This window comes from Aeromonas sp. S41-2, from assembly GCF_027705845.1.
Lineage (GTDB): Bacteria > Pseudomonadota > Gammaproteobacteria > Enterobacterales > Aeromonadaceae > Aeromonas > Aeromonas hydrophila.
The window spans coordinates 718263-830801 of record NZ_JAPDCG010000001.1 but is presented as its reverse complement, the minus strand read 5'-3'; the positions used below and the strand labels follow the sequence as shown (position 1 = coordinate 830801).

110 protein-coding genes, 5 tRNA genes, 1 pseudogene and 1 other annotated feature (2 of these 117 running past the window's edge) are annotated in these 112539 nt (G+C 60.7%); of the genes and pseudogenes, 64 read left to right on the top strand and 52 right to left on the bottom strand.

Going from position 1 to position 112539, the window contains the following annotated elements:
- Positions 1 to 138 carry the start of an EAL domain-containing protein gene (locus OKC44_RS03810; RefSeq protein WP_065476044.1) on the bottom strand. It extends 600 nt beyond the left edge of the window, so the window shows 138 of its 738 coding nt (coding positions 1-138); it begins with the start codon at positions 136 to 138; its stop codon lies off the left edge, out of view.
- A 254-nt stretch (positions 139 to 392) separates the two neighbouring features.
- Between OKC44_RS03810 and OKC44_RS03805 the strand changes: the two genes are divergently transcribed.
- The 4 genes from OKC44_RS03805 (at position 393) to OKC44_RS03790 (ending at position 5316) form a co-directional block, all read left to right on the top strand.
- Entirely contained in the window at positions 393 to 1115 is a 723-nt protein-coding gene (locus OKC44_RS03805; RefSeq protein WP_270811137.1) for a hypothetical protein, read from the top strand.
- Positions 1116 to 1144: 29 nt separating this feature from the next.
- On the top strand, positions 1145 to 1636 hold the full coding sequence (locus tag OKC44_RS03800) for a fimbrial protein (RefSeq protein WP_101618205.1): 492 nt from the start codon (positions 1145 to 1147) through the stop codon (positions 1634 to 1636).
- A gap of 67 nt (positions 1637 to 1703) precedes the next feature.
- The gene (locus tag OKC44_RS03795) at positions 1704 to 4142 is read left to right on the top strand and encodes a fimbrial biogenesis outer membrane usher protein (protein ID WP_270811134.1); all 2439 of its coding nucleotides are present in this window, start codon (positions 1704 to 1706) and stop codon (positions 4140 to 4142) included.
- Positions 4143 to 4161: 19 nt separating this feature from the next.
- The gene (locus OKC44_RS03790; RefSeq protein ID WP_270811133.1) at positions 4162 to 5316 is read left to right on the top strand and encodes a hypothetical protein; all 1155 of its coding nucleotides are present in this window, start codon (positions 4162 to 4164) and stop codon (positions 5314 to 5316) included.
- A 24-nt stretch (positions 5317 to 5340) separates the two neighbouring features.
- Here the strand turns inward: OKC44_RS03790 and OKC44_RS03785 are convergent, their stop codons facing one another.
- Positions 5341 to 5979, bottom strand: coding sequence for a response regulator (locus OKC44_RS03785; protein ID WP_101617926.1), 639 nt, complete (start codon positions 5977 to 5979; stop codon positions 5341 to 5343).
- Between the two features lie 120 nt (positions 5980 to 6099).
- On the opposite strand from OKC44_RS03785, the gene OKC44_RS03780 reads away from it, so the two are divergent.
- A complete protein-coding gene (locus OKC44_RS03780; protein WP_270811132.1) occupies positions 6100 to 9528 on the top strand; it encodes a transporter substrate-binding domain-containing protein in 3429 nt (1142 codons plus the stop codon).
- Here OKC44_RS03780 and OKC44_RS03775 read toward each other — a convergent pair.
- The 4 genes from OKC44_RS03775 to OKC44_RS03760 all read right to left on the bottom strand — a co-directional run bounded on the left by OKC44_RS03775 (position 9490) and on the right by OKC44_RS03760 (position 10234).
- Positions 9490 to 9783 carry a hypothetical protein gene (locus tag OKC44_RS03775; protein WP_270811130.1) on the bottom strand — a complete coding sequence of 98 codons (294 nt, stop codon included), beginning with the start codon at positions 9781 to 9783 and terminating at the stop codon, positions 9490 to 9492. The genes OKC44_RS03780 and OKC44_RS03775 overlap by 39 nt on opposite strands.
- A gap of 134 nt (positions 9784 to 9917) precedes the next feature.
- Positions 9918 to 10002, bottom strand: a tRNA-Tyr gene (locus tag OKC44_RS03770).
- Positions 10003 to 10033: 31 nt separating this feature from the next.
- Positions 10034 to 10118: transfer RNA gene (locus OKC44_RS03765), tRNA-Tyr, on the bottom strand.
- A 31-nt stretch (positions 10119 to 10149) separates the two neighbouring features.
- Positions 10150 to 10234: transfer RNA gene (locus OKC44_RS03760), tRNA-Tyr, on the bottom strand.
- A 335-nt stretch (positions 10235 to 10569) separates the two neighbouring features.
- On the opposite strand from OKC44_RS03760, the gene OKC44_RS03755 reads away from it, so the two are divergent.
- On the top strand, positions 10570 to 11802 hold the full coding sequence (locus tag OKC44_RS03755) for a cysteine desulfurase-like protein (RefSeq protein ID WP_270811128.1): 1233 nt from the start codon (positions 10570 to 10572) through the stop codon (positions 11800 to 11802).
- A gap of 53 nt (positions 11803 to 11855) precedes the next feature.
- Here OKC44_RS03755 and OKC44_RS03750 read toward each other — a convergent pair whose 3' ends face one another.
- From OKC44_RS03750 to OKC44_RS03700, 11 genes are all read right to left on the bottom strand, one after another.
- On the bottom strand, positions 11856 to 12917 hold the full coding sequence (locus OKC44_RS03750; protein ID WP_011704959.1) for a protein-glutamate methylesterase/protein-glutamine glutaminase: 1062 nt from the start codon (positions 12915 to 12917) through the stop codon (positions 11856 to 11858).
- A gap of 10 nt (positions 12918 to 12927) precedes the next feature.
- Entirely contained in the window at positions 12928 to 13398 is a 471-nt protein-coding gene (gene cheD, locus OKC44_RS03745) for a chemoreceptor glutamine deamidase CheD (RefSeq protein ID WP_103828701.1), read from the bottom strand.
- A gap of 10 nt (positions 13399 to 13408) precedes the next feature.
- Positions 13409 to 14212 carry a CheR family methyltransferase gene (locus tag OKC44_RS03740; RefSeq protein ID WP_270811125.1) on the bottom strand — a complete coding sequence of 268 codons (804 nt, stop codon included), beginning with the start codon at positions 14210 to 14212 and terminating at the stop codon, positions 13409 to 13411.
- 56 nt (positions 14213 to 14268) lie between these two features.
- Positions 14269 to 16437 carry a methyl-accepting chemotaxis protein gene (locus OKC44_RS03735; protein WP_270811123.1) on the bottom strand — a complete coding sequence of 723 codons (2169 nt, stop codon included), beginning with the start codon at positions 16435 to 16437 and terminating at the stop codon, positions 14269 to 14271.
- 75 nt (positions 16438 to 16512) lie between these two features.
- The gene (locus OKC44_RS03730; protein WP_016349735.1) at positions 16513 to 17085 is read right to left on the bottom strand and encodes a chemotaxis protein CheW; all 573 of its coding nucleotides are present in this window, start codon (positions 17083 to 17085) and stop codon (positions 16513 to 16515) included.
- A gap of 12 nt (positions 17086 to 17097) precedes the next feature.
- A complete protein-coding gene (locus OKC44_RS03725) occupies positions 17098 to 19020 on the bottom strand; it encodes a methyl-accepting chemotaxis protein (RefSeq protein WP_011704964.1) in 1923 nt (640 codons plus the stop codon).
- Positions 19021 to 19035: 15 nt separating this feature from the next.
- Positions 19036 to 21249 (bottom strand): chemotaxis protein CheA, encoded by a 2214-nt coding sequence (locus tag OKC44_RS03720; protein ID WP_270811120.1) that lies wholly within the window; start codon positions 21247 to 21249, stop codon positions 19036 to 19038.
- 26 nt (positions 21250 to 21275) lie between these two features.
- The gene (locus OKC44_RS03715; protein WP_270811117.1) at positions 21276 to 21602 is read right to left on the bottom strand and encodes an STAS domain-containing protein; all 327 of its coding nucleotides are present in this window, start codon (positions 21600 to 21602) and stop codon (positions 21276 to 21278) included.
- Between the two features lie 14 nt (positions 21603 to 21616).
- On the bottom strand, positions 21617 to 21985 hold the full coding sequence (locus OKC44_RS03710; protein ID WP_011704967.1) for a response regulator: 369 nt from the start codon (positions 21983 to 21985) through the stop codon (positions 21617 to 21619).
- Positions 21986 to 21994: 9 nt separating this feature from the next.
- Positions 21995 to 23209, bottom strand: coding sequence for a methyl-accepting chemotaxis protein (locus tag OKC44_RS03705; RefSeq protein WP_270811115.1), 1215 nt, complete (start codon positions 23207 to 23209; stop codon positions 21995 to 21997).
- A 303-nt stretch (positions 23210 to 23512) separates the two neighbouring features.
- Positions 23513 to 24601: a ketoacyl-ACP synthase III gene (locus OKC44_RS03700; RefSeq protein WP_270811113.1), complete on the bottom strand. Its 1089-nt coding sequence runs from the start codon at positions 24599 to 24601 to the stop codon at positions 23513 to 23515.
- A 202-nt stretch (positions 24602 to 24803) separates the two neighbouring features.
- On the opposite strand from OKC44_RS03700, the gene OKC44_RS03695 reads away from it, so the two are divergent.
- The 5 genes from OKC44_RS03695 (at position 24804) to OKC44_RS03675 (ending at position 29824) form a co-directional block, all read left to right on the top strand.
- Positions 24804 to 25745 carry a LysR family transcriptional regulator gene (locus OKC44_RS03695; protein WP_270811111.1) on the top strand — a complete coding sequence of 314 codons (942 nt, stop codon included), beginning with the start codon at positions 24804 to 24806 and terminating at the stop codon, positions 25743 to 25745.
- 128 nt (positions 25746 to 25873) lie between these two features.
- Positions 25874 to 26482, top strand: a complete 609-nt coding sequence (locus OKC44_RS03690; protein WP_016349742.1) for a LysE family translocator — start codon at positions 25874 to 25876, stop codon at positions 26480 to 26482.
- Between the two features lie 102 nt (positions 26483 to 26584).
- A complete protein-coding gene (locus tag OKC44_RS03685; protein ID WP_270811108.1) occupies positions 26585 to 28444 on the top strand; it encodes a peptidase U32 family protein in 1860 nt (619 codons plus the stop codon).
- Positions 28445 to 28668: 224 nt separating this feature from the next.
- Positions 28669 to 29082, top strand: a complete 414-nt coding sequence (locus OKC44_RS03680; RefSeq protein WP_118881774.1) for an ASCH domain-containing protein — start codon at positions 28669 to 28671, stop codon at positions 29080 to 29082.
- A 79-nt stretch (positions 29083 to 29161) separates the two neighbouring features.
- A complete protein-coding gene (locus OKC44_RS03675) occupies positions 29162 to 29824 on the top strand; it encodes a class I SAM-dependent methyltransferase (protein ID WP_270811105.1) in 663 nt (220 codons plus the stop codon).
- Between the two features lie 15 nt (positions 29825 to 29839).
- Here OKC44_RS03675 and OKC44_RS03670 read toward each other — a convergent pair whose 3' ends face one another.
- Positions 29840 to 30316: a methylated-DNA--[protein]-cysteine S-methyltransferase gene (locus OKC44_RS03670; protein ID WP_270811102.1), complete on the bottom strand. Its 477-nt coding sequence runs from the start codon at positions 30314 to 30316 to the stop codon at positions 29840 to 29842.
- On the bottom strand, positions 30313 to 31878 hold the full coding sequence (locus OKC44_RS03665) for an AlkA N-terminal domain-containing protein (RefSeq protein ID WP_270811101.1): 1566 nt from the start codon (positions 31876 to 31878) through the stop codon (positions 30313 to 30315). The genes OKC44_RS03670 and OKC44_RS03665 overlap by 4 nt, the downstream gene beginning before the upstream one ends.
- Before the next feature lie 209 nt (positions 31879 to 32087).
- Between OKC44_RS03665 and OKC44_RS03660 the strand changes: the two genes are divergently transcribed.
- On the top strand, positions 32088 to 32489 hold the full coding sequence (locus OKC44_RS03660; RefSeq protein ID WP_270811099.1) for a VOC family protein: 402 nt from the start codon (positions 32088 to 32090) through the stop codon (positions 32487 to 32489).
- A 69-nt stretch (positions 32490 to 32558) separates the two neighbouring features.
- Here OKC44_RS03660 and OKC44_RS03655 read toward each other — a convergent pair whose 3' ends face one another.
- From OKC44_RS03655 to OKC44_RS03640, 4 genes are all read right to left on the bottom strand, one after another.
- Positions 32559 to 34037 carry a carboxypeptidase M32 gene (locus OKC44_RS03655; RefSeq protein ID WP_270811097.1) on the bottom strand — a complete coding sequence of 493 codons (1479 nt, stop codon included), beginning with the start codon at positions 34035 to 34037 and terminating at the stop codon, positions 32559 to 32561.
- A 133-nt stretch (positions 34038 to 34170) separates the two neighbouring features.
- Positions 34171 to 34785, bottom strand: coding sequence for a DNA endonuclease SmrA (gene smrA, locus OKC44_RS03650; protein ID WP_270811095.1), 615 nt, complete (start codon positions 34783 to 34785; stop codon positions 34171 to 34173).
- Between the two features lie 118 nt (positions 34786 to 34903).
- Positions 34904 to 35089: a DUF3149 domain-containing protein gene (locus tag OKC44_RS03645; RefSeq protein ID WP_011704978.1), complete on the bottom strand. Its 186-nt coding sequence runs from the start codon at positions 35087 to 35089 to the stop codon at positions 34904 to 34906.
- A gap of 132 nt (positions 35090 to 35221) precedes the next feature.
- Entirely contained in the window at positions 35222 to 36115 is an 894-nt protein-coding gene (locus OKC44_RS03640) for a TraB/GumN family protein (RefSeq protein ID WP_270811093.1), read from the bottom strand.
- A gap of 87 nt (positions 36116 to 36202) precedes the next feature.
- Between OKC44_RS03640 and OKC44_RS03635 the strand changes: the two genes are divergently transcribed.
- The gene (locus OKC44_RS03635) at positions 36203 to 36535 is read left to right on the top strand and encodes a DUF1904 family protein (RefSeq protein ID WP_042065275.1); all 333 of its coding nucleotides are present in this window, start codon (positions 36203 to 36205) and stop codon (positions 36533 to 36535) included.
- A gap of 157 nt (positions 36536 to 36692) precedes the next feature.
- On the opposite strand, the gene OKC44_RS03630 is transcribed toward OKC44_RS03635, so the two are convergent.
- The 7 genes from OKC44_RS03630 to OKC44_RS03600 all read right to left on the bottom strand — a co-directional run bounded on the left by OKC44_RS03630 (position 36693) and on the right by OKC44_RS03600 (position 44213).
- Positions 36693 to 37520: an SDR family oxidoreductase gene (locus OKC44_RS03630; protein WP_270811091.1), complete on the bottom strand. Its 828-nt coding sequence runs from the start codon at positions 37518 to 37520 to the stop codon at positions 36693 to 36695.
- A 118-nt stretch (positions 37521 to 37638) separates the two neighbouring features.
- The gene (locus OKC44_RS03625) at positions 37639 to 39084 is read right to left on the bottom strand and encodes an OprD family outer membrane porin (RefSeq protein WP_011704981.1); all 1446 of its coding nucleotides are present in this window, start codon (positions 39082 to 39084) and stop codon (positions 37639 to 37641) included.
- A gap of 507 nt (positions 39085 to 39591) precedes the next feature.
- Entirely contained in the window at positions 39592 to 41529 is a 1938-nt protein-coding gene (locus tag OKC44_RS03620; RefSeq protein WP_270811090.1) for a methyl-accepting chemotaxis protein, read from the bottom strand.
- Between the two features lie 121 nt (positions 41530 to 41650).
- Complete coding sequence (locus OKC44_RS03615; protein ID WP_270811088.1) at positions 41651 to 42547, bottom strand: DMT family transporter; 897 nt, start codon at positions 42545 to 42547, stop codon at positions 41651 to 41653.
- A gap of 94 nt (positions 42548 to 42641) precedes the next feature.
- Positions 42642 to 42785, bottom strand: coding sequence for a hypothetical protein (locus tag OKC44_RS03610; protein ID WP_162847498.1), 144 nt, complete (start codon positions 42783 to 42785; stop codon positions 42642 to 42644).
- 146 nt (positions 42786 to 42931) lie between these two features.
- Positions 42932 to 43008: transfer RNA gene (locus tag OKC44_RS03605), tRNA-Arg, on the bottom strand.
- A gap of 50 nt (positions 43009 to 43058) precedes the next feature.
- Positions 43059 to 44213: a flagellar assembly protein FlgT gene (locus OKC44_RS03600; protein ID WP_270811085.1), complete on the bottom strand. Its 1155-nt coding sequence runs from the start codon at positions 44211 to 44213 to the stop codon at positions 43059 to 43061.
- A gap of 194 nt (positions 44214 to 44407) precedes the next feature.
- Here OKC44_RS03600 and OKC44_RS03595 point away from each other — a divergent pair, with 194 nt between their 5' ends.
- Together OKC44_RS03595 and OKC44_RS03590 are read left to right on the top strand one after the other, a co-directional pair.
- Positions 44408 to 45028, top strand: coding sequence for a FlgO family outer membrane protein (locus tag OKC44_RS03595; protein WP_016349807.1), 621 nt, complete (start codon positions 44408 to 44410; stop codon positions 45026 to 45028).
- A 15-nt stretch (positions 45029 to 45043) separates the two neighbouring features.
- A complete protein-coding gene (locus OKC44_RS03590; RefSeq protein WP_011705018.1) occupies positions 45044 to 45475 on the top strand; it encodes an LPP20 family lipoprotein in 432 nt (143 codons plus the stop codon).
- Between the two features lie 104 nt (positions 45476 to 45579).
- Here the strand turns inward: OKC44_RS03590 and pheA are convergent, their stop codons facing one another.
- Complete coding sequence (gene pheA, locus OKC44_RS03585) at positions 45580 to 46752, bottom strand: prephenate dehydratase (protein ID WP_011705019.1); 1173 nt, start codon at positions 46750 to 46752, stop codon at positions 45580 to 45582.
- Between the two features lie 38 nt (positions 46753 to 46790).
- Positions 46791 to 46926 (bottom strand) — a sequence feature (Phe leader region).
- A gap of 169 nt (positions 46927 to 47095) precedes the next feature.
- Between pheA and OKC44_RS03580 the strand changes: the two genes are divergently transcribed.
- The 21 genes from OKC44_RS03580 to galE all read left to right on the top strand — a co-directional run bounded on the left by OKC44_RS03580 (position 47096) and on the right by galE (position 64851).
- On the top strand, positions 47096 to 47695 hold the full coding sequence (locus tag OKC44_RS03580; protein ID WP_270811084.1) for an HAD family hydrolase: 600 nt from the start codon (positions 47096 to 47098) through the stop codon (positions 47693 to 47695).
- A gap of 25 nt (positions 47696 to 47720) precedes the next feature.
- Positions 47721 to 47999, top strand: a complete 279-nt coding sequence (locus OKC44_RS03575; protein ID WP_011705022.1) for a DUF6482 family protein — start codon at positions 47721 to 47723, stop codon at positions 47997 to 47999.
- Positions 48000 to 48044: 45 nt separating this feature from the next.
- Entirely contained in the window at positions 48045 to 48917 is an 873-nt protein-coding gene (locus OKC44_RS03570) for a hypothetical protein (protein WP_011705023.1), read from the top strand.
- A 95-nt stretch (positions 48918 to 49012) separates the two neighbouring features.
- A complete protein-coding gene (locus OKC44_RS03565) occupies positions 49013 to 49561 on the top strand; it encodes a DUF3157 family protein (RefSeq protein ID WP_016349812.1) in 549 nt (182 codons plus the stop codon).
- 184 nt (positions 49562 to 49745) lie between these two features.
- Complete coding sequence (locus tag OKC44_RS03560) at positions 49746 to 50375, top strand: outer membrane beta-barrel protein (protein ID WP_011705025.1); 630 nt, start codon at positions 49746 to 49748, stop codon at positions 50373 to 50375.
- 172 nt (positions 50376 to 50547) lie between these two features.
- Positions 50548 to 51492, top strand: coding sequence for a YbgA family protein (locus OKC44_RS03555; RefSeq protein ID WP_270811081.1), 945 nt, complete (start codon positions 50548 to 50550; stop codon positions 51490 to 51492).
- A 63-nt stretch (positions 51493 to 51555) separates the two neighbouring features.
- Complete coding sequence (locus OKC44_RS03550) at positions 51556 to 52443, top strand: MerR family transcriptional regulator (RefSeq protein WP_270811079.1); 888 nt, start codon at positions 51556 to 51558, stop codon at positions 52441 to 52443.
- Entirely contained in the window at positions 52440 to 53861 is a 1422-nt protein-coding gene (phrB, locus tag OKC44_RS03545) for a deoxyribodipyrimidine photo-lyase (protein ID WP_270811077.1), read from the top strand. Before OKC44_RS03550 ends, phrB begins: the two co-directional genes overlap by 4 nt.
- A 1-nt stretch (position 53862) precedes the next feature.
- Complete coding sequence (locus OKC44_RS03540; protein ID WP_270811074.1) at positions 53863 to 54291, top strand: nuclear transport factor 2 family protein; 429 nt, start codon at positions 53863 to 53865, stop codon at positions 54289 to 54291.
- A complete protein-coding gene (locus tag OKC44_RS03535) occupies positions 54288 to 55025 on the top strand; it encodes an SDR family NAD(P)-dependent oxidoreductase (protein ID WP_270811071.1) in 738 nt (245 codons plus the stop codon). Before OKC44_RS03540 ends, OKC44_RS03535 begins: the two co-directional genes overlap by 4 nt.
- Positions 55022 to 56281, top strand: coding sequence for an NAD(P)/FAD-dependent oxidoreductase (locus tag OKC44_RS03530; protein ID WP_270811069.1), 1260 nt, complete (start codon positions 55022 to 55024; stop codon positions 56279 to 56281). Before OKC44_RS03535 ends, OKC44_RS03530 begins: the two co-directional genes overlap by 4 nt.
- Positions 56278 to 57060: a DUF1365 domain-containing protein gene (locus OKC44_RS03525; protein ID WP_270811066.1), complete on the top strand. Its 783-nt coding sequence runs from the start codon at positions 56278 to 56280 to the stop codon at positions 57058 to 57060. Before OKC44_RS03530 ends, OKC44_RS03525 begins: the two co-directional genes overlap by 4 nt.
- Complete coding sequence (locus OKC44_RS03520; protein ID WP_270811063.1) at positions 57060 to 58316, top strand: SAM-dependent methyltransferase; 1257 nt, start codon at positions 57060 to 57062, stop codon at positions 58314 to 58316. Before OKC44_RS03525 ends, OKC44_RS03520 begins: the two co-directional genes overlap by 1 nt.
- 2 nt (positions 58317 to 58318) lie before the next feature.
- Positions 58319 to 58798, top strand: coding sequence for a DUF2878 domain-containing protein (locus OKC44_RS03515; RefSeq protein WP_270811061.1), 480 nt, complete (start codon positions 58319 to 58321; stop codon positions 58796 to 58798).
- Positions 58795 to 59013: a TIGR02450 family Trp-rich protein gene (locus OKC44_RS03510; RefSeq protein WP_011705034.1), complete on the top strand. Its 219-nt coding sequence runs from the start codon at positions 58795 to 58797 to the stop codon at positions 59011 to 59013. Before OKC44_RS03515 ends, OKC44_RS03510 begins: the two co-directional genes overlap by 4 nt.
- Positions 58970 to 59521 (top strand): chalcone isomerase family protein, encoded by a 552-nt coding sequence (locus OKC44_RS03505; protein ID WP_270811059.1) that lies wholly within the window; start codon positions 58970 to 58972, stop codon positions 59519 to 59521. Before OKC44_RS03510 ends, OKC44_RS03505 begins: the two co-directional genes overlap by 44 nt.
- Entirely contained in the window at positions 59521 to 60078 is a 558-nt protein-coding gene (locus tag OKC44_RS03500; RefSeq protein ID WP_270811058.1) for a DUF3833 domain-containing protein, read from the top strand. The genes OKC44_RS03505 and OKC44_RS03500 overlap by 1 nt, the downstream gene beginning before the upstream one ends.
- A 124-nt stretch (positions 60079 to 60202) precedes the next feature.
- Entirely contained in the window at positions 60203 to 60670 is a 468-nt protein-coding gene (locus OKC44_RS03495; protein WP_242795875.1) for a Dps family protein, read from the top strand.
- A gap of 287 nt (positions 60671 to 60957) precedes the next feature.
- Positions 60958 to 62607: a hydroxylamine reductase gene (gene hcp, locus OKC44_RS03490; RefSeq protein WP_118881748.1), complete on the top strand. Its 1650-nt coding sequence runs from the start codon at positions 60958 to 60960 to the stop codon at positions 62605 to 62607.
- A 114-nt stretch (positions 62608 to 62721) separates the two neighbouring features.
- Positions 62722 to 63741 (top strand): hybrid-cluster NAD(P)-dependent oxidoreductase, encoded by a 1020-nt coding sequence (locus OKC44_RS03485; RefSeq protein WP_270811056.1) that lies wholly within the window; start codon positions 62722 to 62724, stop codon positions 63739 to 63741.
- An 84-nt stretch (positions 63742 to 63825) separates the two neighbouring features.
- The gene (galE, locus tag OKC44_RS03480; RefSeq protein ID WP_270811054.1) at positions 63826 to 64851 is read left to right on the top strand and encodes a UDP-glucose 4-epimerase GalE; all 1026 of its coding nucleotides are present in this window, start codon (positions 63826 to 63828) and stop codon (positions 64849 to 64851) included.
- A gap of 130 nt (positions 64852 to 64981) precedes the next feature.
- Here the strand turns inward: galE and OKC44_RS03475 are convergent, their stop codons facing one another.
- Positions 64982 to 65731, bottom strand: a complete 750-nt coding sequence (locus OKC44_RS03475; protein WP_270811052.1) for a DsbA family protein — start codon at positions 65729 to 65731, stop codon at positions 64982 to 64984.
- Positions 65732 to 65929: 198 nt separating this feature from the next.
- Here OKC44_RS03475 and OKC44_RS03470 point away from each other — a divergent pair.
- The 9 genes and pseudogenes from OKC44_RS03470 to OKC44_RS03430 all read left to right on the top strand — a co-directional run bounded on the left by OKC44_RS03470 (position 65930) and on the right by OKC44_RS03430 (position 74865).
- Positions 65930 to 66017, top strand: a tRNA-Ser gene (locus OKC44_RS03470).
- Positions 66018 to 66579: 562 nt separating this feature from the next.
- Positions 66580 to 67350, top strand: coding sequence for a LuxR family transcriptional regulator (locus OKC44_RS03465; protein WP_270811051.1), 771 nt, complete (start codon positions 66580 to 66582; stop codon positions 67348 to 67350).
- Positions 67351 to 67580: 230 nt separating this feature from the next.
- Positions 67581 to 68099, top strand: coding sequence for a type VI secretion system effector Hcp1 (gene hcp1 / locus OKC44_RS03460; protein WP_011705044.1), 519 nt, complete (start codon positions 67581 to 67583; stop codon positions 68097 to 68099).
- 186 nt (positions 68100 to 68285) lie between these two features.
- Positions 68286 to 68573 (top strand): hypothetical protein, encoded by a 288-nt coding sequence (locus OKC44_RS03455; protein WP_270811049.1) that lies wholly within the window; start codon positions 68286 to 68288, stop codon positions 68571 to 68573.
- A 10-nt stretch (positions 68574 to 68583) separates the two neighbouring features.
- Positions 68584 to 70494 (top strand): annotated as a pseudogene (locus OKC44_RS03450) (type VI secretion system Vgr family protein); the annotation flags it as partial.
- Positions 70489 to 71367 (top strand): ADP-ribosyltransferase, encoded by an 879-nt coding sequence (locus OKC44_RS03445; RefSeq protein WP_333563235.1) that lies wholly within the window; start codon positions 70489 to 70491, stop codon positions 71365 to 71367. The pseudogene OKC44_RS03450 and the gene OKC44_RS03445, both read left to right, overlap by 6 nt.
- Positions 71364 to 72164: a DUF4123 domain-containing protein gene (locus tag OKC44_RS03440; RefSeq protein ID WP_270811048.1), complete on the top strand. Its 801-nt coding sequence runs from the start codon at positions 71364 to 71366 to the stop codon at positions 72162 to 72164. Before OKC44_RS03445 ends, OKC44_RS03440 begins: the two co-directional genes overlap by 4 nt.
- The gene (locus OKC44_RS03435) at positions 72164 to 74164 is read left to right on the top strand and encodes a T6SS phospholipase effector Tle1-like catalytic domain-containing protein (protein ID WP_270811046.1); all 2001 of its coding nucleotides are present in this window, start codon (positions 72164 to 72166) and stop codon (positions 74162 to 74164) included. Before OKC44_RS03440 ends, OKC44_RS03435 begins: the two co-directional genes overlap by 1 nt.
- The gene (locus tag OKC44_RS03430; RefSeq protein ID WP_219281743.1) at positions 74164 to 74865 is read left to right on the top strand and encodes a DUF2931 family protein; all 702 of its coding nucleotides are present in this window, start codon (positions 74164 to 74166) and stop codon (positions 74863 to 74865) included. The genes OKC44_RS03435 and OKC44_RS03430 overlap by 1 nt, the downstream gene beginning before the upstream one ends.
- Positions 74866 to 74992: 127 nt before the next feature.
- Here OKC44_RS03430 and OKC44_RS03425 read toward each other — a convergent pair whose 3' ends face one another.
- Positions 74993 to 75877 carry a LysR family transcriptional regulator gene (locus OKC44_RS03425; RefSeq protein WP_219281635.1) on the bottom strand — a complete coding sequence of 295 codons (885 nt, stop codon included), beginning with the start codon at positions 75875 to 75877 and terminating at the stop codon, positions 74993 to 74995.
- A 109-nt stretch (positions 75878 to 75986) separates the two neighbouring features.
- Here OKC44_RS03425 and budA point away from each other — a divergent pair, with 109 nt between their 5' ends.
- Positions 75987 to 76766: an acetolactate decarboxylase gene (budA, locus tag OKC44_RS03420; protein WP_017787776.1), complete on the top strand. Its 780-nt coding sequence runs from the start codon at positions 75987 to 75989 to the stop codon at positions 76764 to 76766.
- A 27-nt stretch (positions 76767 to 76793) separates the two neighbouring features.
- Entirely contained in the window at positions 76794 to 78464 is a 1671-nt protein-coding gene (gene alsS / locus OKC44_RS03415) for an acetolactate synthase AlsS (protein WP_073349178.1), read from the top strand.
- A 97-nt stretch (positions 78465 to 78561) separates the two neighbouring features.
- On the opposite strand, the gene OKC44_RS03410 is transcribed toward alsS, so the two are convergent.
- Together OKC44_RS03410 and OKC44_RS03405 are read right to left on the bottom strand one after the other, a co-directional pair.
- Positions 78562 to 79137 (bottom strand): DJ-1 family glyoxalase III, encoded by a 576-nt coding sequence (locus OKC44_RS03410; protein WP_270811041.1) that lies wholly within the window; start codon positions 79135 to 79137, stop codon positions 78562 to 78564.
- Positions 79138 to 79170: 33 nt separating this feature from the next.
- On the bottom strand, positions 79171 to 80118 hold the full coding sequence (locus OKC44_RS03405) for a ketopantoate reductase family protein (RefSeq protein ID WP_270811039.1): 948 nt from the start codon (positions 80116 to 80118) through the stop codon (positions 79171 to 79173).
- Between the two features lie 357 nt (positions 80119 to 80475).
- Between OKC44_RS03405 and OKC44_RS03400 the strand changes: the two genes are divergently transcribed.
- A complete protein-coding gene (locus OKC44_RS03400) occupies positions 80476 to 80958 on the top strand; it encodes a YajQ family cyclic di-GMP-binding protein (protein WP_016349839.1) in 483 nt (160 codons plus the stop codon).
- Positions 80959 to 81060: 102 nt separating this feature from the next.
- Here OKC44_RS03400 and OKC44_RS03395 read toward each other — a convergent pair whose 3' ends face one another.
- The 6 genes from OKC44_RS03395 to OKC44_RS03370 form a co-directional block, all read right to left on the bottom strand.
- The gene (locus OKC44_RS03395; RefSeq protein WP_011705056.1) at positions 81061 to 81903 is read right to left on the bottom strand and encodes a nucleoside-specific channel-forming Tsx family protein; all 843 of its coding nucleotides are present in this window, start codon (positions 81901 to 81903) and stop codon (positions 81061 to 81063) included.
- A 156-nt stretch (positions 81904 to 82059) separates the two neighbouring features.
- Positions 82060 to 83439: an AmpG family muropeptide MFS transporter gene (locus tag OKC44_RS03390; protein ID WP_017408629.1), complete on the bottom strand. Its 1380-nt coding sequence runs from the start codon at positions 83437 to 83439 to the stop codon at positions 82060 to 82062.
- 85 nt (positions 83440 to 83524) lie between these two features.
- Positions 83525 to 83854 carry a hypothetical protein gene (locus tag OKC44_RS03385; RefSeq protein ID WP_223950584.1) on the bottom strand — a complete coding sequence of 110 codons (330 nt, stop codon included), beginning with the start codon at positions 83852 to 83854 and terminating at the stop codon, positions 83525 to 83527.
- 115 nt (positions 83855 to 83969) lie between these two features.
- Positions 83970 to 84521, bottom strand: coding sequence for a peptidylprolyl isomerase (locus OKC44_RS03380; protein WP_005303575.1), 552 nt, complete (start codon positions 84519 to 84521; stop codon positions 83970 to 83972).
- A 15-nt stretch (positions 84522 to 84536) separates the two neighbouring features.
- Positions 84537 to 85109, bottom strand: coding sequence for a YajG family lipoprotein (locus OKC44_RS03375; protein WP_011705058.1), 573 nt, complete (start codon positions 85107 to 85109; stop codon positions 84537 to 84539).
- Positions 85110 to 85133: 24 nt separating this feature from the next.
- Entirely contained in the window at positions 85134 to 86276 is a 1143-nt protein-coding gene (locus OKC44_RS03370; RefSeq protein WP_270811037.1) for a methyltransferase, read from the bottom strand.
- A gap of 206 nt (positions 86277 to 86482) precedes the next feature.
- Here OKC44_RS03370 and OKC44_RS03365 point away from each other — a divergent pair, with 206 nt between their 5' ends.
- From OKC44_RS03365 to nqrM, 9 genes are all read left to right on the top strand, one after another.
- Positions 86483 to 86791: a BolA family protein gene (locus tag OKC44_RS03365; RefSeq protein ID WP_011705060.1), complete on the top strand. Its 309-nt coding sequence runs from the start codon at positions 86483 to 86485 to the stop codon at positions 86789 to 86791.
- A 441-nt stretch (positions 86792 to 87232) separates the two neighbouring features.
- Positions 87233 to 88576, top strand: coding sequence for a Na(+)-translocating NADH-quinone reductase subunit A (locus OKC44_RS03360; RefSeq protein ID WP_011705061.1), 1344 nt, complete (start codon positions 87233 to 87235; stop codon positions 88574 to 88576).
- 3 nt (positions 88577 to 88579) lie between these two features.
- Positions 88580 to 89809 (top strand): NADH:ubiquinone reductase (Na(+)-transporting) subunit B, encoded by a 1230-nt coding sequence (locus OKC44_RS03355; protein WP_011705062.1) that lies wholly within the window; start codon positions 88580 to 88582, stop codon positions 89807 to 89809.
- Entirely contained in the window at positions 89799 to 90587 is a 789-nt protein-coding gene (locus OKC44_RS03350) for a Na(+)-translocating NADH-quinone reductase subunit C (RefSeq protein WP_270811035.1), read from the top strand. Before OKC44_RS03355 ends, OKC44_RS03350 begins: the two co-directional genes overlap by 11 nt.
- Positions 90580 to 91212, top strand: a complete 633-nt coding sequence (locus OKC44_RS03345) for an NADH:ubiquinone reductase (Na(+)-transporting) subunit D (protein ID WP_005303545.1) — start codon at positions 90580 to 90582, stop codon at positions 91210 to 91212. The genes OKC44_RS03350 and OKC44_RS03345 overlap by 8 nt, the downstream gene beginning before the upstream one ends.
- 3 nt (positions 91213 to 91215) lie before the next feature.
- The gene (nqrE, locus tag OKC44_RS03340) at positions 91216 to 91812 is read left to right on the top strand and encodes an NADH:ubiquinone reductase (Na(+)-transporting) subunit E (RefSeq protein ID WP_005303538.1); all 597 of its coding nucleotides are present in this window, start codon (positions 91216 to 91218) and stop codon (positions 91810 to 91812) included.
- Positions 91813 to 91829: 17 nt separating this feature from the next.
- On the top strand, positions 91830 to 93053 hold the full coding sequence (nqrF, locus tag OKC44_RS03335; protein ID WP_011705064.1) for an NADH:ubiquinone reductase (Na(+)-transporting) subunit F: 1224 nt from the start codon (positions 91830 to 91832) through the stop codon (positions 93051 to 93053).
- A gap of 3 nt (positions 93054 to 93056) precedes the next feature.
- Positions 93057 to 94097, top strand: a complete 1041-nt coding sequence (locus OKC44_RS03330; RefSeq protein ID WP_011705065.1) for an FAD:protein FMN transferase ApbE — start codon at positions 93057 to 93059, stop codon at positions 94095 to 94097.
- Between the two features lie 11 nt (positions 94098 to 94108).
- Positions 94109 to 94333, top strand: a complete 225-nt coding sequence (nqrM, locus tag OKC44_RS03325; RefSeq protein WP_011705066.1) for a (Na+)-NQR maturation NqrM — start codon at positions 94109 to 94111, stop codon at positions 94331 to 94333.
- 89 nt (positions 94334 to 94422) lie between these two features.
- Here nqrM and OKC44_RS03320 read toward each other — a convergent pair whose 3' ends face one another.
- Positions 94423 to 94635 carry a hypothetical protein gene (locus tag OKC44_RS03320; protein ID WP_065476210.1) on the bottom strand — a complete coding sequence of 71 codons (213 nt, stop codon included), beginning with the start codon at positions 94633 to 94635 and terminating at the stop codon, positions 94423 to 94425.
- Positions 94636 to 94767: 132 nt separating this feature from the next.
- On the opposite strand from OKC44_RS03320, the gene dinB reads away from it, so the two are divergent.
- From dinB to rlmM, 6 genes are all read left to right on the top strand, one after another.
- On the top strand, positions 94768 to 95820 hold the full coding sequence (dinB, locus tag OKC44_RS03315; protein WP_270811032.1) for a DNA polymerase IV: 1053 nt from the start codon (positions 94768 to 94770) through the stop codon (positions 95818 to 95820).
- Between the two features lie 68 nt (positions 95821 to 95888).
- On the top strand, positions 95889 to 98030 hold the full coding sequence (locus OKC44_RS03310; RefSeq protein WP_270811030.1) for a methyl-accepting chemotaxis protein: 2142 nt from the start codon (positions 95889 to 95891) through the stop codon (positions 98028 to 98030).
- A gap of 283 nt (positions 98031 to 98313) precedes the next feature.
- The gene (locus OKC44_RS03305) at positions 98314 to 99234 is read left to right on the top strand and encodes a transcriptional regulator GcvA (protein ID WP_005303519.1); all 921 of its coding nucleotides are present in this window, start codon (positions 98314 to 98316) and stop codon (positions 99232 to 99234) included.
- Positions 99227 to 99859 (top strand): alpha/beta fold hydrolase, encoded by a 633-nt coding sequence (locus OKC44_RS03300; protein WP_270811027.1) that lies wholly within the window; start codon positions 99227 to 99229, stop codon positions 99857 to 99859. The genes OKC44_RS03305 and OKC44_RS03300 overlap by 8 nt, the downstream gene beginning before the upstream one ends.
- A gap of 38 nt (positions 99860 to 99897) precedes the next feature.
- Positions 99898 to 100284: a DUF423 domain-containing protein gene (locus OKC44_RS03295; RefSeq protein ID WP_011705071.1), complete on the top strand. Its 387-nt coding sequence runs from the start codon at positions 99898 to 99900 to the stop codon at positions 100282 to 100284.
- A complete protein-coding gene (gene rlmM, locus OKC44_RS03290; RefSeq protein WP_016349849.1) occupies positions 100277 to 101371 on the top strand; it encodes a 23S rRNA (cytidine(2498)-2'-O)-methyltransferase RlmM in 1095 nt (364 codons plus the stop codon). The genes OKC44_RS03295 and rlmM overlap by 8 nt, the downstream gene beginning before the upstream one ends.
- 70 nt (positions 101372 to 101441) lie before the next feature.
- Here rlmM and OKC44_RS03285 read toward each other — a convergent pair whose 3' ends face one another.
- The 7 genes from OKC44_RS03285 to queF form a co-directional block, all read right to left on the bottom strand.
- Positions 101442 to 101882 carry a hypothetical protein gene (locus tag OKC44_RS03285; RefSeq protein WP_011705073.1) on the bottom strand — a complete coding sequence of 147 codons (441 nt, stop codon included), beginning with the start codon at positions 101880 to 101882 and terminating at the stop codon, positions 101442 to 101444.
- 121 nt (positions 101883 to 102003) lie between these two features.
- Positions 102004 to 103011 (bottom strand): isocitrate dehydrogenase, encoded by a 1008-nt coding sequence (locus OKC44_RS03280; protein ID WP_029303727.1) that lies wholly within the window; start codon positions 103009 to 103011, stop codon positions 102004 to 102006.
- A gap of 146 nt (positions 103012 to 103157) precedes the next feature.
- Positions 103158 to 103961, bottom strand: a complete 804-nt coding sequence (xni, locus tag OKC44_RS03275; RefSeq protein ID WP_270811021.1) for a flap endonuclease Xni — start codon at positions 103959 to 103961, stop codon at positions 103158 to 103160.
- A 130-nt stretch (positions 103962 to 104091) separates the two neighbouring features.
- The gene (gene ppnN / locus OKC44_RS03270) at positions 104092 to 105447 is read right to left on the bottom strand and encodes a nucleotide 5'-monophosphate nucleosidase PpnN (protein ID WP_011705076.1); all 1356 of its coding nucleotides are present in this window, start codon (positions 105445 to 105447) and stop codon (positions 104092 to 104094) included.
- Positions 105448 to 105597: 150 nt separating this feature from the next.
- Positions 105598 to 107217, bottom strand: a complete 1620-nt coding sequence (locus tag OKC44_RS03265; RefSeq protein ID WP_043162988.1) for a GGDEF domain-containing protein — start codon at positions 107215 to 107217, stop codon at positions 105598 to 105600.
- 90 nt (positions 107218 to 107307) lie between these two features.
- A complete protein-coding gene (locus tag OKC44_RS03260) occupies positions 107308 to 109578 on the bottom strand; it encodes a hypothetical protein (RefSeq protein WP_270811018.1) in 2271 nt (756 codons plus the stop codon).
- Between the two features lie 138 nt (positions 109579 to 109716).
- Positions 109717 to 110565, bottom strand: a complete 849-nt coding sequence (gene queF / locus OKC44_RS03255; protein WP_171282346.1) for an NADPH-dependent 7-cyano-7-deazaguanine reductase QueF — start codon at positions 110563 to 110565, stop codon at positions 109717 to 109719.
- Positions 110566 to 110722: 157 nt separating this feature from the next.
- On the opposite strand from queF, the gene syd reads away from it, so the two are divergent.
- Positions 110723 to 111271: a SecY-interacting protein gene (syd, locus tag OKC44_RS03250; RefSeq protein ID WP_011705080.1), complete on the top strand. Its 549-nt coding sequence runs from the start codon at positions 110723 to 110725 to the stop codon at positions 111269 to 111271.
- A gap of 69 nt (positions 111272 to 111340) precedes the next feature.
- On the opposite strand, the gene OKC44_RS03245 is transcribed toward syd, so the two are convergent.
- From OKC44_RS03245 to OKC44_RS03235, 3 genes are all read right to left on the bottom strand, one after another.
- Positions 111341 to 112126, bottom strand: coding sequence for a Zn-ribbon-containing protein (locus OKC44_RS03245; protein ID WP_065476234.1), 786 nt, complete (start codon positions 112124 to 112126; stop codon positions 111341 to 111343).
- Positions 112127 to 112129: 3 nt separating this feature from the next.
- Positions 112130 to 112426: a hypothetical protein gene (locus tag OKC44_RS03240; RefSeq protein ID WP_042067584.1), complete on the bottom strand. Its 297-nt coding sequence runs from the start codon at positions 112424 to 112426 to the stop codon at positions 112130 to 112132.
- 88 nt (positions 112427 to 112514) lie between these two features.
- Positions 112515 to 112539, bottom strand: the 3' portion of a protein-coding gene (locus OKC44_RS03235) for a DUF2789 domain-containing protein (protein ID WP_011705082.1). The gene runs 212 nt beyond the window's last position; the window shows 25 of its 237 coding nt (coding positions 213-237); its start codon lies off the right edge, out of view; the stop codon is at positions 112515 to 112517.

Here is a 112539-nt window from a genome sequence, read left to right as displayed (position 1 = left end):
CCAGCGTCTGGCCAGCACCTCATAACCCTTGACCTGATGATCCCGACCGATGATCGGCTGATAGAAGGGCACGGCAAGATCGGCCACCGCGATGCTTGCCATGTCACTTATTGGGTACTCTTCTTGAAATGCAAACACGGCACTCACCTGTTGACGGATATGGCTGCGGATAATACAGCAGAAGAGATCGGAAAAGCCTGTAGGAATCATCTGATAATTGACGTTAATTAATGCCTGCAATATAGGACTATTCCGATTAACGCTGACTCGTTTGCGTCATAGACTGGCCCTGAAAATATACGGTGGAATGATTTTTTAAATAACCTCAACACCTCTCGCCATGTTGATGGCTTTATTCATCCTGTCCGTATAGGTAAACGCCTGGGGTAGTAATGAGAAAAGTATATTTAATCTTGTTTTTGCTGTTCAGCGGCAATGCTTCTGCATCGGCAGAAATCAGTATCGGCACTCTATATGATTATATGTCTGGCCAGCAGAGCACTTATTTGAAACGGGTTCGTAATCAAGGCGATGCAACAGCCTTTGTAAAGGTGGCGATCCACGAAATCACCTATGACAGTGAAGGCCAGCCAAAGGAGTCTCCTGAGCTGACAGAAGGTAACAGGGCGCTGGTTGCTAGCCCCTCCAGGCTCATTATTCCAGCCAATGGAGTGCAGGCAAGCCGCTTTCTGTTTATGGGAGAGCGCGATAAAGAGCGCTACTTCAGGGTACGTTTTATACCAGTTCTGCCCAAGGCCGAGGATGGTTTTGATATTGATGCTGCAACTATCCAGGAAGAGCGGGAACAAGTATCTGCTGGTGTAAATATATTGACGGGCTTTGGTTCAATTCTGTTCGTGATGCCTAGACAAAGTCACTTCGATACTCAAATTATCGAAGATGAGAAGATGACCACCATTGTCAATAAAGGCAACACAACACTCATGCTGGATTTTTTTGAAGAGTGTGATGGACGGAAAAAGAATTGTTCCAGTCCGGCCAAGATGCATCTGTTGCCAAATATGAAGAAGCAGTTGATGAAGAAGAGAGATCGCCTCTATCGATTTGTGCTGATAGAGGGTGACAAGAGTAGAAACATGGTGATTGGTCACTGATGTTTCGTATTTCAAAAAAGGAGAAAGAAATGAAAGTATGGATAGCAGCGCCCTTGGCCATGCTGATGTCGGCCAATCTGATGGCTGCCGAACGTGTCGAGCATCAGGTCACCGTGACCGCCCAGATCCCGACCGAGGCGTTCTATGTGCAGCCCATCGGTGGTGACAACTGGATGAGTACCCCGCAGAAACTGAGCTACAACCCTTACACCAAGAAGCTGGACAAGCTGAGCAAGCAGATGGAAGCCAAGAGCACGATCGGCGCCATCACCGGTTATCTGACCAACCCGGCCGTGATGGCCAGCGGCAGTGACAACATCGCACTGAGCGTCAAGCTTGGCGGTGTCGCCCTGTCCACGACGTCTGCTGAAGTGATCAAGGCTGACGATGCCAAGACCGGCAAGCTGCTCGAGCTGGAAGTGATCCCTGCCGATGCCCCCGTTACTGGCTACAAGCCAGGTAATTACCAGGGCGTAGTGAACATGATTTTTGAATCAGAAGCACCTAAGGCTGGCGCATAAGCCTTCCTTTCAAGGCTCCCTGCGACAGGGAGCCTTTTTGTCTGCATCGAGAAGAGTGAGATGAACAGTGTTGTATTCTCCGTTCCTGTTAGTCCTGGTGGTGTTGTGCTGGCCGGCCTGGGCCAATGAGGCACGTGTAACGCAGCCGCTTGATCTTTTGCAGCAAGCGGAGAGCTTGCCGGATGACTTTGCCGATCACTTCTTTGGCGTTCCGCTGGCGGTGCGCATTTTATTGGATGGGCAGTTGCTGGGGGAAGGTGAGGTAGTGCTGGGCAAAGATACCAGCGTGCAATTATTGACATTGACGGACAGCTACGAGTCCGAATTGAGTGAGCGAGATCGCCAGCACTGGAGCCAGATTTTATCCAGTTCCCATCAACTGGGGCCTTGTCAGCAAAAATGCGAGGACGGTGTTCTGGCGCTGGAATACAGCCTGGAAAACTCCCAGCTATCCATCTTGACCGCCAACGTGGAGAAGGGCCGACTGTCGACCCGCTACCATTCCCTGCCCGAGGGGGGCAGTTACGGCGCCTTGCTGCGCCATCAGTTGAACCTCAGTCAAGGAGAAGGTGAACAGCGTAGTGGTCGCTACAACTTGACGGCGCAGGGCAGCATGGGCGAGTGGAGTCCACTGCTGGAGGGCGAGTTAAGTCAATCTGGTGACGGTCAGGGGACGTTGCACCATATTCAGCAACTTTATGCCGAGCATGAGGGGGCTGGCCGCTTCTACCGACTGGGGTATTTCTCACCTTATGCCCAGGGATTGGTTCGTCAGCCGGCGCTGTTTGGTGGACGTACCCCTACCGTGCTGGGGGTGATGCTGGGTGATTCCGATACCTTGTTGATTGAGCAAGGGCAGGCGAGCGCTACGCCTGTTTACGTGACACCAAGCCGGCCCGGTATGGTTGAAATATACCGGGATGGACAGCTCATCAATTCGCAGCAAGTGATCGCCGGGTTACAGGCGCTGGATACCCGAGTGCTGCCAGCCGGTATCTACGAAGTTGAGTTACGGGTATTGGAAGATGGTCAAGTCACCGAGCGGCGACGTGAGACGATCTACAAGCCGATGAATTGGCAGAATCCGGACGAGACTTGGCGGTTCAACCTGTTTGCCGGTCAGCAGACCCGCTTGCTCAGCAATTGGGATGAGAGTGACGTCAGCAGCTTGAGCAGCGGGGTCATGGTCAATCATCTGCTGGCTTCTTCCGTCATCATCGGCGCTTCCAGCCAATATATCGATGAGCGATGGCAAAACGGTCTGTTAGCGGATTGGGGCCTGACTGAGCAGTGGCGACTGCTTGGCAACCTGATGACCACTCAAGGGCTAGGACATGGCTTCGATCTGCAACTGCTCCATCACTATGGTTCCGGCAGTCTGGTCGTCGGCCATCAGCGGCAATATTTGAGTCAGAGCGAGGCATCTGACAGCAATACGACCCAAAGCACACTCTCGCTGCAGCAGCGTCTCAGTGACAGCCACTCTGCCAATCTTTATGTGTCGCATCAACCGGGCTACGGGACCGGTGCTGACCTCGGATGGCGTTATAACGGCGAGTTGTTCAGTCAGAACATGAGCTGGAGCCTGACGGTGTTTGACCGACCAGGCAGCATCAGCACGGCCCATGCCCGTGATCGGGGTGGCATGCTTTCCCTGAGTATGAATCTGGGTGGTGAGCGCAGCCTGCTGGCCATCGGTGTCGGTAGTCGGACATCCCGCTCCGGTGGGCAGGAACGTAATGGATCCCTCAGTTATCAGCAGTTGCTGGAATGGGGGGCGTTGCAAAGTGTCGGTGCCAGTTTGACGTCCGATAGCTACGGGGTTGGGACGGCTGGATATGCCCGCTTTGAGGGGGAGCGACTGAGTGGTGATGCCCACTTGCAATCTTCCTCCTATAACCAGGTCGTCAGTGGTGGGCTCAATCTGGATAGCACCATGGCGTTGGGGGACGACGGGAGTGTCGCCATGACTGGACAACCACAAGGGTATGAAGCAGGGATGATCGTCGATGTGGAGTCTGATATGCCTGAGCTGACCCTGCGAGCTGATGATGAACAGGGGCGTTATACGGTGCTGAAACCCGGGCGTAATCTGGTTCCTGTGACCGCCTATCGTAGCAGTGCGGTACAACTGGATCTCGCCGGGCACGATGCTCCATCGATGAACATCCGACCTAACGTGCTGCCCTATCACCTCAACAAGGGGGGCGTGGCCTATCACAAGGTCAAGGTAATGAAGACGGTGACAGTCATCGGACGCCTGCTGAATGGGGAAGGTTCTCCCATAAAGGGGGCCATGGTTATTAACCACGCCGGCCGTACCGTGAGTGAAGCTGACGGTTTCTTTGCAGTCGAGATGAGCGAGCACAATCCCAGTTTGCAGGTGGAGCACCGTGGCGGTCAGCGGTGTGATCTTTCTCTCGACATGAACCGGGTCGAGCGCCAGCGGGAGGTGCTCTTGCTGGGTGATTTGACCTGCATATTGCAGGAGTTGGCTCGTCAATGATATTAGGTAGGAAAAGAGTATGAAGGCAGGAGCACTGAATCGTTACGGCTGGATTTTGCTGTTGTGTCTAACGGGATTGACCCAGGCGGCCACGCTTAACATTACAGCTGAATATAATCCTGCCAATTACTTGGAAGAGGGCGCTAAGTTTATCAACACCACCCCCTGTACCCAGTCGCTGGTGAATTGGTGTTCGGGAACGGCGACGGTCGATAAACCACAAGCAATTTACGTGAGTACTTATACCCAGCGAGCAGTCAAGGACACCGAAGATAAACGTTTTGGTATTCATTATTTGTCATTTCCGCCGGCTAGAGAGGTGATTCTGACTAGTACAACTGGGGGGGGCGCATTTCCATTTAAGTTTATACTGACTGATATTGGCTCTCAGATCATTATGGATAATCAAAATAAACTGCAGGAACAGGGCGACTGTATCAATGACAAGTATTCATGGAATAATGTAGCAACTTTCCAGTTTAGCAAAATAAAAGAGTCGATGCAGTCATCCGGCGGTGTCTGCTATAGTAATCAAAATAACTTAAGCAAAACTGTAAAAATTGCCAGCCTGTATCTTGGCTATAAACTCAAGACGCCAAATCCTTTGACCATGCCAAATGGTACCTACGTTGGAAGGACCACATTCACTGTCGGTGCGTATAAAGACTTTGATCTGGGAGGGGGTACTTATTCTGACAATTCAATAACGATAATTTTCACCGTAAAAGTAATGCATCAAATAAAAGTAGAGTTTACTACCAGTGAGAGTGAAGTTGAGTTGAAGCCACCCTATGGCTGGACAGAATGGATGCAGACCGGCAGAGTTCCTGTTTATTTAACCGGGGAGTTACCATATAAATTATGGGCTACGTCTACTTATGCCGCATTTTTGAAATGTGATAATGCTGATGGTCTAAGCTGTCAATTGAAAAATACGCAGACAGGCCATAAAGTGAGGCTAACCGTATACAATATGAGTACGTTAGGAGAGCAAACGATGCTTTCTCTAGCCGGCATTACCAAGTTCCCTGTTAATATTGATGGGGCAGGAGTTATCGGTAGAGAACAAAAAGTTATTTTTAAAATAGAGAAATCCGAATTAGGTAAGATACTAAAATACCCGGGAGGAACTTATAAAGGAACGGTAACCATTGTATTTGATGCACTTCTATAGGTCGTCTGATATTGGTGAAAAGGGTTAAACTAACCCTTTTTCTTTGGCATATTGAAACAGAGCGCTGTCACTGTGCAGACCGAGCCGCTGCATGGCGCTCTTTTTCTGGGTGCTGATGGTCTTGATGCTGCGATTCAAATACTCCGCAACTTGAGAGACGGACATGCCGCTGGCCAGTAGACGTACGACTTCATTCTCTTTTGGTGTCAGCTGCAGCGGTTGAGTTGTGTCAGGCATACCGCTTTCTGCCAATAACAACTTTACAGAATGACCAAGATATTCTTGACCAGATAAGACATGGCGGATCGCATCAGATAGTTCACTGATGACGGCTTTTTTCAGTAGTATCCCGCTGACGCCAAGTTGCAGCAAACTTTGCAGTATTCCGGCATTTTGTATTTGTGTCAGTACGATAATGGATAGCTGTGGGTAATTCCTTTTTAAACTCTGGATCATGGCCAGGCCATCGCTACGTGAGTCACCCGGCATACTGAAGTCAGTTATTAAAATATCGCAGTGATGTTGCTGCAATGTTTTGAATAATTCAGAAACTTGGTGTGCTTCAGCAACAATTTCGCAACCGGTCTGATGTTGTGCAATAAGGCTGCGGATCCCGGTCAGTATCAGCGGGTGATCGTCGGCAAGAATGATCTTGGAAGACATATATGAGCCCTATATGAAAGCTTGAGTAATATTTACACTAGCAAACATTTCATTTCTATACTACTTTGCACGACCATTTTTTAGTACTTAGATAATATCCACTCCTTCAGAATTGGCATAGTGAGATGTCTCCATATGAGCGTATATCGATGCATAATCGTTATAATGGTATTTAATTTATGCATATTTCCAAAGTTATCATTCGCTCATAAAGACAACTCATTACCAACAATAAAAGTCGGGTTATTGACTGGTGGCTGGGGGCCATTTCAGCGGTGGGATGGACATAATGCCAGCGGCTTCAGTGTCGAGTTGATTAGCATATTGGCCAAGAATCTTGACTATCGCATTGAATGGAAAGCCTATCCAGATTGGAACCAGTTATATATGGCGAGTTGTGCGGGTCAGGTTGATATTCTGTTGGATGCCTTTCGTGCAGATGAACGAGAGTGTGTTACCTACAGCCGCCCCTATTATTCTTCACCAACAGTGGTGGTGGTGCGCCATGATGCACCTTTTTTTAGAGATGTCAGTGGTTTAAGTAAATCTCGAATGGCTATAGAGGCAGGTTTTTTAACCGAGAAGCTGGTTAGAGCCTACTATCCGGATGTATTGCGCCTGTTGTTTCGAGATACCGACATGGCCCTGCAAGCCGTTTTGGATAAACGAGCCGATGCCTATATCGGCAATTTGCATGTCACGAATCAGTTTATTGCCCAGCATCCAGAACTGGCCGTGGTCGCTCAGGCCCCCTTGTTGATGGAGAGCCTGCACCTTGGTATCAGCAAACATAAATCCAGACTGGGAGTCCGGTTTGATACCGCGATTCAGGCGCTGACGGTGGAAGAGCGCAGTGCTCTTGAACAGAGCTGGTTAAGTGATGGCAGCTTGAGTTTTCAGGGACACAGCGGTTTTTTACTGCGCCCTGATGAGCGTGAGTGGCTCTCCCGTCTGCCTCCCCTCAGGCTGGGTTTTATTCCTGGGTGGGTGCCGTTTTCCTATGCGGATCACGAGGGTAAATTGACGGGGTTGATAGGCGATTATCTGGATGTGTTCAAGGACAAGCTGGGCTTGGCCTATCAATACCGTGTTGATCAGAGTTGGCCAGAGTTGCTGCAGGCATTGCTCCATCAAGACGCTGATATTGCGGTCATTCCTATTCGAATCAGCCAGAGGGTTGCGGGCTGGCAGGTGAGCCAACCTATTGCGTCCTTTCCCGTGGTCATTGCCATGTCTCGTGGCAGCAGCACTTTTGGGGGATTTGCAGAGCTGGCGGGCAAGCACTTGATCGTCACCGACAGCTTGCTGATTACCGAGTTGAAGTCCCGGATCCCTGACATACAGACCACGGTTGTTTCCAGTCCAAAAGAGGGGTTGGCGATGGTGGCCTCCGGCAAAGGTGATGCCTATATGGGCAATCTGGCGGTGATATCACGGCTCATCAACGAGCATTTTGATGACTCGCTGCATATTGTCGCGCCCACTCCTTTCAGGGATGAGCTCGCGGTTGCCGTACGAGAGGTCTATGCCCCCTTGCTGCCACTCATTAACCGGGTGTTGGACAGCATGAGTGACAAGGAGAAGCGGCAGATCCGCAACAGCTGGCTGGCGGTGAACTACCACGAGGGTATTTCATGGCACAAGCTGGTCAGTACCCTGATCCCTGTCGGTGCCGGTATCACCCTGTTTATTCTTTCACTCTCTATCGCTTACTTTCACCTGCGCCAGGAGATAACCCGCAGGCGTCAGGTGGAGGCCGATCTGGCTTTAGCCAAGGAGGCGGCTGAGCTGGCCGCCAGGCAGAAGGCCGACTTCCTCGCCACCATGAGCCACGAGATCCGGACCCCCATGAACGGCATCATCGGGATGGCGGAACAGCTGCGTTTTACCCCGCTCGATCCGGAGCAGCGCCAGATGGTGGGCATCATCAATCAGGGGGCGGAAGGACTGCTCCAGCTGATAGGCAATGTGCTGGATTACTCCAAGCTGGATGCCGGCAAGATGGAGTTGGCACCCACCAGCTTTCTGCTGCGTGAGCTCATCGACAGCGTACTGACAATGACCAGTAGCGAGTTGCAGCGCAAAGGGTTGCAACTCTATCTGCGCGTTGATGATGAAGTGGGGGCCCGTTTCTATGGTGATGTGCTGAGGCTCAAGCAGGTGCTGTTCAACCTGGCCAGCAATGCGATCAAGTTCACCGAGCGCGGCTTCATCGAACTGTCGATCAGAGTAGAGGGAGAGACGGATGAAGAGCAGTGGCTGTTGCTTGGGGTGCAGGATACCGGCATCGGCATGAGCGAGGATGTGCAGGCCCGAGTTTTCAATGCCTTCGAACAGGCGGATGGCGCCACGACCCGCAGTTATGGGGGGACCGGACTTGGTCTCAGTATCAGTCAGACACTGGCGACCTTGATGGGGGGGCGATTGAGGCTTGAGAGTGCCCCAGGGCTGGGTACCCATATCGGCTTGTCTATCCCCCTGGCACTGGAAGCACGTCATGAACCGGACCCCAAGCTGGCGGGGCTGAGCGTCTTCATGGCATTGCCGGATGGCAAACTGCACCACACGCTACGGTTGCATCTGCTGTCGCTGGGGTTGCGGCTGTGTGGAGCCCCACAGGGCGCACACTTGTTGTTTGGTGACCTGAATGAGCCGGCCGCCATCCGGGTCGCGCCGCTTGGCAACGTGCTGGGTTATCAGCTTCGTGATGATGGTCATTATTGCCTCAACAGTAATCCCCTGACCTGGCAGGCCGTGAGGGATGTCTGTTATCGCCAGCTGGGCCTGGCCGAGCAACTGCCGTCCGATTTTCCGTCAGTTGGAGCGGATGAACCACTGTTGCCACAGCGATTGCTGGTCGTCGAGGATCACCACCTGAATCAGGTTTTGGTGCAGCGCCAGCTCAAACAGCTCAATCTGCAGTGCGATCTGGCTGAGAATGGTCGACAGGCGCTCGCCATGCTGACTTTTCATCGCTATGACCTGATCCTGTGCGATTGCCAGATGCCGGTGATGGATGGTTATGAGTTTACCCGTCGGGTGCGGGCCACAGAGGGGTTGGCACAACTCCCCATCATTGCCATGACGGCCAACGTGTTGCCGGAGCAGGCACAGCGTTGTCTGGCGGCCGGTATGAATGATGTACTGGGCAAGCCCGTACTCATGGACGGACTGCGCCAGATGCTGATGAAGTGGCAGATATTGCCGGTACCCAGGTTGCTCGATATCAATCTGTTACAGGCAGCATTTGGTTCTTCATTTGAGACAATGCTGGTGTCGTTTCGTCAGGAGCTGGAACAGTCCCTTGGCTTGAGCCATGAGGATGACAAGGCGCTTGCAAATTGGGTGCATCGACAGGCGGGAACGATAGCCATGATGAGGGTTGACGGAGTAGCAGAACAGGCATGGCATCTGGAAGAACAAATCCGCAAAGATGGGCGTGCACGATGCGAGGGGGAGTTGATGAAATTTCGCGATGTTTTGCAACAACTTGTCGATGAACTAGCGGCACTATCCCGAGACTGTCGTCAGCCTGCTGTGGCTATCTGATGACAACGCAGGGTGACCGGAGGAGGGGACGGGCTGTACGGCCTGTGCCAGCCAGGTCCAGTCGAGCAGGGGGGTATCGGCTTTGAAGCGCTGATAGGCAAGGCCCTGGTCGACGGTCAGAAACAGGGTGGTCGGCAGGCCGATGCGGTTGGTGTAGCGCACCATCACTTCACCCCGATAGGAGCTCAGTCGTTGCTGCAGCTGCGGCAGACTCAGCCCGGTTGCCTGTCCCTTTTCATCCCAGATCTCGAACATGGTCATGTCTCTTGATGCGATGGCAATACTGTTTCCAAAAGCGGGCCGGCAGGCAATTGTCAGATCTGACAGTGTCAAATGGATAGAAGCGTGAAAAGCGAAAACCCGGCACTGGGCCGGGTTTTCTTGAATGATGGTGGAGGGAGAAGGATTCGAACCTTCGAAGGCAGAGCCGTCAGATTTACAGTCTGATCCCTTTGGCCGCTCGGGAACCCCTCCACAGGGGCCTTGCATATTGTGTTCAGGAAGATGGTGGAGGGAGAAGGATTCGAACCTTCGAAGGCAGAGCCGTCAGATTTACAGTCTGATCCCTTTGGCCGCTCGGGAACCCCTCCACGGGGTATTTTCCTGATTGTTGCACTTGAATGGTGGAGGGAGAAGGATTCGAACCTTCGAAGGCAGAGCCGTCAGATTTACAGTCTGATCCCTTTGGCCGCTCGGGAACCCCTCCCCAAGTGCGAGGCGCATACTATCAGATCTTCGCTCTTTGTGAACCCCTGGTGGGCCTATCTGGCGATAAAAAAGTGCCATTCGGTCATTTTTTGATATTTGTCGCTCATTTTTCACGCTTATCAACGACTTCCCTGTCGCTGTCATACCGGATCCAGGACTCATCGCGGGTGTGAAGCACCATCAGACAAGATGCGCCGAGTAGCGTTTTGTACTGAAAAAATCACCTTCTCTTCTAAGTGTGATGGCTGACCGCTTCCTTGATGGACATTGCTGCTGCCGCATTTTACTCTCGCCATGTTATTCAACTGTTAACATGGATTGTGGACTCTCCCTATGCAGGCTCTCGATATCGCCGTGTTGCGCGGCCAGTTTCCCGCTCTCAATCAGCTGGTTGAGGGCAAAGCCCCCATCTTCTTCGACGGCCCCGGTGGCGCTCAGGTGCCACATGCCGTACTCACCGCCATGACCGATTACCTCGGTCACTTCAACGCCAATCTGGGCGGCCCCTTTTTCTCGGCCAGGGTGACCGAGCAGCAGGCGCTGCGGGCCAGGCAGGCGGTGGCTGCGTTGCTGGGGGCTGAGCGGGCAGAGGAGATAGTGTTCGGCGCCAACTTCACCACCCTGACCTTTGCGCTCAGCCGAGCGCTGGCGCGGGAGTGGCAGGCTGGTGACGAGATCATCGTCAGCGCGCTCGATCACTACTCCAACGTTTCCAGTTGGCAGCAAGCGGCGGCGGATCGCGGTGTGGTGGTGCATCAGGCAAGAGTGGACGTGGCCACCGGCGGGCTGGACTATGAGCATCTGTTCAGCCTGCTGGGGCCCAAGACCCGGCTGGTGGCGGTGACGGCGGCCTCCAATACTACCGGCACTCTGGTCGACATCCCTCGCATCGCTGATGCGGTGCACGGGGTAGGGGCGCTGCTCTATGTGGATGCGGTTCACTTTGCTCCCCACGAGCGTATCGATGTGCAGGCCTGGGATTGCGATTTTCTGGGGTGTTCCGCCTACAAGTTTTTCGGCCCGCACCTCGGCATTCTCTACGGCAAGTATCGTCACCTGGCGCATTTCACTCCTTACAAGGTTGAACCGGCCAAAAATGTGGCGCCCTACAAGTGGGAGACCGGCACCCAGAGCTGGGAAGCACTGGCCGGGGTGGAGGCCACCGTCGAATACCTGGCCTCCCTGTCCGGGTTGGATGGCGCAGAGAATGAGCTGGAAGCTCGCCTCGATCTGGCGTTTGCCCGCAGCCAGGCCCATGAACGCCAGCTCAGCGAGCACCTGCTGGCCAAGCTGGCTGAGCGGCCCTGGTTCACCCTGCACGGCATTCACGGCAGCCAGGGGCGTACCCCGACCTTCGCCCTGACGTCAAACCGTCATACTCCGGCCGAGATGGCCGAGTTTTTGGGACTGCATCAGGTATGCAGCTGGGCTGGCCACTTCTATGCCTTGGCACTGGTTGAGCAACTGGGAGTGAGCGATGGGGTGCTGCGCATAGGTTGCATGCACTACAACACCTCGGCCGAGATTGACCGTCTGTTTGCCCTGCTCGACGATATGCCGCATTGAGATAAAACAGCCCGGTCATGCCGGGCTGTGTCGTCTCATCTCTCTGTTGCCTGCTAGCGGCCCACGATGGCGTGATGGATATCCTGCAGCGGCAAGACATGGCGGGCGGCGCCAAGCTTGATGGCCTCCTTGGGCATGCCGAAGACCACGCAGGAGGCCTCATCCTGGGCGAAGGTGTTGGCGCCCGCCTCCAGCATTTCCCGTAATCCGCGGGCGCCGTCATCCCCCATCCCGGTCATGATGATGCCGGTGGCATTGCCGCCGGCAAACTTGGCCACCGAGCGAAACAGCACGTCTACCGAAGGGCGGTGGCGGTTGATGAGGGGGCCGTCCATCACGTCGACGTGATAGTAGGCGCCGCTGCGTTTGAGCAGCATGTGCTTGCCGCCGGGGGCGATCAGCGCCAGCCCGGGGATCACCCTGTCATTGCTCTTGGCCTCCCGCACTTCTATCTGGCACAGGCTGTTGAGCCGCTCGGCAAATGAAGCGGTGAACTTCTCCGGCATGTGCTGCACGATGACAATGCCGGGGCAGACCCGGGGCAGGGTGGTCAACACGGCTTCCAGCGCCTGGGTGCCGCCGGTGGAGGTACCGATCGCTACGATCCGCTCGGTGGTCTGGGCCATGGCATGCTGGCTGGCGGCGGGCATGATGGCGTCGGCGTTGAGCTTGGGGGCGACGCTGGGGGCGGGCACTTTGGCCAGTCGTCTGACATTGGCCTGGGCGGCTGCGCGTACCGCCATGGCCAGCTCCTGCGCCGACTCCTGCAGAAAGCTTTTCAGGCCGACGGTGGGCTTGGTGATGATGTCCACGGCGCCGGCGGCCATGGCTTGCAGCGTGGTCTCCGCCCCTTTTTCGGTCAGGGAAGAGCAGATGACCACGGGAGTGGGGTGCTCGGCCATGATCTTGGTGAGGAAGGTGATGCCATCCATGCGCGGCATCTCCACGTCCAGCACGATCACGTCCGGCCACTCCTTCTTCAGCTTCTCCAGTGCAAACAGCGGATCAGACGCGGTGGCGATGACCTTGATATCCGGCTCCTGCTCGAGAATGGCCTGCAATACCTGCCTGACCACGGCGGAATCATCCACCAGCATGACCTTGATCTGTTTCATTCCCGTCCCCTTAGCGATGTGGCAAGCGGTGATGACGCACCCAGACATTGCCGTTGGCCAGCTCAAAAATCAGGCTTCTGTGTCCCGCATGGCCAAGATGGTGGGCCTTGATGGTGAGGCCCAGATGCTGGGTCAGTTGCCAGGCGGCCTTGATGTTTCTGATGGCCACATTCATGGTGTTGAGCGTTTGTTGTTCGATAAACATGTTGCCGCCGCCAAAGAGCTTGACCTCGTATTCGTGGATGGGAGCGGGATATTTGCTTATCTCATTGATAAATAGCTGAATTGCTTCATCGGCATAGCGACCGTCCAGACTCATGGTGTTGTGACCTCGGCTGGGCAGCATGTAGTGGCACATGCCGCCTCGCTTCTGTTCCGGGTGCCACATGGTAATGGCCACACAGGAACCAAGATGGGTGCGAATGATGGTGTCATCCTGCCCAAAATAGAATTCTCCGGGTTGCAGCGAGACCTCTCTCATATTGAAACCCTTATGGTTTCAGATAGATGGAAGGCGATACCAGTTGCAGGCCATGAGGCAGACCGTTCAGGCTCTCGGCATGACTGACGATGAGATAGCCCCCTTTGCGCAGGCGCGGCACCAACCGTTGCAGTACCTGGGCCTTGGTCTCCCGGTTGAAATAGATCATCACGTTGCGGATCAGGATGACGTCGAACAGCCCGATGTCGGGTAGTTCCTGATTCAGATTGATGTGATGAAACTGCACCTTCTCGCGCAGCTTGCGATCGATGATGAAGGTGCCTTCCTGAAAACCGACCCCTTTCAGGCAGTACTTCATCAAAAATGGTAGCGGGATGTTGTGGGCCCGCTCGATGGGATATTGCCCGGATCTGGCCTGCTCCAGCACTCGGGTCGAGATATCCGAGGCGATGACCTCCCAACTGCCATGGTTCAGATTGTCGGCCAGGGTCATGGCCAGGCTGTAGGGCTCTTCACCGGAAGAGCTGGCCGCGCTCCAGATCCGTACCGCCCGTTCTTTTGGCAGTTGTGCCAATACCTTGTTGCCGAGAAATTCAAAGTGCTTGGGTTCGCGAAAAAAATAGGTCTCGTTGGTGGTGAGCAGATCGAGTGCGACCTGCAGTTCTGCCCCCCGGTTATTCATGATCAGGCTGAAATAGTCGCCGTAGCTCTCCAGCTCGTAGTGGCAGAGGCGCTTTGACAGGCGGCTGGCGACCAGGGCCTTTTTGGCCGGTGACAAGTCGATACCCGCCGTCTGGTGGATCCAGCGTTGAAACTGCGCAAACTCATCATCATGCAACTGGGTCTGATACACGCGCAAACTCCCTGCGGTGAGCGGGATGCGGGTGAGCTTGGCCCACCCGCATCAGGCTAGAAGCGGATAAAGTCGGCGTCATTGTGAGGGCGTGGCGTGGTGCCTACACCTTCCTGGCCGTTGCCCTCGTGCATGAAACGCCCCCGTGGGCTACCACGGGCCGGTGCCTTCTGGTTGGCGCCGTGCTTGTGCTGTTCCAGCGTGAAGAACTCCATCGCCAGTTGTAGCTGTTCTGCCTGGCTGCTCATCTCCTCGGCGGTGGCGGCCAGCTCCTCACTGCAGGAGGCATTTTGTTGAGTGACCTGGCTCAGCTGATTCATGGCGATGTTGATCTGGCTGACGCCGGTGGACTGTTCGGCGGAGGCGGCGCTGATCTCCTGCACCAGATCCGAGGTCTTGTTGATGGAGGGCACCATCTGATCGAGCAGACGGCCCGCCTTCTCCGCCATGTCGACACTGCTAGAGGCCAGCTCGCCGATCTCCTGGGCTGCGACCTGGCTGCGCTCCGCCAGTTTGCGCACTTCGGCGGCTACCACGGCGAAGCCCTTGCCGTGATCCCCGGCCCGGGCGGCCTCGATGGCGGCATTGAGGGCCAGCAGATTGGTCTGGTAGGCGATGTCGTCGATGATGCCGATCCGTTTGGCGATCTGCTTCATGGCATCGACCGTGAGCTTGACGGCCTCACCGCCTTCCATGGCCTCCTTGGCGGCCTTGCTGGCCATGCCATCGGTGACTTGGGCATTGTCGGTGTTCTGGTTGATGCTGGCGCTCATCTGCTCGATGGAGGCGCTGGTCTCTTCCATGCTGGAAGCCTGTTCGCTGCTTGACTGGCTGATGGATTGGGCGGTGGCGCTGACCTGTTCGGCCGCGCTGGAGAGATTGTCAGATGCGCCCCGTACTTCGGTGACGATATTGGTCAGCGAGACGATGGTCTGGTTGAGGGAGTCCTTGGTGGTGCCAAATACACCGGGGTAGTCGGCTTCGACCTGTTGGGTCAGGTCGCCTCTGGCCAGGGATTGCACCACCCGGATCACGTCGTTGAGGCTGGTATCGATCACCTCAGCGATGCGATTGATCCCCTCTCCCAGGGTCTGGAAGAAGCCATTCTTGCCGGTCAGGTCCATGCGACGGTGCAGTTCGCCGTTGATCACCGCCTGCACTATTTCCGACATCTCCCGCTCGATGGCGACTTCTTTGGTGCGATCCGACCACTCGACCACGGAGCCGAGCCGTTCGCCATCGTCGCTAAACACCGGGTTGGCGATGAGCGAGAAGGTGCGCCCGCCGAGCAGGATCTGGGTGCGATAGGTGTTGTTCAGCTTGGCCAGCATGCTGCGCTGATGGCCCGGATTTTTGTGGAAGCTGTCGATGTTGGCCCCCATCAGGGTGGCTGAATTGAAGTTGTAGAGTTCTTTGCGAATATCCGCTTCAGCCAGGCTCAGCATCTCTTTGACGGATTCATTCATGTAGATGATGTTGAGATCGGTGTCGGCGATCATCACGTTGGTGCTGGCGCCATCGAGCGCCTTCTTGACGCGCAGGCTCTCTGCTGCGGCGATCTTGGCCGCGGCGCTGGCAGCCTTCATCTCGTTCTCGATGGCGATCTCCTTGGTCCGGTCTGACCACTCGACAACGGAGCCAAGCCGTTCGCCGCCATCGTTGAAGACCGGATTGGCGATCAGCGAGAAGATACGCCCCCCGACGGTTATCTGGGCGCGATAGGTGCTGTTCAGTTTGGCCAGCATGCTGCGCTGATGGGAAGGGTCTTTGTGGAAGGTATCAATGTTCTTGCCCATCAGCTGTCTGACATCAAAATTGGGCAGATCCTTGCGAATGTCCGATTCGGCCTGGCCCAGCATGGCGAGCACGGCTTCATTCATATAGACGATGTCGAGATTGGTATCGGCGATCATCACATTGGTCGAGGCCCCATCCAGCGCCTTGCGCACTCGCAGGTTTTCATCATACAGGGTCTGGTTGGCACTGATGGTGGCGAGGGTGTTGCTAAGGCGCTCCCCCAGCAGTGCCAGTACGGTATTGAACTCCTGACAGAGTTCCCGCAGCGGGCCGCTGAGCGAACCCAGCTCAAGCTGGGCTGACTGGTCGCCTTGTCTGATCCCCTGCTGGAGCGATCGGGTTGCACCAATGAGCTGGAGCAGTTGTTCCTGCAGCAAGGCATGAGCGCTGCCGTTGCCGAACAGATTACCAAAAAATGATTGAGTCATGAGCCTTATCCTTGTGCGACATGTCATTGCTGTGTGGTGTGGTGAGCGACACTCTTGTTGCTTGCTACGCCTGAATCACGGTGTCTGTGGCTTCTGTTCCAGCAACCGTTCCTGCTGCTGGGTCAGTTCGCTGAGCTGTGCCATCTCGTCGATGGAGAGCACCTTCTCGGTATTGATGAGGATGACGAATTTGCCATTTACCTTGCCCATGCCGCTGATAAAGTCGGCCCGGATGCGAGCCCCGAAACTCGGTGGCGGCTCTATCTCATTGCAGGGAATGGTCAGTACTTCGGAGACGGAATCCACTACCACGCCGATGTCCTGATTGCCGTGTTCCGGGTCGTCCGGATGCACTCCCTCGATAATGACGATGCAGCTGCGGCGGGTGATGCTGGAGGGAGCATTGCCAAAGCGAGCATTGAGATCCACCACCGAGACCACGGCTCCCCTGAGGTTGATCACGCCGCGGATGAAGCTCGGCATCATGGGGATGGGGGTGATGTTGCCGTATTCGATGATCTCCTTTACCCCGAGAATGTTGATGGCAAACATCTCGCCGTTGATGAGAAAGGTCAGGTACTGGGCATCGCCCTGGTTATCAGGGGCCAGCGTGCCAGGCTGGACGGCCACTTCGGTAGACATGCTCATGGGGCTCTCCGGTTAAAAACGGACAAAATCGGCCTCGTCAACCTGAGGTTGCGCTGCCGTATTGCCGTGCAGTGGGTGCTGGGTCGGCATGACAAATTTGCCTCTGGGGGGCAATCCTTTATGTCCGCTCTCGTGGGTCCTTGCCGGTTTGCTCAGGTTCTCCAGCGAGAAAAAATCCATGGTTTGCTGCAACTCATTGGCCTGAGAGCTCATCTCTTCGGCCGTGGCTGCCAGCTCCTCGCTGCTGGCGGCGTTTTGCTGGGTCACCTGATTGAGCTGGCTCATGGCGAGGCTTATCTGGTTGGCGGCGCTGGCCTGCTCACCGGAGGCGGCATTGATCTCCTGCACCAGATCGGAAGTCTTGCGAATGGAGGGCACTATCTTGTCAAGCAGGCTGCCGGCCTTCTCGGCAGTATCGACGCTGCTCGATGAGAGCTCGCCTATCTCCTGCGCCGCTATCTGGCTGCGTTCGGCCAGCTTGCGGACCTCGGCGGCTACCACCGCGAAGCCTTTGCCGTGTTCACCGGCCCGGGCCGCCTCGATGGCGGCGTTGAGTGCCAGCAGATTGGTCTGGTAGGCAATGTCGTCGATGATGCTGACCTTGCGGGCGATCTGCTGCATTGCGGCCACCGTCTGCTGGACCGAGCGGCCACCTTCGGTGGCTTCAAGCACGGCACTGCTCGCCATGTTGTCGGTGACCTTGGCGTTGTCGGTGTTCTGGTTGATGCTGGCGCTCATCTGCTCGATGGAGGCGCTGGTCTCTTCCACGCTGGCGGCCTGTTCGCTGGTGGCCTGGCTCAGGGACTGGGCCGTGGTGCTGACCTGGTTGGAGGCATTGGTCAGGTTGTCGGCGGCGTTGCGCACTTCTTCGATGATGGCGGTCAGCGCCTCTATGGTGCTGTTGAGGCCATCCTTGGTCTGGCCAAAAATACCCGGATAGGGTTGTTCTATCTTCTGGGTCAGATCACCCCGCGACAGGGCGGTGGCGATGCGCATCACATCGTTGAGGCTGGTGTCGGTGACGTTGGATAGACGGTTGAGCAGTTCGGACAACCGCTTGATGTAGCCCTGGCGTCCATCCAGTTCGATCTTGTAACTGAAGTTTCCCTGCTCGACGGCGGCAGTCACCAGGGTCTCGATGTCGTTGATGAGTGCGGTCAGCTTGTTGACCATGTTCTGCATGGCCAGCAGCAGTTGTCCGGCTTCGTCGTGGGCTCCGATGTCGATGGTCACGTCGAGGTTGCCTTCGGCCAGGTGGTTGGCTACCTGCAGTGCTTGGTTGATGGGGGAGATGATGCTGCGGATGAGGACGATGCCAAACCAGGCGGCAGCCACCATGCCCGCGGCAACGACCGCCAGCATGGTGAGTAGCATGACGTCATACCAGGCCTGCGCCTGCTCGTACTCGGATTTGGCTACGTCGAGCTGCAGGCTGACCAGCTCGGTTATCTTGCCGCCGATGGGATCGATGGAGCTGTAAAGCTTGCCGTCAAATTCGTTGAGCATGCCGGTGACGACACCGCGCTGGGTCGAGAGAAACGCTTCCAGTCGGGTGATATCCCGGTCCGCTGCGCTGAACAGGCTGTTGGCCTCGGCTGACAGCTTCTGCTCGGCTTCGGTCAGCTTGGTGGCCTGGTAATGCTGCCACTCCAACTTGATCTGCTGCTGGGCATGCTGGATCTGTTGTCGCGCCTCTTCGGCACTGATGAGGCCCGCATTGGCCTTGTTGACGTTGTCGATGATGGCGACGGCATAATTGTCTGAGATGGTCTTGAGCTGTTTGAGCGGCACCACCCGATCGTTGTAGACCCGCTGCAGACCCTTGTTGCTGCTCTGCATGTTGTAGAGTCCCAAGGCACCCACTCCCAGCAGCAGTGCGCAGAGCAGGCAGAGTAGAATGGTGAGTCGCAGCTTGATGGTGGAGTTTTTGAACATGACAGGCTCCTGGCGTTAATTGACTCTAGGTTGGGTTTGCAGACGTGGAATGGCGTACTGGCTCAGCTGGCCCAGCTCCTGCTCGATGGCGTGCTGAATGAGAGAGGGGATATCCAGAATGAGGGCAACTTCACCGCCTCCCAGAATGGTGGAGCCGCTGATCCCCTGCAGGCGCTGGAACAGCTTGCCGAGCGGCTTGATGACGGTCTGGAATTCACCCAGCAGCTCGTCGACCACCAGGCCGGATTTCTTGCCGCCATGGCTGACGACCACGATGTTTTCCCGGCGCCCTCTGGTGCCCTCGACGTCGAAATAGTGCTGCAGCCGGACAAAAGGCAGCACTTCGCCGCGCAGATTGATGTAGTTGCGCCCCTGGGTATCGGCCAGCGCGCTCTGGGTCAGCTCCACACATTCGATCACCATGTCGAGGGGGATGACGTAGTGGGTCGTGCTGACGCGCACCAGAAAACCATCGATGATGGCCAGAGTGAGCGGCAGCCGGATCTGGACCCGGGTGCCGAGGCCGGGTTTGCTGTCGAGCTCAACACTGCCGCGCAGGGCCTGGATGTTGCGTTTGACCACATCCATGCCCACCCCGCGGCCGGAGAGATTGGTGATGGCCTCCGCCGTGGAGAAGCCGGGTTCGAAGATGAGCTGGTAGATCTCCTGATCCGTCAGGGTGGCATTGGTGGTTACCAGGCCGCGTTCTTGCGCCTTTTGCAGGATCCTGGCCTTGTTGAGGCCGGCGCCATCGTCCTGGATTTCGATGACGATGCTGCCGGAGTCGTGATAGGCGTTGAGAGTCAGGGTGCCCCGTGCCGGCTTGCCGACGGCCACTCTTCTGTCAGCCGATTCGATGCCGTGGTCCATGGCGTTGCGTACCAGGTGCATCAAAGGGTCGCCGATCTTCTCCACCACCGATTTGTCCAGTTCGGTATCGCCGCCGGTGATGACCAGCGCGATGTCTTTGTCCAGTTCATGGCTGACATCCCGCACTACCCGCTGGAAGCGGTTGAAGGTATCGCCGATGGGCACCATGCGCAGACGCAGCGCACCATCCCGGATCTCTTCGACCAGCATGGCAATGGTGGAGTTGGCCTCCTGCAACTGGCTGTCCCGGGAACGCTGGGCCAGCAGGTTGGCCCCCGAGCTGGCGACCACCAGTTCGCCCACCAGATTGATCAGGTCATCCAGCTTGTCGGCATGGACCCGGACATAGCGTCCCTCCTTGTTTTTGCTCTCCTTGTTCTGGCTCTGCTTCTTGAGCGCGGCATCCACCACCACCTCGCTGACGGCACCCTGGGCAATCAGGATCTCTCCCAGCTTGCCGGCGTCGGTCTGCGGTTGTTCATGCTGGGCTTGCAGCCCGAGTACCAGCTCGCTGGCAGTCAGGGCGCCGGTCTTGACCAGCAGCTGCCCCAGCATCTCGTTGTCTTCCGGCAGGGCATTGATGAGGTCGATGTACTCGGCCAGCTTGCTGTGGGGTGGAATGATGGTGATACGGCAGTCATCACGCACGAATTCGAACACATCGCTCAGGGCATTCTTGTCGGCCTGGGTATCCAGATCGAGTTCGTAGCCCAAGTAGCAACTCTCCGGATCGAAATGTTCCCAGTCAGGCAGAGCATGGTGAATGGTCTCGATGGCGCAGAGGGTACCCATGGTGCCGAGGTAGCGCAGAAAAGAGGTGGGATCCATGCCGTTGCGCAGCACATCCGGGCCAAAGCGCAGGGAGATGTGCCACAGAGACGTGGCGCTGACATGACCCTCCTCCTTGCTGACCGGGCTGGTCTCGGCTGGCGGGTTGTGTTCCGGCAGGCCGGTTTGGCTGGTGGTTTGATGGCGTGCCAGGTTGCTTCTCAGCTGCTCATCCTGAGCCTGTTCATCCGCACCGAGGGCTTCCCCTTGTTCTGCCACCAGGCTGACCAGACGTTCGATGTGATCCCGGCTCTCCAGCAGATCCTTGATGAGTGCTTCACTGATCGCCAGCTGCTGGTTGCGCACCTGATCGAGCAGATCCTCGACGATGTGGGTAAAGCTGACGATGGGTTGCAGGCCAAACAGGCCGGCGGAGCCCTTGATGGTGTGGGCCGCCCGGAAGATGGCGCCGATGAGCTCGCTATTGTCCGGCTCGTTTTCCAGCGTCAGCAGTGCGGACTCCATCTCCTCGAGCAGCTCACGTGCCTCGGCGATGTAGGTTTGCAGGGCCTGATCAAGATTGATGCTCACGAATGACTCCTTGTCCGCGGAACCGGCTAGGCGTGATCGGGGTGGGGGATGAGGGTGGGATCGCCGAAGAAGGTTGCCAGCTGGCACAGCTCAAGGGCATCGAGTACCGCATGGCTGTGCATGACCAGATGCAGCGGATAGCCGCCCTGCAGCGCCGTCTTCTTGGCGGCCAGCAGCAGTTGCAGGCCGGCACTGTCTATTTCACTGACCTGGGAGAGATCCAGCTCCAGCTCTTGCTGGCGATAGAGCAGGGGAGTGAGCGCCTGTTTGAGTTCGGCTGCGGTATAGATGGTCATCTCACCCGCAATGACCACAACAGTCTTCTCTTCGCCCGTTTCGATATGCAGCGGCATGAATGCCTCCTGACTCAGGGCATGATGAGCTTAGCAACGGCAGCCAGCATCTGGTCCGGCTGGAACGGCTTGACCACCCAGGCCTTGGCTCCCGCAGCCTGCCCTTCCTGCTTCTTGCTGTCCTGGGACTCGGTGGTCAGCATGATCACCGGGGTGAACTTGTAGCTGGCCAGTTTCTTGGCCTCCTTGACGAAGCTGATGCCGTCCATGTTCGGCATGTTGACGTCGCTGATGATGAGGTTGATCTTCTTGCCGTCGAGTTTCTTGAGGGCGTCCTTGCCGTCACAAGCCTCCATCACCTCGTAACCGGCGCCCTTGAGCGTCATGCCGACGACCTGGCGTATGGTTGCCGAGTCATCCACGATCAGGACTGTTTTGGCCATATCTCTCTCCTAGAAAAAAGTGACATCAGCGTTGCTGGATGGGGTTGCCGTCGTGGTTTTGCGACCGTGATGGATATTGCGCTGCTCATCGGTGGCATATGAGAGTTCCATGTCTGCCAGCCAGCTTTCCGCATCAATCTGGATGGGGCCGGACTGGTGCGTTTTGGTGCGCGACGAGATCAGGTGATCGTTGAGGCTGTCCATGTTCTGACGAACATGGCCAAGGATCTGACTGACTCTATCCTGGAACTGTAACGAAACGATGACATCGGAAATCTCACGGTGGATCCCGGTACTCTCGCTCTGCAGCAGGGCTGCCGATTCGGCCAGGCTGGTGGTGGCCATCCGAAAGCGCTCCAGTACCTGTTCGATGGCGTGTTCGGCGTCGCTGACGGCGGCCTGATCCCGCCCTGCCGCACTCTCGGCAATCTGGAAGGCTCGGCCGATGCCGGTGTTGATGGTATCGACCTTGTCGGTCATCTTCTGGGCGGTCTCGCTGGAGAGGCGCGACAGGGTGCGCACCTCGTCCGCCACCACCGCGAAGCCACGACCCGCTTCACCGGCCCTGGCCGCCTCGATGGCGGCGTTGAGGGCCAGCAGGTTGGTCTGGGAGGCTATCTTGGCCACGTCGAGCGCCATGGTGTTGAGTTCGATGGTGTAGGCGGTGAGGGTTTTTATCTCTGCCAGCATGGCGTCACGGTTGGCCTGGGTGGAGTGCATGATGGCGACGACCTGGTTGAGCTGGGCCTGACTCTCGGCCAGCACGGCGGCCATGCCGGCGGATTTCTCGCCGCCCAGATCACCGGCTGCGTTGTGGGAGGCGGCAACCGCTTCTTCCAGCTTGGTGGTCAGCCCGGCAAAGCGCTGGGTGAGGTCAATCATGGCCCCTTCGGTTTGCTGGCGAGAGTTTTCAATCTGTTGCGACCAGATGGGCACGGCCTTTTCGCACACCTGCTCGAGCCCGATGATGGAGTGGTTGAGCCCGGCAGCGGACCATGACGGAGTCTGTTCTTGTTCATCGGGCTTGCCGGCAGGTTTGGCGTGGTAGTGGCGGGCACTCCACAGGGTGGTAGCCACGGCCAGCACCAGGTTGGCCAGCAGATACGGCAAGGGGCTGCCTGCAAGTACCAGCAGCAGGGTGCTGAACAGGCCCAGGCCAAGGCCGCAGGCCCAGCTGACAGGCTCCCAGAAAGGGGAGGAGTGTGCCCTTGTGTTGTCTGTCATACGCGAACTTGCCCCTGCATATGGATGGAAGAAGGTGAACCGCCGTCCCCTCAGGTAGGGACCCAAGCGCCAACTTGCTAGTTATCAATAGCTCAGTAAGGTTAGCGCAAAAAAATGGGCTGGTTACAAATTGGTCCTATTCGGGGGGCGCTACTGAGAAAACTGGAATATGGCGACTGTCACAGGGCCATCGGCGGGAGACACAGCCGTGAGAGGGCCGGAGCCTGGGAGGAGGGAAGAAGTGCTGGGGGAGGCAATAAAAAGAGCCTGCATTGGCAGGCTCTTGGTGCTGTATGTGTAGATTTACGCTTCGGCGGCGTGGGCCTTCTGGCACCCTTCCACGGCATGGGCGATAAGCTCGAGCGCGCTCTTGTCGCACGGCGGCAGCTCGGCCTCGCATGCCTTGATGGGCGTCACGCGATCGCCCCACTTGATGATGGCGGCGCCCCAGGTCAGGCCGGCACCGAAGGCGGCGGTCAGCAGATAGCTGTTCGGCTGGACGCGGCCTTGTTCGAGCGCCTCGCACAGGGCGATGGGCACGGTGGCGGCGGAGGTGTTGCCGTAGTGCTCGATGTTGACCATCACCTTCTCCATCGGCGCGTTCATGCGCTTGGCGAGGGTCTCGATGATGCGGATGTTGGCCTGGTGCGGCACGATAAGATCGATCTGCTCCGGAGCGATGCCGGCCTGTGCCAGTACCGTGTTGGTGGCTTCGCCCATGCCGCGTACGGCCCGTTTGAAGATCTCCTGGCCTTCAAAGTTGAAGGTAAAGAGGCCGTCGATGTCGGCAAAGCGCACCCGGTCGGTACCGAAGTTCGGCACATGCAGGATCTCGCGTGCCTCGCTGTCACAGCCCAGCTTGTTGGCGATCAGGCCGCTCTCCTGCTCGCTCGCCTCGATGACCACGGCGCCGGCGCCGTCGCCAAACAGCACGGCGGTGTCGCGACGGGCCCAGTCCAGCAGATAGGTGAGTCGCTCGGCGCCGATCACCAGCACCTTCTTCATCATGCCGGTCTGTACCAGCGAGGTGGCGACCGATAGGGAGTAGACGAAACCGGTGCAGGCGGCGTTGAGATCGAACACGGCGGCATTGACGGCGCCCAGCTTCTTCTGCACCGCGGAGGCGGCGCTCGGCAGCAGGTTGTCCGGCGTGGCGGTGGCCAGGATGATGCCGTCGAGGTCGCTGGCTTCCAGCCCGGCGCAGGCCAGCGCGCGACGCCCGGCCAGGGTGGCCAGATCGGAGGTGCTGACGTGGGAGATGCGGCGAGCCTTGATGCCGGTGCGCGGGTAGATCCACTCATCCGACGTATCCATGATGGTGCTGAGGTCGTCGTTGGTCAGTACGGAGGGAGGCAGGCATTTGCCCCAGCCGGTGATATTGGCGTATTTCATCTTGTTACCGCTTCTCAAGTGGATCGCCCGCGGGCGGAAAATCGCGCAATTATGCCGCACGGGGCAACCACTGTCATCTTGTGGTCATGGTTATCTGGCAGCAGGGTCACGCCAGATTGCGGGAGTCGCCGGGAAATTTCGCTTAAACCACAGGGCTTGGCTGCCCTAAGATAGGGCTTTCGCCACTGGATGGAATCACCCCTTGCACAAAGCCAATCTCAACCTGCTGCCCACCCTCAAGGTGTTGCTGGAGACCCGCAACATCAGCCGGGCGGCGGAGCTGATGCACCTGAGCCAGCCCTCCATCAGCAAGCAGCTGGGCCAGCTGCGCAGCGAGTTTGGCGACGAGTTGCTGGTGCGGGAGGGGCAGCGCTGGCTGCTGACGCCACGGGCCGAGGCGCTGGCTGCCCAGCTGGCGGACTCCCTCGGTGCGCTGGAGCGGCTCTACGAGGCCCCCGGTTTTGACTCGAGCCGCTGCGAGCGGGTGTTCCGGCTCGCCTCCTCCGATTACGTGGCCCAGCACATCCTGCCGGATATCTGCGCGGCGCTGGCCAGGGAGGCGCCGCTGGCGGCGCTGGAGTACAGCCTGTGGGACAAGCGCCTGCTGCCGCAGCTGTGGCAATCCGAGCTGGACATGGTCTCCACCATCACCGAACTGGTGCCGGATCAGATCCGTGGCCTGCATCAGGGGGAAGATCGGCTGGTGGTGTTGATGGGGAGCCACCACCCGTTGGCAGGGCGCTCGCTCAGTCTCGATGACTACCTCGCTTGGCCCCATTTGCAGGTGAGTGGTGGTGGCGACAAGGACAGCCCGGTGGAGCAGGTACTGGCACCGCAGGGGTTGTCCCGGCGCTGGTTTGCCCGGGTGCCCTTCTTTCAGGCGGCGGTGGAGGTGTTGCTGCGCACCGACTGCCTGCTGACCACTCCGGCCCACATTGCCTGGCAGCTCTCCTGCGAGCACGCCCTGCACTTTTGCGATCTGCCGTTTGCCAGCCGTACCCAGCAGTATCATCTGCTGTGGCACCAGCGCCATCACCAGGATCCGGCCCACAAGTGGTTTCGCGAACTGGCCTATCCCTTCCTGCGCGAGCACTTGCAGCGCACGGTGGCGGCGAGCCGCAAGGTGTTGAACCCGCCCCGCTAGCAACAGACGCTTGTGTTGGTCTATAGCCGTTGGCTATGGGTTCTATTCCCAACTTTCACTTCTGGCATAACCAGAGGCCCTTTACCCTGAGCGCAGACATTCATATTCCGCTTGAGACAAGGAACACCATGGAACTGACGAGTTGGCTGGCACTGGCTGCAATCTGCGTGATGGGCGCCATCAGCCCGGGGCCGAGCCTGGCGCTGATCATCCGCAACACGGTGCAGGGAGGGCAGGGGCACGGCGTGGCCACCGCGCTTGGCCACGGCTTCGGGGTTGGCATCTATGCGCTGATCACGGCGCTTGGCCTCGCGATCCTGATCACCCAGACCCCGCTGCTGTTTGATGTTATCCGCTACGGCGGCGCCGCATTTCTCGCCTGGCTCGGGGTCAAGGCGCTGCTGGCCAAGCCTGCCAAGGGGGAGGCGAGCGAAGAGGTGCACCAGCTGCGCGGTCGGCAAGGCGCCTTCGAAGGCTTTATGGTGGCCTTTCTCAACCCCCAGCTCGCGGTCTTCTTCATCGCCCTGTTCAGCCAGTTTGTACATGCCGACACCGGCTGGCGCGAGGGGGGCATCATGATGCTGACCGCCGGCGGGATCGACGCGGTCTGGTACGTGCTGGTAGCGCTGGTGCTCTCTCGTGGCCCCGTGCTTGCTTGGCTCAAGGCAAAATCCTTCGTCATCGACAAGGTGAGCGGTCTGGTGCTGCTGGGGCTGGCCCTGAAGGTGGTGCTCTGATCCAATCCTGTATTTTGCGGTGATCTTAAGCGGGATCAAGGCGGGGAGGGTGGCAATGCCATAGAGTGGCGCCCATTTGCTGTCCGCCCTGATCCCGAGACCATGCACCAGAACAAGCACCCGTTAAGCCACAACAACCGGTTGGAGCTGCTGGCTCCGGCCAAGAACCTCACCTACGGCATCGAAGCCATCAACCACGGTGCCGATGCCGTCTACATGGGCGGCCCCGCCTTTGGCGCCCGCAGCGCGGCGGGCAACTCCCTCGAGGATATCGAAGCGCTGGCGCGCCATGCCCATCGCTTCGGTGCCCAGGTCTTTGTCGCCTTCAACACCCTGCTGCACGATCACGAACTGGAGCAGGCCCGGCGGCTGACTCACCAGATCTACGAAGCGGGGGCCGATGCGCTGATCGTGCAGGACATGGGGTTGCTGGCGCTCGATTTGCCCCCCATCGCGTTGCACGCCAGTACTCAGACCGACAACCGCACCCCGGAGAAGGTGAAATTTCTGCAGGATGTGGGTTTCTCCCAGGTGGTGCTGGCGCGCGAGCTGTCCCTTGCGCAGATCCACGAGATAAGCGCCGCGACCAATGTGCAGCTGGAGTTCTTTATCCACGGCGCGCTCTGCGTCTCCTACAGCGGTCAGTGCAACATCAGCCATGCCCGCACCGGCCGCAGCGCCAATCGTGGCGAATGTGCCCAGCTCTGCCGTTTGCCCTGCTCGCTGCAAAAGCCGGATGGCGAGGTGCTGGTGGCCGACAGTCACCTGCTCTCCCTCAAGGACATGGATCAGACCGACAACCTGGAGGCGCTGATCGAGGCGGGGATCCGCTCCTTCAAGATTGAAGGGCGCCTCAAGGGGCTAGATTACGTCAAGAACGTCACCGCCTGGTATCGGCAGAAGCTCGATGCCATTCTGGATAGCCGCAGCGATCTGGTGGCCTCCTCGGCCGGCCGTTGCAGCTTCAGCTTCGCGCCTGATCCCAAAAAGAGCTTCAATCGCGGCAGCACCGATTACTTCCTCCATGGTCGCCAGCAGGGGATCGACTCCACCAAGAGCCCGAAATATGTGGGCGAACCGCTGGGGCGCGTTACCAAGGTGACGCGTGACGGCATCGAGATCGACGGCAAGCCCGTGAGCCTCAACAACGGCGATGGCCTCGGCTTCTTCAAGCCGAACAACGAGCTGGTGGGGATGCGCCTCAACAAAGTCGAAGGTAAGCAGTTACTCCTGTCAGAGCGCATGCCGGGCTTGAAGGTAGGCACCGAAATCTACCGCAACCACGATCAGGCATTCAGCAAGGTGCTGGAGAAGGCCAGCGCCGATCGCCGCATCCGGGTCGATATGGTGCTGGCAGAGTGTGATGAGGGCTTGCGCCTCACGCTTACCGACGAGCAGGGCATCAGCGCCGCCGTCGCGCTCCCCTGCGACAAGCAGCCGGCCGACAGCCCGGAGCGGGCGCAGCAACAGGCGCGTGACCAGCTTGGCAAACTCGGCAATACCCTGTTTGTGGCGCGCAAGGTTGAGTTGGCGTTTACTCACCCGCTATTCATCGCCGCATCCATGCTCAACGGCTTGCGCCGGGAGGGTATCGCCGCGCTGGAGGCGGCGCGCGTGGCCAGCTACCAGCGCCCCGAGCGACGCATCGCGCTGCGGGATGTCCACTATCCCCAGCACCGTCTCTCCTACCTTGGCAACGTGCTGAACAGCGCGGCCGAACAGTTCTTCCGCGAGCACGGGGTGGAGCGCATCGAGCCCGCTTATGAGGCAAACAAGGAGGAGCGGGAAGTGGTGCTGATGATCACCAAACACTGCATCCGCTACAGCCAGAACCTCTGCCCGAACGAGGTGCCCGGCCTCAAGGCCGAGCCGTTGGAGCTCAAGATGGGCAAGGACACCTTCCGCCTGCGGTTTGACTGCCACCGCTGCGAAATGCATGTGATGGGGAGTTTGAAGCGTTGAAAGCTATGGACTCCTCCCACCCTTGCTTGCGCTGAAGAGAGGGGGATACGAAATAACAGAGATGGGGTGTTTTACGCATGCTTTCGTGAGCGGTTGCTGATGTTCTTTCTTGATTTCAATGTGTTAATCGGGAGAAATACAGCTTAATGGCATCAAGAGGCTGTAGAGAGATTGCCATCCTCGAATCGATGATCATCAAGGCGTAAAAATACAAGGATGTATTGATGCTTGCACTTTCGATCGTGACTCCGCACGGAACCAATATCGCATCAGGTAAAAAGACATTGGAGGTTCGCTCCTGGTGTCCCCCCACTCTCCCTGTTCGCGATCTTCTGATTGTTGAAAATACAGTGTTTTTATCTCGTGATATGCCATGCGACCCCGACGGTAGAGTCGTTGCGATCGTCGATATTGAGGAGGTCCATGAATGGCGATCTGATGAGGTCACTGCGGCTTGCTCAAGTGGTTGGGAACCGGGTTACTGGGCATGGAGTTTGTCAAATGTCCGCCTGATAAAAAACGATCTGGTTGTGCCCGCCAAAAGGAAGCTCTACGACGTGGATGTGGAGTCTGCAGGCATACGATTGGATGCTCGTCAGGCTTCTCCAGAGTGCATGGCCAGTTCATCCCCTGAGTAAGCTTCGATGTGATCTGATGCTTTACCTTCTCCCGGCGGCAGGCTCTATCAAGGAGTTTTCACGGGGAGGAGAGGTGAGGATGACGCGATTCAATGGAGAGGGGGCGCTGGATTATGACCAGCGCATTACTCGGTTGGTACCAGGTTATGAGCTGCTGCATCAGCTCAGCGCGTCCCAATTGATGGGGCGGCTTGGGCCGGAGGCGCGCGTTCTGCTGGTAGGGGTTGGCACGGGCAGCGAACTGCTGTTGTTGGGCAGCCTGTGTCCCCGCTGGCAGTTCATTGCCCAGGACATATCGGCCGACATGCTGGCGCAGGCCAGAAGGCAAGCCGAGCAGGCGGGGATGGTGGCGCGGATCACATGGTGGGAGGGACCGTTGCCGGCCGACAGCATGGCGTGTGACGGTGCACTCTGTCTGCTGGTGCTGCACTTTCTGCCGCAGGAACAAAAGGCGGTACTGCTCGCTGACATCGCCCGCCAGCTCAGGCGCGGTGCCCCTCTGTTGCTGGCCGACCTGATGGCTGCGCAAGACGATGACGAGCGCGCCGTGATGGGGCTGCACGCGCACCGTGCCGGTCTGCCTCGGAGCGCCAGCGAACAGATGGTGCTGCGTTTGGCACAGGACTTCTTTCCTCTCGATGAGAAACAGACCCGACACCTGTTGCAGACGGCGGGCTTTGGCGTTGGTCGGCGCTATTTTCAGGCGCTCGGGTTCCATGGCTGGCTGGCCGAGCGCCTGTGAGTGGGCGCCGTGTCGTCAACCAGAGATACCCTCCAGAGTGAGCAGCGCCTGCTTGATGGGCAAGCCCCCCGCATAGCCGGTCAGGCTGCCGTTTTGGCCGATCACCCGATGGCAGGGGATGATGATCGAGAGCGGGTTGCGGCCGTTGGCGGCGCCCACCGCCCGCACCGCATTGGGCTTGCCGATGGCGCGGGCAATGTCGCTGTAGCTGCGGGTCTCGCCGTAGGGGATGTCGCACAGCGCCTGCCAGACCGCTTGCTGAAACGCCGTGCCTCTTGGTGCGAGCGGCAGGGTGAAGCGTTGCAGGCGGCCGGCAAAATAGGCCTCAAATTGCGCGAGAAAAGGGGCCAGCGCCACCTTGTCCTGTAGCCAGCCACTCATGTCGGGCAGCGCGCGCAGTCCCGCCACGAAGTCCACGTGCAGCAGGCCGCGCTCGTCGATGGCTACCAGCAGATCGCCGCAGCGGCTGGGCAGGATATCGTAGTGGATCATGGGGTTGTCTCCTCTGCTTGGTTGTCGCTTGCTGCACCGCCTGGTGCCGACTCGGTCAGCAGGGCCGGCTCCTCGCTCATGGCATGCCACAGCCAGCTCGCCGCGTAGCCGCGCCAGGGCCGCCACCTTTCGCTGTGGGCCAATACCGCTTTCACCGGCAACTTGGTGCCGCCCCCCAGCGCCTTCAGTAGCACCAGATCCGAGGCGGGGAAGGCATCCGGATCCAGCCCGCAGCGCAGCCGCCAGTAGGCGACCGTCCAGGGGCCGATACCGGGCAGTGCCAGCAGCTGTTCATCGCTGGCGCTGATCAAGCTCAACTCGCCGCTGGCCAGCGCCTGCGCCAGCCCCTGCAGCGTTCTGATCCGGCTACCGGGCATGCCGATACCGTCCAGGTTGAGCTCACACAGCTGGGCAGGGGTGGGCAACTGCGCCACCCCGAATTGCACCTCGGTACGCGCCACCAGCCGCCCGAGTATGGTGATGGCCCCCTTGACCGACACCTGCTGGCCGACGATGGCGCGCAGCATCACCTCGTACTCATCCCAGCCGGCGGGCAGCCGAACCCCTGGCCAGCGCGCCTGCAGGCTCGCCAGCAGCGGATCCTGCCCGAGCCGCGCACCGATGCGCTGCATGTCGGCATCGAGATCCCACATCCGGCGCACCCGATACAGCAGATCCGGCAGCGCGGTGGGCGGCAGATCATGGACGCTGAGCAGCAGGCTGTGCCCCTTGCCCTGGCTGATGCGCACCCGCGCGACCTGATCGCCGACCCGGTGAAAGCGTTCATAGACCTCGCCATCTACCCGCTCCAGCCCTGGAATGGCGCGCAGCCGGTAGAACGCCAGCATGGCCGCCACGTCGTATGGGGGGCGGTAGGGCAGTTGCAGCGTGAGCATCGCCCCCTCCTCGGGCTGTGGTGCAGCCTGCGTCAGGGCGGCGTCGTCGCCGGCTGGTTCGCTCTGACGGCGCAGGGCCCGCGGTGCCAAGCCGTATGCCTGCTGCCAGGCGTCATTGAAGCGGCGAATGCTGGCAAAGCCCGCCGCAAACGCGATGTCGGTGATGGGCAGCCGGGTTTCGGTCAACAGCCGCTTGGCGAGCAGCAGCCGGCGCGTCTGCTCCACCTGTTTCGGCGAGGCGCCGAGGTGCTGCTCGAATTGGCGGCGCAGCGTGCGCTCACTGATACCGGCCTGTTCCGCCAGCGTGGTGAGCGAGCCTTCCGCCAGCTCGCCGCGATCGATCCGGGCCAGCAGGCGTGCCAGCGTCGGCGGCAGATCGCCGGGGGCGGCGGGCGCGAGCTCCGGCCGGCAGCGCAGGCAGGGGCGCAGGCCGTGCTGCTCCGCTGCGGCGGCGCTTTGGAAGTAGCGCACGTTGTGCTCGTGTGGCGGCCGCGCCGGACAGACAGGCCGGCAGTAGATGCCGGTAGAGAGCACGCCGGTAAAGAAGCGGCCGTCGAAGCGCGCATCGCGGGCCAGGCGGGCGGCATGGCACTGCTCGGCGCTGAGCGGCAGGTCTGGCTCATCCTCTGTGGCCGGCGGCATCGTCATGGTGTGATCTGTTGGCATCGGTGGCTCCTTGCGCCGAAAACGGGGTGGGCGCGGCGGCCCGGATGAGTGAGAGACTAAGCAGGAACGAAGGCGATGACTAGCCAGAAACGGACAGTAATTGAAATAAAACCGAGGCCGCGCCCGCGACTACAGGGCGTGAAAAACAGATCGGTTTGGCGGGGCAAGTGTGCGAATCTGGGGTGACAACATCCAAGGAGGAGAGAGCCATGCCAGGACCCGCACGTGCCGGCGCCCTGATCTATGCCAGGGATCCCGGCCTGCTGAGCCACTTTTATCGCACCCTGCTGCAGATGGAGATCCGCAGCCAGAGTGACGAGCTGATCGTGCAGGAAAACGCCGACATCCAGCTGTTGCTGCACGCGATCCCCGCCCCCTATGCCGAGCAGGTGGTCATCACCACGCCGCCGCAGCTGCGCGAGCAGGGTGCCATCAAGCTGTTCTTTACCGTGCCGAGCCTCGCCTGGGTGGAGGCGAAAGCGGCCGATCTCGGTGGCGGCTTGCTGCCGCAGCAGTGGTCCGGCCCCGGTTTCGTGGTGCGCAATGCGTTCGACCCCGAGGGCAACATCCTGCAGCTGCGCGAGTTTGTCGGCGTGCCGGACGGGCGCTGACGCGCCGCCTTACCATGAAAAACGGGGCCACGAGGCCCCGTTTGTTCTCTGCTGGCGGGTGCGCTGGCCCTACTTCAGATAGCGCTGCTCCAGATGGCGGCGCAGCCAGTGCGGGTTCAGCGCCTCGCCGGTGGCACGGCTGACCAGCTCGTCGGTGCCGTAGCGGCTGCCCTGGGACCAGATGTGGCGGCCCAGCCAGGCGAAGATCTCCGGCAGGCGGCCCACCGCGATCAGCTCGCCCATGTTGCCGAGCTCCCGCTCGAGCGCGAAGCGCAGCTGCGCCGCGTACATGGCGCCGAGCGTGTAGCTCGGGAAGTAGCCGAACGAGCCGTCGGTCCAGTGAATGTCCTGCATGCAGCCATTCTGGTAGTTGCCCTGGGTGGAGAGCCCCAGCCACTGCTGCATCTTGGCGTCCCACAGCGCAGGGATGTCCGCCACCTCGATGCGCCCCTCGATAAGGTCGCGCTCCAGCTCGTAGCGCAGGATGACGTGGGCCGGGTAGGTCACCTCGTCCGCATCGACCCGGATAAAGCCGGGCTCGACCCGATTGTAGAGCTTAACCAGGTTCGCCGGCGCCAACGCCGCCTGCTCGCCGAAGTGGGCGCGAATGTGCGGCGCCAGCAGCGTAAGGAAGGCGGGATCATGGCCGAGCTGCATCTCGCAGAACAGACTCTGGCTCTCGTGAATGCCCATGGAGCGCGCCTCGGCCACCGGCTGGCCCAGCAACTGGCGTGGCAAGCCCTGCTCGTAACGGGCGTGACCAGTTTCGTGGACTATGCCCATCAGGCTGGAGACGAACTCCTGCTCGTTGTAGCGGGTGGTGATGCGCACGTCGGTCGGCACCCCGCCGCAGAACGGGTGGCTGCTCACATCGAGCCGGCCGTGGGCAAAATCGAAGCCGAGCAGCCCCATCACCTGCTGGCCGAGCGCCTGCTGGGCGGCGATGGGGAAGGGGCCTTGCGGGATCTGCACCGACTCGCGCTTTTGCTGCTCGCTCACGGTCTGGATCAGGTTTGGCAGCCAGCCGGTCAGATCGCCGAAGATCTCGTCGAGCCGGGCACTGGTCATGCCCGGCTCATAGAGCGCCAGCATGGCATCGTAGGGGCGGACCCCCAGCGCGTCGGCACGCAGGCGAGCCACCTCGCGCGAGAGTGTCACCACCTCGGTGAGGTTGGGGGCAAAGCCCGCCCAGTCGTTCTCCTTGCGCTGGCGGCGCCAGGCGTGCTCGCACTTGCTGCCGGCGAGCGACAGCGCCTCCACGAGATCCCCGGGCAGCAGGCTGGCATCCTGCCAGTGGCGCTTGATCTCGCGCAGGTTGGCGCGCTGGAGCTCATCCAGCGGCTCGCTCTCGGCCTTGGCAATCCAGTCGCCCATCTCGGGGGCGGTGCGCTTGTGGTGGATCAGCAGCCCCAGTTCGGCCATGGCCTCGGCGCGGGCTTCGTTGCCCCCCTCCGGCATCATGGCGGCCTGATCCCAGCCACAGATGGCCGAGAGGTGGGAGAGCCGGTGCAGCTGTTGCTGATGTTGTTCAAGTTTTTGATATGACATGGGATTGTCCTTGTTATCGTCCCTGATGGCGTGCACCCCGTACCTGGCATGCTCGGGGCCGATCGATGCTAGCACTGCCCTCGTGCGTTTTACCACCCTGGCTTAGGATGACTGACCAGATGACGGGCGCTGGCTAGCCGAGCCGTTTCTGATGGCGTTCGCGGTTCTCTGCCTTCTTGCGCTCGCTCTTGCGCAGCAGCACGTAGAGGGCCCCGCCGCCACCGTGGCGACGCTCGGCGCTGTGCATGGCCATCACCGCCGGCAGTTGCGGCAGCCAGGCGCTGACATAGCTTTTGAGCAGGGCGCGCGGCGTGCTGCGCTCCCCCTTGCCGTGCAGGATCAGCAGGCAGCGGATGTCGCGCAGTTCGCAATCCGCAATGAACTGCACCAGGCTCTGGCGCGCTTCGTTCAGGGTCTTCTGGTGCAGATCCAGGCTCGCCTGCAGCTCGTATTTGCCGAGTCGCAGCTTCTTGTAGACCCCCTCCTGCACTCCGTCGCGCTTGAAGCCGACGATGGCGTGGGGGTCGAGCATCTCGACCGCCTCCATGCTGAGGTGATCCAGGGCGAGTTGCTCGGCGGTGGCGGCCTGGCGTCGCGCCAGCTGGGCGTCGGTCGGGCTGCCGCCCGCTGTCTGGAGGCGGATATGGTCGTTGCGAATGGGGCGCACATCGGCCACTTCATTGCGAAACAGTGAGAGTTCGTCGTTATGAGATACGGCAGGCTCCCCGCAGGTGGAATGAGCGGCCATTATAGCGGGCGGGGGCGGATCTGAAAGTGGCGGGCGCGCTGGTGGCGCCGGGTTGCTCAGCCCGTGAGCAAAGGGGAAGTGAGCGGGATCAGGCGATCGGGGATCGCCTGACGCAGGCTTATTGGCCCTCTTTCGGCGGCTTGGCGTTCATCACCTTGTAGATGAAATAGGCCGCGTAGGAACTGATCAGCAGGAAGGTACCGATAATCACCAACATGGACATCAGTCCCACGCTGTTGCCGAACATCAGGTTCATCCAAAATTCCATCTCATGCACTCCAGTCATCCCATTGATGACAGGCATGATAGATACCTCTTTGGGAGCAAAGAGATGATCTCGATCAAGTCCTTCTGTGGTTATTAAATCGGCAGCCGGATCTGTGAGCGCCCTCCCATATAAAGACCCTGACGGGGCCGATGTGGCCCCGCCTGCACCTTATTGGCGGGCCGGCTTGCGCGGACCCGGCTCGGTGAGCGGGGTGATGCGCCAGCCCTGTTGTTCCAGCAACGCGAGCAAGCCCTGGTCGCCGTAAAGATGCAGCGCCCCTACCACGATGAAGCTCTCGTTCGGCAGGGTGGACCATTTCTTCAGCCAGTTGTGGTTGCGCTCCGCCAGCAGGGTCTGCTCCAGCCAAGCCTGCAGCTTGGGCGGTGCCATTTCCGATTTGAGCAGGTTGACGAGGGTCGCCTCGTCCCCCTCTTCCCACGCCTTCATCACCTCGCGAAAGCCACGCTCGAGTTCGGGCAGCTCGTCCAGGGTGCTCTCCAGCATCAGGGTCTGGTTGTCACCGACGCTGGCGAGGTAGCCGAGCTGCTCGAGCAGGGTCTCGAAGCCGATGATGGGCTTGCCGCTGTCGCCGGCCTGCTTGGCGAAGTGCTGGTCCACCCCGAGCGCGCTGCGAAAATCGGTGCGCTCCAGCGCCGCCTGGGTGAGGGTGATGGCGGCGAACCAGGGGCGCAATGGAGCCAGCATGTTCTCGGTCAGGCCGTTCTGGCCGGCGGCGATGATGGTGCGCCGGTAGAGATCGAGCGGCACGTGCTCCTTGAGGGTCTTGCCGTCCACCAGCCGGGTGATGGCCCCCATCTCCTGCCACTGCTGCTGGCTGATGTGGGTCAGGTCGACCTCCAGCACCAGGGCGCGGCTCTGCAGCCAGGCCCGCTCGATGGGGTCGGGCAGCGGATAGAGCGAGGGCTTGCCCGCGTGGATGGAGCCCAGCAGCCAGTGCTGCTGATCGCCCTTGCTGACCTTATAGAAGGCGGGGTCGGCAAAGGCGCTCAGCGGCAGCAGCAGGCAGAGCAGGAAGGGGAGCAGCAGGCGATGGAGTCTCATGGGGCACCTTATGTCAGCGGATGGCTTCTCTTCGTCACAATAACCCCTATGATAAGTCCTCATTTGTCACAGCCAAGAGGTTTTCCCATGCCCCATCTTCGTTTTCGGGCTGTCTCCGTCGACACCCTCAAGCAGATAAGCTCCCCCCTGCTGGCGGATCTCTGTGCCCTCACCGGGGGCAAACCGGAGTTCGTCACCCTGGAGAGCATCGACAGCCACTGGGTGCGCGAGGGGGAGGTCGAGGCCGGCTTTCCGTTCGTCGAGCTGGTCTGGTTCGAACGCCCGCAGGAGCTGCAGGACGCGGCCGCGGCGCTGATCACCCGCCATCTGAAAGCGGTGCTGGGGGAGCAAACCTATGTGGTGGTGCAGGTACTGCCCATCGTCAAGAGCTGCTATTACAGCAACGGCCAGCACTACTGAGCGGGGACTGCCAGGGATGGCGGCTTGGCTGATTCAAGCCACTCTGGTGCCTCATTCTGGTGCCGGTTGGTGGGGATGAGACGAAAGGCGACGACGCTCGTCGTCACCCCTGGCTACAGGCTGCTTGCGGGCGTGCCGGGCAGCGAAGCGGTCGCCGTCAGGCCGACTTGGCCAGGATCCGGTCGAGCAGGCGACTGGGCAACAGGCGGCGCAGCACCCCGAACAGCCGGGTCGGGAAGGTGACCGGGTAGCGGTGTTTGGGGCGTGGGCTGCCGAGTGCGTGCAGCAGCGGCGCAATACAGGCCTCGCTTGGCAGGGTAAAACCGCGGGCACCCCCTTCACGCTCCAGCCGGCTCAGGGTCTGCTGGTAGGCGGCCTGATGGCGGCTGGTGGCGGGATCTATGTGACGCAGGAAGGCGGCGCGGGCATTGGCCCGAAAGCGGGTGTCGATGGGACCGGGTTCGATCAGGCTGATCTGCACGCCGCTGCCGGCCAGCTCCAGGCGCAGGGTATCGGTATACCCTTCCAGCGCGAACTTGCTGGCGTTGTAGGCGCCGCGATACTTCATGGCCACCAGCCCCAGCACCGAGCTGTTCTGCACGATGCGCCCCTCGCCGGCCGCCAGCATGGCCGGTAGCAGCTGGCGAATCAGGTGGTGCCAGCCAAACAGGTTGGTGTCGAACTGCTCGCGTAGCGCCTGGGTGGGCAAATCCTCCAGTGCGCCAGGCTGGCCGTAGGCGCCGTTGTTGAACAGGCCATAGAGGCGGCCGCCGGCCAGTGTCTGCGCCTCGGCCGCACCCTGCTCTATGCTGGCCTCGTTGGCCAGATCCAGCTCGACCGCCAGCAAACCCAGCTGGCGCAACTGCGCCACGTCCTCGGCCTTGCGGGCGGAGGCGATGACGGTGTAGCCGTGCTGGCCGAGCGCCTTGGCGGCGGCCAGGCCGATGCCGCTGGAGCAGCCGGTGATCAGAACGAAGCGGGACATGGGCGCATCCTTGTGTGACGAGGCAGGCAGCAGCGCCTGCGGTTTTGCATGTTAACCCGCTGATCAGAAAAAAGAAAACCGGGCCAATTGGCCCGGTTTGCTAACTTCAACCACCTGCTTACAGGATGGTGAACGGCATGATGATGTGGAACTTGACGTCTTTCTCGGAGGCGAAGATGTTGGGGTATTCGGTCCAACCGCCGCTCTGGCTGATGTCGTTGTTGTAATCGGTGTAGTGCAGCTTGAACAGGGTGCCCTTCAGCTTGCCATCCTGCACTGTGTACATGACGTCGAAGTTGGCTGCCCATTCGGTATCTTCACCGTTGGTGGCCTTGGTGCCGTCGCCTTTCTGGATATCCCAGCCGTAGGCACCGGAGACACCGACGGACCAGCCAGGTGCGCCCACCAGGTCATCCAGGGAGCGGGTCACGCCGAAGTAGAGCGCTTTTTCGTTGTTGGCGTTCCAGTCGGAGCGGGAGTCCCACCAGATTTCGTTCGCGCCCTGGGAGTTGCCGTAGCCACGGGTCAGACGGGGCAGGTAGTTGCCTTCGTTACCCTCGGCCTTGGTCCACAGACCTTCCAGACGGAAGCCGTAAGGGCCCATGCCCCAGGCGGCGGTCAGCGCTTGCTGCCATGCCAGGCCATCGTAAGTCTCGATGTCGGCACCACCCTTCTGATAGGTCTTGGTGTCGGAACCGTAGAACTGGTAGCTGGTGGAGAGGCCGTTCAGCACGTCGAATTTATGGGCCAGCTTGAAGTGGTAGCTGTCCATGTAGTTTTCGGAGTTACCGTAGGAACCGGTGATGGCGGTGCCGTTCTCGAAGGTGTAACGGGCGGCGACACCCTGGATGTAGTCGATGACGTTTTCATCGGCAAACGGATCCATCCATGCCTTGGCACGGGAGAACTTCTGGGTCTCTTTGTACCAGGGAGATTTGTACTCGTCGGCGATGGCGTAGGTCAGGTAGAGGCCACCGAAGTTACCCTCGATCTGGCCACCACGGTAGGTACCCGGCTGATAGGACCAGTTCACGCCGATCACGCCCGGTACGTAGAGCTGGGTCAGACCACCCTTGGCGGTGAGGGCACCGTCCAGCGCCTTGAATTTCAGCGAGGCGTTGGCCAGGCTGAAGCCGCCTTCCGGGGAGCCGTCCTTGTAGTTTTCGCCCCATTTGTTGCCGGCGAAGGAGAACTCGTTCTCCTGGTTGACCGGGTGGTTCTCGGTCACGGCCAGGTCATAGGCACCGAAACCGCCCACATCGATACCCACCACGTCCCAGGCGTAGCCGGAGTTGAAGTTCAGGGAGGCCTGGGTGGTGGCGTGGCTCAGGTTGGACTGGTACTTGCCTTCTTTGTTCTTGGCAGTGGGGTCGCCGTCGATACGCTGACGATCACGCTGGAAGTAGAAGAGGCCACCGTTGAGTTTGCCTTCTTCATAGAATTTGCTGGCGGCGGCTGCATAGGTGGGGCCGGCTTCGTCGGCAGCCAACACCATACCGGGGGCGAGCATGGCAGCAACGATGGCTGCGCTCAATGCGGCACGTTTGAAGATCACTTTTTCCATTTTGTATTGCTCCTGATTTTATGGACTTAGCTTTTTTTGTCCGGCAGTCAGGCAAGCGCCCGCCGCTCGGTATTGGCATTGCAATCAAGACCCCGAAGGGCAAAAAGTTCGAGTATGTCGGCTGCGGCCGCGACGTCTTGGCACATCTGCGGTGGTGCAGTTCTGTTCATCACATATTTTGTTTTTTTGTGTTCCGATCCTTGGCTATCGGACAATCCAAGAGTACGTTCGCGGTGCGAAATATCAATGGAAAGTTCCCACCAAGTTTCAAAAATATGACCGAGTGCAAATAATCATGACGCTTGCTGTGGACACTCCCAGCCCGCTGATATCGGTGGTGACAACGTTTTCAGATGAAATTTCCGGCCGATCCGGACGGATCGCACGCTGCAGAGGGATCTTTCTTCGTTAACCTGCGGATAACAGATAATTTTGTGCCACAAAAAAAGATAAACCCCTGCGCGATGGCAGGGGCCGGGTAGGAGGCGCCGGCTAAACCGGCGCGGCTCAGGCCTGGTGACCGAGGATGCGCGGGATCTGGCTGGCCTGGTGGTGGATGTGCTCCGACACCTGCACCGAGAGGCGGCTGCCCTGGCGGGCGTGCTGGCTGATGCGGCCGATGAGATCGGCAAAACTGGCCAGCTTGTGCTCCTGGCTCTTGGCGTTGTCGGCCCCCTGCAGGGCGATGACCGCCGTGCTGCGCGCCATCTCCCGCACCGCCTGGGTGGTCTGGCGCAGCTGCTCCGCCTGCTGGCGCTGGGCGGCGGCTTCAGCGGTGATCCGCGCCAGCACGGTACCGAGCTGCTCCCCCGCCAGGGTCAGCCTGGTCAGGATCTCGGTGATCTGGCCGAGGGAGCGCTGGGTATCGGCAGAGAGGTGGCGCACCTCGTCGGCCACCACCGCAAAGCCGCGCCCCTGTTCCCCCGCCCGCGCCGCCTCGATGGCCGCGTTGAGCGCCAGCAGGTTGGTCTGCTGGGAGATGTGGCCGATCACGTCGACGATGGCGGTCACATCTTCCACCGAGCGCTTGAGCTGGTTCAGGGCGCCGCCGCTCTCGTCGATGGCAAGCCCGGTCTGGGCGGTGGCCTGCAACATGCCGCCCACCAGCTGCTCGCTCTGGCTCATGGAGTGCTCGTTGTGCTGGGCGTGCTGCGCTATCTCGGCGGCCACCTGATGCACCTCGCCGGCCAGCTGGTTCAGCTCGCTCATCATCAGATCGCTCTCGTCCACCGCCTGCTCCGTGGTGCGGGTGCTGTGATGGATCTCCTGCACCTGGTTGACCATCCCCTGCAGGCTTTGCGACACCGCCGACAGCTGGCCCTCTTTCTGCTGCTGATCCTGCTGCAGCCGCAGGATGAGGCGGTTGTAGCTGGCGACGATGTCGGCCAGCTCGTTGCGCTCGCGCCCCTCTGGCAGGGTTTCGGCCTGCCCGGTCTCGTCGAGCTGCAGGAAGGCCGCGCGCAGGCGCAGCAGCGGCCTGACCAGCCAGCGGCGCTGCACCAGCGCAAACAGCAGGGCGACCAGCACCAGACAGAGCGCCAGGCTGCCGAGGATGGCGGCCAGCCGCTGGTTGACCGCCTGGCGGGCGGCGGCCAGTTCGCAGCCCATCTGGCCGGTGGCTTGCAGCATCTGGCCTATGTCCTGTTGCACCGCGAGACGGCCCGCCTGCTGCTGTTGCAGCGCCTTGCGGCTGTTCTCCAGCTCCTGCGGGTAGCGCTTGAGCAGCGAGAGCAGTTCGGCTTTGGGCAGATCCCCGAGTTCCTTGCGCTCCGGTTCCCCCAGGGTGAATTCGTCGGCGGGGGGCGCCTCGAACAGGCCGAGCGGCGGCAGGGCTGCCAGCTGCTCGGCCTGTTTTTGCAGGGCCGCCAGCTCGAACTGCAACCCTTCCAGCAGCTTGGGGCTGGCCTGTTCCATGTAGTTCTGGCGCAGGTGAGCGAGCCCCGGCAGGGCCGCCAGCAGGTCGCCGGCCAGCTGGCGATAGCGCTCGGCGCTGGCCGGGTCGCTCCCCGTCTCCCCTTGCTGGCCATAACGCAGCAGCGCCCTGGCCTGATCGGTCAGCTCGTTCTCGGCATTTTGCAGCAGCCACTGGCTGTTGCCGGAGAGCTTGCCGGCCGCCAGATAGTCGCTGTCGATGCGCGCTCCCATCTGTTCGAGCAGGGTGCGCAGCTGGGCCGTGAGCGCCACATCCTGCTGGGTGAGCTGGGCAAGCGCCTGTTTGCGCACCGCTTCGGCCTCGGTCAGCCGCAGGGGATCGCCGCTGGCGAGGTAGTCGCGCAGGGTGCCCTGCAGGGTGCCGGTGAGCCGCTGCAGCAGCCGTTCGTGCTGGTACTGGGCCTGCTCGGCCTGGTTGAGCTGTTGCCAGCCGTGCCAGAGGGCACCGACCTGCACGGCGGCGACCAGCAGCAGAGCGAGAGAAGAGAGGGAGGCGTAATGGGCAATTTTCACGGCAGCATTCCTGCTTGTTGAACCACGGCGATGGGCGTCGGCGTGAGCTTAAGCAGCAGAGATGGCGCTTTTATGACAGTCAGCCCGGCGGCCGGACTGACTGTCGAGGGGGGGGACTGTCTTACGGCTGCGGGGCCGGGGCCTCCTGCTGCTGGCGGGCAGGGGGCTTGCCCAGCATGCCGAGCAGGGCGCCCCCCATGATGAGAGCACCGGCCAGCAGGTGACGGGGGGTGAGCTGCTCGCCATTGAGCAGCACCAGCAGCAGGGTACTCAGCAGCGGCGTCAGATAGGCCAGTGCCCCGATCCGGCGCGGATCTCCGTCTCGCAGCGCCAGATACCAGGTGACGAAAGCCGCCCCCATGGGGCCGAGCGCCAGCCCGATGATGAGGCCCCAGTCACCGGTCGGGATGCGGGCCACCGGCAGCGGTCCCTCCAGCAGCCAGGCCAGCAGCAGTGCCAGCAACCCGGCGGGCAGACAGGCCGCCGCCGTCATCACCGCCGGGGCCGGCGGCAGCCGGCGCGACAGCACCGAGTAGGCGCCCCAGACGATGGCGGCTCCCAGCGCCAGCAGATAGCCCGGCAGATAGGCCTGTTGCAGCTGCAGCTCGCCGTTCACCATCACCAGCACCGAGCCGGCCAGGCCCAGGGCGCCGGCCAGCAGGTGACGACCGTGCAGCGGGTGGCCCGGCAGCAGCAGTGGGGTGAACAAGATGATGCACAGTGGCCACAGGTAGTTGATGAGGTTCGCCTCCAGCACGGGGGCATGGCGAAAGCTCATGAACAGCAGCAGGTGATAGAGCAGCAGGGCGCTGATGGTCACCAGCCAGTTGACCGGACGAGCCCGCCACTGACGCCAGAACGGCAGGGCACCCGCCCCGCAGAAAAACAGCACCAGCCCCACCAGCACCAGCGGCGACACGCTGGTGACCCGGGAGGTGAGCGCCGCCAGCGAGGCCCACAGCACTATGGTCAGCAGCGCCAGCCCGGTGGGCTTGTCCCACCACGAAGCAGCAGACATCCAACACTCCTTTGCAGATGAATGAACAAAAAGAGGGCCAGTCTAGCAGACCGGCCCTCCCTGATGGCCATACCTCGGTGGTGTGGCGACGGGATTATTTGCTGTCGGCCACCGCGCTGCTGATGGCAGGCAACTGCTGGCGACGCACGCCCCAGATGATGAGCGCCAGCACCAGCAGGGGCAGCAAGGGATCAAACCAGGTGCCGCCAGAACCAAACAGCAGGTTCAGCAGGGCCACGTCACGGAGCTGGCAGGTTAGTTTGGGTAGGTACGATTGAGGCGGGGTGCGGGGCGGCCGACGTGACTGCAATCAGCCGAATGGCGGCCTTGGCCAAAAACGAGCAAGGGGTTGGTATCATGATGATGCCAACCCCTTGTTTTGTATGGCGCTCCCGACTGGAGTCGAACCAGTGGCCTGTCCCTTAGGAGGGGACCGCTCTATCCTACTGAGCTACGGGAGCATTGTGGCGGGCATTATACAAGAAGCCGCTCCCTTTTAAACCCTTGATTCTTATTCCAATACTGCCAGATCCCCGATCTGGATGTTAAACGGTGAATATTTGTTCTGGCTGCTGATGATGGCGCCATCCTCGAATACCTGCACCACTTCGAACAGGCCGTCGGCGGGGTTGCGCATCATGCGCGACTTGCCGTAGGGGTCGATGAAATCGGCATCGTGCTGGATGCGGAACTGATCCCCGAGCCGAACGCCGTTGCGGCGGCCCAGATTGATGTGGGGGCCGCGCTCGTTTTGGCCGACCACCCGGGCGGTGACCGGGGCGCAGCTGAGCTGGGCCACCAGATCCTGCACCGCTTCCTGCAACTGGTAGTTGACCTCCTGGCCGTAGCTCGACTGCCAGAACTGGCCGCTGCTGCTGCCCACCTGATCCCGCTTGGCGAAGGTCCAGTTGGCCCGGCCCTGGTACTCCTTGCGGCCGAGCAGGCTGCCGTTGATGCCGTCGAACAGATAGAGCTGCATGCGAAAGTTGCGGATGGGGTCTTCATACCAGCTGGTCAGCTGGTTGCCCTGCGGCTCGAGGGAGAGATCGTCGATGCTGCCGAGCACCAGATACTGGCTGTCGGTGCGCAGGCTGAGCGCCTTGATCTCCTCGAGGGCGCTGCGATCCCCCTGTTGCAGGTGGAGCGGGTCGATGCGCAAGTTCTCATCCAGCCACTGGCGTACGGCCACCCCTTGCGACGCATTGGCCAGGGCCTCGAACATGCGGCGTGACAGGTTGGCGGGCATGTCGTCGAGGGCGCCGTAGCTCGCCTGCTCGGGGTAGCGCAGCCGCAGCCGTACCAGCGTCAAATCCTTGGCGTAGTGCTGGGTCTGGCAGATCTGGCGCTCGGCCTGGATGTCGGCCTGCAGCGTGATGTACATGCGACCGTTGCGCACCTCTTCCCGCTTGAGCCGATACTGGCGAATGTCGCCGCCGGAGCGGATCTGGATCTGCTCGGAGCGCAGGCTGCCGTTTTCCAGGCGCTGGATGCTGGAGACGGCGGCGCCGCTGGCCAGCAGAGCCTGCCGCAGGGCATCGCGGGTCGCCTGCTCGCGGGCGTAGACCTCGTCTCCGCCCAGAATGGCGGCACTGCCCTGCGCCTCGATGATCTCGGCCCGGGCCGACAGACTGGCCAGCAGCAGGGTTAACAGCAGCGGTAATTTCATGACAAGCACCTTGAATATGCGGGTCGGCGCGATTCACCCCTGTCGAAGCGAGGTCGCCGGCCGATACAGATCACAGAACCGTGCCGGTTACACAGCACACGCGAATATTTAGCAAGATCCATGCCTCATTCCCGGCTCAAGCTTTGGCCGGTCGAACCGATAACAAATCAGGTGCAGATACAGGAAAGGTATCCATGAACAAACTCATCACGGCGTTGGCGCTCGCCCTGGCATTGGCAGGCTGCGGCTCCGACCCCATCAACCGGGAGCAGGGTGATCCTCGTCAGGCGGCGCAGGGGATGGAACTCAACTGGTTGGTGGCGCGCATGACCGATCAGCTGATGGAGCGCAAGTCGCTCTCCACCCTGACCGAACCCATCGCGGTCTCCTCTTTTGTCGATCTCGATACCCTGCAGGACACCAACTGGATGGGGCAGCAGATCGAGGAGAGCTTTATTTACGAGCTGAACCGGCGCGGGGAAGTGGTGGTGGATTTCAAGCTGACCGGCAGCATCAAGGTCACCCCGCAGGGGGATTTCGTGATGAGCCGCAACTATCGGGATCTCTCCCCCCGGCTACCCATCTCCCGCATCCTGACAGGCACCTTCAGCCGCAACAAGCAGGGGATCCTGGTCAATGCCCGCATCATCGACCTGCGAACCAAGATGGTGGAGACCACGGCCCAGAGCCTGATCCCGCAAAAATACCTGTTCGGTGCCAACAATTCGTTTGGCCGGGCCTCGATCAACCGCGGTTACCTGATGCGTGACAGCCAGGCGCGTCCCGGCGGCCATCTGGTCAACCTGACGCCCTGACAAGGAGTAGACGCAATGAAAATCCTGTTCGGATGCCTGCTGGCCCTGCTGCTGACGGCGTGCAGCGGCGGCAATCGGGTGGTCAACTATGGCGGCGGCAACAACAAGCCGGATGACTTCCCGGTGCTCAAGGCGGTCGGCTACGCGGTGATCGACATCCAGCCCGGTCCGTCCCAGTCCGAGAAGATGCTGCAGGCCATCCGCGCCTCCAAGATGGATGCCTATCGGGAGCTGGCGGAACAGCTCAACGGCCAGCAGGTGCGCGGCCAGAGCAGCTACAAGGACTTGACCCAGACCTCCAACTCGCTGGACGTGTCGGTAGCCGGCATGGTGCGCGGCGCCAGGGTGGTGGCCTCCTATCCCCGTGGCAACACCTATGCCACCGAGATGGAGCTCGATACCCGTGCCCTCTACAACATCAATCAGCTGATGGCGGGCCAGTTCTGACGGCGTGCCCGCGGCGAAGAATGGACGACAAAAAGGCGACCCCGGAGGGTCGCCTTTTTCATTGGCGGTGTCGGCCGCCCAAGCCTGGCTGATTGCAGCGCTGGTTAGTTGCCCAGCAGCACCGGCGGCACGGCGGTCGGTTTGACATCTTCGCTCGGGTAGCAACCCAGCACCTTGATGTAGCGGGTGATCTTGGTCAGCTCCATCAATGCGGCCTGCATGGCCGGGGTCTGCAGGTTGGCGGAGACATCCAGGTAGAACATCTCCTCCCACGGGTTGCCCTGCACCGGGCGGGACTCGAGCTTGGTCATGTTGATCTCGTTGCTGCGCAGCACCAGCAGCGCCTCCACCAACGAGCCCGGTTTCTGGGAGGTGGACATGATGAGAGTGGTCTTGGCCGGGATCTGCGGTGCCACGTCGATGGGCTTGCGCGCCACCACGATGAAGCGGCTGTAGTTCTCCTTCTGGTTCGCGAGCTGCTCGGCCAGCACGTCCAGCCCGTACAGCTCACCGCCGGCCGCGCTGCCGATGGCCGCCGCCTCCGGGCTTGCCAGCTCTTTCACCTTCATCATGGCGCTGGAGGAGGAGTCGCAAATCTCGTGGCGCGCCCCTTCCAGTTTGCTGAGGTAATGGGAGCACTGCTGGAATACCTGCGGGTGGGCATAGAAGGTCTTGATGCGGCCCAGTTCGGTCGGCACGGCGGTGAGGATGCAGTGCTCGATGGGGTAGGTCAGCTCACCGACGATGGAGAGGCTGGTGTGCTGCATCACGTCGTACACCTCGTTGATGGAGCCCGAGCTGGTGTTCTCGATGGGCAGCACCCCGAAGGCGGCACGGCCCGATTCCACCGCATCCAACACCTCGCGGAAATTCTGGCAGTTCACCTCGATCACCTGATCCTTGTAGCGGGCCAGGTACTTGCGGGCCGCCAGGCTGGAGTAGGAACCGCGCGGTCCCAGGTAGGCGACGCTGGTCATCGGCTCCTGCTGCTCCGGGTTGAGCAGGCTCTGCAGATAGGCCTGCTGGGAGAGCACGGAATCTTCGATGATGGTGTGGTAGATGCGGGTGATGTACTGGGCGTCCAGCCCCAGCACACGCCCTTTCTGGATCAGGGCGACCAGCAGATCCTGCTCGCGCTGGGGATCGCGGATCGGGCGCGGGTTGGCCTGCTTGGCGCGGGCGACCTCGATGCTGAGGGTCTTGCGTTTGGCCAGCAGGGCGAGCAGCTCCTGATCCAACTGGGTGATGTCTTGTCTGATCTCGTCGAGCGTTGCCATGATGGTTCCCTATCCAAGTAATCGATTGTGGTGGCTGCAAAAAAAAAACCTCCGCTAGGGGAGGCTCGATTCGTCTTTGCTTTCTGTTTACGCGAGTGCTTCACGTGACGACGGGCCTTCCCTCATGAGGGCCGGATAAACGAGAAAGCAAAAAAGAATGGTGCGTGCATGAGTGTGTCCTTGAGGTAACGCCATAACCATTAAGGGATTTGACCGTGCGATGCAAGTAAAACTTGCCCGGGGGAGGCGAACGGGGCAGGGTAGGGGCGTGAGTCTGCGGGGGAAAAACCGGGTAAAACGGACCCGCTTGCTGTCGTAATGATGCAGATAGCTGGAGGTGAAGATGGCGATTATTTTCGATCTGGGACGGGTGGTGGTGAGTTGGGATCCGGTCGGTATCGTGCGCTCGGTGCGCGGGGAGCACGGAGCGGAGCAGTTGGCGGAGCGGCTGTTCAACCACCCTGACTGGCTGGAAGTGGACCGCGGCACCCTGTCATTGCACACCATGGCCCGCCAGGCCGAGCATCGCACCGGGCTGAGCGCCGCCGAAAACCTGGCGATTTTGCAGGCGGTGCCCGCCTCGCTGGTGCCGGATCCCGCTATGCTGAGCCTGATAGAGAGCCTGCATGGGGCGGGTCATACCCTCTACGCACTCTCCAACATGGGTCATGCCAGCATCGACTGGCTGGAGCAGCATCAGCCCTTCTGGCGTTTCTTCAGCGGCAAGGTGGTGTCGGCAAGGGTACGGATGATGAAGCCGGAGCCGGATATCTACCGCTATCTGCTGGTGTCGTTCGACTTGCAGGCCGAGCAGTGCCTGTTCATCGATGACAGCCCGGCCAACGTGACTGCCGCACAGGCGTTGGGGATCGGCGGCCTGGTGTTTACCGATGCATACAGTTGTCGCCAGCAACTGGTGGCGCAGGGTTATCTGCCCACCTGAATGGCAGGATGTAGAGGGAGGGGGTATGGAGCATGGCCGGTTTCGCAATTGGCTCAGTCACTATCCGGATGCGGGGCTGCTGATCGCCTGTCTGGATGGCAGCGGGTATCAGCTCTGTGTCGAGGCCGACGGCGAGATGCAGTGTCTCACCGACAGCGGAGGGGGCCGGCTGACCTTTGCCTCCCTCGAACAGGCGGAGGGATTTCTGCGCATGCATCAGGTTCATCAGGCGAAACTTCGGATTTACGATGCTCAGCTGGATGAAAATGAAACTAATTGGCATGAAATTATCATTAAATTCTGATTTATCCCTGCCCTTTAAGGGTTTATTCAGGATTGTTGCAGCACAATGGCGCCCAATTCATCATCCGGTGCCGTCGTTATGGATGCCAATATCGTTGTGCTGAATCGGGGATACGATCAGACCTTTCAGACCAGGGAACAGTCACTTATCGAGACCCTGGCTGGCTACGGCGAACTGGCGGTCTCCTTCTCCGGTCGACTGGAATCCTGCTACAGCATGGATCTGTGCCGCGCCAGCGGTATCCGGATCCGGGCCATCACCCTGGACAGCCCGACCCGCAGTCGCAAGGAGGTGGCGCGCGCCAAGCGCTACTGCCAGCGTTACGGCATCGAGCAGCGGGTGATCAAGACCGATGAGATGATCTTCTGCGATCACCTGCGCCACCTCAACGAGGTGATCGACCCGGTGCGCTACATCTGCCACCTCACCGCGCTGGAAACCGACTGGAGCCACCTGCCCATGCTGCTGCCGGCACCGGTGGAGGAGCTGCAGGAGTATCTGCGCCGTTTCGGCAGCCTGCCGACCAATACCCTCTGGCTGTTTGCCAAGCAGGGCATGACCCACAGGGACTTTCGCTACGGCTTCAACAAGCGCCAGCTTGGGCGCTGGGGCAAGAGTGCCCACGGCTGCCTGAGCTACCGTTTCTCCGACCCCGAGCTGGTGGAGCGCCGTCATCTGCGAATGGTGGACATGGCGGAACAGATGCTGGCCGACATGGGGCTGGAGGAGGCCCAGGTGTTTTTTCATACCCTCGCCGATCGGGCCACCACCCTGGCCCGGGTGCGGGTGCCGGCGCGGCTGCGGGCGCAGGCCTTCGATCTGCAGCCGGATATCCTCACCGCCCTCAAGAGCACGGCCTTCGATCTGGTGACGCTGGACATGGCGGCGGAAGAGGAGCGGCAGGAGCTGGTGGTCTAGGCAACCGAGGGCAGGAACGTGAGTGCGGTCATAGGCAAGCCGGGACGGACTCTTTATACTGACGCCCTTTTCCATCGACGTCGAGTCATCACCCTATGAAACCCTTGTCCCGTCTGCTGGTTGCCCTCTGCCTCTCACCCCTGCTGGTGCAGGCCGCTCCGCTCACCCAGGTGACCCTGCCGGATGGCCGCCAGGTGCAGCTCAACGATGACTTTACCTGGGAATACCTGCTGCTCAAGCCCGCCGCCGACGGCAGCGCGGTGCAGGGCACGGTGGCAGTGCCGGTGCTGACCGAGCAGGCGATGAGCAATCCGGAGCTGCTGGCCCAGGCCGTCAAGGACGGGATCGGCGTCAAGCTGGCCAAGGTGGAGGGCTCGGATCCTCTGCAACTGCAATTCATGGTGAGCAACACCGGCACCCGCAACGTGGTACGGGTACGCGGCAGCGTGACCCTGTTCAGCGAGCAGGGGGCCCAGCTGGTCAAGCAGGAGGCCCGCTTCTGGGTCGGCGAGAACCGTCTGCCGGAGTCCTATCTGCGCAAGGGGCAGCAGCGCCCCTCCATGGTGCTGGAGGTGCCGCGCCCGGCCGGCCTCACCGGCAAGCCCCTGGTGCGGGTCGAGATTGAGGAAGTGGAGTTCCGCTGATCCCTCATGCAACAGGCTCCTGCAGGGAGCCTGTCTTGATTGTTAACCCGGTAACCACCTGCAACAGTTGCTTACATCTGACATGGTTTGGCAACAGCTTGCCGCTCGGCATTTCTCCCCGTCCTCTGCACAATGACCCCATTCCAGCTAGGTCCCAACTAGCTCAACCTGTGGAGTCATCAAAATGAAAAAAGTTGCACTTTCAGTTCTGGTTCTGGCCGGTTTCGCTTCAACTTCCGCTCTGGCTGAGGATGCCTTCAGCTACGCCAAAGGCGGCCTGACCTGGGCGCACACCAAGTCCGATTACATCGGCGGCAAGGATAGCAACAACCGCGACTTCGGCGGTCTGAACCTGGACCTCTCCAAGAGCTTCGGTTCCAACTTCTACGGTCGTCTGGGCAGCGAGTACACCTCCCGCAACGATGGCAACGACAGCATGGGCATCTCCAGCCTGGGTCTGGGTGTCTACACCCCGCTCAGCACAGGTCTGAACCTGTATGGGGAAGCAGGTCTGATGGGTTACACCATGGAGCGTCAGGTGGCCGCCAACGTCAAAGACAGCGGCTGGGACGTGATCACCCGCAAAAACAGCGGCAGCATGTACGGTGAGGCCGGCCTGCGCTACGACATCGGCGCGGTCGAGCTCTCCACCGGCTACCGCTACGCCAACATGACCGACGACATGCACGATTTCAAAGTGGGCGCCGCCTACAAGGTGAGCCAGAACCTGGCCCTCACTGCCGACTACACCTACCGCAAGTGGGACCTGCAACAGGGCTCCATCACCAGCCTGGGTGTGAAGTACAGCTTCTAATCATCCTTCCTGTAGTGTCTTCATTTTTACCCATGACTTCGGTCATGGGTTTTTTCATTTCCGGTTGATCCACCCTTCACCCTTGCGCCGTATCAGTCCGCAATAGTTATACAACTTACAATTTTTTGTATAACTGCTATAACTGATTCAGACTTATACAAGGAGTGATGATATGTACAAGATCAAGGTTGGTATCAGCGCCTGCCTGCTGGGGCAGGAGGTACGGTTCGACGGGGGCCACAAGCGTTCCAGCTTCTGCGAGCGGGATCTCGGTGCCCACTTTGACTATCACCCCGTCTGTCCCGAAATGGCCATTGGCCTCGGGGCGCCCCGCGCCGCCATCCGGCTGGTGAAGCGCCACGGCGAGATCCGCGCCGAGGCGAGCAACGGCAGCTTCGACGTCACCGACCAGCTCATCGCCTTCAGCGAGCAGAAGGCGCGTCAGCTCGACTTCATCTCCGGCTACATCCTCTGCGCCAAATCCCCCAGCTGCGGCATGGAGCGGGTGCGGATCTACGGCGCCAACAACGAGGGGAGTGCCAAGGAGGGGGTGGGCCTGTTTGCCAAGGCGTTGATGGAGGCCAATCCCCTGCTGCCGGTGGAGGAAGATGGCCGCCTGTGCGATCCTATCCTGCGGGAAAACTTCGTACTGCGGGTCTTTGCCTACCACGACTGGCAGCAGCTCTGTGCGCGCGGCATCACCGCCTCTGCGCTGATCCGCTTCCACTCCCGCTACAAGTATCTGGTGCTCTCCCACGCCACCACCCACTACCGGGCGCTCGGCAAGTTGCTCGGCAACCTGGCCAAGGCCGACCTGCAGCAGGTGGCCGACAACTACATCCAGGGGTTGATGGCGGCGCTGACCCTGCGGGCCAACCGGCGCAGCCACACCAATGTGCTGATGCACCTGCAGGGCTACTTCAAGCGGGTGCTGACCCCGGCCCAGAAGCAGGAACTGTGCGACACCATCGACAAGTACCGTACCGGCGTCTTTCCACTGCTGGTGCCGCTCACCCTGATCCGCCACTACCTGCGCGAATACCCCAATCCCTATCTCGCCGAGCAGGTGTACCTCAATCCCCATCCCGACACGCTGAAACTGCGCTACGGGCTCTGAATGTTCTGTGCAGGCCCCGGCGGATGGCCGGGGCCTCTCCCTCAACCTTTGCTGGATGCCGTTATGTCTGATTTACCGCACGCCGCTTCTCCTTCGCCGGAGGAGGGGATCTACCCCATTCGCGAGGTCTCCCGCCTCACCGGCGTCAACGCCGTGACCCTGCGCGCCTGGCAGCGCCGCTACGGTCTGGTGCAGCCGGCCCGCACCGAGAAGGGCCACCGCCTCTACAGCGAGCAGGACATTCGCCAGATAGGCGAGATCCTGAGCTGGCTGGAGCGGGGGGTGAGCATCGGACAGGTGAAGGGGCTGCTGAGCGAACCCCAGGCCCAGCCGGTGAGCGATCACTGGCAGCAGACCCTGGAGCAGTTCAGTCAGGCGCTGCTCGCCTTCAACCAGCGCAAGGCCGAGGCCGAGCTGAACGACCTGCTGGCGAGCTACCCGTTCGAGCTGGTGCGCAGCCGGGTGCTGCAGCCGCTGGTGGAGCGGCTGCTCGGGCTGTGGCGCGAGCGCCCCGATGGCGAGCTGCTGCAGCAGGTGTGGCTGGGTTGGCTGCATACCCGCTTCGCCCGCCACCTCATCGAGCAGGAGAAGGGCGTACCGGTCACTTTGGCGAGCTGGGGACAAGTGGGCCCGCTCGATCTGGTCTGGGCCGCTTACGAGCTGATCGGTCAGGGCCATGAGGTGCAGCTGCTGGGGGCGGTGGAGCCGCGCCATACCAGCCTGCTGGAGGGGCGTGCCGTCACCCCCTGGCTGGTGTTGCTGGGGGCCGGCCTTGGCAAGCAGGAGCTGGCTGCCGACTGGCCGGCCGGCACCCGTTTCTTTGGTGAGCTGGGGCGCCTCTACGATGGCGAGTGGCTGCAAGCCCACGGCTGGCAGGCGAGCCTTGCCGAGCTGATGGCGGGCGGGCCTGCAGCGGGTGTCGCCGGCGGACGCGGGAGGAAAAAATCATGAAGCTGGTCTGGTTTCGCAATGATCTGCGCCTTGCCGACAACCCGGCGCTGCGGCATGCCTGCGCCGGTGATGAGCCGGTGGCCGCGCTCTATATCCTCTCCCCGACCCAGTGGCGGCAGCACAAGCTGGCCCCGGTCCGTCAGCGTTTTTTGCTGGCTCAGGTCGATGTGCTGGGCCGCGAGTTGGCGGCGCTCGGCATCCCGCTCCATCTGCTGCGAGTGGAGACCTTTGCCGAGGTGCCGGCAGCGCTGGCAGATCTTTGCCGCGAGCTGGGCGTGACTCAGCTCTACGCCAATCAGGCCATCGAGATCGACGAGCAGCGTCGGGATCAGGCCGTCAGCGCCGCGCTGGCGGAGCAGACGGTGGGTTGCCACTGGCTCAACGGCTGCTGCGTGCTGCCGCCAGGGCGGGTGCTGACCGGCTCTGGAGAGATGTTCAAGGTTTTCACCCCCTTCAGCCGCGCCTGGCTCAAGGCCCTCGACGAGGATGGCTTCGTCATTCATCGCGCGCCTTCAGCCCGTGGCGAGCCGCTGCCGTGGCAGCCGCTGGTCGAGTGGCACTTCGTCGATGCCGCCCTTGGCGAGCTGACGGCAGACCCCCGCTGGCCGGTGGGGGAGACCGAGGCCAGCCGCCGCTTGAATGACTTTCTGGAGCAGGCGGTGCTCGACTATGGCGAGACCCGGGATTTTCCTGCCATAGCGGGTACCTCCGTGCTCTCTCCCTATCTGGCGGCCGGCATCATCAGCCCGCGCCAGTGCGTGGCCGCGCTGCAGCAGCGGCTTGGTTACCGGCCCCAGTCCAAGGCTCAGCCCGGTTTTGTCTGGCTCAATGAGCTCATCTGGCGCGAGTTCTATCGCCACCTGTTGGTGCTGATCCCGACCCTTTCCATGAATCGGCCCTTCAAACCGGAGACGGCGGCCCTGCCGTGGAGCTGGGATCCGGATGCCTTCGCCGCCTGGTGTGAGGGACGTACCGGCTATCCCATCGTCGATGCGGCGATGCGCTGCCTCAACGCCACCGGCTGGATGCACAACCGGCTGCGGATGATAGTGGCGAGTTTTCTCACCAAGGATCTGCACATCCATTGGCGGCTTGGGGAGGATTACTTCATGAGTCGGCTGATCGACGGGGATCTGGCGGCCAACAACGGCGGCTGGCAGTGGGCGGCGGGGACCGGGGCCGATTCGGCGCCCTATTTCCGGGTGTTCAACCCCACCACCCAGGGGCAACGATTTGATCCGCAAGGGGAGTTCATTCGTACCTGGGTCTCTGAGCTGGCTGATCTGCCTGCCGCCTATCTGCACCAGCCCCACGACTGGTTGCGGCTCAAGGGGCGACACGATTATCCGGCCCCCATGGTGGACCACGCCGTTGCCCGGGTGAGAGCCATCGAGATGTTTCGCGCCCTGGAGAAATAGCATGGATGAGTCGCTGGCCCGCTTTGTGGCCCTCTATCAGCAGCTAAGCAGAGACGAGCTGCACCGTTTGCCCGAGGTCTACGCAAACGAGGTGGTCTTTATCGATCCTGCTCACCGCATCGAGGGGCTGGCGGCGCTCACCGACTATTTTGCCGTCCTCTATCAGCGCCTGGCCTACTGCCGCTTCGTCATCACCAGCCAGCTGCTGCAGGGGCGCCAGGCCTGGCTCGGCTGGACCATGACCTTCTCTCATCCAAGGCTGCGTGGTGGTGCGCCGGTGACGGTGGAGGGGGCAACCCGCCTCGAGTTCGACGCGGCGGGCAAGGTGTGCCTGCATCGCGACTACTTCGATCTGGGCGCCATGCTCTACGAGCAGTTGCCGCTGATAGGCCCCCTGGTGCGCACCCTCAAGGGGAGGCTGGGCGCATGAGCGGCGGCCGGGTTCTGATCACCGGTGCCACCTCCGGCATCGGCTTTCAGCTGGCGCTCGATTATCGGCGCGCCGGCTGGCAGGTGTGGGGTTGCGGACGCGATGGCGAGCGGCTGCTGGCACTGGGTCGCCACGGCATCACGCCGCTGCAGTTTGACGGGCGCGATGCCAGCGCCGTGAGCGAGGCGGCAGCCAGCTTGCCGCGGGTCGATCTGGTGATCCTCAATGCCGGCAACTGCGAGTATATGGATGTCGCCGAGGGGTTTGACGGCGCCCTGTTTGCCCGGGTCATCGAGACCAACCTCATCGCCACCGGTCATGCCCTGGCCGCCTTTTTGCCGCTGCTCGGGGCGGGCGGACGCCTTGCCATCGTCAGCTCGTCGGTGAGCTGGCTGCCGCTGCCCAGGGCCGAAGCCTATGGTGCCTCCAAGGCGGCCCTCGATTATCTGGCGGATACCCTGCGTCTGGATTTGGCCGGCAAAGGGATCGGCGTGACCCTGATCCGTCCCGGTTTCGTGGCGACCCCGCTCACCGCCAAAAATGATTTTCCCATGCCCTGTCTGGTGACGGTGGAAGAGGCTTCCCGCGCCATCATGGACGGGCTCACCGCCGGTCGTCACCAGATCCACTTTCCCCGCCGTTTCATCTGGTTGCTGCGCCTGCTTGGTGCGCTGCCGACGGGGCTCTGGCTGCGTCTTGGCCGCACACTCGTTTCGAAAGGACGCCCTTCATGAAGAAAAGGATCGCCATTGTCGGCTCCGGTATTTCAGGTCTGACCGCCGGTTTTCTGCTCCACAAGCTGCACGACATCACCCTGTTCGAGGCGGCGCCGACCCTGGGGGGCCACACCGCCACCGTCGACGTCCATCAGGCGGGGCGCAGCTATGCCATCGACACCGGTTTTATCGTTTTCAACGACCGCACCTACCCCAACTTCCTGCGGCTGCTCGAGCGGATCGGGGTGGCGTGGCAGCCGGCCGAGATGAGCTTCTCGGTGAAAAGCCCGCAGGGGCTGGAGTACAACGGTCACAACCTGGATACCCTGTTTGCCCAGCGCAGCAACCTGCTGAGTCCCCGTTTCTACGGCTTCGTCGCCGAGATCCTGCGCTTCAACCGGGAGGCGCGGGCCTGGCTGGCCGATGGTCAACATCAGGCAGAGGGCCCCGAGCTGACCCTGGGAGATTTTCTGCAGGTGGGGGAGTTCAGCGATTACTTCGCCCGCCACTACATCTTGCCGATGGGGGCTGCTATCTGGTCATCGACGCTGGCCGATATGCGCGCCTTTCCGCTGGGCTTCTTCCTGCGCTTTTTTGCCAACCACGGCCTGCTCGAGGTGGCCAACCGGCCCCAGTGGTACGTGATCCCTGGCGGCTCGCGGGAATATATCGGCCCGCTGACGGCCGGCTGGCAGGCTCACATTCGTCTGGCCTGTCCGGTGCAGGGGATCCGGCGCCAGGCGGACGGGGTGCTGATCCAGAGCAGCTACGGCGAGGAGCGGTTTGACGAGGTGATCCTCGCCTGTCACAGCGATCAGGCGCTGGCGTTGCTGGCGGATCCGGGCGAGCGGGAGCAGGCCATTCTCGGTGCCATGCTCTATCAGGCCAATGACGTCTGGCTGCACACCGATGTGCGCTGCCTGCCGGTGCGCCGCAAGGCGTGGGCCAGCTGGAACTATCAGCTGGGCGAGGATGACGGGGCGCGGCCGCTGGTGAGCTACAACATGAACATACTGCAGGGGGTTAGCTCTCCGCAGCCCTTCTGCGTCAGCCTCAATCCAAAGGGCAAGGTGGATGAGAGCAAGGTGCTGCGCCGCTTCGTCTACCACCATCCGGTATTCAATCAGGCTTCCATCGCCGCCCAGCAACGGCGCGCCGAGATCTGCGGCCAGCAGCACACCCACTTCTGCGGCGCCTACTGGTACAACGGTTTTCACGAAGACGGGGTGCGCAGCGCCCTAGACGTGGCCAGACGGTTCGGGGCCGAGCTATGAAGGGTGCAGTCCTGAGCGGGCAGGAGGCGAGTGCCGAGGCCATGACCGGCACCCTTAGCGCCATCTGGCAGGGGTCGGTGCGCCACCGCCGCTTCGCACCGCGCGCCCACGCCTTCTCCTACAACCTCTTCATGCTGGGGCTGGATCTCGACGAGTTGGCTACGCTCGGCAAGGGGCGCTGGTTCGGGGTAGAGCGGGCAGGGCTGCTCTCGTTTCACCGTGACGACTACCTGCGCGGCAGCGAGGGGCCGCTCAAGCAGGCGGTGTGGCAGAAGGTGAGCGAACTGGGTGGCGATGCCGAGCCCGAGGGGCGGGTGCTGCTGCTCGGCAACGTGCGCTGTCTGGGTTTCTACTTCAGCCCGGTCAACTTCTACTTCTGCTACCGGCAGGGAGAGGCGCGCTATCTGCTGGCGGAGGTGTCGAATACCCCCTGGAACGAGCGCCACTACTACCTGCTGGATCTGGCGGCGCTGGCCCCCCACGACAAGGATTTTCACGTCTCTCCCTTTATGGGGTTGGCGATGCGCTACCACTGGCGCATTCGTCCGCCCGCGCAGGAGACACTGATCCACATCGAGAGTCATCCCGTATCCGGGGAGGCCAAGCTGTTTGACGCCACCCTGGCGCTGCGCCGGGCGCCGCTGTCGCGCAAGGGGCTGGTGGTCCTGCTGGCCCGCTGGCCCTGGATGACCATGAAGGTGCTGCTCGGGATCTACTGGCAGGCCCTGCGTCTTTTTATCAAACGAACACCGATTTTTAGCCATCCGGAGAGCCGCTAATGGAACTTGTGCAATCAACCCTCTCTGCCTCTTTCATCGACAAGGGGGCCAGGCAATTGCTGCTCAATCTGCTGGGTCGCCTCGAACATGGCCAGCTGCTGGTGCGGGATGGCGCTGAGCGCCACAGCTTTGGCGTGGCGGGCACCGACCTGCACGCCGAGCTGGTGGTGCAGGATCCGGCCTTCTATCGCCGCCTGCTGCTGGGAGGCAGCATCGCCGCCGGGGAAACCTGGGTGGAGGGGCTCTGGACCAGCCCGGATCCGGTGGCGCTGGTACGGCTGCTGGCCCGCAATCTGACCCTGCTCGACTCCCTCGAACGGCGCCTCGGCTGGCTCAGCTTCCCGTTCCACAAGGTGCGTCACTGGCTCAATCGCAATACCCTGACCGGCTCGCGCTCCAACATCGCCGCCCACTACGATCTCGGCAATACCCTCTATCAGGGTTTTCTCGACAGCCATATGCAGTACTCGAGCGCCATCTATCCGAGCGCCGGTGCCACTCTCGAAGAGGGGCAGCAGGCCAAGCTGCGCACCATCTGCGAGCGGCTGGCGCTCGGCCCCGACGATCATCTGCTGGAGATCGGCACCGGCTGGGGCGGTCTCGCCGTCTATGCGGCCCGTCACTATGGCTGCCGGGTGACCACCACCACCATCTCCCGGGCCCAGCACGATTACGCCAAGGAGTGGATTGCGCGGGAGGGGCTGGGGGATCGCATCACCTTGCTGCTGGAGGATTACCGCAAGCTGGAGGGCACTTACGACAAGCTGGTCTCCATCGAGATGATCGAAGCGGTGGGCCACGCCTTCCTGCCCGATTATTTCCGCCAGCTGTCACGGTTGCTCAAACCCGGTGGTCGCCTGCTCATCCAGGCCATCACCATCGCCGATCAGCGCCATGCCCAGTATCTGCGCGGGGTTGATTTCATCCAGCGTTACATCTTCCCCGGTGGCTGCCTGCCGAGCGTCTCCCAGATGGCGGGGCTGCTGGCGCGCGAGACCGACATGCAGCTGGTGCGGCTGCACGATCACGGCCACCACTACGCCCGCACCCTGACCCACTGGTGCCAGCGCTTCCTGGCGCTGGCGCCCGAGCTGCCAGCCCTCGGCTACAGCCAGGACTTCATCCGCTTGTGGCACTTCTATTTCGCCTACTGCGAGGGGGGCTTCTGGGAGCGCACCATCAGCCTGGTGCAGCTGGAAGCGGCCAAACCGGGCCCACTCGGCTGGAGTGGAGATCTGCCCGTCGGCGATCGCTGATCATGTGGCAGTGGGCCCATCTGCTGGGGTTCAACCTCTACTGGTTGCTGGCGGTGAAGTGGCAGCAGCCGGGCCCGCTGTTGGCACTGCTGCTGCTTCATTTTCTTTTCTCCCCCCGCCGCTGGCACGACTGGCGGCTCATCCCGGTCGCTCTTGCCGGCAGCCTGCTCGATGCCCTGCTCTGGCAACTCGGGCTGTTTTATTTCAACAGCGGTTTTCCGCTCTGGCTGGTGCTGCTCTGGTGCGGCTTTGCTCTGACCCTCTCCCATGGCCTGCGCTGGCTGCGGCCCTTGCCGCGCTGGCAGCAGGGGCTGTTCGGCATGGTTGGGGGTGCCTCCTCCTATGTGGCGGGAGCCGCCATGGGGGCAGTACACTTACCTTGGGGCATCGGGATCAGTGCGGCACTGCTGGCGGTGATCTGGATGTGGTGGTTACCCGTACTCCTGTGGGTAACGGTCAAGCTGGAGGGTGAAGCGAGATGAACACCTTTTCGACCGACACCTTGTTGTTTTCCAAATGGACCAAAGAGAGCCGGCACGAGCTGACCGAGCGTTTCTATCTGGTGGTGGCCTGTCAGCGCGACGCGCAGGGGCAGCTGCAGCAGGTGGTGATGCAGGACATCAACACGCTGCTGGAACAGGAGATGGACTGGCATGAACTCGAAGATCCCGCCCATTGGCACATGGGGTGGAATTAGCCTGCTGCTGGCAGGCTTGAGCCTACCACTGACCCCTTTCGCCCAGACCGGGCAAGCCCTGGTTACTCCCTGGCAGCAGCTGCAGCCGGTCGGGCGCGGCGAGATGAGCTGGCTCTGGTTCAAGCTCTATGATGCCACCCTCTACAGCGAGAACGGCCACTATCGACCGGGTCACTATCCTCAGGCGCTCAGCCTCACCTACGCCAGAGCCATTGAACGGGACGATCTCTTGAGCGCCACTGCCGCCGAGTGGCAGCGACTGGGGCTGGGCAGCGAGCAGCAGCGCCAGGGCTGGCTTGGTCAGCTCGCCGTGCTCTGGCCCGATGTTCAGGCGGGTGACCGGCTTACCTTCTATGTCGACAGGGGCGGCGCGGGCCATTTCTGGTGGCGGGACAAGCCGCTCGGCACCCTCGCCGATCCGCAATTTTCGGCGGCTTTTCTTGCCATCTGGCTGGCACAAGGGAGCCGTGATCCGGCGCTCACCCGCCGCCTGCGGGGAGAGCGCTGATGCAGAAGGGATTCATGAAATACATTCACGCCTGTCGCTACCTGCTGTTGTTGCCACTGTTGCTGCTGGCTGGTTGCGGCAGCAGTCTGGAGGATTATCGCGGTCAGGGCCCTGAATGGGATCTCGCCCGCTTCTTCAATGGCAAGCTGACGGCGCACGGTCTGGTGACCGATCGCAGCGGTGAGGTGACCAGCCGTTTTCGGGTGGAGATGCGCGGGCACTGGCAGGGTGACAAAGGGGAGCTGTTCGAGCAGTTCTACTTTGATGACGGGCGCCAGCAGACCCGCACCTGGTTTTTGAGCAAGGGGGCGGATGGTCACTGGCGCGGCACGGCGGCCGACGTGGTGGGGGAGGCGGTAGGCAAGACGGCAGGCTTTGCCCTCAACTGGCGCTATCAGCTCGATCTGGTGCTGCCTGACGGCAGCGTGGTGCGGGTGAGTTTCGATGACTGGATGTATCTGCTGGATGAAGATCGCCTGCTCAACCGGGCTGCCATCAGCAAGTTCGGCATTCAGCTGGGGGAGGTGCTTCTCTACATCGAGCGGCAGCCTGAATGAGCCGCCTCGCCCGGCCGACAACAGGGATGATAGCCGTACTCTATCAATCAGTTAGATCTTAACTATTACCTTTTGAGTCTGATGGGTTCTAAGATGACCAGGTCGTCAAATCTGGAGGTGAAACATGAAGAGTCCGATTGGTCTTGATACCATTCAATCACAAGCGCTGGCCGCCGAGCTGAACAAGTTGCTGGCCAGCTACCAGATCCTTTACATGAACGTTCGCGGCTTCCACTGGAACATCCGCGGCAACCAGTTTTTCGAGCTGCACCTGAAGTTCGAAGAGATTTACAACGACCTGCTGCTGAAGGTCGATGCTCTGGCCGAGCGCATCCTGACCCTGGATGGCGTGCCGCTGCACAGCTTCAGCGACTACCTGAAAGTTTCCGCCATTCCCGAGCAGAAGGGGTTGCACGACGGTCGTGCCTGCGTCGAATCCCTGCTGGAGAGTTTCCGCGAGCTGCTGGTGGCCCAGCGCCGCATCCTGGGGCAGGCCGCCGATGCCGGTGATGAAGGGACTGCGTCCATTCTCTCCGACTATGTGCAGCAGCAGGAGAAACTGGTCTGGATGCTGCGAGCTTATTTAGCCTGATAGCCAATCATGCCGGACGCTGCGAAGTATGCCGGCTTGATGAAGCGAAGGGCTGGACCTGCCTGACCAGATGCCAGCCCAGCCCGTTCCATTATCGTGTTCTGTTGCAAACCTGAGTTGTCTCTCCTTTTATCCACCCGCTTGCCGCCCTGTTTGGGCGGCTTTTTTGTTTTTGATCTGCATCAATGAAAATTGAATTGGCAAATTGAATGCCTATTAAGTTCTGAGCCGTAGGAATAGAATCGCCACAAAACAAACAACTGAAATGTCCAATTGGGAGAGGCATGATGTTTTGTGTGCAATGTGAACAGACAATTCGTACCCCGGCAGGCAACGGCTGCGCCTATGCACAAGGTATGTGCGGCAAGACGGCTGAAACCTCGGATCTGCAGGATGTGCTGATCTATACCCTGCAGGGGCTCAGCGCCTGGGCGCTGGCCGCCCGAGAGCACGGCATCGTCGACAGCGAGATCGACGCCTTCGTGCCCAAGGCCTTCTTTGCCACCCTCACCAACGTCAACTTTGACTCCGCCCGCATCGTGGCCTATGTCAACCAGGCGCTGACCTATCGTCAGCAACTGGCCGCCAAGCTGGCACCGCTGGCGGTGCAGGCCGACACACTGCCCGCTGCCGCCCGTTTCGAGCCGGGTGCCGATCTGCTGGCCCAGCTGGCCCAGGCGCCGCAGACCGCAGTCAACCGTGGCAAGAACGAAGTCAACGAAGACATCATGGGGCTGCGCCTGCTCTGCCTCTACGGCCTCAAGGGCGCCGCTGCCTACATGGAACACGCCCGGGTGCTGGATCAGCAGGATGTCGGGGTAGCCGCCGAATTCCATCGCATCATGAGCTGGCTCGGTACGGATCCGAGCGATCTGGATCCGCTGTTCAAGTGCGCCATGGACATTGGCCTGCTCAACTTCAAGATCATGGAGATGCTGGATCTCGGTGAAACCACCGCCTTCGGCCACCCCGAGCCGACTCAGGTTCGCGTCACTCCGGTTCCGGGCAAGTGCATCCTGGTCTCCGGTCACGACATGGTGGATCTCAAGCTCATCTTGGAACAGACCAAGGGCACCGGCATCAATGTCTACACCCATGGCGAGATGCTGCCAGCGCTGGCCTACCCCTTCTTCAAGCAGTACCCGCACCTGGTGGGCAACTACGGCTCTGCCTGGCAGAACCAGCAGAAGGAGTTTGCCAACTTCCCGGGCGCGGTGGTGATGACTTCCAACTGCATCATCGACCCGAACGTGGGCAACTACTCGGATCGTATCTTCACCCGCTCCATCGTCGGTTGGCCGGGCGTGACCCACCTGGAAGGGGAAGATTTCTCCGCCGTGATCGCCAAGGCGCAAGCGCTGGAAGGCTTCAAGCACGTTGAGCTGGAACACTTCATCACCATCGGCTTTGCCCGCAACGCCCTGATGCAGGCTGCCCCGGCGGTGATCGACAAGGTCAAGGCCGGCGAAATCAGCCACTTCTTCCTGGTCGGTGGCTGTGACGGTGACCGTGCCGAGCGCGCCTACTACACCGAGTTTGCCAAGGCGATCCCGCAGGACAGCCTGCTGCTGACCCTGGGTTGCGGCAAGTACAAGTTCAACAAGCTCGACTTCGGCGACATCGGTGGCATTCCCCGTCTGCTGGACGTGGGTCAGTGCAACGATGCCTACTCCGCCATCCAGCTGGCGCTGGCGCTCTCCGAAGCGTTCGAGTGCGGTGTCAACGATCTGCCGCTGACCCTGGTGCTCTCCTGGTTCGAGCAAAAGGCCATCGTCATTCTGCTCACCCTGCTGGCACTGGGTGTGAAGGACATCCGTACCGGCCCGACCGCCCCGGCCTTCCTCACCCCGGCTCTGCTCAAGGTGCTGGAAGAGCAATTTGGCCTGAAAGGAACCACCACCGCAGAAGCCGATCTCGCAGAGATCCTGGCGGCCTGAGCGGCGCCACATCCGCCTTACACGCTCAGCATGTTGTAAGCCTTTGGCGAGCCTGATGGCTCGCCTTTTTTTAACGACCCCTTTCCAACATTTTTCAGCAAGAGGAGCCTTGCGATGACCTCCACCTCCCTCACCCTCAGGTGCATCGGCCGCCGGGCGGATACCCACGACGTGGCGAGCTGGCAGTTCGTGCCGCAGACGGGCAGCCTGCCCGCCGTGCTGGCCGGCCAGTGCGTGACGCTGCACACCGAGATTGACGGCCAGCCCCACTGCCGTGCCTATACCCTCTCTTCCAGCCCGCAGGATACCTGCTGGCAGGTCACCATCAAGGATGTCGGACTGGTCTCCCACCATCTGCATCAGACCCTGCAAGTGGGGGACGAGATCCGGGTGGATGGCCCCTTCGGCGACTTCAACCTGACTGCCTTGCCCTGCGAGCGGCCGCTGCTCTTGAGCGCCGGTTCCGGCATCACCCCCATGTGGGCCATGCTGCGTGACGAGCTGGCCAAACGGCCGGACGCCGACATCCGCTTCATTCACAGTGCCCGCTCGCCGGAGGATGTGATCTTCGCAGACGATTTGGCTGCGCTGGCCGCTGCTCATTCCGGCGTGCGCCACGCTTTAGTGCTGGAGAAAGTAGGGGATGAGGCGCCAACGGCTTATCCCTGGGTTGGCCGGCTCATACCGGAGATGCTGAGGGAATTGGCGCCAGATTTGCTCGCACGCCACGTCTATCTGTGCGGGCCTGCCCCCTACATGACCGCCGTCTGCACTATGCTGGCGGAGCTGGGACTGCCGGCAGCGCAGTTGTACCAGGAGTCGTTCGGCCTGCCTGCTGGAACATCGAGTGCGGCGCCAGTTGCGGCCGGCAGCGACCACTTCTGGCTGACCCTCAAAAAGAGCGGCAAGAAGGTGAAGATCCTGCCGGGTCAGACCCTGCTGGCGGCGCTGGAGGGGGCGGGGGAGACCATGATGGCAGCCTGCCGCGCCGGGGTGTGTGGGGCCTGTCGCTGTACCACGGAGGGCGAAATCGAGCGCCAGAGCGTGATGACCCTGAGTGCACAGGATCTCGAGCGCGGGGTGGCACTGGCCTGTTCCTGCACCGCCAGCGGGGATGTCAGCGTCGACTATTGAGGGGGTCATGAGCATCCCGCTCTTTTCGCAACAGGGCCGGGCGGGTAGACTCAGCTCCAGTTTCAGTCGAACGCGGGATATAAAATGACAATTCTGGTCACAGGGGGCGCCGGCTATATCGGCTCCCATACCCTGGTTGAACTCTTGAATGTCGGGCTGCAGGTCGTGGTGCTGGACAACCTCTCCAACTCCTCCCCCGAATCGCTCAAACGGGTCGAGCGGATCACCGGCAAGCCGGTCATCTTCGTCGAAGGGGATGTGCTGGACCGGGCCTACCTGCAGCAGCTGTTTGCCACCCACCAGATCGAGTCGGTGATCCATTTCGCCGGGCTCAAGGCAGTCGGTGAGTCGAGCCAGATCCCGCTCACCTACTACCAGAACAACATCACCGGCACTCTGGTGCTGTGCGAAGAGATGGCCAAGGCAGGCGTATTCCGGCTGGTGTTCAGCTCCTCGGCCACCGTCTATGGCGATCCGGCCTCGGTACCACTGCGGGAAGATTTCCCCACCAGCGCCACCAACCCTTATGGCCGTTCCAAGCTGATGGTCGAAGAGATCCTGCGCGATCTCGCCAAGTCCGATCCCCGCTGGGCCATCGTGCTGCTGCGCTACTTCAACCCGGTCGGTGCCCACGAGAGCGGCCTCATCGGGGAAGATCCCAACGGCATTCCCAACAACCTGCTGCCCTATATCAGTCAGGTCGGTGTGGGCAAGCTCAAGGAGCTGGGGGTGTTTGGCAACGACTACCCGACGCCGGACGGTACCGGGGTACGCGATTACATCCACGTGGTGGATCTCGCCATCGGTCACCTCAAAGCGCTGGCGCGCATCGCGTCGGATACCGGGGTCTTTACCTACAACCTGGGTACAGGTCAGGGCTATTCGGTGCTGGAGATGATCAAGGCATTTGAAGCGGCCAGCGGTCGCACCATTCCCTACCAGATCAAGCCCCGTCGCCCCGGCGACATCGCCGAGTGCTGGGCCGAACCGCACAAGGCCCGTGCCGAGCTGGGCTGGCAGGCCGAGCGTGGTCTGGAGCGGATGATGGTGGATACCTGGCGCTGGCAAAGCCAGAACCCGAACGGTTATGGCCCTGCTGCGAAGCCGTGATCAAGGGTCATGCGCTGCTCTTCGCTTTGCTGACAGCTTCTCGCGACGGCCCATCAGGCCTGATGGTTTGCAGCATGAATAGCAAAACGCCCCGGCATGCCGGGGCGTTTTTTTATGTGCCGGAGAGGGATTACTGAATGCTCTTGCCGGCGCGCACATCCTTGATGAAGCCTTTCAGGCTGGCCAGATCACGGGGGGCGCCGCGCAGGATCTGATCGCCGATGATGAAGGCCGGTGTGCCCGAGATGCTCATGGCTTCGGCCAGTGCCCGGTTGGTGCCGAGATTCTGATCGATGCTGCCATCTTTGATCTTGGCTTCAACCTTGCTCCAGTTGACGCCGGCTGCTTCCGCCAGCTGCTTCACCTGTGCCTCGTCGGCCAGCGGGCCCTGATGGGCGTAGAGCTTCTCGTGGAAGGCTTGGTACTTGTCGGGCTGACCCAGCTGTACCGCCAGGGCGGCGCGGGCGGCTAAGTAGGAGGTCTCGCTCAGGATCGGGAACTGCTTGTAGATGTAGCGAATGTCCTTGTCTTCCGCCAGCAGCTGCTTGATCAGCGGGTGAGCGCGTTTGCAGTAGCCGCAGTTGTAGTCGAAGAATTCGACCACGGTCAGGCTGCCCTTGGGATTGCCGCTCTCCGGATCCTGGTTGCTATAGAGCTGCTTGGCGTGTGCCTTGATCAAGGTCTTGTCGCTCTCGGCCTGCTGGCTCTCTTGCTTGGCGCGCAGGGCATTGGACATTTCGACCAGAATTTCCGGGTTCTTGACCAGATAGTCGCGCACTATCTGTTCCACGTCGCTTTTGGTCAGTTCGCTCGCCTGAACCGGCGCCGCAAGCAGGGTGACACCCGTCAGGGCGCAAAGCAGGGCATGTTTGATTTTCATAAGTCCATCTTGCTGGGGATTTCGTGATGCTGACTATAGTGGGTGAGTCTGTTTTCAAGTCAAGTTATCTGGTTGAAAAAGCGCTGGTTATGCTCAAATTGGCGGCTTTGTGCGTCATTTAGCCCAATAAATCGGCAAACGAGCGGCGAGGGGATTTACAAGGGCGATCGCCATGGGTAATATTCGCCGCACTGTCGCGGAGGGGTGGCAGAGCGGCTGAATGCACCGGTCTTGAAAACCGGCGATGGGCGACCATCCGTGGGTTCAAATCCCACCTCCTCCGCCATTTATTCAGCCCAAAAGGCCATCCGAAAGGATGGCCTTTTTGCTATTCAAATCCTCGCTTTCATTCTGACTGTGGTCGGACAAGCCATCTTTATCACGTATATTCCGACGCTTGGCTAAAGCTCGCTGTTTTCCCGCCTGTTTTGCTCAGTGTTCACTGTCAGACCATCACCGGACAGCCAAGCGTATCGATCATCTCCGTCGGCCCTGATCTTCGCACTGGTCGGTGGGGATCTCGTCTCGCTGGCTCCTCAGCCACAACTTGAGCACCTTCTGTTGCGTGATGCAGGAAGGAGCTGAGGGTTGTTGACCACCGGTGAGGGAGAGAGCCATGGCAAATGTTGCAATGCTTAATATCCGTAGGGGTCACGACTGGTTGCTGGTGGAACGCTTGAGGTTTTCTGTAGCATTTCATTACAAAAATCACGGTTCGATAGCATAAAGTGTGGGAGAGTTCTGATTTTCCTATATGCCGGAGTGTGTCATCTGTTGACGCTTGTTAACATTCAGCATGTTTCCATGTTTGGCTAGCCTACCTTGTGCACAATCCTCATACCTCAGAGATGAATACCCTGCACGCGCTGGATCTCATCGGCCAGTTCGAGACGGCCGCTGACGAGCGCACCATAGTGACCCTGCTGCGCGAGCTGAGCGGTCGCATGGGATTCGACTATTTTCGCCTGGCCCTGATCTTTCCCAGTACCATCCAGCGCCCGGATGTCATCATTTTCAACGGCTGTCCGCAGGCCTGGGTGGATACTTACACCAGCAGCGGCTTCTTTGCCATCGACCCCATCGTCAAATGTGCCATGACCAGGAGCACCCCCATTCTGTGGGCCGATGTGGTGAACGATGAGGAGCGTTGTGATGAGCAGGGCCGGGAGGTGATGCAGCTGGCCAGCGAGTACGGCATTTGCGATGGCATCACCCTGCCCTGGCACGGTGCCAACGGTCATGTCGGCCTGCTCTCTTTTATCACCAGTACGCCTCGTACCAGCCAGCAATGGCTCTCTGCGGTGCCCTTTATCAGCTGGCTCTCCATGCATATTTTCGAGGCGGTGGCCCGGGTCTGTCTGGCCGGTCTGTCGCCGCACGATGCGTTGAGTTTGCGAGAGCTGGAGGTGTGTCGCTGGGCGGCGGAAGGCAAGCAGGTGAGCGATATTGCCCAGATCCTGGGGATCACTCCCCGTACCGTGACGTTTCATCTGAACAATGTGGTCAGCAAGCTGGGGGCCAGCACCAAGAGCCAGGCCATTTCATGGGCATTGAAGCAGGGGATGGTCAGGTTGAATGTGGAGATGGCGCTGGTCGCCAACGTGGATGAGAAGCAGTGATTATGTTTGTTGCAAGCAACTTGTTGCGTAGGTGGCGAGATGTTCCACTGCGAGTGCAAGAACTAATGGTGCAATAGTCTGTTGGTTGCAACTTTTTGCGCCATGTATCCGGTAGGACGGCTTACCTTTTACTTAATCCTTTGAAAAATAACTATAAAAAAGAGTGGCATGGTCGCTGCTAACTGGTTCGGTCGAGTGTCATTACCGTTCAACCAATCAGGAGCATACACATGCCAACTCCATGTTATATCAGCATCGAAGGTAAAACCCAGGGCAATATCACCGCTGGTGCCTTCACTTCCGATTCCGTCGGCAATATTTTCGTGCAAGGTCACGAAGACGAGATGCTGGTGCAAGAGTTCCAGCACGTCGTGACCGTCCCGACTGACCCGCAATCCGGTCAGCCTGCTGGTCAGCGTGTCCACAAGCCGTTCAAGTTCACCGTTGCACTGAACAAGGCCGTACCGCTGATGTACAACTCTCTGGCCTCCGGCGAAATGCTGCCGAAAGTGACCCTGAAGTGGTACCGCACCTCCGTCGAGGGCAAGCAGGAGCACTTCTTCTCTACCGTGCTGACCGATGCCACCATCGTTGACATCGACTGCCAGATGCCGCACTGCCAGGATCCGGCGAAGTCTGACTTCACCCAGCTGATCCAGGTCTCTCTGGCCTATCGCAAGATCAACTGGGAGCACACCGTTGCCGGTACTTCCGGTGCAGACGACTGGCGCGCGCCGATCGAGGCCTAACGCTCGATCTCTTATTGCCGTTATTCCTTGTAGTGCACCCTATGGCCTGACGATGGCAGTGTCAGCTGTCGTCAGGCCCGTGCAAGCTTTCTCCGACCTGTTCAGCTGGATGCGGTCGGAGCTTTTGTGTTTTGCCATATGGCTGCGAGGCGACCTTATTGCAAAGCACAACAGAGGCCAGTCGTCATGTGTTCCACCATTGCATCGTCCGGTGACGTGCTCATCGATCGCGATGGGCTTTTCCCATCTCTCGTGATTTCAGTCAGCTCTGGGCGTTCCCTCGGTGGCAAATTGGCGTCCCGGCAGGATGAGCCGCTGGCCCCTTACGATAAATCCGACAATCCCCTCCGTCCGCACAGCACCTCTGGTCGCCAGCGTACTTTGCGGTGTGGCGGCCAACTCATTGCCGTGACCGGTACCGCCGTCGGCTGCGGCGGCGTGGTGATTGGCTCAGGTAGCGGACAGGCAGGTTAAGGAGCGCTTCATGGCAGACAGCACAGGATTACAATTTACCGTTAAGGTGGGGGCCCTGCCCGAGAGCACCTTCGTTGTGGCCGAGTTTGCACTGGATGAAGCGCTGAACCGGCCGTTCAAGCTGCGCCTTGAGTTGGCGAGTGCCCAGCCCGACATCGACTTTGGCGCCGTGCTGGACCAGCCGTGCGAGCTGCTGGTGTGGTACAACGGCGAGCTGCAGCGCCGGGTCTGCGGGGTGGTGAGTGACTTCGCGCAGGGTGACAGCGGCTTTCGCCGCACCCGCTATCAGCTCATGGTGCAGCCGGCCCTGTGGCGGCTCTCTTTGCGCCAGAACGCCCGCATCTTCCAGGCGCAGAAGCCTGACGAAATCCTCTCCATCCTGTTGCAAGAGCACGGCATCACCGATTACGCCTTTGCGCTCAAAAACGAGCACGCCAAGCGGGAGTACTGCGTTCAGTACCGGGAAACCGACCTCGATTTCGTGAACCGCCTCGCCGCCGAAGAGGGGATGTTCTATTTCCACGAGTTTGAAGCGGGCAAGCACCGCATCGTGTTTGCCGACGACGCGGCTGCCCTGACGGCCGGCCCCGAGCTCTTCTTCAACCTCGGCAATCGTTCCCTCGAGCAAGGCCCCTATGTGCGGCAGTTCCACTACCGGGAGGCGGTGCGTTCGAGCGATGTGGAGCTCAAAGACTACAGCTTCAAGACCCCGGCTTATGGCCTCTCCCACAAGAAAGTGGGGGCGGAGCTTTCTCACCAGCGGGGTACCTACCAGCACTTCGATTTCCCGGGCCGCTACAAGCAGGACGGCAGCGGCAAGGCGTTTGCCCAGCACCGGCTGGATGCGCTTCGCAATGACGCGGTGGCGGGCCAGGCTAAGTCCAACTGCGCCGCCTTGCAGCCGGGGCAGAGCTTCTCGCTCACTGAACATCCCAACGGCAACCTCAACACCGACTGGCAAATCGTACGCATCCAGCATACCGGCTTGCAGCCGCAGGCGCTGGAAGAGGAGGGGGGAAGTGGCCCCACCGTCTACCACAACGAATTTAGCGTGATGAAAGCGAGCACCACCTGGCGCGCCCGCATCGGCAGCCCGGAGGCCCCTCACAAGCCGATGGTGGATGGCCCGCAAATCGCCATGGTGGTGGGCCCCGACGGGGAGGAGATTTACTGCGACGAGCACGGCCGGGTCAAGCTGCAATTCCCGTGGGACCGCTACGGCAGCTCCAACGACCAGAGCTCCTGCTGGGTGCGGGTCTCGCAAGGCTGGGCGGGCGGCCAGTACGGCATGATGGCTATCCCGCGCATCGGCCACGAGGTCATCGTCTCGTTTCTGGAAGGTGACCCGGACCAGCCCATCGTGACCGGTCGCACCTATCACGCCACCAACCGGCCGCCGTATGAGCTGCCGGCCAACAAGACTCGTACCGTGTTGCGCACCGAGACCCATCAGGGTGAGGGCTTCAACGAGCTGCGCTTTGAAGACCAGGCGGGGCAGGAAGAGATTTACATCCACGGTCAGAAAGACCTGAATGTGCTTATCGAGAACGATGCCGTCTGGCACATCAAGCACGACCAGCACACCGATATCGACAACGAGCGGGTGACCCGCATCAAGGCCAACGACCATCTGACGGTGGAGGGCGAGAAGCGTGACCAGATAAAAGCCGACTACTCGCTGACAGTGGATGCCAGCCTGCACCAGAAGCTGGGGCAGTCCCTGTTGGTGGAGGCGGCCAGTGAAGTACACCACAAGGCGGGCATGAAGATCGTGATGGAGGCTGGTGCTGAGCTGACCCTCAAGGTGGGCGGCAGCTTTGTGAAGCTGGATGCCGGTGGTGTCACGCTAAGCGGTGGCTCCATCAAGATGAACTCCGGCGGCAGTCCCGGCTCGGGCTCCGGTTGGGCGGGTCAGATGCCCGGCTTGCCGGGGGCCGTCAAAGTACCACCCGCACCACCAGCCACTATCCCGGCGAGCGCCATTCAAAAGAGCATGGAGTCCATGGCACCGCTGGCCAAGCCTTGTCCAGCCGCTCCACTACCTGTACCACCTCCGCCTGCCGGGGGCCCACCAGCTCCACCGCCCGCCCCACCCCAGCTTGCCGGAGGCCCAATGATGCCACCGCCGCCGCTACCCGTTGCGGCCACAGGGGAAGGCAAAAAGCCGGCAAAGAAGTGGGCGACGGTAGAGATATCCAAAGCGGATGAAGCACTTAGATACTATTCGGCGCAAGGGTACACATTGCTCAATAACTATTTGCGTGATCGCCCCTACAAGCAGCGAGAGGCCATCGATACCCTGCTTAGTCGCAGCTATTTGAATGATGAGCCTACATCTGCGAGTGAGTTTGACCAGGCAATGAAGGCCTATGTTGCCGATGTGGAGGCTGGTCTGGCGAAATTGCCGGCTTCACCTGATTTGTCTTTCGTCTACCGGGGCCTGGCGCTGGACAAGCCGGAGCTTGCAGCCCTGAAAGATCAGTTCACAGGGGTGGGCAATATCGTTGTTGAGTCAGGATTCATGAGTACCTCACCGGACAAGGCCTGGGTCAACGATACCTTGTTGAAGATCCGCCTGCCTGCCGGTCATGGTGGTCGTCTGTTGGGAGACGCAGCACACTTCAAGGGGGAAGCAGAAATGCTGTTTCCGACCCAGACCAGACTCAGGGTCGATCGAGTGGTTTCCTCCATGAGCGGAGATTTTGACTCCTTGCTCAATACGATTCCAACTTCTGACAATGCATCGGATAACCGCAGCAGGATCAAGCGACTGATTGAGGTTTCCGTATTATGACGTTATCTGATTGGCTCGCTGGCAAGCAAGCGGGTGAAATATATGCCGTCATCGATGGAGCACTAGCGGCGTCAGCCGTGGCAGATTTCTATACCTATGACGGAGAGAATGCCAATCCACTTTTTGCCGGTACCGCTTTCGATGAGCAGTCTGCGTTGGGGCCCTGGTTGCTGCCAGCGCCTTCCGCTGAGTTCATGATGGCCAATCCCGCCCTGAGCGGCTTCTACCTGATCAGCGACCAATCAGTGGAGCTGATCCGCCGCCATTGGCAGAGCCTGATAGAAGCGATACGGGAGGGAGAAGCTGCCTGGTTCCGTTTCTCTGACCCACGCATTTTCTTGCCCATGCTCAGCGCCATGACCCCTGATGAACGCGATAGTGTGCTGGGGCCCTGTTCCGGGCTCTGGATCCATGGCAAGGTCTTCTCTCGCACGCCTCATGCCCGGTTCCAACCCGCATTGCAAACCCCCTGGTTTCATATCCGGCCTCATCATCTGGCTGGGCTCTACGACGAAAACCGTCATGCCTACATCTTGCGGCGGCGGTTATGGCAGACCATGACGGCTATGATGGAGCGCCACCCTGACCCGGCTGGGGCCATTTTACCCATACTCAAACAGGCCAATTTGGATGGGCTGCAAGAGGATGTGCGCGATGGTGTGGTGGCTGGCGTCTTGACCTTGCAGGCCAATATGCCTCTTGAAGAGATACGGGGGCCTTTGATGCTGACCGACGATGAGCTGGTTCAGGTAGCCAAATGGCTGAACAAACATCACGAATTGACAGGAGTATCCTGATGGCGGCAGATCCCCATTGTATCCCTTGTGAACGTTATGATAACTGGATAGAGGTAGACATTCGCGATGAGCACAACCGTTCGTTCAAGGGGCTCAAGGCCACTTTGACTGACGAAACAGGCAAGTCAGAGACGATCACCCTGAAGGATGGACCCACCCTGGTGCGAGGGTTTGCAGTTGGCCCGGTGACAGTAAAAATCGAGACGCCAGCCTGGCTCAAGGCGGCGCAGTCCCGTGAGGCCCTCAAGGAGGGTGAGACCACACAGGTACCCGCCTATACAGACAAGTTACTCGGGCACTGCGACGTCAAACGAGAGCATATCAAGGTGACCACCGGCGATCTCTGCCTCACCGAACCAGAACAGCCGCTACCGAAAGGACATCAGGCAGGACAGGCTCAGCCTACTCGCTTTTTCACCAAGCATTCCTATGTGATTGCAGTTAAAGGCTATCAGATCAATATCTTGCGGATTGGGGTGTTTTTTGACGGCACGGGTAACAACACCCACAACGCCCAGGCGGGGTTGCAAAAAGTAGAGCAGTGGCTTCTGGAAACCTGCTCAGATCCGGCGCAGCGGGAGAAAGAGTTACAGGGCTGCCAGATGGGGCAAAGCCCGGTTGAAGGGAGTTCGGCTAACGACGTAACCAATGTTTGGAAACTTAATGACCAATATTTATTTGGCGCAGAAACGTTGAGTGCGAGAGCCTATATCAGTGGTATTGGAACTCGCGATCCTATTGCGGGAAAAAATGGCCCTAAATATCGTTCGGACGATACCCTGACCCAAGGCTTTGATCTCGATTTTGGTGGAGAAAACACCTCCATCATTGGAAAGGTGACGCAAGCTTGCACAGATACAATTCTGATGGGGATTCAAGATGATCTCCGTGATGTTTTACCAAGTATCGGCTGCATCCATCGCATCGTATTCGATGTTTTTGGCTTTAGTCGGGGCTCTGCTGCTGCTCGCCATTTTGTCAATACTATCGACCAAAAATCCGATCATCCATTGGTGCAGGCTATGGCGAATAGCCCGGATATTCGCCTTAAGGCAGGATTTGATTGGGCTAGCCGCGACGATGTGCGCTTTACCTTTGTGGGGCTGTTCGATACCGTTGTTTCCTCTTACAACCGCAGTGTCAATATTCAACTCAAAGCAGATTGTGCAGAGCGGGTGGTACATCTCACCGCGTTGGATGAAGTTCGCAAATACTTCCCGCTATCACGCATTACAGAAGATGCTGCCGGCACCAGCACTCCTGCTAACTTTACTGAACTGGCGCTACCGGGGGCTCACTCTGACATAGGTGGTGGTTATTATAGCCGTTGGAGCTTGAGCAATCCCAACAGCGATCCAGCCCTGGTCGAGTGCATTGAGTTGGAGCGTTTTATGAGTGTTGAAACTGTTACAACACCAGATGCCGAGAGCAGTGCCTATCAAAAAGCCAAGGCATATGCTGAGGAGAAACGAACGTTGGGCTGGGTCACTCGTATCAACCCCAACCTGCCTCGTGGCGCCGTGCCACCGCTGGGAGCGATCAGTCTGAAACCTTACTCCTTCCGGCGTCCCGAGGGGAAAAATGGCACAGGCCCCGGGAAAAAGTCGGTCTATGTAGAAGTGCTGATGAGCAGGGTAGTTGAGGGAGAATACTCCCGTATTCCGTTACATATGATGGTTGAGGCGGGCCGGGCTGTGGGGGTGCCGTTTAAAGCGTGGATGCCGGATGATAGAGCATTGCAGCTTGAGCCGCTCTCTATCAAGCGGCCAGAGGCTGACTTGAAGGCGCTGGATAAACTTTGGGCCTTATCTGCTATCGAACAGAAGGTCGCCAAGAACTTGACCCATAAATTATCGCCCGATGTTTACCGCGCCTTGCGTCGTGACTATCTCCACCACAGTGCCAGCAATAAGGGCATTGCAAATCCGGCCCATACCAATAAAGACGAAACGAGTATTAGTAAAGAGAGGCGCGAGCTGATAGGAAACAAGGTGTCATGATGTTAAAACGATGGATATTAGTGCTTGGCCTGCTTTGTCCTCTGTTGGCTTGTGCTGCGAATACACAGATCAAACCTTTTTCTTGGCGTTATGGTACAGGCTCTAATATTGACAGTTTTTGTACAACCAAAGCAGAGTTTTACTGGCAAGGTAAGAAGGTGGTGGGTTATCCAGGAGGGGGCTGCAACGCTGGCGTTCGTCAGAGTAAACTTATCAATAAAAAGTATTACTGGGCTGGTGGTGGAGGACTGCCTACAGACGGTGTACCCGTACCCGATAAAGCAGTGATTGAGATGGTTTCGTTCCATGATCGCAAGCGCTACCGCATCAAAGTGGATTTACCTATCGATCTAGAGCAGAAAATGCGTCAGGTGTATTTGGTTGAAGGGCGTTATGATAGACGAAATCGCCTCTATTTTGGTTTGGCCCCTGGTGGTTATTTCGAGGTCATATTAACCGGAGGAGGATTGCAGCTCAGCCCTGACCTACTGCTTGTCCGCGGCATAGCCGAAGAGGTAACCGATGATTGGTATGATCAGAAAGTACCGATAGTGCGCCAATATGGAATGGATGATTTTGATAAGAAATATGGCGCGTTATTCAAGCAATACCCAGTTCCTAGCGGGATGGATTGGGCTCCCATCATGGATGCCTACCGTGCTACCCAACCCGTCACCGATGTGAATCCTGTGTCTGAATAGCCACTCGTTTCATCTCAACCGGCGATAAAGGTGAGTTGAATTACTCAGCAGGCCAATATTTGTTCGCGAAATAATACGGTGCCAGAACCCCCATCAGCTTATGCCGATGGGGGTTTTTGTTTGTCTTTCAATGATGGCCGGGGATCAGCCCAATCAGATGCTGCAGGCTTTTCTGACGGGGATGCCGGCGAGTGGCGAGGCTGATGCGGGTAGTGAGCGGCTCATCTGCGATGGGGTGATAGCTGACGCCATGGGGGTGCAGCTCGCTGACCGAGCGCGGGATGATGGCGACACCGAAGCCGGCCTGCACCATGCCGACGGTGGAGATCACCTGTGGGCTCTGGCTGCCGAAGTGGGGACTGAAGCCGGCCCGTTGGCAGCGCTGGGTGATGGCGTCATGCAGCCCGGGCCCGAGCTCGCGGGGGAACAGGATGAAGGGATCCTGCGCCAGCGCCTCGATGGGGATGGCGCCACTGCCGGCTAGCGGATGGTGCGGGGGGAGGGCGATCAGCATCTCCTCCTCGTCGATGAGGTGGTGGGCCAGCGCCGAACTGCTGCTGCAGGGCAGGCGCAGGATGGCGGCATCCAGCTCCTCGCTCACCAGATCGCGCACCAGATTGGGCATGCTGTTCTCGATGGGGTGCAGGCTGACCTCCGGCCAGGCCTGACGAAAGTCGTGGATGAGTTGCAGCACGCTCGGGTGCAGCACGGTGGAGCCGGCAAAGCCGAGGCGCAGCGAACCCAGCTGGCCGCGAGCGATGCGCCTGGCCTTCTGCATGGCCTGCTCGGTCTGCGCCAGTATCCCCTTGGCATCCTGATAGAGGCTCAGCCCTGCCTCGGTCAGCTCCACACTGCGGGTCAGCCGGTGAAACAGCGGCGTGCCCACCTCCTGTTCGAATTTGCGGATCTGCTGGCTGAGCGGCGGCTGGGCCATGCCCAGCGCCTCGGCAGCGCGGGTAAAGCTCTGTTTGTCTGCCACGGCCACCAGGTAGCGCAGGTAACGGAATTCCATATCTGGTACGTCTCGAAGCTGATGGGTTTGGATATTGGTATCAAACTGTGATCTTGGTCACTATTGAATCCTGATTTGCCAACCTAACAGGATTGGAGGTGAAATCCAAATGGAAACCAATTCATCATGTGACTGCGCCATCGAAATCAGCCAGCAGTTTGCCCGCTGGCAGGCTCGCCAGGGCGGCGGTGAGGTCTACCAGAGCTCCCTGATGAGTGCCCTGCTGGCGGGGGTTTACGAGGGGGAGACCACCATGGCCGACCTGCTGCGCCACGGTGACTTCGGCCTCGGGACCTTCAACCGGCTCGACGGCGAGCTGATTGCCTTCGAGCGCCAGATCCACCAGCTCAAGGCTGACGGCTCGGCCCGCCCGGCCCGCGCGGAGCAGAAGACCCCGTTTGCGGTGATGACCCACTTTCGCCCCTGCCTGCAGCGCCGCTTCGATCACCCCCTGAGCCGCGAGGAGATCCACCAGTGGGTGGATCGGTTGGTGGGCACCGACAACGTCTTCGTCGCCTTTCGACTCGACGGCCTGTTCGAACAGGCGCAGGTGCGCACCGTTCCCTGTCAGAGTCCCCCCTACAAACCCATGCTGGAGGCCATCGAGGCCCAGCCGCTGTTCTCGTTCAGCCAGCGCCGCGGCACCCTGGTGGGCTTTCGTTGCCCGCCCTTCGTGCAGGGGATCAACGTGGCAGGCTATCACGAGCACTTCATCACCGAGGATCGCCGGGGTGGCGGCCACATCCTCGACTACGCCATGGGCCACGGCCAGCTGCAGCTGTCGGTGGTGCAACACCTCAACATCGAGCTGCCTCGCAATCCGGCCTTTCAGCAGGCCGACCTCAATCCCGCCGATCTGGACCGCGCCATCCGCGCCGCCGAAGGCTGAGCCCTTCGCTAAACAAGGAGTGACATCATGGAAAATCAACACTGGGCCTGTGGGGCCGAACTGGTGGTGCGCCATCTGGAGGCGCAAGGGGTCAAGCAGGTATTCGGCATTCCCGGGGCCAAGATCGACAGGGTATTCGATGCGCTGGAGGACTCCCCCATCGAAACCATAGTGGTGCGTCATGAGGCGAATGCCGCCTTCATGGCCGCCGCGGTCGGCCGACTGACCGGCAAGGCCGGGGTGGCGCTGGTGACCTCGGGGCCGGGCTGCGCCAACCTCATCACCGGTCTTGCCACCGCCACCTCGGAAGGGGATGCCATGGTGGCGCTGGGCGGTGCCGTGCGGCGAGCTGACGGCCTCAAGCTCACTCACCAGAGCCTGGATACCGTCAGCCTGTGCCGGCCGGTCACCAAGTTCAGTGCCCAGGTGGGCACCGGCTCCGCCCTCTCCGAGGTGATGGCCAACGCCTTTCGCAGCGCCGAGCTGGGGCGGCCCGGGGCGGCCTTCGTCAGCCTGCCGATGGACATCATCAACGAGCCGGCCGATGGCGCCATTCTGGTGCCGAGCGCTATCCCCGAGCCGGGAGCGGCCGACGAGCGTGGCATCGATCGGGCGCTGAGCCTGCTGGCGCAGGCCCGCAAGCCGGTGGTGCTGCTCGGTCTGCTGGCCAGCCGGCCGGAGAACTCCCTCGCGGTGCGCGCCTTCCTCGACAAGAGCCGGTTACCGGTGACCGGGACCTATCAGGCGGCCGGGGTGGTGGATACCCACCATTTCGACGACTTTGCCGGGCGGGTGGGGTTGTTCAACAACCAGCCGGGGGACAAGCTGTTGCAGGATGCGGATCTGGTGGTCTGCATCGGTTACAGCCCCATCGAATACGACCCCGTGCTGTGGAATGGCACCGGCGAGCGTCAGCTGCTGCACATCGATGCGCTGCCGGCGGAGATCGACAGCAGCTACTGCCCGGCGGTGGAGCTGGTGGGTTCCATCAGCGCCAACCTGGCACGGCTGACCCGGATGCTGCACCAGCCGCTGGCGCGGGATCCGGCCATTACCGCGCTGCTCGGCGAGATCCGTGCCCAGCGCCATCAGCTCGCCGAACATGCCGGCCGGCTGGGGGGCACCCCCATTCATCCGCTGCGCATCGTCAAGGAGCTGCAGGACATCATCGGGCAGGACATGACCCTGTGCGTGGACATGGGCAGCTTCCACATCTGGATTGCCCGCTATCTCTACAGTTTCCGGGCTCGCCAGGTGCTCATCTCCAACGGCCAGCAGACCATGGGGGTGGCGCTGCCCTGGGCCATCGGGGCCGCCATGGTGCGGCCGGGGGAGAAGATCATCTCGGTGTCCGGCGACGGCAGCTTCATGCAGTCGAGCATGGAGCTGGAGACCGCGGTGCGGCTCAAGTCCAACATAGTGCACATCATCTGGGTCGATAACGGCTACAACATGGTGGCGATGCAGGAGGAGAAAAAGTACTGCCGCAGCTCCGGAGTGAGCTTCGGCCCCATCAACTTCAAGGCCTATGCCGAATCGTTCGGGGCAGCCGGGTTTGCCGTCACCTGCGCCGAGGATCTGCGACCCACATTGCGCGCCGCCATGGCGGTGAGCGGGCCGGCGGTGGTGGCCATCCCGGTGGATTACAGCGACAACCACCTGCTGATGGAGCAGCTCAGGCCCGAAATGCTCAGTTGAGCCGGATCTGAGGCGGGCTGCGAAGCGGTCCGCCCAACGCAGAGCGCCCCTTGCCAATCGGCAAGGGGCGCTCTGTCATTGCGAAAGGAAGAGTCCCTCAGGGCATGAGCGAGGGGGGCAACACCATGGGGCCGGCCACCGCACGGGCGGCTTCGTCGCCGCGCAGCACCCGCACCAGCTCGAGAGCGAACTCGATGGCGGTGCCCGGCCCCTGGCTGGTGATCAGGCGATGGGCCTGATCGGTCACCACCCGCACCGTGCTGAGCTGCGCCGCAGGGAGGCGGGCCTGAAAACCGGGATGGCAGGTGGCGCTGGCATCCCCCAGCAGATCGTGGTGCTGCAGCACCACGGCGGGGGCGGCGCAGATGGCTGCCCGCCAGCGCTGCGCTGCCGCCTGCGCCTTGAGCAGGGCGATGGCGCGCGGCGTATCGCGGATAACCTCGCTGCCGGGCAGGCCGCCCGGCACGACGATGGCCTCGAACACCTGGTCAGCCAGCTCGTCGAGGTGGCAATCCGCCACCAGCTGCACGCCGCGGGAGGCGCGGATCTGGCGCTGCCCGGCCGGACAACAGGAGGCGAGCACCACCTCGATGGCCCCGCGCACCAGGGTATCGACGATGGCGACCGTCTCGATCTCTTCCGACCCGGGGGCCACCAGTACCAGAACGCTCATCCGTTGCTCCTTGCGTTGGCGAGCCCGCCGGGCTCACTGCTTCTCTTTGATGGCCTGATAGAGACCCTGATTGACCGGCACCGCGATGCCGTGGCAGGCAGCCCGGGCCAGCAGGAAGCCGGTGATGGCCTCGATCTCGGTCTCGCGCCCCTGTTCCATGTCCTGATACATGGAAGAGTAATTGTCGGCGGTGAGCTCCACCACCGTCATGACCCGGCGCAGCAGTTCGTTGCTGCCGGTGGGCTGGCCTTCGGCCTGCATCACGTCGGCCACTTCCACGCAGATCTGCTGCAGGGCATCGGCAAAACGCGGACCGGCCAGCTCGCCATTCTTGAGCTTGTAGAGCGCGGTGAGCGGGTTGATGGCGCAGTTGACCGCCAGCTTCTGCCACTGGCGCGCCTGGATCTGTTCATCCCAGCCGGCCTGGCCGAGGGCGGCCGCCAGATCGTCAGCCAGGGCGGCGTGGGCTCTGGCCGCCTCGTTGACCGGGCCGAGCCAGGTTTCGCCCTTGCCGGTGTGGCGGAACACGAAGTGGCCGCTCTGCATGGCGCCGTGGCTGGTGACGCCAGCGATGATCGGATTGTGCGGGAACAGGGTGACTACCTGCTCGGCGATCCCCATGCCGTTGTGCAGCAGCACGATGGGCACGTCGGTCGCCAGCTGGCCCACCAGCGGCGTCAGCGCCTCGATGACCTGGCCGGCTTTGGTCATCACCAGCAGCCGTTTGATCTGGCCGGGCTGGCTGATGAAACCGCGTTCGATGTTGATGAGCTGGGTGTGGCCCTCCAGCGAGGTAAAGTCGATGCCCGGGTGCAGGGTGGAGCGGTGGCGCTCGCGCAGCAAGACGCGAGTGGCCTGGCCGCTTTGAGTCAACAGGGAGGCGAAGACGCCGCCCAGGGCGCCGCAGCCCAGCAGTGTCCATTGGGGGGAGGAGGTGTGTCGACTTTGTGTCAGGTTGTAATCGCGTGATCCGCTTGGCATGGAGAGACTCAATCAAGGTAGGGGCTGCATTCCAGTCAACCGCCTGCCGGGGATAAGTGAAGATGTCGCCTGGCGGACACCAGAAACGAGTTCATCATCTTGCTGCGAGGTCGTGATCAAGGCTTGTATGAGACTTGCTTATAGGGAACCGGCAGCTGGTGTATTCATATACACGGCGGCTCCTGCGCAGCACTTTACCTTGCGGACGACCTCTCGCGGCAGATCATGAACAGGTTCTAACGGGTCTCGCCATTCCTGTGCGCAGGGGATTCTAGCAGAGCAGCCCCATCGAAATCAGCAAATTTGCCGTAATTCTGGTAGATTTGCCCCCTTATAGCGCAACATGAGGAGCCCACTATGCCGTCATTCGATATTGTCTCTGAAGTCAAAATGAACGAGGTGTTGAACGCCGTCGACAACGCCAATCGTGAACTGGCGACCCGTTTCGATTTTCGTGGTGTCGAAGCCAGCTTCGAATTGAACAAGGAAGAGGTCAAGCTGGAGGCCGATGCCGATTTCCAGCTCAAACAGATGGTCGAGATCCTGCGCGCTGCCCTGCTCAAGCGCAACATCGAGAACAGCTCCATGGACGTGGGTGACAGCGTTCACTCCGGCAAGCGCTTCCACCTGACCGTGAAGTTCAAGCAGGGGATCGACAAAGAGATCGCCAAGAAGCTGGTGAAGCTGATCAAGGATTCCAAGATCAAGGTGCAGGCCGCCATTCAGGGTGACGAAGTGCGCGTCACCGGCAAGAAGCGTGACGATCTGCAGGAGACCATGGCTCTGGTGCGTGGCGCCGAGCTGGGTCAGCCGATGCAGTTCCAGAATTTCCGCGACTGATGATGGCCGGGGGAGGGCGCGGCTCTCCCCTGTTGCCGGCAGCAAGCCATAAAAAAACCGGAGCAGCTGCTCCGGTTTTTTGTATCCCTGATACCCGTTCTATTAGAACTTGTAGGTAACGGAGAAGTAGTGGCTGAAGCCAGAGCTCTTCCACGGGGTACCGTCGTAGGCAGTGGAGCCATCTTTGGTGCCGTAGGCATCCATGAAGTACTTCAGGCCGTAACCGACAGCGTAGCGATCGGAGTGCCAGTAGATACCGTGGAAGGTAGCCAGGTTGTCGCTGGTACGGTCAGCACGGTTGTGGGTGTCCAGATCGAAGGCGTAGTCCAGGTAGCCCTGGTAGGAGACGAAGCTGCCGTTGCTGAAGGTGTAGAAAGGCTTGAACCAGTTCATGGCGAACCAGTAACCGTTCCACTCACCCTCTTCTTCGGTGAAGAACTGGTTTTCGGTGGCGTGACGAGCATACAGGTTCATGCCCACTTTGCCGAACCAAGGCACTTGTACATCAGCACCCAGACCGATCATGTTCTCCATCTGGTTGTCGCCGATGTTGTTCAGGGAGGCGATGTAGACCTCTTGCACCGGACCAAAGGAGAGATCTTTACCAGTCAGCGCATCCAGAGACATACGCGGCGCAAACTTCATGAACAGGTTCTGACCCTTGTGCTTGTCGCTGTGACGGGAGTCGAAGATATCGAAGACGTCGACGTAACCGTACAGGTCAAACAGGCCGGAGCGACCACCGAATTCCATTTCGAAGTAGGTGTCGTTGTAATCTTCAGCACCGGTGGTGAAAGGACGTTGGTCGATGGTGTGCATGACGTTGAACTGCATCCACTTGTAGTCATTCTTGTGGATGTCACCGCTGTAGTCAGCAGCGAAGGCCGGGGTAGCGGCGGCAGCCAGCAGACCGGCAGCGATCAGAGTCTTGGTAAATTTGGCCATTTTATTGGTCTCTTGTGCGTTAGTTGAGGTTTTCCGTAGCCTGCCCACAAGGAGCGGAAGGGATTCTAGCCAAATAAATTCATCGGAGAAACCAGCACCGGGGAACTTTATTCGGAAGTGTGAATCTAATCACCCCCAATTTTACGCAAACGCTTGCTATTTATCCGATTGCGAGAGCAAGGATCTTCCTCGTTTGGCAACCAGCACGATCAGGATCAGCACCGGAATACCGAGCAGGCTGGTGCTGATGAAGAAGCTGCTGTAGCCGAACTGTTCGACAAAACGGCCGGAAAAACCCGCCAGCAGCTTGGGCAGCAGCAGCATGACCGAGCTGAACAGGGCGTACTGGGTGGCGGAGAAGGCCACGTTGGTCAGGCTCGACAGATAGGTCACGAAGGCGGCCGTGGCAATGCCGGCGCTGAGGTTGTCCAGCGAGATGATCAGGGTCAGCAGCTCGAGGTTGTGGCCCACCTCGTTGAGCAGGGCGAACAGCAGATTGGTGCTGGCGGTGAGCAGGGCGCCGAGGAACAGAATGCGCAGGGTGCCAAAGCGCATCACCAGCACGCCACCCAATGCGGCCCCCACCAGGGTCATGATGACCCCGTACACCTTGGTGATGGTGGCCACCTCGGTCTTGCTGAACTGCATGTCCACGTAGAAGCTGTTGGACATCACCCCCATCACCACGTCCGAGATGCGATAACAGGCGATGAGCCCGAGGATCAGCAGGGCAGAGCCGCCGTAACGGCGGAAGAAGTCGGCAAACGGACACCAGATGGCTTCGTGGCTCCAGGCGCCGAGCCCGGCCAGCGAGGCGGGCCAGCCACGAGCGAGCAACAAGGCCTTGTGGGCCGCCTGCTGCTCATTCTGGCTGGCAAGGTCGATCACCGGTTCATGACAACAGAGAGTGGTGATGACGCCGAGGGACATCAATCCCGCCATCAGCAGATAGGTGAGTCGCCAGCCGTTGTAGTCATAACCGCTGTTGCTGCCGAGCCAGGCCGCCAGCGCCAGTGCGCCGGCGCCGGCCATGATCATCGCCAGCCGGTAACCGGTCATGTAGGAGGCTGCCATGGCTGCCTGCAGCCGCTCGGGGGCCGACTCGATGCGATAGGCGTCGATGACGATGTCCTGGGTGGCAGAGGCAAATGCCACCAGCAGGGCGAATAGGGCCAGCTGGGCGAGCTGGGTCTTGGGATCGCAGAAGGCCATGCCCACCAGCGAGGCGGCGATCAGCAACTGGGAGAACAGCATCCAGCTGCGGCGCCGGCCCAGCCAGCGGGAGAGCAGCGGGAGCGGCAGCCGATCCACCAGCGGTGACCACAGCCACTTGAAGCCGTAGGCCAACGCCACCCAGCTCATGTAGCCGATGTCGGTCAGGCTGACATCCGCTTCGCGCAGCCAGAACGACAGGGTGCCGAACACCAGCAGCAGCGGCAGGCCGGAAGAGAAGCCCATGGCAAACAGGATGAGAACCCGAGTCTCAAGGTAGACGGCGAGCGAGTCTCGCCAGCTCGGTGTACGGACAGTGTTCAAATACCTGACTCCTCTGGGAAAATTGCGCCATTTTGTCAGGTTCGAGAGGGATAGCCAAGGCAAGCCGGGGGTGGCGTTGCGCGATTCAGGGGCGCAGACCGATGCAGTGGCGCGGCAGCGGCCCGTCCGTGGTCAGGTAATTGGCGCACTCCATCAGCTGCAGGCGCAGCCAGACGTCGGCAATGATCTGCTGTTCATCCCATTGATGCAGGCTGTGCAGCAGGTGCCAGAATACCCCCTCCCGCTCGGAGGCCGGGGTCTTGTCGGCGGGAACCTGGGGCAGATCCTGCCAGTGGGACAACAACTGCCAGCTCAGATCTTCGAGCTGTTGATAGGGGATCTCTCGTGCCAGAAAGTGACGAACCGTCTGGGCCAGCGGGATGGCGTGCTGGGCGATGTAATCATTGCAGGTCACCGGAACCTCCTTCTCCTCTTGTGGGCCTAGTCCCGAACAGCGGGGCAAGGCCAGAGTATAGAAAGGGGCGCCGGCGACCCAGCGCGCGGGGTAGCGGAATGTGATCCGCTCCGCGTTATTTGTCTGCCAGCAGCACCACTTTCTTCAGGATGATGGGGCTGGTGGGAACGTCATTGGCACGCAGGATCGGGCTGTAACCGGTCTGCACCTGGGCCAGCTTGTCCAGCACCTCCATGCCCTGCACCACCTGGCCAAACACGGTATAACCGGCGCCGGCATTGGCGTTGAGGTTGTTGTTGTCGACCAGGTTGAAGTAGAACTGGCGAGTGGCACTGTCGACCGCCTGGGTGCGGGCCATGGCGATGCTGCCGCGCTTGTTGGGCAGGCCGCCCTTGGACTCGTTGACCACGGGATCGAAGGTCGGCAGTTGCTGGAACTGCTGGTTGTAGCCGCCCCCCTGCACCACGAAGTCCTGGATCACCCGGTGGAAGATGCTGCCGTCATAGCTGCCATCCGCCACGTAGCGCAGGAAGTTCTTCACCGTCTGCGGCGCCTGTTTGGACGCCAGCTCCACCACGATATTGCCGTGGTTGGTCTCCATCCTGACCTTGGGGCCGGCGAACGCCAGCGGGGCGATCAGCATGGCCAGTAACCAGAGTTTTTTCATCTATCCGCTCCTCGCTCAGCTCGGCTGACCCTTGAGATACCCGCGCAGGGCGTTGTCCGCCATGATCTGCTGCAGCAGGCTGCCCAGCTGCTGGTTCAGGATGGATTCCAGCTCGGCCATGCTCGGCTCACCCGGACCTTCCTTGCTGGAGGACATGTTGAACTGCTTGGTCAGCTTGCTGCCCTGGAAATCGGCGATCACCTGGAGGCTGACGCGGGACTTGGTGACATAGGTGAAGGTCTTCTCTTCCACCGTGACCGCAGCGCTGGAGATGGCGAGGGTCAGGTTGGTGGTACCGCTGTTGCCCACTTCCAGCCCCTGGCTGCGCAGCCCTTCCGCCAGCTTTTCGGCCAGCAGGTTGTTGAGCGGCTGTTCGCTGTTGACCAGCACGGCAGCCTTCTCTTTCTTCTTGATGGAGAAGACGTAGGCGGCTTCACGCTTGTCCACCCCTTCCAGGGTGATGCGGTTGCCGGAGTAGTACTGCTGATTGGAGGGGATCACCTGCGGGTTGAGCAAGGCGGTCTCCGGCCAGTGAGTCGCACAACCACCCAGCATCAGGGCGGCCAGCAGCAAGAGTGACTTTTTCATCATGGGTTTCCTTTAGCTTTCTGTTTAGCGTTTGATGGCTTTCAAAATAACGAATTTGCTGTTCGACGCAACGACTTGTGCGTTGGCAAACAGGCGCTTGAGCTTGTTGTGATAATCCAGGTGCCGATTGCCTACTATCCAGAGTTCGCCGCCCTTGGGCAACACCCGATGGGCATCGCTGAACATCTGCCAGGCGATATGGTCGGTGATCGTCTGCAACTGGTGGAACGGCGGGTTGCAGAGGATCCGGTCCACCGAGCCGACCGCCACGCCGTCGAGACAGTTGTTGACCAGGAAGTGGGCGCGGGGCAGGGCTGCCGGCAGATTGTGTTCGACGTTGAGCCGGGCCGAGGCGACCGCCATGTGGGACTCGTCGATGAAGGTCACCTCCACCTCGGCGTCCCGTGCCAGCAGGGAGAGCCCCAGCACGCCGTTGCCGCAACCCAGATCGATCACCTTGCGGGCGCTGTGGATCGGCAGGTTGTCGAGCATGAAGCGGGCGCCGATATCCAGGCTGGTGCGTGAAAATACGTTGGCGTGGTTGTGGATGAGCATGTCGGTGCCCTCCAGCGGCCAGACCGTGGGAAAGGGATTGGCCAGCGCGGGCCGTTCGGCAGGTGTAGCGGCCGGGGTGCAGTGAATGAGGCGGGCCTTCTTCCAGGCCAGCGAGGTGCGGGTCGGCCCTAGGTATTTTTCAAACAGCGCCAGAGTGGAGCTGTGGATGTCTTTGGCCTTGCCGGCGGCGATGACGCGGGTAGCGGGGGTGGCCACCTGGCGCAGGGCCAGCAGTTGCTGCTCCAGCAGCGCCTGATATTTGGAGACCTTGATCACCACCAGTGCGGGGGCATCGGGCAGGGGGGCCAGTGCATCCTGCAGGCGGATGGCATGGGGATCCAGGCCGTTCTCCACGAGGTTGGCCAGGGTGGCCCGTTCGCTGATATGGGAGTCGGTCACGCTGACAGGAGCATGGCCGTGCAGGTAGGCGGCCAGCGCGCCGAAGCCGTCGTTCATGATGATGACCGGGCCGTCGCGCTCGAGGGGCTCTTCGGCCAGGGTGTTGATCAGGTACTCGTCTGCGGCGTCCCAGGCCTGCAACGGATCCTGGAACTGGCGTGGATAGCGATACAGGGTCAGGCGACAATGGGCCGTGTCGAGAAGAGTTTGCATAGGCGAAGTGTCCAGCTGATTCATGTAACGGGCGCCGACGGGGCGCAAAGTGGCGCTATTCTAGCGGGGGCGGAGAATTTCACCAGCCCCGGCCGCCACGGCAGCGGGGGAAAAGCGTGCCATTTTCCCGTTCTGGACGATTTCGTCATCCGGCCAACCCTGGCTACAATGGCCGGACATCCACTTTGGGAGTTTTGCTCGTGACCATGCAACAACAGATCGAGGCCAAGCTGGCCGCCGCCTTGTCCCCCAGCCATCTGGAAGTGATCAACGAAAGCTACATGCACCGGGTGGCACCGGGCTCCGAGAGCCACTTCAAGGTGGTGGTGGTGAGCCAGGCGTTTGAAGGACAGCGGCTGCTGGGGCGTCATCGTCAGGTCAACGGAGTGCTGGCCGAAGAGTTGGCAGGGGCCATTCATGCATTGGCGCTGCATACCTATACCGAGCAGGAGTGGCAACAGCGGGAGCAGGCACCGACCACCCCCAGCTGCGTCAGCAAAAACGGCCTCTCCTAAGGCTATTGACGAATTGATTACTCAATCTGCGACTAGTTAACAATTCATAAACGTTTTCCGGTGGCGTCCCGGGCTGTGGAAGGGGACGCCAACCTCCCGCCCTGACATCAAGATTTCTAATCCTTTTTTGAACATAAAAACCATTACCTATTTTTAGGTAATAATGGCTAACTCGAAGCCGCGCCTGAGGTTTCGTGAAAAAAAGCCGCGTGATTAAATTTCGATGATTTTGTGATAGAGCGGGGATTTTCCCCATTTTGCATGGCAGGCAACTTGCCATAAGTGGTAAACTCAGGCGCTTTTGAATGACCCTGTATGTTGCTGATTTGTTTGTTTCTTCGACATCATTCCGCAACATCAACGGGCTCATTCAACAACTCGTCGTGATGTATTTCTCGGCGCTAACCAACCTGTCTTCCCTTAACGGTAGTGCAAGTGAGTATGATTACAATTAAAAGAGGACTGGACATCCCCGTGCTGGGTGCTCCGGAGCAAGTAATCTACGATGGCCCGGCCATCACCCGTGTTGCTACACTCGGCGAAGAGTTCGTGGGGATGCGTCCTACTATGTTTGTCAAAGTAGGTGATCGCGTCATTAAAGGTCAGGAGCTCTTCGAAGATAAGAAGAATCCCGGCGTTAAATTCACGGCCCCCGCCACCGGTGTGGTTTCAGAGATCAACCGGGGTGCCAAGCGCATTCTGCAATCCGTTGTCATCGATATCGATGGGTCCGACGAGCAGGTGACCTTCGAGCACTTTGCGTCTGCCGAGCTGGCCAAGCTCGAGCGCAGCAAGGTGCAGGAGATCCTGGTCGCGTCCGGCCAATGGACCGCGTTGCGTACCCGCCCGTTCAGCAAGGTGCCGGCCGTGGGTTCCACCCCTCGCGCCATCTTCGTCACCGCCATGGACACCAACCCGCTGGCTGCCAGTGCGGAGCTGATCATCAAGGAACAGGCCCAGGCTTTCCTCGACGGTTTGGCCGTGCTGACTCGTCTGACCGATGGCACCGTCTACGTCTGCAAGGGCGAGGCGAGCCTGCCGCACGCTTCCCTGGCGCAAGTCAAGGAAGAGGTGTTCGTCGGCCCGCACCCTGCCGGTCTGCCCGGTACCCACATCCACTTCCTGGACCCGGTTGGTGCCAAGAAAGTGCAGTGGCACATCAACTATCAGGATGTGATCGCCTACGGCAAGCTGTTCACCACCGGTCAGATCTTTACCGACAAGGTGATCGCGCTGGCTGGCCCGAACGTGGTCAAACCGCGTCTGCTGCGCACCCGCATGGGCGCCTGCATCAGCCAGCTGACCAACAACGAGCTGCGTGCGGACGAGAATCGCATCATCTCCGGTTCCCTGCTGAGCGGTGCCAAGGCCGAAGGGGTACATGACTACCTGGGTCGCTACCACAATCAGGTCAGCGTACTGGGTGAAGGTCGCGAGAAAGAGTTCCTGGGTTGGGTCAATCCCAGCGCCAGCAAGTTCTCCATCACCCGTACCACCCTCTCTCACCTGATGAAGGGCAAACTCATCAACTTCACTACCACCACCAACGGTAGTGATCGCTCCATGGTGCCTATCGGCAACTATGAGCGCGTGATGCCGCTCGACATCCTGCCGACCCTGCTGCTGCGGGATCTGGTCTCCGGCGACACCGACAATGCGCAAGCACTCGGCTGTCTGGAGCTGGATGAGGAAGATCTGGCGCTCTGTACCTTCGTCTGCCCCGGCAAGACCGAGTACGGCCCAGTCTTGCGTGAGTGCCTGACCAAGATCGAACTGGAAGGTTAAGCGATGAGTTTCAAGCAACTTCTTGAAAATATGGAACATCACTTCGAGCCGGGTGGCAAGTACGCCAAGTACTATGCCCTGTTCGAAGCGGCGTACACCCTGTTTTATACCCCGGGTTCCGTGACCCGCAATGCCGCCCACGTCCGTGATGCGATCGATCTGAAGCGCATGATGATCATGGTGTGGCTGGCCGTGTTCCCGGCCATGTTCTGGGGCATGTACAACGTCGGCAACCAATCCATCGCCGCCATCGCCCATCTGGGCACGGCTGCCGGTGCCGACACCTGGCAATACACCATCGCCACCCTGCTGGGCGCTTCGCTGGATCCGGCCGTTGCCGGCATCGGCAGCAAGATGCTGATCGGTGCTGCCCACTTCCTGCCCATCTACCTGACCGTGTTCCTGGTGGGTGGTTTCTGGGAAGTGCTGTTCGCCATGGTGCGCAAGCATGAGATCAACGAAGGTTTCTTCGTGACCTCCATCCTGTTCGCGCTGATCGTGCCGCCCGAGCTGCCCCTGTGGCAAGCTGCCCTGGGTATCACCTTCGGTGTGGTGCTGGCCAAGGAAGTGTTCGGTGGTACCGGCAAGAACTTCCTGAACCCGGCGCTGGCGGGTCGTGCCTTCCTGTTCTTCGCCTATCCGGGCCAGATCTCCGGTGATGCAGTCTGGGTTGCCGTCGACGGCTACTCGGGTGCCACCGCGCTGAGCCAGTGGGCCCAGGGCGGCCAGATGGCGCTGATCAACGGTGCCACCGGCCAGACCATCAGCTGGATGGATGCTTTCCTTGGCAACCTGCCCGGTTCCATCGGTGAAGTCTCCACCCTGATGATCCTCATCGGTGCGGCCATGATCGTCTACATGCGGATCGCCTCCTGGCGCATCATCGCCGGTGTGATGATCGGCATGGTTGCGACCTCCCTGCTGTTCAACGTCATCGGTTCCGATACCAACCCCATGTTCAACATGCCGTGGCACTGGCATCTGGTGCTGGGCGGCTTCGCCTTTGGTATGGCCTTCATGGCGACCGATCCGGTCTCCGCTGCCTTCACCAACAAGGGCAAGTGGTGGTATGGCGCCCTGATCGGGGTGATGGTGGTGCTGATCCGGGTGGTGAACCCCGCCTTCCCGGAAGGCATGATGCTGGCCATTCTGTTTGCCAACCTGTTTGCCCCCTTGTTTGACCATTTCGTGGCGCAGGCGAACATCAAGCGGAGGATCGCTCGTGGCGTTTAATAAAGACTCTACTGTCGGCACCCTCACCATAGTGACCGGTCTGTGCCTGGTCTGCTCCATCGTGGTCTCCGTGGCCGCCGTGGGACTGCGTCCGGCCCAGCTGGAAAACCGGGCGCTGGACAAGCAAAGCAACATTCTGTCCGTCGCCGGTGTCGACATCAGCAGCGTGGCCAAGCGCGATCTGGCCCAGCTGTACGGTGACAAGATTGAAGCGCGTCTGGTCGATTTGACTACCGGTGAGTTCGTTGACGGCGATGCCGACAACTTCGATACCAAGCTGGCGGCAAAAGACCCGGCCAAGAGCATTCGTCTGGCCCCGGTCGACGACAAGGCCGGCCTGCGTCAGATCTCCAAACTGATCCCGGTGTTCTTCGCCAAAGATGCCGAGGGCAAGGTCGACAACATCATCCTGCCGATCTACGGCCAGGGTCTGTGGTCCACCATGTACGCCTTCGTGGCAGTCGCGGCCGATGGCCAGACCATCAAGGGCATCACCTACTATGACCACGGTGAAACCCCGGGTCTGGGCGGCGAGATCGAAAATCCGGCCTGGCGCGAGCTGTTCGTCGGCAAGAAGCTGTTCGATCAGGATGGCATGCCGGCACTGCGGGTGATCAAGGGTCATGCTCCGGCTGGTTCCGAGCATGAGATCGACGGCCTGTCCGGCGCGACCCTGACCGGTAACGGCGTACAGCATACCTTCGACTTCTGGATGGGTCCCAAGGGCTTCGGTCCTTTCCTGGCCAAGGTTCGTGCAGGAGAAATCAACAATGGCTGACAAGAGCGAAATGAAAAAGTTGCTGTTGACGCCTGTGCTCGGCAACAACCCCATCGCACTGCAGGTGCTGGGGGTCTGTTCCGCGCTGGCCGTTACCAGCCAGATGAAGACGGCGTTCGTGATGACGCTGGCCGTTACCGCGGTCACCGCCTTCTCCAACCTGTTCATCTCCCTGATCCGCAACCAGATCCCGAACAGCGTGCGGATCATCGCCCAGATGGCGGTGATTGCCTCGCTGGTTATCGTGGTTGACCAGGTGCTCAAGGCGTATGCCTACGACATCTCCAAGCAGCTGTCGGTGTTCGTCGGCCTCATCATCACCAACTGTATCGTGATGGGGCGTGCCGAAGCCTATGCCATGAAGAGTGCCCCGCTGCCCTCCTTCCTGGACGGTATCGGCAACGGCCTGGGTTATGGCGCCGTGCTGCTGACCGTGGCCACCGTGCGTGAAATCCTGGGCTCCGGTACCTGGTTTGGCATCGAACTGCTGCCGCTGGTGAACAATGGCGGCTGGTATGTGCCCAACGGCCTGCTGCTGCTGCCGCCGAGTGCGTTCTTCATCATTGGTCTGATCATCTGGGGCGTACGCACCAAGGATCCCAAGCAGGTGGAGGCGAAGGATTAAGGTATGGAACACTATATCAGTCTGTTGATTCGCTCGATCTTCATCGAGAACCTGGCGCTCTCCTTCTTCCTGGGGATGTGTACCTTCCTGGCGGTGTCCAAGAAGGTCAAGACCGCCATGGGCCTGGGGATCGCCGTTATCGTGGTTCAGACCGTGGCCGTCCCGGCCAACAACCTGATCTACAACTACGTCCTCAAGGACGGTGCTCTGGTTTCCGGCCTGGATCTCAGCTTCCTGAGCTTCATCACCTTCATCGGGGTGATCGCGGCACTGGTGCAGATCCTGGAGATGGCGCTGGACAAGTACTTCCCGGCTCTCTACAACGCGCTCGGTATCTTCCTGCCGCTCATCACCGTGAACTGCGCCATCTTCGGTGGCGTCTCCTTCATGGTACAGCGTGACTACAACTTCGTTGAGTCCGTGGTCTATGGCGTGGGTTCGGGTGCCGGCTGGATGCTTGCCATCGTCGCGATGGCGGGGATCCGCGAGAAGATGAAGTATTCCGATGTTCCGGAAGGCCTGCGCGGCCTCGGCATCACCTTCATCACCGCGGGTCTGATGGCGCTGGGCTTCATGTCCTTCTCTGGTATTTCCCTGTAATCGGAAAGGAAATATAGATGGAAATTATTCTGGGTGTGGTCATGTTCACCGTGATCCTGCTGGCCTTGGTGGCAGTTATTCTGTTCGCCAAGTCCAAGCTGGTGACCGCCGGTGACGTGACAATCAGCATCAACGGCGACCCGGCCAAGGCTGTGACCAGCCCGGCGGGTGGCAAGCTGCTCGGCGTGCTGGCCGGCAGCGGTATCTTCGTCTCCTCCGCCTGCGGCGGCGGCGGCTCCTGTGGTCAGTGCAAGGTACGGGTAAAATCCGGCGGCGGCGATATCCTGCCGACCGAGCTGGATCACATCAGCAAGGGCGAAGCCCGTCACGGCGAGCGTCTGGCCTGTCAGGTCACCGTTCGTTCCGACATGGACATCGAACTGCCGGAAGAGATCTTCGGGGTGAAGAAGTGGGACTGTACCGTCATTTCCAATGACAACAAGGCCACCTTCATCAAGGAGCTCAAGCTGCAGATCCCGGATGGCGAGAGCGTACCGTTCCGCGCCGGTGGTTATATCCAGATCGAAGCGCCGGCTCACCACGTGCAGTACAAGAACTTCGATATTCCCGAGGAGTATCGCGGTGACTGGGATCGCTTCAAGATCTTCGAGCTGGAGTCCAAGGTCAACGAGCCGATCATCCGTGCCTACTCTATGGCCAACTATCCGGAAGAGTTCGGCATCATCATGCTGAACGTGCGGATCGCGACCCCGCCGCCGAGCAACTGGACGGCCCCTCCCGGCCAAATGTCCTCCTACATCTTCAGCCTGAAGGCTGGCGACAAGGTGACCATCTCCGGTCCGTTCGGCGAGTTCTTCGCCAAGGACACCGATGCCGAGATGGTGTTCATCGGTGGTGGTGCCGGTATGGCGCCGATGCGTTCCCACATCTTCGATCAGCTGCGCCGTCTGAAGACCAAGCGCAAGATGAGCTTCTGGTACGGTGCCCGTTCCAAGCGCGAGATGTTCTATGTCGAAGACTTCGACATGCTGCAGGCCGAGAACGACAACTTCCAGTGGCACGTCGCCCTGTCCGATCCGCAACCGGAAGACAACTGGGACGGCTACACCGGCTTCATCCACAACGTGCTGTTCGAGAACTATCTCAAGAACCACGAGGCGCCGGAAGATTGCGAGTTCTATATGTGCGGGCCTCCCGTGATGAACGCTGCCGTCATCAACATGCTGAAAAACCTCGGTGTTGAAGACGAAAACATCCTGCTGGATGACTTTGGTGGTTAATCAATGCACAGTGTTGTAAAGACCTGGCTAGCCTTCGGGCTAGCCTTTTTCTTGACTGGGTGCGGTCAGGAACAAACGGTCCAATCGAAGCCGGAGATCCACATCACCGGCAGCACCATGGGTACCTATTACTCCATCAAGGTGGCGGACAGCGTCATCACGGATCCCGCCAAGTTCCAGGCCGAAGTCGATGTGCTGCTGGAGCGGGTCAACGATCAGATGTCGACCTACCGCCCGGATTCCGAGCTGTCGCGCTTCAACCAGCATCGCGGCTCAACGCCGGTGGTGGTCTCCCGCGATACCGCGCGGGTGGTGACCGAGGCCATTCACATTGGCCGTGAGAGCCGCGGGGCGCTGGACGTCACCGTCGGCCCCTTGGTCAATCTGTGGGGCTTCGGGCCCGATGCCAGACCGACCAAGATGCCCTCCGACGAGCTGATCACCCAGACCCGCCAGAAGACCGGGCTCGGCAATCTGCACGTGATCACCTCGGCCGATGCCGATACCCTGCAAAAGGACATCCCGGATCTCTATGTGGATCTCTCCGCCATCGCCAAGGGCTTTGGGGTCGACAAGGTGGCCGAGTATCTGGAGTCCATGGGCTCGCGCAACTATCTGGTGGAGATCGGTGGCGAGCTGCGGATCAACGGCGTCAACGGCAAGGGGCACCCCTGGCGCGTCGCCATCGAGAAGCCGACCGCCAACGCCGGTTCGGTGCAGGAAGTGATCGTGGCCGGTGACAACGGGGTGGCTACCTCGGGCGAGTACCGCAACTATTACGAGCTGGACGGCAAGCGCTTCTCCCACACCATCGATCCCATGACCGGCAAGCCGATCCAGCATCGGATGGTGTCGGTGACCGTCATTCACCCCTCCTGCATGACCGCAGACGGGCTGGCGACCGTGTTCATGGTGCTCGGGCCCGAGAAGAGCCTGGCCTATGCCAAGGAGCGGGGCTTGGCTATCTTTGTGATCACCAAGACGGATGATGGCTTCGAGGAGTCTTACTCCGATGCCTTCAAACAGTATCTGGTTAGAAAATAAGGGGCGGTAACATGCAGATTTTTTTGATCACCTTCGGGGTATTTCTGGCGGTAGTGGTGGCCATGGCCATCGGTTACATCTTCCAGAAGAAGACCATCTCCGGCTCCTGCGGCGGGCTCGGCAGCATAGGTATCGAAAAAGAGTGTGATTGTCCGGAACCCTGTGACAACCGCAAGAAGAAGATGGCCAAGGAAGAGGCCCGTCGCAAGATGCTGGCGGAGAACCGGATCATCTGAGCGGACAGGGCGCCGAGTTGTCCTCGACCCCGTACCGGATAAGCGACGGGCTGACCTGATGGTCAGCCCGTTTTTTTTTTGCAAAAGGCTCAGTAGTCGTATTGCTGGCAGGCTTTCTTTTTGAACTCGTCCCGCCAGCGTGCCAGCTCCTCCCGGGTGCCCAGCTCGTCGCCCTGTTTGATGGCCTGTTCCAGCGCCGCGATGCGGTCATACAGCCAGCTGCATTCGGCGGTCGGGTTGTCCTTGCTGCTGCCCGGCTGTGCCAGCAGGCAGAGCCCCAATCCCAGCCAACCTATCTTCATCTCACCCTCCTTGCATGATGCGCTAACCAATGGTGCCTTAAGAGTCTATATCTGACCCTCATTTCATGCCGATGGCAGAAATGGCAGCACTGGGTTAGCATAGGCAGGTTACCTGTTTATTCGTACAGTGGTATGCGCAAGATCATTCACATCGACATGGACTGCTTCTATGCCGCGGTAGAGATGCGGGACAACCCGGCCCTGCGCGAGGTGCCGCTGGCCATCGGCGGCTCGGCGGACAGGCGCGGCGTCATCTCGACCTGCAACTATGTGGCGCGCCGCTTCGGGGTGCGCTCCGCCATGCCGAGCGGTCTGGCACGCAAGCTCTGCCCGCCGCTGGTGCTCATTCCCGGCCGGATGGCGGTCTACAAGGAGGTTTCCCGCCAGCTGCGGGCCATCTTCCTGCGCTACACCGAGCAGGTGGAGCCGCTCTCCCTCGATGAGGCCTATCTCGACGTGACGATGAGCCCCTGCTGTGGCGGCAGTGCCACCCTGATGGCGGCGGAGATCCGCGCCGCGATCAGCACCGAGCTGGGGCTGACCGCCTCGGCCGGGGTGGCGCCGAACAAGTTTCTGGCCAAGCTCGCCTCCGAGCAGCGCAAGCCGGACGGCCTGTTCGTGATCCGCCCGCAGGAGGTGGATGAGTTCGTGCGCCAGCTGCCGCTTGGCAAGTTGCCCGGCATCGGTCGCAAGACCGCGGATCGGCTGGAGTCGCTCGGCCTTTACTCCTGCGAAGATGCCCGCCAGCTCGGCAACGAGGAGCTGATCGCCCGTTTCGGCAAGCTCGGGGAGATGCTGGCCGGGCGGATCTGGGGCCACGACGAGCAGCCGGTGCAGGCCCAGCGGGTGCGCAAGACCATCGGGGTGGAGACGACGTTCGCCAGCGACGTGCTGGATGAGGCCGCCTGCTGGCAGGTGCTCAGCCAGCTCATCCCCGAGCTGGAGCAGCGTTTCTCGGTCAGCCACGGCAAGGATCAGCTGATGGGGCAGGGGATCAAGCTCAAGTTCGCCGATTTTCAGCAGACCACCGTCTACCGGCGCGGCGGTTACCAGCCGGAGCGGTTTCACGATCTGCTGCACGAAGGCTTGCTGCGGGCGCAGGGCAAACCCATTCGGCTACTGGGATTGGTGGTCGGCCTGCCCGCAGCCGGTGAAGTGAACCAACTTGCCCTGGATTTAGCGTGATAAGGTTAAGTTTTTGTTTCTAAAACCGATACACTGATCACATCTGTAAAAAGCTAGGAAATGGTGGCATGAGTTCTCTTTCTGTTCAGGGGCGGATCACCCTGATCGCCGGTTGTTGTTTGTTGGCCAGTGCCGGAGTCTTGGTGGCCTCTTCCCTCTTCAGTGCTGCCAACATGCAGGATCAGGTGCTGACTTCCACCACGGCGGAAGCCCAGAGTGCGGCCGAAAACTGGATGAAGGCGATGGGTTCGGAGCAGGCGGCCAAGGTGACCAGCTATCTGGACGAGGCCTACTTCCGGGCCACCCTGCTGGGGCAGGGGATCCTGTTCCAGCGCAAGAATGCGGCCGACAACTTCGGCTCCTCCGAAACGCTGCGTACCGCCGTCAATCAGCAGCTGCACGATGCGGCCGCTTCCTCTGACAACCTGCTCGGCGTCTATGCGGTGTTCGAGCCGGATCAGCTCGACGGTGAAGACAGCAACTATCATGGCTCCAGCGCACTGGGCTCCAACGATCAGGGCCGTTTCTCCACCTATTGGGCGCGGGTCGACGGCAAGATAGAACCCGAGGTACAAAACGAATCCGTGCTGGCGGACGAGAGTCCGACGGCGGCCGGCGGGGTGGAGAACGAGTGGTATCGCTGCAGCATCCGCAGCAAGGCGCTCTGCCTGCTGGAACCCTACCTCGATGATGTGGGCTCGCAGAAGGTGTTGATGACCTCGGTGACTGTGCCCCTGCTGGAGCAAGAGAAGCTGCTCGGCATGGTCGGCGTGGATATCTCGCTGACCGCGCTGCAAAGCCTGGTCAAGGAGATGGATCAGGAGCTCTACGAGGGGCAGGGTAAGGTGCTGCTGGTCAGCAGCCAGGGCCGTGTCGCCGGCGTGGACGGCTTTGACGTCACCCTGGGCAGCCCGCTCGGCCAGCAGTATCAGACCCTGGCCGGCGAGCTGCAAGGTTGGCTGGGTCAGGGGCAGGTCAGCAGCCGCTGGAGTCCCGACGGGACCCTGCTACAGACCTTCGTGCCGGTCAAGATGCGGGGCACCGAGCAGAAATGGGGCATCTACATCGAACTGCCGCGCAGCGTGGTGTTGGCGTCGGCCCTCCAACTGCAGGACGACCTCTCCGGTCAGGCCAGCCGCAGCGTGATGACCCAGCTGCTCATCGGCAGCCTCATCTCGGCGGTCGCGCTGATCTGCATCTGGCTAATGGCCCACCAGATAGTGGCCCCCATCCGCGCCGTGGTCGCCCGCCTCAAGGACATTGCCAGTGGCGAGGGGGATCTCACCCAGCGCATCGAGCTGCGCCGTGACGACGAGATTGGCGAGCTGGCCAAGTGGTTCAACAGCTTCCTCAACAAACTGCAGAGCACCATCAGCCAGGTGATCGATACTGTCGCCGGCACCCGGGCCAGCGCCGAACAGGCCGCCAGCGTCGCCGAGCGTACCAGTGCCGGCATGCAGGCCCAGTATCAGGAGGTGGATCTGGTGGCGACCGCGTTCGAGGAGCTGAGCGCCACCGCCCTCCAGGTAGCGGGTAATGCCAACTCGGCGGTGGCCGCGGCCAACCAGGCCGATACGGCGGCGCAGGAGGGCAAGTACGTGGTGGCCGATACCCAGGAGGCGATGCGCAAGCTGATGGCGGTGATCAGCGACGCCAAGCCGGTGGTGGAGCACCTGTCGGCCAACAGCGAGAACATCAACGACATCCTGGTGGTGATCCAGGGGATCGCCGAGCAGACCAACCTGCTGGCGCTCAATGCTGCCATCGAGGCGGCGCGGGCCGGTGAGCAGGGCCGTGGCTTTGCGGTGGTAGCGGACGAGGTGCGCAATCTGGCGGGTCGCACCCAGAACGCCATCGTCGAGATCCAGACCCTCATCGGCCAGCTGCAGTCCGGTACCGAGGCCGTGGTGAAGGCGATCATGACTGGCCACAGCCAGGCGGATCTGACGCTCACCAAGGTGGATCTGTCGGTCAGCGTGCTGGAGCAGATCATCCACGCGGTGGCGACCATCCATCAGATGAACGAGCAGATTGCCAGGGCGGCGCAGGAGCAGAGCGGGGTGGCGGACGAGATCAATCGCAACGTCAGCAACATTCGCGACGTGAGCCACACCATCCGTGCCGAGGCGGCCAGCTCCGCCGAAAACGGTCGCGAGTTGTCGGCGCTGGCCGACAAGCAGCAGCAACTGGTAGGGCAGTTCAAGGTATAGGGATAAGAAAAAAGGCGCCATCCAACCGGAGGCGCCAAACACATTCAGATGACAGACTGGGTTAAATCGGTCCGATTTAAACCCCTCTTCCCGCAGAGGAAGAAACACAACACCACAATCGCAGTCCAGTGACTCACAAAAATCACATGTAAACCAACATGGAAGAGAAAAAGTGAGCCATATGACAACGGATTGCGAAGCGAATTATGTTTATTCACTGGTCGACCCGCAACCGACAAATTATAATGCGGCCCATTAGAAAAACTCATCGTCGGCTGGTCTCATGTCTCGTCGTTTACCCCCGCTCAATGCACTGAAAGCATTCGAAGCCGCGGCTCGTCATTTAAGCTTCACCCGGGCTGCGGAAGAGCTTTTCGTGACCCAGGCTGCCATCAGTCACCAGATCAAGGCGCTGGAAGAGTACCTCGGCATCAAGCTGTTTCGCCGCAAGAACCGCTCCCTGCTGTTGACCGAGGAGGGGCAGGGCTACTTCCTCGACATCAAGGACATCTTCACCTCCATCTCGGAGGCGACCGACAAGCTGCTGGCGCGCAGCGCCAAGGGGGCGCTCACCGTCTCTTTGCAGCCGAGTTTCGCCATCCAGTGGCTGGTGCCGCGGCTGGTAAAGTTCAGCGAGCGCCACCCCGACATCGATGTGCGGATCAAGGCGGTGGACATGGACGAGGGTTCGCTCACCGACGATGTGGACGTGGCCATCTATTACGGTCGTGGCAACTGGCCTGGGCTGCGTGCCGACAAGCTGCACACCGAGTATCTGATCCCGGTCTGTTCGCCGCTGCTGCTGACCGGCCCCAAGCCGCTGCGCACCCCGGACGATCTGACCCGCCACACCCTGCTGCACGACACCTCGCGCCGCGACTGGAAGGCCTGGTTTCGCCAGCTCGACATCGATGCGCCCAACGTCAATCAGGGGCCCATCTTCAGCCACTCCACCATGGTGATCCAGGCGGCCATTCACGGCCAGGGGGTGGCCCTTGGCCACAGCGTGCTGGCCCAGCCCGAAATAGAGGCCGGCCGCCTCATCTGCCCGTTCGAGCAGGTGCTGGTGAGCAAGAACGCCTTCTATCTGGTGTGTCAGGAGCAGCAGTCCGATCAGGGCAAGATAGTGGCCTTCCGCGACTGGATGCTGGAGCTGGTGGAGCAGGAGGAGGCCCGTCGCCGGGCACGGCTGGCCGATGCATGAGGTGATCCGGGAGGGGACTGTCGATGCCCCTGTCCGCATTCTGCTGGCCCATGGCGCCGGCGCGGGCATGGAGCACGCCTTTCTGGCCGAGCTGTCACGCCTGCTGGCCGGGCCGGACATCGAGGTGGTGCGCTTCAATTTCCCCTACATGAGCAAGCGTGCGCTGGATGGCAAACGCAGACCACCGGACAGGCAACCCGTGCTGCTGGCGCACTGGCGCCAGATGGCGAAGGCGTTTGCTCATCCCCGGCTGTTTCTGGCTGGCAAGTCGATGGGCGGGCGGATGGCGGCCGAACTCTATCAGGATGGCGAGGACGAGATGAATGCTGCAGGATTGCTCATTCTCGGGTATCCTTTCCACCCCCCGGCCAACCCCGAACGCTGGCGGGGTGACGTGCTCAAGCAGATCAAGACGCCGACCCTGCTGTTGCAGGGGGAGCGCGATACTTTCGGAAACCGTGCCGAACTGGCTGATTTTCCCTTCTCACCCGCCGTATCGGTCCATTGGCTGACCGATGGTGATCATGGCTTCAAACCGCGCAAGAGCAGCGGGGTGAGCGAGCAGGAGAACCTGCGGCAGGCGGCCGGGCAGATCAAGAACTTCATCGCGACCATCCCGACGTAAACGTGAGGATGGGAAGCGGAACGACGAGGAGGCAAGGGATGCAATTCCATCGACATTGGCTGGTGCTGGCGGGCGTTTTCGGCCTGACGGCAACCCTGCTGGGGGCCTACGGTGCCCATGGTCTGGCGGCCAGCGGGATCGAGCCTTCGCGTCTGGCGGCGTTCAATACCGCCGTGCAGTATCAGTTTTTCCACGCCCTGGCCCTGCTGGTGCTGGGGTGGTGCGGTGTGCGCAGCAAGGTCATCACCTTTGCCGGCACCGCCTTCGTGCTGGGGATCCTGGGATTCTCCGGCAGTATTTATGCCATGGTGCTGCTCGGCAGCAAGGGGCTGGGGCTGATTACCCCGGCCGGTGGCCTCTGTTTTATGTTGGGATGGGCGGCTCTGATATGGGCTGGCTGTCGTCTTGGAGGAAAAAATGAATAATCTGCTGCTTTATTGCCGCCCCGGTTTTGAGAAAGAGGCGGCGGCAGAGATCACCGAGCGTGCCAGTAACATGCAGTGCTACGGTTTCGCCCGGGTCAAGGACGACAGCGGTTACGTGATATTCGAGCTGTATGACGAGGAGCAGGCCGATCTGCTGGCACGCAAGCTGCCGTTCAGAGAGCTGATCTTCATTCGCCAGATGCTGGTGGTGACCCATGAGCTGAAGGATCTGGATCTGTCGGATCGCATCACCCCCATCCTGGAGGCGACCCAGGGTTACGCCATCTGCGGCGATCTGCGGGTGGAAACCGCCGATACCAACGAGGCAAAAGAGCTGTCGGCCTTCTGCCGCAAGTTCACTGTGCCGCTGCGCCAGGCGCTGCGCGGCAACGAGTTGCTGACCAAGAAGGAGACCCCGCACCGGCCGGTGTTCCACGCCTTTTTCCTGGCCAATGATCACGTGTTGCTGGGGTACTCTTACTCCTTCAACAACTCCGAATTCCACATGGGCATCCCGCGTCTGCGCTGCCCGGCCGATGCCCCGAGCCGCTCCAGCCTCAAGCTGGAAGAGGCCTTCTACGTGTTCGTGCCGCGGGAAGAGTGGGACCTGCGCCTCACCTCCGGCATGAAGGCCGTCGATCTGGGCGCCTGCCCGGGTGGCTGGACCTATCAACTGGTACGTCGCGGCATGATGGTGACGGCGGTGGACAACGGCATGATGGCCCAGTCCCTGATGGATACCGGTCAGGTCAAGCACATCCGCGATGATGGTTTCGTGTGGCGGCCGAGCAAGAAGAACACCTATTGGCTGGTGTGCGACATGGTGGACAAGCCGGCGCGGGTCACCCACATGATCGCCGACTGGTTCCGGGAGAGCGATTGCCAGGAGGCAATGTTCAACCTCAAGCTGCCGATGAAGAAGCGCTACGCCGAGGCGGTGCACAACATCGAGGTGCTGCGCGAGCTGCTCAAGGAGATCGACAATGCCTTCGTGATCCAGGCCAAGCAGCTCTATCACGATCGCGAAGAGATCACGGTGCACGTCTACAACAAGTACTGGGTTTCCAAGCTATCCGCCAAGGAGTAATTGCTGGCGATGAGCCACTGACCACAAGGCCGACAATCCACGGGTTGTCGGCCTTGTCGTTTCTGCGCCATCAGAAACGGTAATCGAAACGCAGCGAGGATTCGCCGTCGGTGAGCTTGAGCTCGATGTCGAGCGGGATGGTGCGATCGGTCGGACTGAACTCCAGCTTCACCCCGTTGCCACGCAGCTTGATGGAGGTGTTCATGCCGGCGGTCTTGAACTTGATCCTGGGTTTGTGCTGCTCGAAGGAGAGGCTCACGCTCTTCTCGGCGGTCAGGTTCAGTTTCTGGTAGGGAGTGACCTGACTGTTGCCATCGCTGTCGGTCACGACATCCATCCCGAAGGAGAGCGGTTTGGGTGCCTTGAGCAGGTCGTTGGTATCCACGTTGGAGCGCCAGACCTGGCTTGCCTGCTGGGAAGAGGGGGGCAATTGCGGCCAGGCATTCTCGACCGGTCTGTCTACTGCCATGGCGTTGCTGCTGATGAGCAGCAGGGTAACGATAGCGCGCATAATGGATCTCCTTATCCCTTATCTATTGAACATAGTAGCCAATCGACAAAGGGGGGAGAGCGCCGCAAGATAAAACAAAGGGAGCCTAAGCTCCCTTTAAAAATCAATATCTTGGATGTGATTACAAACGGTCGATGATGGATTGGGTGAACTCGCTGGTGGAGGCTGTCCCCCCCAGATCCCGGGTCACCCGGTCGCCGGATTCGATGGTGGCGCGTACCGCCTCACGGATCCGTTCGGCCTTGTCCTGCATGCCCAGATACTCCAGCATCTGGATGGAGGCGAGGATCACCGAAGTGGGGTTGGCGATGTTCTTGCCGGCGATATCCGGCGCCGAGCCGTGCACCGCTTCGAAGATGGCGGCGCCATCGCCGATGTTGGCACCGGGCGCCATCCCTAAGCCCCCCACCAGACCGGCGCACAGATCCGACAGGATGTCGCCGAACAGGTTGGTGGTGACCATGACGTCGAAGCGCTCCGGGTACATCACCAGGTTCATGCAGGCGGCATCGACGATCATCTCTTCGCTCTGGATGTCCGGGTAGCGGCTGGCCACTTCACGGGCCACTTCCAGGAACAGGCCGGAGGTGGACTTGAGGATGTTGGCCTTGTGGATGATGGTGACTTTCTTGCGCCCTTCCTGGCGCGCCAGCTCGAAGGCGAACTTGACGATGCGTTCCGCCCCTTCGCGGGTGATGATGCTCATCGCCTCGGCGCTCTTGTTGTCATCGCTGCGCTTCTGACCGGCACCCGAGTACATGCCTTCGGTGTTCTCGCGTACCGTGATGATGTCGATGTTGTCATAACGGCTGCGAGTCCCCTTGAAGGAGAGCACCGGGCGGACGTTGGCGTAGAGGTTGAATTTCTTGCGCAGGGAGACGTTGATGGAGGTGAAGCCACCGCCGACCGGGGTGGTGAGCGGGCCCTTCAGGCTGACCTTGTTCTTCTCGATGAGATCCAGCGTCGCCTGGGGCAGCAGCTCGCCGTGCTTCTCCAGCGCCACCAGGCCGGCGTCCGCGTATTCGTATTCGAAGTCACAACCGGCGTGGGTCAGGATCTGGATGGCGGATTCGATGATGCTGGGGCCGATGCCGTCGCCCGGGATGACGGTAATTTTTCTTTTTGACATGAGACGTATCCACTTCTAGGGAACAGAGGGGGAGGATTCGGCGGTTTTATACCATTTCTACACCTAACCCTCCATGTTTCTTTACATTCTATCTGTTTTTGTCAACAGCGAGAGTGAGTCCGGTCATGCTTGGCGGTTTCGCTTGCTCAGGCTTCGGGAGCCGGTGGATAGCGGATCTCCCGCAGGTTGAAGCCGAGCGGAATGTCCCGCTGCAGCCGCACCAGCCGTTGGGCCAGCAGGGCCTCATCCTGGTGCTGGCGCAGCTTGAGCAGCGCCTTGGCGGCGTCTTCCTGCTGGCAGGCCGCCAGCAGGCTGGCCAGATCGCCGTATTGCTGCAGCAACTGGGTAGCGGTCTTGGGGCCGATGCCGGGTACCCCCTTGATGTTGGAGCCGCTGATGCCGGTCAGAGCCCAGAAATCCACCAGTTGCGTCGGCGCCACCCCGTACTGCTGCTCGACGAAGGTGGCATCCAGCCAGCGCTTGTTGAAGTAATCGCGGATCTGGATCTGCGGGCAGATGAGCTGGCAGAACCCCTTGTCGGTGGAGATGATGGTGGCTCTGGCTCCGTGCTGGGCAATGCCGCTGGCCAGAGTGGCGATGAGATCATCCGCCTCGTCGGTCTGGGAGAGCAGGGCATCCACGCCGCACTCCCAGAAGGCATCCTGCAGCTCGTTCAACCCCTCGCGCAGCTCGGCCGGCATGGGGGTTCGCCCCTCCTTGTAGGCCGGATAGACCTCCTTGCGCCAGCTGTGAACCTCGCCGTCGAACACCGCGATGACGTGGGTCGGCTCGCTGGCGGCCAGCAGCTTGCGGCAGGTGTTGATGAGGTTGGCACGGGTGGCGATCAACGCCTGGGCCGGGGTCAGCGCCTGCTGGGCCTGTACCGCGTGCAGCCGGCGAATGAGATTGAGGGCATCGATGATGAGCAGGTGTGGCCTTGGGTTTGACATGGGGCACTCTTGGCAGTCGGGACGCCCCATTGTAACAAACCAGCGGGCTCGATGGGGGATTGATGGCCGCGGGCATCCCCTGCGACAAAAAAGGGGCGCCATGCGCCCCTCGTTTCAGCTGTGCTGCCCGTCAGCGCACGATTTCGTAGCAGGGCACATACTGGCTGCCCGGCAGCTTCATGCGCTGCTGCTTGACGAAGCTCTCCAGCAGCTTGTCCATCAGGTGCATCAGCTCCTTGTCGCCGTGCAGCTTGAAGGGACCCTTCTTCTCGATGGCGCGGATGCCCCCTTCCTTGACGTTGCCGGCGACGATGCCAGAAAAGGCACGGCGCAGGTTGGCCGCCAGCAGCTGGGGTGGCTGGTTGCGGTGCAGATCCAGGCTGGCCATGTTGGCGTGATCCGGCTCGAACGGCAGCTGGAACTCCGGCTCGATCTTGAGCGACCAGTTGAAGGAGTAGGCATCGCCGACCGATTTGCGGTATTCGCGGATCTTCGGCATCGCCTCTTTCATGACCCGGGCCACTTCCGGGGCATCGCCGACGATGATCCGGTAGAGGCTGGTGGCCGGCTCGCCCAGGGTCGCCTTGACGAAGTCGTCGATGGCGCGGAAGTAATCGGCGCTCTCCTTCGGGCCGGTCAGGATGATCGGCATGGGCTGCCGTTCGTTGGCCGGGTGCATCATGATGCCGAGCAGGTAGAGCAGCTCTTCGGCGGTACCGACCCCGCCCGGGAAGATGATGATGCCGTGGCCGAGGCGCACGAAGGCCTCCAGCCGCTTCTCGATGTCCGGCAGGATCACCAGCTCGTTGACGATGGGGTTGGGCGGCTCGGCGGCGATGATGGAAGGCTCGGTGAGGCCGATGTAGCGGCCGTTGCGCACTCGCTGCTTGGCGTGGCCGACGGCGGCGCCCTTCATCGGGCCCTCCATGGCACCCGGACCGCAGCCGGTGCAGATGTTGAGCTCACGCAGGCCCAGCTCGCTGCCTACCGCGCGGGTGTACTGGTACTCGATCTCGTTGATGGAGTGACCGCCCCAGCAGACCACCAGATTGGGGTCGGCGCCCGGCAGGATCGCCTTGGCGTTGCGCAGGATGGCGAACACCACGTTGGAGATGTGGGTGGAGCTGGTCAGGTTGACCAGCCGGTTCGACTCCAGCTGGGTCGACACATAGAGGATGTCGCGCAGCACGGAGAACAGGTGCTCCTGGATGCCGCGGATGATCTCGCCATCGACGAAGGCGTGCTCGGGGGCGTTGAACAGCTCGAGCTTGACCCCGCGCTCGCGCCGGATCACATGAATATCGAAGGATTTGAAGCGCTCCAGTATCTCTTTGGAGCTATCGGTATGGCTGCCGGAGTTGAGTACCGCCAGCGAGCAGTTGCGAAACAGTTGATAGATATCGCTGGAAGCGGTTTGCTTGAGGCGGTCCACCTCGAGCTGGGACAGCAAGTCCATGCTGCCGACTGGATTGATGTGCGTAATCATAGGTTCCCCTTTCACTCGCTTGTTATCGTTGTGCTTTTCCCTGGGGAGAAAACGGGATGCCCTGTGGCATCCCTTGAATTTGATAGTAGATGTAAGCGGTGGGGCAGGGGAATAGGGGGAAAGTGCGTTTGCTGCTTTTTTAGTCGCCGATCAGGCCAGATTGACCTGATCCCGACCCGAGTTCTTGGAGCTGTAGAGTGCCTTGTCGGCCCGCTCGAACGCGTCCGTGGTGTGATCCCCCTCCCTAAACAGGGTGGCACCGATGGAGATGGTGATCTCGACCCTGGCATCCCGAAAACGGAACGGAATGCTCTTGATGGTCTGGCGCAAGGTCTCCAGCGGCTTCTGGAACTTGTCAGGGTTGATGTTCGGCAGCAGCACCACGAACTCCTCACCGCCGAAGCGGGCGATGAAGTCGGTGTCGCGCAGGGCACCCTGCAGTGCCTTGGCCACCACCTTCAACGCCTTGTCACCAGCCATGTGGCCGTAGTTGTCGTTGATGTGCTTAAAGTGGTCGATATCGATGATGGCCAGGCACAGCGGCGTGTTGTAACGCAGCCAGCGCTTGTATTCGAGCTCGAGCCGCTCGTCGAGGGCTGCCCGGTTGTGCACCTGGGTCAGGCTGTCGAGGAACAGCTTGTGTTTCTGGATGGTGAGCCGCTTCTTGTATTCGGCGGTCTCCTCCTTCATCAGCCGCAGCTTGGCCTCCATGGTGGAGAGGCGGGTCAGTAGATGGCGCTCGCGGGCGGCCATGGCCTCCCTGTCCTGCAGCAGCAGGTTGATGGCCCCCATGTGGCCGGAGATGGCCCCCTTGAGGTCATCAATGGTGTCATGGCTGGCCAGGGTATGGTCAATGGCCTTCAGCTCCCTGTCGATGGCCTTGCGGGTATCCAGGGTGGCACTTTGCAGGGCGCGCCCCTCGTCGAGGGATTCGGTGAAGCTGAAGTGGACCGCCGAGAGGCTCTCGTTGAGGGTGCTGAGAAACGCCTGGGAGGCTTTGCGCTCCTCGCGGGTGCCCTCGATGATGAGCTCGATCACCTGCAGGCAGATCTCCGCCAGCAGGGGAGGGGTGATGCCATTGAGCAGCTGGCGGCGAATGTCTGCCAGGCTCTCGCCGACGGCGCCGGCAAAGTCGAGTTCGGTGATGAGGCGCTGCAGCTCGTCGGCAATGTGGGCGTGCACCTTGACGTCAAAGGGGGCGCCCGGCTCCGGTGCGGCAAGGTCGGTGACCGTTTCGGCCTGGTTGCCGGCGGGCGTGCTCTGGGCCAGCAGAGGCTGGGTGGGCAGCAGCTGGATCTTGATGGCCTGCTGGTAGAACTCCAGCAACCGGATCACCTTTTTCTGGTGATCGCCGATGCCATAGCCATCCGGGCTTGCCAGAAACTCCTTGAGGGATTTGCGGGTATCTTCCGGGAAGCCCTTGAGGGCCTTGAGCTGCTTGCTGCCGAGCTCGATGGCGGACTTGGTCAGGGAGATGGACTCTTCCAGCGCGTTGCCGTGCTGCTGCAGCAGCTTCTCGATGACGGCGAGGTCGGCATCGAGGGAGGAGAGCGGCGGGTTGCCATCGAGTTTCTGCTTGAGCTTGGCGAGCTTGTTGTCCAGCTCGCGATCGTGGCCGCGACAGGCCTGCATCAGCTTGGCGATGAACTGGATGCTGCGGGCGCGTTCGGTGTCGGAGAAAGAGACGACGCCGTCCAACTCCAGCTGCTTTTGCTGAAGGGATTCCCTGAGTCTGGCCAATTGTCCGGCTACGGCAGCGATATCATTCATTATTCAGGTCGCCCTGTTGTCATTATCGTTGTTGTGTTGGATAGCAACAGCGGTCGAACCCAGTTCCAGACCCAGTTGATTATCTATTTGTCATTGATCAACCGGCGCTTTCGTCCGTGAAAGTCGAAGCCAATTAACCCATTGCTTTTCATGAGAAGAATTTACTTTTACCAGTCCCTTGTCAATTGCCATCAAGCAGCATTGCCACACATCCCCATTAAAAAATGCGGCCTGCTGGCAATCGATGGCGGCCAGCTCCAGCCAGACGCTTTGCTGGTGTTTTTCGCTGAGCTGAATGGCTCCTGCCAGTGCCAGATAACAGAGGTCGAACAGGCCGTGATGATCGAGGGCGGTGGCCGCCTTGGGCAGGAAGGGGTGGCTGACGATGCCGAGGCTGATGTGGCGATCGAGCGGGTGCTGGCAGGGGAATTCGGCCAGTGCCGCAAGCAGCTCGCGGGCCAGTCGGTGCAGGTCTTCCACATGGCGCTGGGGCACCACATAGAGCAGGTGGCCTTCGCGCAGGTCGTAGATGCGACCATCCTGCGGGGTGAGGCCGTTGACGTAGGCGCCGAAGGCCTGCTCTATCTCGCGGCTCACCTGATAACCGTGCTGTTCCAGGCTGTTGACCAGGAAGGGCACCCGAAACAGCAGGTAGTGCAGCTTGTCGTCAAACTCGCTGGTGGGCAGTTCGCTTAAATACCAGCGCTCGGATTTTTGCTGGCGCTTGGCCATCTCCCGCGGCCAGCGGCTCATCAGTCGCTGCCAGTTGGCCAGCCCGGTGCGTGGCTCGAGCAGCAGCGCCTCGCCCAGCTGTTTGCCCTGCTGCCGGGCGACCCGCAGCTTGAGCCAGAGGGTGAAGAACAGGTAGATGAACAGGGTCAGCAACAGACCGGTCACCACGCTCGACCAGAGGTAGCGATCCTGCTGATGTTTGCTGGTGCTCAGCTGCTGCTGCAGCTCCTTGATCTGCTGCTCTCGCTCCACCTGGGCGTAGTTGTCGCGGATCGCCTCCTGCTCCAGATCGACCTGCTGCTGGCGGACCTGCTCGCTGCGCTGGTGGAAATTCTTGTAGCTGTCCAGCGCCTGCTGCAGATAGCCCTTCTGCTCGTAGGCCGCCGAGAGCAGGCGGAAGATCTCGAACTGGCGCTGGGCGTCGCCGATCTGGTTGGCCAGTGCCAGCGCGTTTTCCAGTTGCAGGATGGCGATGCCCGCCTCCTTCTGCTTGAGGTGCAGCTCACCCAGCAGCAGCAGGGTGTCGATCAGCGGCTCCTTGTCGTCCCCCAGCTCGTGGGACTGGCGGGCCGCGGTGAGGTAGTTGCGGGCCAGGGTCAGGTTGCCGGTTTCCAGATAGGTTTTGCCTATCTCGTACTTGAGGTGGGCGATGCGGGTGCGGTTGTTGCCCTCGTCCAGCAGATCCAGGGCATTGAAGAAGTAGACCAGCGCCATGTTCATCTCGCCCTGCTCCCGATTGAGGCGGGCCAGCACGATGAGGGCATCGCTCAGCAGGGAAGGATTGCCGAGGGCATGGAAGTAGTTGGCCGCCTCGTTGGCGTATTGCAGCGCCTTCTGCGGCTCCTGCTCCTCCTGATAGAGGTTCACTATCTGGTTCGACAGCAGTCCAAGGAACAGCGGATCCTGCAAGCCTCTGGCCTGCTGCTGGGCATCGATGTAGTCGCCCAGCGAGAGCTGGGGCTGCTTGAGGGCGTGGTAAAGGTCGCCGCTCACCGCGCTGACCCAGGCACTGGCCAGCGGATTCTTGGTCTGATCCGCCCAGCGACGGGCTTCGGCCAGCTGGCGCTTGGCCTCGTCGAACTGGTGCGCCTCTATGCTGGCGTTGGTGCGCAGCAGCCGGCTGTACACCTGCAACTGGCTCTCTTTCAGGCTGGGGGTACTGAGCAGGGTCTCCAGCTGGCCGAGCAGGCCGCCGCTGGCGCCGTGGGAGCGCTCCTGCAGGTTCTGGCTGCGGATCTTCAGATAGAGGCCGTGGGCCTGCAGCTCCAGTTGCTGCTCCTTGGCCGCCATGGCGATGCCCTGATCGAGGGATTTCTGGGCCGCCTGGAACTGGCCAAGCTGCAGCAGGCACTCCCCCTTGAGCAGGTGGGCACCGGTGGCCTGGGCGGCGGTGCCATAGCTCAACAGCGGCTCGCGGTAACCGTACTCCTGGCGATTGCTGATGATTTGCTTGGGATTATTGGCCGTGCGGGTGAGGAAGGCTGAGGTGATCTGCACGCATCTGGCGGGATCGGTCAGCACCAGGGTCTGGGCCTGTTGCAGATCGATGGACAACTGCTCCTTGGCCAGATCCAGATCAGGAGCCGACAGGGAGGACATCATCATTGCCAGAAAAAACAGTTGATTCATTGGATTAAGGGCAGCACGGGAGTGAGGGCATGTTATCCAAGCCCGCCCCCGTGCGTCCAGAGTTTACTGACAGATTGCGCGCCGGCCCCGCGATCCGGGCCGTGGCAGTGCTTGCTGCAGGCCCGGCGGGGTGACGGGTTATTGCCGGATCAGGCGCAGGTTGGCCGGCACCACTTCCCAGTCGCTGCGAAACGGGTTGATGTCCAGGCCGCCGCGGCGGGTGTAGCGGGCGTAGACCGTCAGCTGGCTCGGGCGGCAGAAGTGCTTGAGATCGGTGAAGATCCGCTCGATACACTGCTCGTGGAACTCGTTGTGCTGGCGAAACGAGATGAGGTAGCGCAGCAGTTTTTCCCGGTCCAGCTGCGGGCCGCGATAGTGGATCACCACGGATCCCCAGTCCGGCTGGCTGGTCACCAGGCAGTTGGACTTGAGCAGGTGGCTGTGCAGGGTCTCCTCCACTTCCTGGCTGCCGGCCGCGCCTTGCAGCAGGTCGGCATCGAACTCGTAACAGTCCACGGCGATGTCCTGTTCGTCAATGCACTCGCCCGGCAGGGCGGCAATGTGGTGCGGAGCCTGGGCCAGGGGGAACAGGGTGACGCTCACGTCGCTACCGGCACAAGCGCTCAAGTCCTTGACCAGCATGGCCTGCACCGCTTCCAGCGAGTCACAGCGGGTCTGGTTGAAGGAGTTGAGATAGAGCTTGAACGACTTGGATTCGATGAGGTTTGCGCTGGTGGCGGGGACCGAGACCTCGCCGACGGCGACCATGGGCTTGCCCTTGGCATTGAGCCAGGAGAGCTCGTACAGGGTCCAGACATCGCAACCCTGGAACGGCAGTTCGCCGCCAAGACCGAGGTCGTCGCGGTTCAGGCTGCGGGGCACTGGCTGCAGCAGGGTCGGGGTGTACTGGCTGATGTAGGCCGACTGTTGACCCAGGCTCAGCCCCTGCAGGGCGCTGGCTCCGGCGTATCTCTCTTGTTTGCTCATGTGTGCTGACTCGAACGTTGAATGGGCGATGGCAGAGCATGCGCCCGATGAGGGCGGCAAGGCGGGGAGCGCCGGCTGGCGATCCGCGCTGCACCTTGTCTGCTCATGGCTTTGATGGTGCAATAGCGAACTTTGGCAGCAATTGTGGGGAATTTCGATGTCGGATCAAGTCTTGTCTGCCCTGGAACACTTTTTTTTGCGCTGGCAGCGCGACGGCGAGGCGAGGCGAGGGCTGCCCCTGTGTGAGTGGGAGGCAGACTGGCGCTCCCCCTGCGAGCTGGATGAGCCCAAGGAGGGGCGGGTGGCCTGGCGCCCGCATCGGCGCGCCGAGCCCGCCGATTTCACGGCGATGAACGAGGCGCTCGAGCTGACCCTGCATCCGGCCGCGCAGGCCCTGTTTGGTGGCTGGTTCAGCCGCCCTGTGCCCTGCCTCTACAAGGGGTTGCGGCTCGAGTTTGTGCTGCCCTGGAACGAGGCGGATCTCGACTTGCTCAAGGAGAACCTCATCGGTCACCTGCTGATGCTGCGCAAGTTGAAGCGCTCACCCTCTTTGTTCATCGCCACCACCCGCAACGAGATGACGCTGGTGTCGCTCGACAACGAGAGCGGGCAGGTGTGGCTGGAGTGGCTCGATTCGGGTCGTCGGTTGGTGCTGGCCCCCTCATTGCCGGCGTTCCTCGAGCGGTTGGAGACCCTGCCGCAATAAAGAGTGTCAGCCGCAATGAAAAGCGCCTTGCCAATTGGCAAGGCGCTTTTGTTTGGTTTACCGCCGGGCTCAGTCCTTGAAATCCCAGGAGAGGTTGGCGACCAGCCGGCAGGGGTCGCACTTGAAGTCGAAGATGTCGTGCAGGGGCTCGGCCAGCGCCCACTCGCCGCCGCAGCTCGGACAGGGGCGGGCTTTCTCCTCGGCTGCACTCCGGCCGCCTACCCGGTAGAGGTAGTAGTAGGTGGGAATGCCGGTGAGGGCTTCCAGCCGCTTGCCGAGATCGCTGCCACGGCGCTGGAGCCGGCTGCCCACTTCACCGATTTCATGCAGCGCCGCATGCTCGGCGATGGAGCCGTTCATCTGCAGCTGATCGCACGCCTCCCAATCCTCCTGCCACTTGATGATCTGCTTGTGGTCGCCGTTGGCGACGGCCGGCAGCCGATAGAGCGGGATGGGAGCGAAGTGGTCGCCGCAGCGCAGCGGCGAGCAGGTGTGCAGGAAGCTGGTGTAGAGCAGCATCCAGCTGGGGCGCTCGCCATCATGGCCGCAAGGGTCGGTGCTGTCGGAGAGCAGATCCGCCCCCTGCAACTGGAGTTTGGGGGCGAGCAGCCCGGCCTGATTGAGCTGCTGCTCGGCCAGCTTGACCTGCTCGCTCTGGTTGTCCGGGTGCAGGCTGTCCTGCTCCGGGCAGACCACCCGGCTGACGAAATAGCCCTCGTGCATGCTGGTGGGGAACTCCCGGCCGAGGATCTGGCCCTGATAGCGCAGCATGTCGAGGTAGTTGACGATGGCCCGCTCGGCCTCGCCCAGCGAGGTGTCGCGATAGCACTCAAAGCAGAGTTCGAGGATGTACATGGCTTACTGTTTCCCCTGCTGGAGCAGCAGCTCGGTCAGCCGATCCACCTTCTGTTCGAGCCGCTCGAGCCGTTCGGCAAGCTGCAGCAGGGTGGGCTCGGCGGCGGGCGAGGGGGCCATCTGCGCTGTGCTTCCGGCTTCCGGGGCACTGGCGGGTTGCTGCTTCCACTGGCTCAGCACTTTGAGCAGCTCGGCCATGGGGACGGGCTGGCTGAGGCGGGCCTTGACCATGGCGGTGGAGGGGGTGATCCCCTTGGCGGCCAGTTCATTGGCGATGCGGATGATCTCTTGGGCTGACATGGGACTCCTGCGCAGGATGAAAAGTGGTTCGGGCTGGACGGGCAGAGAGCTTAACCAAAGCGCGGGGCGCTGAACAGCGGGGCAAGGGTCAGTCGGGCCGGCGCAGCAGCACA

Coding starts and splice junctions, on each gene's coding strand:
- OKC44_RS03805 (WP_270811137.1), top strand. CDS start 393: ATGAGAAAAGTATATTTAATCTTGTTTTTGCTGTTCAGCGGCAATGCT.
- OKC44_RS03800 (WP_101618205.1), top strand. CDS start 1,145: ATGAAAGTATGGATAGCAGCGCCCTTGGCCATGCTGATGTCGGCCAAT.
- OKC44_RS03790 (WP_270811133.1), top strand. CDS start 4,162: ATGAAGGCAGGAGCACTGAATCGTTACGGCTGGATTTTGCTGTTGTGT.
- OKC44_RS03785 (WP_101617926.1), bottom strand. CDS start 5,979: ATGTCTTCCAAGATCATTCTTGCCGACGATCACCCGCTGATACTGACC.
- OKC44_RS03775 (WP_270811130.1), bottom strand. CDS start 9,783: ATGTTCGAGATCTGGGATGAAAAGGGACAGGCAACCGGGCTGAGTCTG.
- OKC44_RS03755 (WP_270811128.1), top strand. CDS start 10,570: ATGCAGGCTCTCGATATCGCCGTGTTGCGCGGCCAGTTTCCCGCTCTC.
- OKC44_RS03750 (WP_011704959.1), bottom strand. CDS start 12,917: ATGAAACAGATCAAGGTCATGCTGGTGGATGATTCCGCCGTGGTCAGG.
- cheD (WP_103828701.1), bottom strand. CDS start 13,398: ATGAGAGAGGTCTCGCTGCAACCCGGAGAATTCTATTTTGGGCAGGAT.
- OKC44_RS03735 (WP_270811123.1), bottom strand. CDS start 16,437: ATGACTCAATCATTTTTTGGTAATCTGTTCGGCAACGGCAGCGCTCAT.
- OKC44_RS03730 (WP_016349735.1), bottom strand. CDS start 17,085: ATGAGCATGTCTACCGAAGTGGCCGTCCAGCCTGGCACGCTGGCCCCT.
- OKC44_RS03725 (WP_011704964.1), bottom strand. CDS start 19,020: ATGTTCAAAAACTCCACCATCAAGCTGCGACTCACCATTCTACTCTGC.
- OKC44_RS03715 (WP_270811117.1), bottom strand. CDS start 21,602: ATGCCGCTGCATATCGAAACGGGCGAAGAGAAGACTGTTGTGGTCATT.
- OKC44_RS03710 (WP_011704967.1), bottom strand. CDS start 21,985: ATGGCCAAAACAGTCCTGATCGTGGATGACTCGGCAACCATACGCCAG.
- OKC44_RS03705 (WP_270811115.1), bottom strand. CDS start 23,209: ATGACAGACAACACAAGGGCACACTCCTCCCCTTTCTGGGAGCCTGTC.
- OKC44_RS03700 (WP_270811113.1), bottom strand. CDS start 24,601: ATGAAATACGCCAATATCACCGGCTGGGGCAAATGCCTGCCTCCCTCC.
- OKC44_RS03690 (WP_016349742.1), top strand. CDS start 25,874: ATGGAACTGACGAGTTGGCTGGCACTGGCTGCAATCTGCGTGATGGGC.
- OKC44_RS03685 (WP_270811108.1), top strand. CDS start 26,585: ATGCACCAGAACAAGCACCCGTTAAGCCACAACAACCGGTTGGAGCTG.
- OKC44_RS03680 (WP_118881774.1), top strand. CDS start 28,669: ATGCTTGCACTTTCGATCGTGACTCCGCACGGAACCAATATCGCATCA.
- OKC44_RS03675 (WP_270811105.1), top strand. CDS start 29,162: ATGACGCGATTCAATGGAGAGGGGGCGCTGGATTATGACCAGCGCATT.
- OKC44_RS03670 (WP_270811102.1), bottom strand. CDS start 30,316: ATGATCCACTACGATATCCTGCCCAGCCGCTGCGGCGATCTGCTGGTA.
- OKC44_RS03665 (WP_270811101.1), bottom strand. CDS start 31,878: ATGCCAACAGATCACACCATGACGATGCCGCCGGCCACAGAGGATGAG.
- OKC44_RS03660 (WP_270811099.1), top strand. CDS start 32,088: ATGCCAGGACCCGCACGTGCCGGCGCCCTGATCTATGCCAGGGATCCC.
- OKC44_RS03655 (WP_270811097.1), bottom strand. CDS start 34,037: ATGTCATATCAAAAACTTGAACAACATCAGCAACAGCTGCACCGGCTC.
- smrA (WP_270811095.1), bottom strand. CDS start 34,785: ATGGCCGCTCATTCCACCTGCGGGGAGCCTGCCGTATCTCATAACGAC.
- OKC44_RS03645 (WP_011704978.1), bottom strand. CDS start 35,089: ATGCCTGTCATCAATGGGATGACTGGAGTGCATGAGATGGAATTTTGG.
- OKC44_RS03640 (WP_270811093.1), bottom strand. CDS start 36,115: ATGAGACTCCATCGCCTGCTGCTCCCCTTCCTGCTCTGCCTGCTGCTG.
- OKC44_RS03635 (WP_042065275.1), top strand. CDS start 36,203: ATGCCCCATCTTCGTTTTCGGGCTGTCTCCGTCGACACCCTCAAGCAG.
- OKC44_RS03630 (WP_270811091.1), bottom strand. CDS start 37,520: ATGTCCCGCTTCGTTCTGATCACCGGCTGCTCCAGCGGCATCGGCCTG.
- OKC44_RS03625 (WP_011704981.1), bottom strand. CDS start 39,084: ATGGAAAAAGTGATCTTCAAACGTGCCGCATTGAGCGCAGCCATCGTT.
- OKC44_RS03615 (WP_270811088.1), bottom strand. CDS start 42,547: ATGTCTGCTGCTTCGTGGTGGGACAAGCCCACCGGGCTGGCGCTGCTG.
- OKC44_RS03600 (WP_270811085.1), bottom strand. CDS start 44,213: ATGAAATTACCGCTGCTGTTAACCCTGCTGCTGGCCAGTCTGTCGGCC.
- OKC44_RS03595 (WP_016349807.1), top strand. CDS start 44,408: ATGAACAAACTCATCACGGCGTTGGCGCTCGCCCTGGCATTGGCAGGC.
- OKC44_RS03590 (WP_011705018.1), top strand. CDS start 45,044: ATGAAAATCCTGTTCGGATGCCTGCTGGCCCTGCTGCTGACGGCGTGC.
- pheA (WP_011705019.1), bottom strand. CDS start 46,752: ATGGCAACGCTCGACGAGATCAGACAAGACATCACCCAGTTGGATCAG.
- OKC44_RS03580 (WP_270811084.1), top strand. CDS start 47,096: ATGGCGATTATTTTCGATCTGGGACGGGTGGTGGTGAGTTGGGATCCG.
- OKC44_RS03575 (WP_011705022.1), top strand. CDS start 47,721: ATGGAGCATGGCCGGTTTCGCAATTGGCTCAGTCACTATCCGGATGCG.
- OKC44_RS03570 (WP_011705023.1), top strand. CDS start 48,045: ATGGCGCCCAATTCATCATCCGGTGCCGTCGTTATGGATGCCAATATC.
- OKC44_RS03565 (WP_016349812.1), top strand. CDS start 49,013: ATGAAACCCTTGTCCCGTCTGCTGGTTGCCCTCTGCCTCTCACCCCTG.
- OKC44_RS03560 (WP_011705025.1), top strand. CDS start 49,746: ATGAAAAAAGTTGCACTTTCAGTTCTGGTTCTGGCCGGTTTCGCTTCA.
- OKC44_RS03555 (WP_270811081.1), top strand. CDS start 50,548: ATGTACAAGATCAAGGTTGGTATCAGCGCCTGCCTGCTGGGGCAGGAG.
- OKC44_RS03550 (WP_270811079.1), top strand. CDS start 51,556: ATGTCTGATTTACCGCACGCCGCTTCTCCTTCGCCGGAGGAGGGGATC.
- phrB (WP_270811077.1), top strand. CDS start 52,440: ATGAAGCTGGTCTGGTTTCGCAATGATCTGCGCCTTGCCGACAACCCG.
- OKC44_RS03540 (WP_270811074.1), top strand. CDS start 53,863: ATGGATGAGTCGCTGGCCCGCTTTGTGGCCCTCTATCAGCAGCTAAGC.
- OKC44_RS03535 (WP_270811071.1), top strand. CDS start 54,288: ATGAGCGGCGGCCGGGTTCTGATCACCGGTGCCACCTCCGGCATCGGC.
- OKC44_RS03530 (WP_270811069.1), top strand. CDS start 55,022: ATGAAGAAAAGGATCGCCATTGTCGGCTCCGGTATTTCAGGTCTGACC.
- OKC44_RS03525 (WP_270811066.1), top strand. CDS start 56,278: ATGAAGGGTGCAGTCCTGAGCGGGCAGGAGGCGAGTGCCGAGGCCATG.
- OKC44_RS03520 (WP_270811063.1), top strand. CDS start 57,060: ATGGAACTTGTGCAATCAACCCTCTCTGCCTCTTTCATCGACAAGGGG.
- OKC44_RS03515 (WP_270811061.1), top strand. CDS start 58,319: ATGTGGCAGTGGGCCCATCTGCTGGGGTTCAACCTCTACTGGTTGCTG.
- OKC44_RS03510 (WP_011705034.1), top strand. CDS start 58,795: ATGAACACCTTTTCGACCGACACCTTGTTGTTTTCCAAATGGACCAAA.
- OKC44_RS03505 (WP_270811059.1), top strand. CDS start 58,970: ATGAACTCGAAGATCCCGCCCATTGGCACATGGGGTGGAATTAGCCTG.
- OKC44_RS03500 (WP_270811058.1), top strand. CDS start 59,521: ATGCAGAAGGGATTCATGAAATACATTCACGCCTGTCGCTACCTGCTG.
- OKC44_RS03495 (WP_242795875.1), top strand. CDS start 60,203: ATGAAGAGTCCGATTGGTCTTGATACCATTCAATCACAAGCGCTGGCC.
- hcp (WP_118881748.1), top strand. CDS start 60,958: ATGTTTTGTGTGCAATGTGAACAGACAATTCGTACCCCGGCAGGCAAC.
- OKC44_RS03485 (WP_270811056.1), top strand. CDS start 62,722: ATGACCTCCACCTCCCTCACCCTCAGGTGCATCGGCCGCCGGGCGGAT.
- galE (WP_270811054.1), top strand. CDS start 63,826: ATGACAATTCTGGTCACAGGGGGCGCCGGCTATATCGGCTCCCATACC.
- OKC44_RS03475 (WP_270811052.1), bottom strand. CDS start 65,731: ATGAAAATCAAACATGCCCTGCTTTGCGCCCTGACGGGTGTCACCCTG.
- OKC44_RS03465 (WP_270811051.1), top strand. CDS start 66,580: ATGAATACCCTGCACGCGCTGGATCTCATCGGCCAGTTCGAGACGGCC.
- hcp1 (WP_011705044.1), top strand. CDS start 67,581: ATGCCAACTCCATGTTATATCAGCATCGAAGGTAAAACCCAGGGCAAT.
- OKC44_RS03455 (WP_270811049.1), top strand. CDS start 68,286: ATGTGTTCCACCATTGCATCGTCCGGTGACGTGCTCATCGATCGCGAT.
- OKC44_RS03445 (WP_333563235.1), top strand. CDS start 70,489: ATGCCCGGCTTGCCGGGGGCCGTCAAAGTACCACCCGCACCACCAGCC.
- OKC44_RS03440 (WP_270811048.1), top strand. CDS start 71,364: ATGACGTTATCTGATTGGCTCGCTGGCAAGCAAGCGGGTGAAATATAT.
- OKC44_RS03435 (WP_270811046.1), top strand. CDS start 72,164: ATGGCGGCAGATCCCCATTGTATCCCTTGTGAACGTTATGATAACTGG.
- OKC44_RS03430 (WP_219281743.1), top strand. CDS start 74,164: ATGTTAAAACGATGGATATTAGTGCTTGGCCTGCTTTGTCCTCTGTTG.
- OKC44_RS03425 (WP_219281635.1), bottom strand. CDS start 75,877: ATGGAATTCCGTTACCTGCGCTACCTGGTGGCCGTGGCAGACAAACAG.
- budA (WP_017787776.1), top strand. CDS start 75,987: ATGGAAACCAATTCATCATGTGACTGCGCCATCGAAATCAGCCAGCAG.
- alsS (WP_073349178.1), top strand. CDS start 76,794: ATGGAAAATCAACACTGGGCCTGTGGGGCCGAACTGGTGGTGCGCCAT.
- OKC44_RS03410 (WP_270811041.1), bottom strand. CDS start 79,137: ATGAGCGTTCTGGTACTGGTGGCCCCCGGGTCGGAAGAGATCGAGACG.
- OKC44_RS03405 (WP_270811039.1), bottom strand. CDS start 80,118: ATGCCAAGCGGATCACGCGATTACAACCTGACACAAAGTCGACACACC.
- OKC44_RS03400 (WP_016349839.1), top strand. CDS start 80,476: ATGCCGTCATTCGATATTGTCTCTGAAGTCAAAATGAACGAGGTGTTG.
- OKC44_RS03395 (WP_011705056.1), bottom strand. CDS start 81,903: ATGGCCAAATTTACCAAGACTCTGATCGCTGCCGGTCTGCTGGCTGCC.
- OKC44_RS03380 (WP_005303575.1), bottom strand. CDS start 84,521: ATGAAAAAACTCTGGTTACTGGCCATGCTGATCGCCCCGCTGGCGTTC.
- OKC44_RS03375 (WP_011705058.1), bottom strand. CDS start 85,109: ATGAAAAAGTCACTCTTGCTGCTGGCCGCCCTGATGCTGGGTGGTTGT.
- OKC44_RS03370 (WP_270811037.1), bottom strand. CDS start 86,276: ATGCAAACTCTTCTCGACACGGCCCATTGTCGCCTGACCCTGTATCGC.
- OKC44_RS03365 (WP_011705060.1), top strand. CDS start 86,483: ATGCAACAACAGATCGAGGCCAAGCTGGCCGCCGCCTTGTCCCCCAGC.
- OKC44_RS03360 (WP_011705061.1), top strand. CDS start 87,233: ATGATTACAATTAAAAGAGGACTGGACATCCCCGTGCTGGGTGCTCCG.
- OKC44_RS03355 (WP_011705062.1), top strand. CDS start 88,580: ATGAGTTTCAAGCAACTTCTTGAAAATATGGAACATCACTTCGAGCCG.
- OKC44_RS03345 (WP_005303545.1), top strand. CDS start 90,580: ATGGCTGACAAGAGCGAAATGAAAAAGTTGCTGTTGACGCCTGTGCTC.
- nqrE (WP_005303538.1), top strand. CDS start 91,216: ATGGAACACTATATCAGTCTGTTGATTCGCTCGATCTTCATCGAGAAC.
- nqrF (WP_011705064.1), top strand. CDS start 91,830: ATGGAAATTATTCTGGGTGTGGTCATGTTCACCGTGATCCTGCTGGCC.
- OKC44_RS03330 (WP_011705065.1), top strand. CDS start 93,057: ATGCACAGTGTTGTAAAGACCTGGCTAGCCTTCGGGCTAGCCTTTTTC.
- nqrM (WP_011705066.1), top strand. CDS start 94,109: ATGCAGATTTTTTTGATCACCTTCGGGGTATTTCTGGCGGTAGTGGTG.
- OKC44_RS03320 (WP_065476210.1), bottom strand. CDS start 94,635: ATGAAGATAGGTTGGCTGGGATTGGGGCTCTGCCTGCTGGCACAGCCG.
- dinB (WP_270811032.1), top strand. CDS start 94,768: ATGCGCAAGATCATTCACATCGACATGGACTGCTTCTATGCCGCGGTA.
- OKC44_RS03310 (WP_270811030.1), top strand. CDS start 95,889: ATGAGTTCTCTTTCTGTTCAGGGGCGGATCACCCTGATCGCCGGTTGT.
- OKC44_RS03305 (WP_005303519.1), top strand. CDS start 98,314: ATGTCTCGTCGTTTACCCCCGCTCAATGCACTGAAAGCATTCGAAGCC.
- OKC44_RS03300 (WP_270811027.1), top strand. CDS start 99,227: ATGCATGAGGTGATCCGGGAGGGGACTGTCGATGCCCCTGTCCGCATT.
- OKC44_RS03295 (WP_011705071.1), top strand. CDS start 99,898: ATGCAATTCCATCGACATTGGCTGGTGCTGGCGGGCGTTTTCGGCCTG.
- rlmM (WP_016349849.1), top strand. CDS start 100,277: ATGAATAATCTGCTGCTTTATTGCCGCCCCGGTTTTGAGAAAGAGGCG.
- OKC44_RS03285 (WP_011705073.1), bottom strand. CDS start 101,882: ATGCGCGCTATCGTTACCCTGCTGCTCATCAGCAGCAACGCCATGGCA.
- OKC44_RS03280 (WP_029303727.1), bottom strand. CDS start 103,011: ATGTCAAAAAGAAAAATTACCGTCATCCCGGGCGACGGCATCGGCCCC.
- xni (WP_270811021.1), bottom strand. CDS start 103,961: ATGTCAAACCCAAGGCCACACCTGCTCATCATCGATGCCCTCAATCTC.
- ppnN (WP_011705076.1), bottom strand. CDS start 105,447: ATGATTACGCACATCAATCCAGTCGGCAGCATGGACTTGCTGTCCCAG.
- OKC44_RS03265 (WP_043162988.1), bottom strand. CDS start 107,217: ATGAATGATATCGCTGCCGTAGCCGGACAATTGGCCAGACTCAGGGAA.
- OKC44_RS03260 (WP_270811018.1), bottom strand. CDS start 109,578: ATGAATCAACTGTTTTTTCTGGCAATGATGATGTCCTCCCTGTCGGCT.
- queF (WP_171282346.1), bottom strand. CDS start 110,565: ATGAGCAAACAAGAGAGATACGCCGGAGCCAGCGCCCTGCAGGGGCTG.
- syd (WP_011705080.1), top strand. CDS start 110,723: ATGTCGGATCAAGTCTTGTCTGCCCTGGAACACTTTTTTTTGCGCTGG.
- OKC44_RS03245 (WP_065476234.1), bottom strand. CDS start 112,126: ATGTACATCCTCGAACTCTGCTTTGAGTGCTATCGCGACACCTCGCTG.
- OKC44_RS03240 (WP_042067584.1), bottom strand. CDS start 112,426: ATGTCAGCCCAAGAGATCATCCGCATCGCCAATGAACTGGCCGCCAAG.